Origin of the sequence: Jatrophihabitans cynanchi (assembly GCF_027247405.1) — a bacterium.
GTDB lineage: Bacteria > Actinomycetota > Actinomycetes > Mycobacteriales > Jatrophihabitantaceae > Jatrophihabitans_B > Jatrophihabitans_B cynanchi.
The window spans coordinates 1,988,929-2,103,258 of the sequence record NZ_CP097463.1; the positions used below are offsets into that span (position 1 = coordinate 1,988,929).

Sequence of the window (114,330 nt, forward strand, 5' to 3'; positions counted from 1 at the left end):
GTATTGCTCGGATCCCAAGCCTCTTGTTTTTCGAGAGAATTCTGGCTAGCCTGACCCGCGCAGGTAGGGCACCGTCAGGCAGCCGGCGCGGTACCGGATCCAGGCTAGGGGGAGCCGTCCGACGGGCAGGGGCAGTAGGGCACCGTCGTCGGCAGCGTGACCGGCCGCGACGACTGCCGGCGGTGCCCGACCCGCCCATCGGCGCATCAGAACGCCGAGCGAGGAACAGATGATCACCATGACGGCGGACGCAGGTCAACACGACGTCAGGCACACCCCAGGGCACGTATGGGACCGGCATCCCCATCGCCTTACACGCCACCATCGTCCAGACCGCACGCAGTCAGGTCGATGACATTCAGGTTCGGAAAGGGAGCAGTCATGCGGTGCATGCTCAAACTGGAACTCGACACCGAAGCCGGTAACAAGGCCATCAGCGACGGCACGCTGCCGAAGATCATGCAGGAGGTGATGGACAAGACCAAGCCCGAGGCGAGCTACTTCAGCACCGAGTCCGGCTGCCGCACCGCGTTCATATTCTTCGATCTCGCCGGCCCGTCGGACATTCCGGCGATCGCCGAGCCGGCGTTCGCACAGCTCCACGCGCGGGTCACGTTCACGCCGGTGATGAACTCCGACGACCTGCAGAAGGGACTCGCCCAGCTCGGCTGAGCCGTCAGCACCGATCCAAGCTCCACCGAAGGCGCGCCGGACCTACCGATTTACGCAATCCACGCAACACACTCGCAAGGAGGCCACCATGGGCCGCAAGATGGTCGACTGCCGGAAGATGCCGAGCGACAGCAACTGCTCACTCTCCATCGCCGGCACCGAAGACGAGGTCCTCGAAACCGCAGTGGCGCACGCCGTCGCGCACCACGGTCACGAAGACACACCCGAACTTCGCGAGGGCATCCGCGCCAGCATGGAAGACGCCGAACCAGCACTCGCCTAGCCGCGAAGCTGGCGCGTCACAGGTTGGGTGACCATTCGACCGTTGGTGTCGAACAAGTCCAGTTCGCCGTCGGTGCACAGGTGCCTTACAACGAAGGCGCGCTCCCTGATCCGCCACAGCCCTTCGCCCTGGACGAGCTGCGGCAACTCCTTCGCTTCCGTGCTGGACAGCCCGAGAGCCGCTGCTGCCTTGGCCGCCTCACCGGACTCCTGCGCGTGGATGATCTTTGTGGAGCAGTCGGCGAGCAGACCGAGCGCGAGATTGCGCGCCTGCGAGTTCGCCTCGCCGACCGCGTCCAGGTCAGACAGCCGGTGGATGACCATGAGGTTCGCGATACCGAGCGCACGCGACAACTTCCACTGCGACTGCATCCGCGCCAACAACGACGCCTGACGCAGCAACCGCCAGGCCTCGTCGTAGATCACCCAACGCTGCCCGCCATCCGGATCAGCAAGTGCGGCTTCCATCCACGCCGATGAGCAGGTCATCACCAGAGCGATCAGCTGATCGGAACCTTGGATACGCGAGAGGTCCAGCGAAACCATCGGCAGCGATGGATCGAACCGGGTCGTGGACGGGCCGTCGAACAGCCCGGAGAGGTCGCCGCGCACCAGGCGGTTCAGCGCGTGGGCAACCTGCCGACCGTCCGACAGCAGTTGCTCGACCGTCGAGCCGTCCACGTCGTGCGGTGGTCGGAACATCGCGTCGACAACCTGCGGTAAGACTGGAACGGCGTTGTCGCGCACGGCCGCGTCGAGCGCGGCGAACAGCGCGGTGGACTCGACTGCGCGCAGGTCCCGCCCGAGCGCCGAAGCCGCCACCGCCCGCAGCAAGTCGCGACGCCGGCCGGCGACAGCCACCAGCCAATCCGATTCAGCGCATCGAGACCGCACTTCTCAGCCTCTGACGGCACGGCACCGTCAAGCCACTTAGCTGCAACCCATCTGGGTGTCGCCGTCAGCGAATTCAAAACGATCTTGGTCCATCCCGCGTATATCCCGCGAGGTCTGACATACGGCTGCATCTGGCGGCATTTCATGGCATCCGGCTGCACCGCCGCGGGCGGCGCCCACGACCCCGCCACAAACCCCTGTAGGCCCCGGAATCCGGGACCTACAGGGGTTTGTGGCGGGTGTTGGGTTTGAACCAACGTAGGCTGAGCCGGCGGTTTTACAGACCACCCCGTCCCATTTCTGCACGTCCCGTACTTGCTGGGCTACAGGCGCCCGTGGTGATCTTCGACCATGATCGATCCCGCGTATGTCCCGCGGCTTTCATCAGCAGCAAGTCGCCTGCGCGCGTGCAGCTTGAGGTCATGTGTGCGTCATGCCACGCCGGCCGGCGCAATGTCGCCACCCTCCGCTGGGCGATAGATGCGTCTACTGTGGTCGGCGTGGACATCACGTCGTTGATTGAGACGCGGCCGGGGGTGCGCAGCGGCAAGCCATGCTTTGTCGGAACCCGGATCGCGGTTTACGACGTGCTGGAGTACCTGGCCTCCGGCATGAGTAGCGACGAGATCGTGTCCGATTTTCCGGAACTGACCGCCGAGCATGTCCGTGCCGCGATCGAGTTCGCGGCACTTCGTGAACGCCGCCTCGCCACAGCGTGAAGTTGCTCGTCGACCAGAACCTGTCCAGGAAGCTGGTCGACCAACTACAGCACGAGTTCCCCGACAGCATCCACGTCACTGCGGTCGGCCTCGGCACCGCGACCGATCGCGAACTCTGGCAGTTCGCGCGCGAGCACGGATTCGCCATCGTGTCCAAGGACTCCGACTTCCGCCAACTCGCATTCCTGTACGGGCCGCCCCCAAAGGTGATCTGGCTACGCGTAGGCAACGCCTCGACCGCCGGCGCGCTGCAGGTGATCCTCGATCACCTCGACGACGTCCTCGCCTTCGATGAATCCGCGGACGCCGCTCTGCTAGTCGTTCCACGATTGCCGAACTGATCCTCCACACGGTCCAGTCCGCAAAGTCCCTCGAGCAACATTGGTCGGTACAGCTGACCCAGACAAGTCCCCCGTGCGCCGTCAGAGGTCCGTACGACAGACCGGTCCAGTCGCGGCGGAGCACCACCTTGCGGGGGTGGGTCGTACACCGCGTCAGAAGTCGGTCGCTACGTATACGGTCTCGAGATACTCGTCGATGCCTTCGTAACCGCCCTCGCGGCCGAGCCCGGACTGCTTGACGCCGCCAAACGGCGCTGCGGCGTCGGACAGCACGCCCCGGTTCAGGCCGACCATTCCCACCTCAAGCCGCTCGCAGGCCGCTAGCCCTCGACTGAGCGAACGTGAGTACACGTAGGCCGCCAAGCCCATCTCGGTGGCGTTGGCGAGGGCGATCGCGTCGTCATCGTCGTGCACGGCGATGACCGGTGCGACCGGACCGAAGATCTCCTCGATCGCGACGGCGCTGTCGCGCGGCACGTCGGTCAGCACCGTCGGCGGATAGAAGAAGCCGGCGCCGGCGGGAGTGCGGCCTCCCAACAGGGCCGAGGCACCGGCACTGATGGAGCGATCCACCTTGTCGGCGATGCCGGTGACGGCGCGGGCATTGATCATCGGGCCGATCTGCGTTTCTGCCGTCGTTGCGGGACCCATGCGCAGTCCGGCCATCGCTGTGGCCAGCTTCGTAGCGAATTCGCCAGCGAGTGATTCGTGCACCAAGAAGCGATTCGCGGCGGTGCATGCCTGGCCGCCGTTGCGGATCTTCGCCAGCATCGCTCCCGCGACAGCCTGATCGACATCAGCGTCGGCAAGCACCAGGAACGGGTCGTTGCCGCCAAGTTCCATGGAACAGTTGACGATCCGGTCCGCCGCCTGTTTCAACAGAAGCGATCCGACGCTGGTCGAGCCGGTGAAGGAGAGCTTGCGGATCCGCGGGTCGGCGAGTGCTGTTGCAACAAGCGCGGCGGGACGGTCGGTGGTGACGACGTTCAGCACGCCTGCCGGCACGCCGGCCTCCTCGAGCAGGCCGGCCAGCGCCAGAGCCGTCAGTGGGGTGTCCTCGGCGGGCTTGAGGACGACCGCGCAACCTGCCGCGAGGGCGGGCGCGACCTTCCGGGTGATCATCGCGGCCGGGAAGTTCCACGGCGTCAACAGCAGTGCGACGCCGACCGGCTTGCGCCAGGTCAGGATCTTGTTGGTGCCCGCCGGGGCGGTCCGATACGTCCCGTCCGCACGCACAGCTTCCTCGGAGAACCAGCGAAGGAACTCGGCCGCGTAAGTCGCTTCACCGCGCGCTTCCGTCAGAGGTTTGCCCATCTCGAGCGACATCAGGAATGCCAGTTCGTCCGCGCTGGCTGTCACGAGTTCGAATCCCCGTCGAAGGATCTCGGCGCGTTCGCGCGGCGCTGTGGCGGCCCAGACCGGCTGTGCGGCCGCGGCTGCACAGATCGCATGTTGGGCATCCGCCACGCCGGCCCGTGGCACATGCGCGATGACTGTCCCGATGGACGGGTCTAGGACGTCGAATGTGCCGTCGGCGCCGTCTACCCAGCCTCCGGCGATGTACATCTGTGCCGGCACTATCGAGCCGTTCCGCGCCGCGACATCGGCGAGCAGACTGCGCATGAGTGTCACTTCTCCTCTGTAATGCGTTGCGTTGGGCCGATCGATGCACGGTCCGTTGCGGCGGCCAGTGTCGACTCGGCAGCTGAGATCTCGTCGAACGGCGACGACACCTCGATGGTTGTGTTCCTACCAATGAGCAGCCCCACGACGACGAGCACGAGGGCGATGACTGCGAAGAGACCGACGCTGACGAGTGGTACTTCGCTGGGTTCGATGTACGACTGCAGGACACCGTTGACGGCAACGCCGAGGCCGCCCCCGACCTGTACTGCACCGATGAAGATCGCGAAGATCCGGCCCCGGCCGTGATCACCTAGCTGCGCTTCGATTTCTGCGGCTGCCAGGCCGGACAGCGGGACGAGCATCAGTGAGGCGAACAGCAGTGTGGAGCCGAAGGTCAGCACCGATGTGGCGAGTGTGCTGGGGATGATGAGTACGGCGAAGAGCGCGAACAGGCCAGCGCCGAGTAGAGCCGGACGCCTGGTGCTGATCGGAACGAAGCTGACGATGAGTCCGCCAATCACGCTGCCGACCGACAGCAACGCGAGGAATACCCCGGCAGCATCGGCGGAGTGACCGAGCTCTGCCATTCGCGAGGGCACATTGCCCTCGACGAGGCCGAAGCCGAAACTCTGGAAACCTCCGACCGCGCAGATGAACACGATCGGTACGGTGAGTCGGCCGGCACGTCGGTCCGACCGCTTGCCAGGCGCTAGCGGTGCTACCTGGCGGAGCATGACTGCAGCACAGATGAACACGGCGGTCATGACGGTAAGCGCAACGACCACCCCGGCGAGTGCTGCGATGAGCGTCACGGCAAGCGGTCCCAGGCCATAACCGATCTCGGTGCTTAGTGACTCGACGAAGTGGGCGCGACGTAGCAACGCCGGCGGCACCGAGTTGAGCAGCAATGCCCGGAAGCCGCCCCATATGCCGCCGATCGACAGCCCGAGGAGGATCGCCAGGGTGAGCAGCACCAGGAATGGCGCCTTCGCAGCCACTGCGACCGTGAACAGGCCCATGAACAGAGCGGCTGCGTAACAGCTCAGTTGCAGGCCGCCGCGCATCTCACGCCGGTCGAGCCATGCACCGCGCAGCGGGCCGGCGGCGCCGGCCGTAAATGCAGCGATGCCGGCGAGTTCGGCTCCTCGCGCGATCGAGTGCACTGCGTAGAGGCCAGCGAGTTGAAATGCCAGTAGGGACATCGAGGTCGGTAGGCGAGCGAGGAATGATGCCGCCGCCCACACGCGCCACGCGCGGTGCCCTAATAGGCGACGCAAGACCACTCCCTTGTGCTCGAGATATGTCCGCCGCGTGCAAGGCGGTAGGAACGCGGACGCGGTAGCCGCGTGCCGCCGGGGGTTTCTGGGTTGAGTACGGCCGCCGAAGCGCACGGCGAACCAGCAGAGCGGGCGGCGCTGTGGGGACGCGCCGCCCGCTCGCTTTCAGAGGTTCCTAGCTCAACGCGCCGTTGAGCAGCGCTTCGTCCAGGCCGGCGCCGGCCAGGTCGTACTTCGTGAGAATCTTCGCGTAGGTGCCGTCGTCCATGATCGCCTGCATTGCCGCTTGGACGGCCAAGGCGAACTGGTGGTTCGACTTGTTCACGGCTATGCCGTAGTAGGCGGGCTCGAACGCCGGGATGTCGAGCACGACGTACTTGCCCTTCGCCTGCGCCACCGCGTCCGCGGACAACTCGACCCCGTTGAGCACGGCCACCGCTCGACCTTGGTCCAGCTGCAACAGCTGCTCTGGGATGGAGCCACCGGCCGAGAGATTCTTCATCGCCGGCTTGCCTTGAGCCTCGCACTCGCGCTTGGACAGTTCGGCGAGCTGCGCGGTGTAGCTCGCACCCACGCCGGTGTTGACCGTCTTGCCGCAGAGGTCGGCGTACGTGGCGTACTTGGACTTGTCGCCCGTCTTGCCGATGAACGCGTTACCTGTCTTGAAGTAGTCGATGTAGTCCAGCTTGGCCTGGCGTTCCTTCAGATCCTTCATGCCGGACATCACAAAGTCTGCGCGATTGGTGGTGATCGCCGGGATCAGGGCGCTGAAGTCGTTGACGGTGGTGACCTCAGCTTTCAGGCCGAGCTTGGCCAGCATGGCATAGCCGAGATCGACGTCGATGCCGGCAAGCTCACCGCCCTGCTTGAACTCCATCGGAGCGGCGGGAATCTGCATCAGCCACTGCACGGTGCCCTTCTTGCGCATGCCCTCGGGCACCATCGCGGCCACCTTGGCGTCCGCCGTGGTCGACACCGACGGGCCGCCCTTGGTGTCGCCGGACTTCTTGTCCCCGCTGCTGCTTCCGCATCCGGCGAGCAAGCCCACGGCGAGGACGCCGGTGAGCAGTGTTGTCGTAGCGGTTCGCAACCGGTTTACAGGATTCGACATGACGGGGCGCACTCCTTGAGGTTCGGCGTAACGGGACGGACGGGACTGGGTGACTAGCGATGGGAGCGATTGTGCGGGACTGCTACTTCTGCACCCGCGAGAGGAACTTGCACGTACGTTCGTGCTGCGGATTGACGAGGACGTCCGCCGGCCGGCCGCGCTCGACGATCTGGCCGTCGTCCATGAAGATTGCTTGATTGGCGACCTCACGAGCGAACTGCATCTCGTGGGTGACCACGAGCATCGTGATCCCGCCGGCCGCCACGTCCTTCATCACGGCGAGGACGTCACCGACCAGTTCCGGGTCCAATGCTGAAGTCGGCTCGTCGAACAGCAGTACCTTGGGCTCCATACTCAGCGCACGCGCAATGGCCACCCGTTGTTGTTGACCACCGGACAGCTCGCGCGGAAACGCCTTCCCGCGGTTGGCCAGGCCGACCTTCGCCAGTGCATCCTCGGCCATCCGGTGCGCCGCGCCCTTGGCGATGCCGCGTGCCTTGACGAGGCCCAGTGCCACATTCTCGGCGGCGGTCATGTGGTTGAAGAGATTGAAGCGCTGGAACACCATACCGACCTCGCGTCGCTGACGGTCGATGTCCTTGGCCTTGCGCTCTATCAGGCGGCCGTTGCGGTGCCGCTCGTAAGCGATGAGTTCGCCGTCGACGTAGATTCCACCGCTGTCCGGGGTCTCCAGATGATTGATGCAACGCAACAGGGTGCTCTTGCCGGAGCCGGACGGCCCTACGATGCACACGACGTCGCCTGGCTGGCATTCGAAACTGACACCACGCAGAACCTGCACGTCGTCGAAGGACTTCTTGAGATTCTGCACCGACACCATCGGTTGTTGCGCCACAGTCATGACGACGACTCCTCTTCGTTCGAGTCCGGCGTTGCCTCGGTCGGACGCGGGACACGCGGCACAGACGTCGCCACCACATTCTCGGGATCTGATCTGGTCGGCTCGCTGCGTCGCACCCTGCGAATGACCGAGATGATCATTCGGTCGGCCATGCTGCGCCGGCGAACGCGCGACTTGCTGAACTTCTGCTCCACGTAGTACTGGCCCACGCTCGTGACCGAAGTGGCGACGAGGTACCAGCAGGCCGCAACGACCAGCAGTTCCATCACGCGACCGTTGACGTAGTAGATCTGCTGGGAGGTGCTGAGGAGTTCTCCGTAGGAGATGATCGCGGCCAGCGCGGACGTCTTCAGCATTCCGATCGCCTCGTTGCCGATCGGCGGAATGATCGCGGTCATCGCCTGTGGCAGCACTATGCGCGTCATAGTGGTCCACTTCGAGAGTCCGATGGCCGCGGCCGCCTCGGCCTGGCCGGGGTCTACGGAGAGCAGGCCCCCGCGGATCGTCTCGGTGAGGTAGGCGCCCTCATTGATACCGAGACCGAGCAGTGCTGCGACGAACGGCGTCATCACCTCGATCGTCTCGATGTGGAACAGGCCCGGAAGCGATAGCGACGGAAAGACCAGCGCAATGTTGAACCACATCAGCAACTGCAGCAGAACCGGGGTACCACGGAAGAGCCAGACGTAGCCCCATGCAACCGTTGACGTCACCGGGTTGGACGAAAGGCGCATCATCGCGAAGACGGTCCCGATCGCGATGCCCATCAGCATGGCGAGCACCGAGATCAGGACGGTGTTGAGGAAGGCTGAACGCAATTCGCTGGAGAACAGATAATCACCGACGACGTGCCAGTCGATCTGACCTTGCGAGAACGAATAGACGATGAAGGCCACGACCGCGAGCGCGAGCGTGCCGGTCAGGTAGCGCGTCGGATGTGGTCGCGGGTGTAGCGGTGCATCGTCGGCTGCGAAGGCTGGACGGGGCTGCGTCCCGGTGCGTGTGACAGCGGTGCTGGTCATTGCTGAACACGGCCTCTCTGTTTGGTGGGTCATTCGTGTGCCGGCTTCGGCTGCCGACGCCTGGCCCCGCAGTCCTGGAGAACAGCGCGGCAGGTCGGGGTGTCTCGAGGCAAGCGCACCCCTAAGGTCAGCCGGCTAGTTCGACCGTCCGACCTGGCCAATGTGGTGTTGTCACAACTCGCGTCTTAGGAAAGCGATGTTTTCCTGATATGGATTGTCTGCTCGGGAAGTTAGCAGGATCACCCTAGCTAGGCAAGCGTTCTTCGTGCATCGATATGCGACGGTTCTCGGCCCGTCGTCTTTCCTGAAGCCATGCGTGCTCCGGTCACGCGGCTTCCTCGCCCGTCGGGCGCCAGCTGAGCGAGAGCATCACCGCAGTTCCGGTCACTGCGGCGCCGACAGCTATGAGAACGCCCCACCCACCCTCTGGCAGGCTCGGAACCACGTGATCGAGAGCGAGCCGGCCGGGACCGATCGCCGACAACGCGGCGGCGGCGACGGACACGAAGAGCACATATTCGTATCCGTCGCGGAACACGAAGAATCCGTTCGGCCGATGTGCCACAACGCCGGCCACGGCCATGACTCCGATGACGGCGGCACAGCTCAGCGGTGTGAGCAGCCCCGCCAGAAGGGCAAGGCCGACGCCGCATTCGAGCAGACCGCTTGTCCATGCGTGCACCTTGGGCGGCCGCAGTCCGATCGAGGCGAACCAGCGTGCTGTTCCTGCAACGCCGCCCGCGCCGAAGAGGTGGTTGTATCCGTGCGCCAGCATCGTCGCGCCCAGGACCGCACGCAGGAGCAGCGCAGCGATTTCGGTATCGGTCATCCCCACCTCCGGATGGTCCTTCGGCACCACATGTCAGACAGCGATCTCGATGAGCGTGGGCCGGTCCTGTTGCAGCGCTTCCAGGACGAGTTGCGGGATATCCGCCGCCGCGTCGGCGTGCGTGCCGTAGCCGCCGCACGCGACGCAGAGGGCGGCGAAGTCGGGCATGTGCAGGTCTGTGCCGAGCGGATCGATTCCACGCTCGAGCATCTGTTCGCGGATCTCGGCGTACCCACCGTTGTTCATGACGACGATCGGTATCGGTAGGCCGAGTTCGACCGCCGTGACGAGCTCCTGGATCGAGAACATCAAGCCACCGTCACCCTGGAGCACGATGACCGGACGCTGCGGGTTGCCGACCTTCGCACCGATGGCGGCGGGCAGGCCGTAGCCGAGCGTCGCGAAGCCAGCCGGATAGAGGAACTGACCCGGTCGAGCCATCGGCCAGCGATACATCGTGCCCTTGTACGAAACCTGCGAGCTGTCTCCGGCAACGATGGTGTCGGGCGGCAATGCAGCGGACAGCAGTTCGTTGATCTCGCCCCACGCTGCCCCGCCCTGACTGATGGACCTGTCGAGATCCGGACGGGCGGCGCGGACGCGCGCCGCGGCGACGCGAGGTCGCTCGTCGGTCAGCGCCGCCGATGCGCGCCTCATGAACTGCGCGGCGTCCATCCTTATCGCGATCTGCGGGCTCCATCGTGCTGTCAGCTGATCTGGGTCGACGTCCACTCGCACAAGGGTTCCGCTGGGCTTCCAGTCGTTGGATCCGAGCTCGGACTCAGCGAGTTCGCTCCCGATCACCACCAGTGCGTCCGCGTCGGACATCACGCGGTGGGCTACCGGCTGATCGATGACGGCGCCGAGCGTCGTCGGATCGGTTTCGGCTATCACTCCCTTGCCGGACGCCGTCGTGATCACGAGCGCATCGATCGCCTCGACGAACCGCCGGGCCTCCGGTGCCGCCGTACGGGCTCCTCCGCCGAACACGACGACCGGAGTGACTGCTCGGCGCAAGAGGGCGATTGCCTCGGCGACCTGTTCGGCTTGTTCGTCGGACTCGGCGACTGCGCGCTCCTGGGCTGCCCGCTGTGCCGGCTCGATCCAGGGCAAGCGCGACAGGAGGTCGTACGGGATCTCCAGGTAGGCGGGCCGGGGGCGGCTTGAACGCCACTCGGCAAAGACCGAGTGCACGAATTCCGCGCCCTCTTGTCCGCTGGCGACCCGCGCGCTGCGACCGACGATGGCCGAGAGCGCAGCGAACTGGTCGCGCAACTCGTGCAACTGCCCGAAGCCCTGCCCGACACTGTCGGTGCGCATGCCCGGCGCGATGACGAGGATGGGGATCGAGTCGGCGTAGGCAGTCCCCAGCGCGGTACCGGCATTGGTGACGCCGGGACCGCTCGTCGTGATCAGTACCCCTGGTCGGCCGGTTGAGCGAGCGTAGCCGTCGGCGGCATAGCCACCCCCTTGTTCGTGACGGGGCGCGATGTGCCGGATCCCGGATCGCCCGAGCGCGGCGTAGAGGCCGAGGTTGTGCGTGCCGGGGATGCCGAATACGACATCGACACCCTCGGCCTCGAGCGCGTCGATGACGAGGTCCGAGTCGGACAGGAGTCCTGATGAGGCGGCAGAGTGGGTCACGGTCGTCCTCTCGTTGATCAGTCGGCCAGCGGCTGGTCGGGTTCCTGGATGGCTTTGAGTTCGACGAACTCATCTACCGCGGCCGACCCGAGTTCGCGGCCGATGCCGGACTTCCCAAAGCCTCCGAACGGTGCGTCGTGGGGTGGCGATGCGCCGTTGATCGCCACCTGACCGGCACGCAACCGCCGCGCGAGGGCACGGGCGTGCGTGAGGTCGCCGGACCAAACGGCCGCTGCGAGTCCGTACGACGTGCCATTGGCGATCCGCACCGCGTCGGCGTCGCCGTCGTATCCGAGCACGGTCAACACCGGCCCGAAGACCTCATCCTGGGCGATCTCGCTGTCTGCCGCCGCACCGCTCACGATCGCGGGGCGTACGTAATGCCCGCGCTCCGGCAGACGCGTGCCGGCCCGGTGCACCGTTGCGTACTCCGCTGCACGGTCAAGAAGCCGCTCGACCCGTTCACGCTGTAGGCCGCTGACCAGCGGCCCGATGTCGGTGGCGGGATCGGTCGGGTCGCCGACCTGTTGGAGATCTGCCTGGTCACGCGCTATGTCCACCGCCTCCGCCAATCGGCCGGCCGGAACCAAAAGCCGCGTCAACGCGCTGCACGTCTGTCCGGAGTTGTAGAAGCTCGAGTCCACGCTGGCGCGAACCGCCCGTTCGAAGTCGGCATCCGCCGTCACGATGCTGGCGGACTTGCCGCCGAGTTCGAGGCACACGCGCTTGATGGCACCACCGGCCTGAGCTCCGATCGTTCGGCCGACCTGGGTCGAGCCGGTGAAGGAGACGACTTCGACGTCGGGGTGCTCCACCAGCGCCGCACCGACCTCAGGGCCCGCGCCCGGTAACACGTTCACCACGCCGTCGAGCAATTCCGTGGCGACGACCGCGTCCGCGAACAGGTAGGCATTGAGCGGGGTCTGCTCCGGAGGTTTGATCACGACCGTACAGCCGGCCACCAGCGCGGGCGCGACCTTCGCGACGATCTGGTACAGCGGAAAGTTCCACGGGGTGATGCAGCCGACCACCCCGGCCGCCTCGCGTAGCACCCGTCCGCCGAGCGGCGTGCGGGACTCGTCGTCGTATTCGCGCGCGATCGCCACGTACGACTCGAGCACGCGCAATGCGAGACCTACGTGATCCTCGCGCACCAGCCGCACCGGCGCACCCAGTTCAGCGACCGTGGTCGCGACGAGAAGCTCGCGGCGCTCCTCGAGCTGAGCGAGCAGATGCTCCAGCACATCCGCGCGGTACCGCGCATCAGTCATGGACCAGGTCCGGAACGCGCCGCTGGCGGCTTGCACCGCGCGATCGACATCGGCCCTGTCGGCAATTGCAGTCGTGCCGATGGCTCGCTCGGTCGCTGGGTTCTCGACGCGGTCTGTTCGCCCTCCTTCGGGGGGACGCCACCCGCCCCCGATGAGGATCTCGCTGCGCTGCCACTCGGCGCGAAGCGGCGCGACCGGCTCGACCGTGTCCAGGTGGGTCATCGGGCTCCTCCATCGGTGCAGATCCGCACGCGGGTGCGGGCAACTTGGCGGCCGGTCAACTCTGCGGCCCGGTCGTAGCGGCCGTGCGCATCGGTCGACGCCGGCTGGGCGGTGCACAGCTGGCCAACAGCATTGCGCCCACCACCCCGAACAGCGCGGCCGCGAGCCACGGCATGGTGCTGGCGGCAAGCGGTCCGATCAGAAGTCCGTTCCCCAGGTAGCCGACCGCACCGCCAAGGGTGAGAGCGGTGACGAAGTAGGCGAAGCCTTCGCCGCGCTGAGCCACCCCGAGGCGGGACTCGAACTCCGCCGCGAGCAGACCGACGATGGGAACGAACGCAAGGGTGCTGATCACCAGGGTGAACCCGTACAGCGGTGCAGTCCGTGCGAGAGCGCTCGGGATGATCAGGACCGCGAAGGCCAGCGCGAGCACAGCCGCGACGAGACGCGGATATCGCGCAGAGGTGGGTCGGATGCTGGCGAGCATCCCGCCTATGCAACTGCCGGCTGCCAGGATGCCGAGGAACCATCCGCCGACCTCGGTGGACAGCCCGAACTCGCCCATCCGCTGTGGGACATTGCTCTCCAACGTCCCGTAGCCGAGGCTGACGAAGAAGGTCAAGGCTGTCAGGCGCCGCACGTCGCGGCGGCCGAGGAGCTTCGTGCGACTCACCCGCCGAGGCGCGAACGTCCCGATTCGACGCAGGCTCAGCGCCGCCGATGCCTGGATCGCGAACATCACCAGCAGAACGAGCTTCGCACCGCCGAGCAGGCCGAGGACCCCAACGAGAATCGGGCCGAGCCCGTAGCACAGCTCGGTGAGGAGCGACTCCACGAAGTGTGAGCGGCGCAGCTGTTCGGCCGGCACCGCAACCACCAACAACGCACGCAGGCCGCTCATCATCCCGGCAATGGACCAGCCACCGCCGACGCTCAGCACGAACAGCAGTGCGGTCGGCAGATCGAACTGAAGCACGACCAACAGGAGCGCGAACACGCCGGCCGCGACGAGGCTGTCTATCTGCAGGGCCCGGCGCAGCTCCTGCCGATCCAGGAGCCGGCCGCGCGCCGGCGCTGCGAGGCACGCGCACAGCGAACCGAAGCCGGTCAGCGTCGCGCCGAGAGTCACTGAGCCATCTGCGGCCTGACCGACAAGCACGAACGCGAGCGGCAGCATCGAGAGCGGCAGACGGGCGGCCATCGAGGCGACGAGCCACCGACGCCACGGTCCGTGGCCGATCAGTTCTCGCAGCGTCGGTGCGGCTTCACTCGATTCGTTCGCCGCCACAGGCTTGCTCAGGACCGGCGAGAGCATTGAAGTCGCGAGTTCGGTCGCCCCGCAGGTCGGCGCCACAACATGGGCAGCGGCCGCCGCGTCAGGAGCCGGTGCGAGACCGTCGGTCGCGCTGTCTGGGTGCACTGCAGAGTCCTCTAGGTGCGAGAGAAGGCGGTCCGGATCCGGTTCTTGCCGTCACGGCTGTCCGTGGAAAGCATCATTGCCCAACTGAACCGCAGATGGCAAGCAGAATTTTCACCACTAGCTTCGCGTGCCAGCGTTGTTGATGCCCGTAAGCTGCAACTCCAGCGATCCTGCAATACTCGGGGCTCTTCACAGGCAGAGGACGGACATGGCCCGCTACCAGCTCGACCCCACGGACAACGCAATCATCGAGATGCTGCGTGAGGATGGCCGCGCACCTCTGGCAAAGATCGGCGAGGCCGTGGAGCTGTCGGCCGACGCCATCCGCGTCCGCCTGGCCCGGCTGACCGCGGACGGCATCGTGCGAGTCATCGGGATCGTGCATCCGTCCAGCCTCGGTTACGGCGCCCTCGGCACCGTCGTCATCGACTATGACGGACCACTGCAGGACCTTGTCGACGAGCTCCGCAAGCACCCAGAGGTCACCTTCATGGCCTTGATGTTCGGCGAATACAACGTCATGTGCGAGATCGCGGCGCGTGATGACCAAGCGCTGCAGGACTTCGTCAACAACATCATCCGACAGCTCGATCACGTAGAACGAGTCGAGTGCTGGCGAACGCTCGAGGTGGTCAAGTGGGCGGTGCAGGGACGCCCGCCGCCGCCGCACACCGCCATCTCGAACCCGCAGACACACGTCGAGTTCGACGAGCTGGACATCCGCCTGCTGAAGGTCCTTACCGAGTCGCCTCGGCTGACGTATCGGGAACTGCAGGATCGAGTCGGGGCGCCGTACTCCGTAGTCCGTCGCCGTGCCCAGGCCCTGTTTCGGGCCGACGTCATCGTCGCCACTGCGGTGGTCGACGTGGTCACGGCCAATCCGCACATCATGGCCCAGATCTGCGTGCAACTCGGCCCCGGCGCAAGCCAGGCGCTGGATACCCTGGCCGCGGACGAGCAGGTGCACATCATCGTGCGGATCAGCGGGCGGTACAACGCGCTCATCGAACTCTCGTGCGAGTCCCACGAACACCTGGCGGAAACGATCGACCGCATTCTGCATCTGGAGGGGATCCGAAGTGCGACCTCCTACGTGGTGACGCACTACCCGATCCTGCCGGTTCCGTGGGCGCTCGCAGGGCACCAGCGCAACGGCAACGGTAGGCATCCTGAGATCGGGTCCAGCGATGCGAGCCCATCGCCCTCCGACCCGCAGAAGGCTGCGGGTCGGACCACCGCCCGCGCCGCAGCGGCCGTGCAACGGCGAGTAAGCAAGTCCGCGAAGCGCTGACAGCCGACCCGCCCGGTTCGGGGTCAGCGACCGGGCGGCTCGGATGCCTTCTGCAGGCCGTCTCAGACGCCGACCAGTTGGTCGACCTGGTCGAGGCAGTAGAGGCCGGCGGCGTTGTCCCGCAGCAACTTCTTCTGTGTCGAGAGCGGAAGATGACCAATGAGCTCCTTGATGATGCTCTGACTCTCCAGGAAAGTGCCCTCGTCGTGCGGCCAGTCGTTGGACCACATGAGGCGGTCCTCGCCCAGGTATTCCAAGGTGTCGATGGCCACCTTGTCCTCGAGGAAGGTGCCCCAGCCCTGCCGGCGGAAGTAGTCACTGGGCTTGAGTTCGAGATCGATCATCGCAAACCGTCTGCGCTGCTGCATGAGGTCCAGGGCCTGCAGCGCCCAGGGGATCCAGCCGGCCTCGGACTCCACCAGAGCGAAACGAAGGCGTGGGTGCCGGTCAAGAATGCCCGACCCGATCAGGTGCATCATCGGCGACATGTTCGAGGCCATGCACATGACGGTCGTGCTGAGCCGCTCGTCGACGCGCTCGGTGCGAAAGCGGGCCCGGCCGACCTCCACGAGATCCGGTGGGATGACCCACAGGTTCCCGAAGTCGACACCCTGTGCGGTGTTCCCGGTGAACACGTGGAAGTTCACGACAAGGTCGAGTTCCTCGAGGGTGCGCCACAGCGGTGCCCAGTCGGCGTGCCAGTAGGGCAGCCACGGCACGACGGGCGGAAGCATTACGCAGACGAAGCCGAGCTCCTTCGCGCGCACGGCCTCCGCGACCGCATCCGCCGGTTCCAGGGTCGACAGCAGCGCGGACGGCGCGTAGCGGTCTCGATGCGCCGAAGTGGTCAGGAACGTCTCGGCACAGAAATTGTTGTAGAGACGGCCCATTTCGCGCTGGTACTCGGCGTTCGGGTGCGCACTCAGTCCAAGGAACGAGTGGGGGAACACCACCTCGCCCCAGACCCCGTCGCGCTCAAGCTGCGCACTGCGCTTGACCAGGTCGCGTCCGCCGTCGGGATCGTTACGGAATTCCCGCTCGAACTCCCGCTCGTCGCCAGCGCCAGCCATCTGGCCGTCCGCGAACGACTTCGTGATCGGAGCCAGCCCGGGGATGTCGAGATACTCCACACCATCCCGCACAACCGTTCCGGGCGCCCACTTGCGCAGGTGCTCGGGCAGCTTGGCTACGAGTTCGTCGGCGGGCGGGTCTACGTGACAGTCGGTTGAAATGATCCGAAAGTCGTATCCAGTGATCGGGTTGAAAGCCATCGGTTGGTGTTCCTTCCTGCCAGGCGGTTGAGGTCCGAGACCGGCAGCGGCTGAGCGCCGCAACGTCTGGAAGACGACGCTACGAATTCGCCACGTCCAGGAGTAGGGCGTGAATGTCCAAGTCGGCCCGGCCCGACCTGCCACTTTGTCCAACGATGCGGTCGGGCGCCGGTTCGCAAGGCATGGGCACAATGGCCGTCGTCGGCCGTTGTCCCGGGAAGGGGAACATGTCCAAGCCGGAGGAAGAACTCAACAACACGCGCCGTACCGGAGTGAGTGCCGCGCTGCCGATCCGCACCCTTGTGCGGGAAACGAATCTCGGGCTGCAAGTCGTGGGCGACGCCGCAATCGGCGGTCGCTCGATCAGCTGGGTGTACGTCAGCGAACTCCCCAATCCCGGGCCGTGGCTCGACGGTGGCGAGCTCGTCCTGACCATGGGCCAATGGCTGAGGAACGGAACCAGCACGGCCGAGGACTACGTTCGCCGGCTGGTCGAATGTGGCGCCGGGGCGTTGGCCGTCCTAGCCGCCGCCGATCAAGGAGAGTTGCCCACCTTCCCCGAGGTGCCCGCCGAGATCGTCGAAGCCGCCAACAGGCACGACCTGCCGTTGCTGCGCGTCCCCGGTGAAGTCACGTTCCTCGCCGTCACGAAGACGATCGCCTACGCACTCGCGTCGCAGAGCGCGGCGATGCTCTCCGAAGCCGTCGAAGCGCAAGAATTGCTCGCGCGCGACGCCGTCGGTCCCGGCGGCCTGCGTTCCTTGCTGTCCCGCCTTGGTGAGCTGCTGGACAGCTGGGTCCTGGTCAGCGGGCCGACAGGCGAGGTGATCCATCGCAGTGAGACCCTGGCGGCGTCCCACGCACACACTGTGCTGGACGATCTGGGTTCTCGTGCGGGGACGAGAACCCAGGTAGTGCCTCTGCTCGCCGCCGGCGAATCCGTAGTGGCCTACCGTCTGCAGGCTGCGGATAGATACAAGGGACACCTGATACTGGGTCGTCGCGCTGCCCTGACCACGCCCGAACGGCGAATGGCCATCGTGGCCGCAAGCCTGCTGGCCCTCCTACTCGATCGCGACGAGCGCGTCCACGAAATCAGCACCCGGCTCCAGGACAGTTATGCCCGAGCCCTGCTGACCAGTGACCACGATACGGCCAACCGACTCTCGAGCGTTCTCGGCGTTCAAGTCCCATCGGGGCTCGTACATGTCGTGAGTGTCAGCAGCCGCCTCCCGGGCGAGGCCACTCGCACCGCCGCGTTCCACGCCGCGCGCGATCAGCTTTACAGCACGCTCGTCGCCGCTGAGAGCAGCACCGGCGTCCTCGTGCTCGACGGCGATAGCGGTAACGCGGCCGACCTACTGCGACCCGTACTCGATCACGTACCCGACCTCATCGTCGCAATCTCGGAGCCAGCGCCCATTACTGCCATCGAAGCGGCCTATAGGAAGGCAAGCGCGGCATTGCGCGAAGCGCAAAGTCATGACCAGCGGCTCGTGGACCTATCGGCCGCGGGAAAGCGCCGCCTGATCGATTTCATCCCGCCTGCCGACGCGACCGCCTTCGCCGAAGACCTGCTTCGCCCGCTGCGCGAATACGATCAGACGCAGGGTGGTTCGCTGATCCGGTCGCTGGCAACCTGGCTGGAGAACTTCGGGCAGTGGGAACCAGCGTCTAGTGCACTAGGGGTGCACCGGCACACCCTGCGACATCGAATAGGCCGAATCGAGGACATCCTCGGGCTCTCCCTCAACGCCGTCGAAAGCCGAATGGAACTATGGGCCGCACTCCAGATCACTGGTTACGAATCAAGCCCGACCTAACGGGATAGACGGGCCTCGCGAATCGGTTCGCATGTGTTACTGGATCCTTCCCGAACATGATGCCCTGACGGACCGGCCCTACTTGTCAGGTCATCGGAGTCGAATCGCAAGAACACGCACACGCCACGAGCCATCCGAGCGGTCGTCGTCCTTCGAGCTGCCCGCCAATGACGCCGCCGCACCACTGGGCCACCTCGACCTTCGCCCGATGGACGCCCTCGGTTTCAGCAACGGCGGCGCAGCTATTCTCTCGCTTTCAAGCAAGCCTGGAGTGATAGTCGGCCGCCTGCGTCACGCGCGCGCCTCGATCGTGCGTTCGGTACGCGTCTTGCCCGTCTCGACCAGGTTCTTCTGCGATCGTCCCGCCATGGCCCGCCGGTTGGCAGCCGCCAGGATCGCGCCGCGCTCGAGCATCGGCGTACCGCGCCCGCGACCCACCCGACCGCTGCCGCCGTCACTGTCATCACCCAGCCGGCCACAATCTGGCTCGGTAAGACGACCCAGATTAGCGTTCGAGTTGATCGAGCAGGAAGCCCAGAGACGACCACACGTCAAAGGACTCGTGAGCGTAGCGGCCCGGCTCTTGGCCTTCAGTGGGGTGGTTGGTGACGATTCGCTCCGAAACTGGTGCGCCGCGTTCGCGAAGCAGTTTAGCCAACCGCCCAGCGTGCTTGGTCTTGCCGTTCGGGATCAGGTTGTCGATCGGCGACCAGACGACCTGTACGGGAACCACGCTCAGTTCGTCCAGGTATCCGACTGCCGAACGCTCCAGGTACAGCTCCGGAACGTCGGCCGGGGTCCCGCCGACTTCTTCAGCGACCTGGGCCGGCACACCGATGTCGGCCAGCAGCGAAATGGGCAGGTTGACAATGTCGTCGTACCACGCCGCAAGGTCGACGATCGGGTTCACCGCGCAAACCCCGCTGATGGCATCGCTGTGGCGCCCGGCCGCCAAGAGTGTCTCCTGGCCGCCGAGGGAAACGCCGAGGGTGACGATCGGCAGCCCGCCAAGATCTTCGGCCGTGGCGACTGCGGCCTCGACGGCCGCATCAATGTGCTCGGGATAGCCGAGGGTCCCCGCGAGCGGTTCCACCTTGCCAAGGCCACGAGGCGCGACGGCGGCGAAGCCCAGGCGGGCAGCGGGCGTGGCCAGACCCGGGAAGGGTCGCTCGAGGCGGAGTCCGGGCATCTCACCGTCGAGAACAGCCTCCGGATCGAAGCCGTAGGGGTGAAATGCCAGCACCACGGCCCGCGGCGACTCGGGCACCGTGATCTGGTACTCGCGGGTGCGCCCGTCCGCGCCGACCCGCTGCACCGCTTTCCGGGTCAACGTCTCCATCTGCGCCTCCATCTGCTGGGCCGGCGTGGGCTAGGCCGAGCGACCGCGGCCGCTCGGCCCGACCCGTCCAGGCTTGTTCAACGATGCGGTGCGACAGGTCAGACTAGAACTGACCCTTGTCGGCGTACTCGGCGATATTGGACGAGTCGACCAGTACCTGCGGCAGCTGGATGCACTGCCCCATAGCGGTATTGGTGCCGTTGATGTGATCGACAAGCATCTTGATGATGTCTTGACCGGCGACCTCGAGCGAGCTCCACACCGTGGCCGTCATCTCGCCGGCCTTGATCGAGGCCATGGCCGCCTTTGAACCGCCGATGCCGATTACCTTGATCTTGTCCAGACGGTGGGCGGCCTTGATGGCCTGAACGGCCGCGACGGCCATGGTGTCATCAGCGGCGTAGACGAGGTCGAGATCCGGGTGAGCCTGCAGGATGTTCTCCATGGCTGCACGGGCTTTGTCCGCTGCGAAATCGCCGGGCTGGTCGGCAACGACCTTGATGTTGGATTGCGCGGCGATGGTCTGCTTGTAGACGTCGTCCCGGATCTTGGTCGAGGCCAGGCCTGCCAGACCGGAGAGGATGGCCACGTTGCCGCCGTTGGGTAACAGCTTCATCGTCTCCTCGCCCTCCTTCTTCGCCCAGCCGTTCTCGTCGTAGCCCACGCTGCCGACGGTGCCCGGGTACGCGCAGTCCGTGCCCTTGCCAATCTGCCCGAATTCGGCCACCGGGATGCCTGCTGCAAGTGCCGCCTTCACGGGCGCCTCGATCGACACGCTGTCGAGGGGGTTCACGATGATTGCGTCGACCCCACGCGACGTGAAGTCATGCAGGTCATTCACCTGCTTGTCGGCCTTGGCGCCACCGTCGGCGATGGTCAACGTGACATTCTGGGTTGCGGCAGCAGCCTTGAGGCCGTTGTCGAAGGACACGACTGCCGGGAATGCGGTTCCGATCACCGAAGCGCCGAAGTTGTAGTGCTTTGCGGGCGCCGCGGCGCCGGATCCCGAAGGAGTGCTGACACCGCTGTCTGAGCTCGAGTCTGCCGGGGTGGAGTTCTTGGAACTGCTGCAGGCCGTCAACGCCAGAACTGCGGCGGCGACGAGTACGACCGACTTCCTTCCGTGCATAGCCGACTGCCCTTCTGTTGTGACATGGAGTGGTGCGATGGTGGTGCGGTGATGAACTTTCATCGCCGCACGCGCCGCGTGTAGATCGCGACGCTGAGGATGACGACGAGGCCTTTGACGACGTACTGGTAGTACGGATCGATGTTGAGCAGGTTGAAGCCGTTTCCCAGCACGGTGAGCAAGAAGACGCCGACGAGGCTGCGCCAGATCGACCCGCTTCCGCCCATCAGGCTGGTCCCGCCGATGATCACGGCGGCGATGACGTCGAGTTCGGAGCCCGATCCGGCGGTGGGATCGATTGATCCGAGGCGGCCGGCGTAGAGCATGCCGCCGATGGCCGCGAGAGCACCCATCAACACAAAGGCGAGCACCTTGTAGCGGTCGACGTTGATGCCGGCGAGGTCGGCCGCGTCGGGGTTGCCGCCCGAGGCCTGCATGTACCGTCCCGCCGTGGTGCGGGTCAGTACGAACGTCATGACAAGCGCGATGATCAGCATCACCCAGGTGCCATTGGGCAGCCACTCGCGGTCGTTGGCGAAGGTCCCCAGCCCGTGCGTATGGCTCTCGCCGGCGACGGTCTGACCCTTGGAGTAGATCAGAACGATTCCTTGGATCAGCGACATGCTGCCAAGCGTCACGATCAGGGAGTTGATGCCCGCCTTCACGACGATGAGCCCGTTCACCGCACCGGCTACGATTCCCACCGCGAGGGCGACGAGAGCGGCCAGCGGGAATCCCATGCTCGGCGCCAGACCGAGAGTCAGCGCGCCGGTGAGGCTGAGCGTGCTGCCGATCGAAAGATCGAACGAGCCAGTGATCATCAGCGTCGTCATGCCGACCGCCAGCAGCCCCTCAACGGCGGACTGGTCCAGCATGTTCAGCATGTTCGCCGTTGTCAGGAAGTGTGGCGACCGTGCCGTCACGTACGACATCACCAGAACGAGTGCGACCAACACGCCGTAGCGCTGCGCGTAGCGCTCCAGTGCCCGTCCGGACAGGCGTCTGCGCATCGAACTCGCGCTCGCGGCGGCACTGGCTGTGAGGGTCATCGGTCCTCCATGGAGCTGACACGGCCGGTGGCCGCCTCGAAGAGCAGGTCATCGACGGTCGGGCTGCCGAGCGCGAGGTCGTGCTCGTTGATGACGGCACCCTTGTGCAGCGTGAGGATGCGGCTGCAGACGGCGAGCAGGTCGCCGAACTCGGCGGCCACCACGATGAACGCCTTGCCTTGCCCGGCGAGGCCCCGGATGATTGCGAGGATCTCGGCCTTGGTGTGCACGTCGATGCCGTGCGTCGGCTCATCGAGCAGAGCGACGGGCGCCTCCGCCGCGAGCACGCGAGCGAAGGCAACCTTCTGCTGGTTGCCCCCGCTGAGCGTCGAGACCTTGGCGTCGGGGCTAGCGGCCTTCACCGAGAGGCGATCAAGGAACTCCACGGCGCGTCGACGTTCGGCGCGCGGACGGAGAAACCCACCGGCACTCGTTCGGCGCAGGCTCGCGAGACTGACATTTCGCCACAGCGACCAGTCCATCAACAGGCCGGAGCGCCGATCCTCGGGCAGGAGCAGAAGGCCATTTCGGACGGCGTGACGCGGCGTGTGAATGGCTACACCGTTGAGGTGAACGTCGCCACCGGTGCGGCCCCGAGCCAGAGCGACGGCCCGTAGGAGTTCGGTGCGACCGCTACCCACCAGGCCGGCCAGACCCACTACCTCACCCCGGTGCAACTGCAGGTCGACGGGGGGAGCGCCCAGTGCCCGCAGCCCGGTGATCTTGAGGACGACAGGTTGCCCGGTCCCCCGGTCGATCGTCGGCTCGGCGTCCGCAGCCGGGGGTAGCTCAACGTCGCCACTCTCCAAGATGCGGTCGCGTGCCATCATGCGAGCCAGGACACGCGCGCCGACTGGACGCTCTGCGATCTCGCCGGCCACCCGCCCGTTGCGCAGGACCACGGCACGATCGCAGTGCTGCTCGAGCTCGTCCAGAAAGTGCGAGACGAGGATGAAACTGGCCCCACGCTCCACGCGCAAGCGCTGCAACAGGTCAAACATGCGGCTGCGGTCCTCCGGGCTAAGCGCAGCAGTGGGCTCGTCCAGGATGATGATCCGGGCATCGATCGCGACCACGCGCAGGATCTGCACCAACTGCCGTTCCGCCACTGAGAGGGTGGCCGCGGTTCGGGTCCCGACGAGCTCGATGCCGGTCTGACGACACAGCTCGGCGTACTCCCGGCGGATGGCGCGTCGATTGATTCGGTGCGACCACCGTGAGCGCGGCTCGCGACCGAGGAAGACGTTATCGACGACGGTGAGATGCGGGACGAGCGCTGCCTCCTGGTAGACAACGCCGATGCCGCGAGCCCGGGCGTCGGACGGGCGGGCGAATTGAACCAGTTCGCCTTCGACGCAAATCTCACCGGCGTCCGGCCGACGCGCACCGGCCATGATCCCGATGATCGTCGACTTACCGGCACCGTTCTCACCGGCCAGCGCGAGTATCTCGCCGCGCCGCAGTTCGAAGGTAACGGCGTCGACCGCGACAACCCCGCCGTAGCGTTTGGTGACCTCCCGGACGGCGAGTACCGCATCCGACCAGGCACGGGTCGGCATACCCGACTGCGCAGCCGACGTGCTGCTGTGCGCTGGAGCGACTTCCACCGACACCGTCGTCCTGTCTCGTAATACTGTCTGGTCAAACGTTTGAGTCAAACGTTTGACCAGCACCATAGAACTATCCCCCGCATGTTGCAAGACTCCGAGTCGCTCGCGTCCGGGCCGTTATCTTTTCGCGTCTAGCGAGCCGTGAGCCCAGGTCTGTCGACGTCGTGCGCGGGGATCGATGCTGACCCCCCTCACTGCGCCGAACGTACCGACTTCACGCGTCTGCGCATAGGGACTCCAGCCCGGGTCGCCGTCCCGGATGAAAGCGACAAACGCGCCGTGCAGGTCGTCGGCCAGCGACTGCGGAGCATGCGCACCGCGGAGCGGCCGGGCCCAGTCCACAGAGAGATTGTCGAACGCGAAGGCCACCTCGAGCGCGTGCGTTGCGCCGAGTCGCCCGTCGTAGAGCGGCGATGGCCAGGTGAACTCGTAAATAAACGTTCGGCCGGGCCCGGCGGAGCGCGCCTCGGCCGCTCGGATCGCCGGCAGCCAGAACGCCGAGTCCGTCATGACGTCGCAATAGAGCAGCGCCGCCGACTTGCCAATGCCCTCGGCCGCATAAGCCTCGATCGCGGTGGGCGGATCAGCGCCGAGCGCCGCGAGCAGCCCGGCCAGCGCGTCGTCATCGAGCGCGTCGGCCAGACCGGTAGGCACCGCCCAAAGTGTGAACTCGTCGGTGTTGGTGCCGGTGAGCAAATCCAAGTCGGCACCGACGCCTGCTTGCAAGCCTTCGATCGGAAGCGCAGGCAGCGTACTGCCGTCGATCACCGGCTGGAAGACCATCGCCTTCTGCCGCACCTCGTCCCAGCGAGGGTCGGGGTCGGTCGGAAGTCGGGCGATCAGGGCGTCGACGGCGGCCATCAGCGCGGCCATAGGCACAGCCGCAAGCGCATCGGCCTCCGGCGCGACCTGGAGATCCCTGCACAGCGCTGCGGTCACGTGCTCGGCCGTGTGCACGGTGAGCGCATGGTTGCCCGCCCCGCTCTCGGCGATCACGCGCACGAAGAGCCCTTGCGCCCGAGGCATGGAGAGCAGCGTGGTCACCGCCATCGCGCCGGCCGACTGACCGGCCAGCGTCACCCGAGTCGGGTCACCGCCCAGGGCTGCGATGTTCTCGCGCACCCATTCCAGTGCTGCAATCACGTCGAGAAGACCGCGGTTGGGGGGGCGGTTCGGCAGCTGGGCGAACCCGTCGACGCCGAGCCGGTAGTTGAGCGTCACGCACACCACTCCGTCACGGGCGAAGGCCGTGCCGTCATAGATCGGAACCGCTCCGCTGCCCGTTAGGTAACCGCCGCCGTGTACCCACACGAGCACCGGGAGATCGGTTGCGTCGTCCGGCGTCCATACGTTGACGGTGAGGCAGTCCTCCCCCGCAATGTCAGGATCGGGTAGCAGTTCCTCGAAGACGTCGGGCTGTGGCGGCTTGAGCGCGGTGGGGCCGTAGGTGGTGCAGTCACGGATGTCCGACCAGCGCGCCGGCGGCTGGGGCGCGCGGAACCGATGGGCTCCGTACGGCGGTGCCGCGTATGGGATCGCGAAGAAACTGCGCACGCCCGCTGCGCGCCTACCCCGGATTCGGCCCTGGGGGATGACAGCCTCGACGTCCATCTGGCGTCCTTTCGCCGTCTGGATCACAATTGATCAAACGATTGACCTTTTTAGCATATCCATGTTGTATGGGGAAGCCGCGGATGACGAGGCCGGACGCCCATTCACGAAATGCGGGGGCACCATGCTCGATGTTTTCATACCGATCGCGCGAGCCTGCGACCTGAGAATTCCCCCCTATCACCTGCGCGGCGTCGGGATCGTTGGGGCCGGATCGATTGTGGGCGTAGCCCATCTGCCTGCCTACCGGCGCGCGGGCGTACCGGTGCGCGGCGTCGTCGATCTCGATCCCGCGAAGGCACAGTCGCTCGCCGATCGGTTCGGCGTTGCTCGGGTGCGCGATCTGGGCGAACTGCTTGCCGACCCGCTCGTCGAAGTCATCGACATTGCCGTGCAGCCGAGCGCACAGCCCGCCATCGCGCGGCGCGCCCTGAAGGCAGGTAAACACGTCCTTGCGCAAAAGCCCCTGGCGGAGGATAGCGAGCAGGCCGCCGAACTGGTCGACGTCGCGTCGTCGCACGGGCGTGCGCTGGTGGTGAATCACCAGATGCGTTACGGCGAAGGCATGGCCGCGAGCCGGGCGATGGCCGAGGCGGGTTGGATCGGTGAACTTACCGCCGTGCTGTTCGACGTGAACATCAGCACTGACTGGAGTGCCTGGCCGTGGCTGCTGGGCTCGGCCCGCCTGGACCTGATGTATCACTCGATCCACTACTTCGATTCGATCCGTGCGCTGCTCGGGACCCCCGAGCGGGTGTTCTGCGCGGCGGGGCGGCGGCCGGGCCAGCTCGCTGATGGCGAGACGCGCACCATGACGACCTTCATGTACGCGGACGGCCGGCGGGCGCACGTCAACGTCAATCACGAGAACATCGTCGGTGACTACGAAGCCCGCTTCCGGATTGACGGATCGGCCGGCGGAGTACGGGGCACGGTGGGCCTGTTGTACGACTATCCGCACGGTCGGCCCGATACTGTCGAGGTGAACAGTTCGGTGCTGCCGACCGACGGCTGGCTGCCGTACCCCGTCACCACACGCTGGATCCCTGACGCGTTCGCAGGCCCCATGCGGGCGCTGCTGGCCGAAGTCGCCGAGGGCACAAGTGCACCGACGACGGGCCTCGACGCGCTGCAGACGCTAAGGGTCGTCGAAGCCTGCTACGCCTCGGTGGCAAGCGGCCAAGTCGAACCGGTCGAAGCCGCGTGAGCCCCGCCCGTCCGCGCGCACGCCAGGGCGAGGACGCCACCCGGCGCGCCACCATCGCCGACGTCGCCCAGCTGGCGCGCGTTGACCCCTCGGTTGTGTCTCGCGTCATCAACAGCGACGACCGGCTCGTGATCAAGGCGGAAACCCGGACCCGCGTCTTGGACGCCATCCGGGAGCTGCGCTATCACCCCAACGCTGCCGCTCGTAGCCTGCGCACGTCGCAGTCGGGCACCTTCGGGCTGCTTATTCCCGACTTCACCAATCCGATCTACGCCGAGATCATCACCGGCGCCGAGCGCGCGGCCACCGAGCGCGACGCGCTGCTGCTGGTCGGTAGCGCGATCGAGACCCGGCCCGAGCGCTACGTCGAGATGCTCGCCTCGGGCCGGGTCGACGGACTGCTACTGGCGACCGACATGATGCAACCGGAGACGATCGAGGCGATGGCACGCACCGGCCGCCCGTTGGTCTCGGTCAACCAGCGCATCAAGGGTGTCAAGCGCACCATCCTTGCCGACGACGAGGGCGCCAGCCGGATCGCGGTGCGTCACCTGTTCGATCTGGGGCACCGTCGCATCGCGCATCTGCGCGGCCCCGAAAGCAGCGACACCGCGCGTCGCCGCCTGGCCGGTTACCGCAAGGCGCTGGTGTCCTGCGGAATCCCCGAGAGCGAGGCGGTCGTGCTGCCTGGCGGCTACACCACGGATTCCGGCGTCTCCGGAGTGGCCGAACTCCTCACCCTTGCTCGCCGACCCACCGCACTCGTCATCGCCAACATCGCGGCGGCGGTGGGTGCGATGTCGGCCCTTCGCGAAGCCGGAGTTCGGGTGCCTGAGGACATCTCATTGATCGCTATTCACGACATCGCCCTCGCCGCGCACCTCGCGCCGGCGCTGAGCACGGTGAGCATGCCGCTAACGGAGATGGGCGCCGCCGGAGTCGCGGCGTTGAGCGGTGATGAAAGCGAGGGAACTACGGTCGTGAAGAAGCCCACCGAACTCATCGAGCGTCGTAGTACTGCCCCGCTGCGTTCCAGGGCACACTCTCGCTCCCGATGATCGTCCGCGCCGCCGCGGCCACGCTCGACGCCGACGGCAGGACTGCCGACGAGAGGCCCGGGGCAGCCGGGACGCGCAGGTCGGGCAGCCCGACCCGGCAGGCCGGGCTACGGAGCGATATTCCGGACTCGGCCACGCGCGCAAGAACTTCGGCGCCGAAACCGCCGGTGACGTTGGCTTCATGGACCACCATCAGGCGGCCGGTGCGGGCGACGCTGTCGAGCACCGCGGGGGTGTCGAACGGGTTCAGCCATACGGCCTCGATCACGTCCAGGCCGATCTGCTCGGCGTCGAGCTCCGCGGCGGCCGCCACCACGTTGTGCGTCTGTGCGCCCCACGTGAGGACCGTGATGTCCTCGCCACGGTGCCTGTGCCGGCTCCCGCCCACCGCCGCGATCGGCCCGTCGAGCTCGACGTTCTCGCGCGGTCCGTTGTAGAGAGCACGCGCCTCGATCACGACCGTCGGGTCGTCACACGCGATGGCCGAAAGCAGGACGTCGTAGGCGTCCTGCGGCGTTGACGGCAGGGCGACGCGAATCCCCGGGACGTGGGCGAACAGCGCTTCGAGGGACTGCGAGTGCTGGGCGCACGAGCCAGGGACGGCACCCTGCTGGGTCCGGATCGTGAGCGGCGCCGTCAGCGCGCCCTGGGAGACGTATCGGACGTTGGCGGCCTGGTTGATCACTTGGTCCAGGCCGACCAGGGTGAAGTCGACCCACATGATCTCGACGATCGGCCGCCGACCCATCATGGCGGCACCCACGGCCGAACCGATGATCGCGCTTTCGCTGATCGGGGTGTCGAAAACCCGTTCGCCGAACTCGCGGTACAGCCGCCGCGTGACACCGAAGACGCCACCGGGCTTGGCCACGTCCTCGCCGTAGAGCAGAGTCTCGGGCCACTCGGCGAGCGCCCGGCGCAGCGCGGCGTTGACCGCCTCGGCGTAGTTGAGCTCAGGCATAGAGATGCTCCCGCACCAGCGAGACGTCGGCGGCCGGGGCATGCAGGGCGGCGGCGCGGGCCCGCTCGATCGTTGCAGCGGCCCGCTGCGACGCGGCCTCGCAATGCTGTGGCGCGACTCCGGAGGCGACGAGCTGGCTGGTCAGCCGCCCGATCGGCTCGCGCTCGCGCGCCCGGTCGACCTCTCCGGCCGGCCGATACTGCTCGACGTCACCGATGTAGTGCCCGGCCAGCCGTTCGGTCATCGCCTCGATCAGGCTGGGCCCACCCCCTGAGCGCGCCCGCTGCACCGCATCACGGGCGGCCGCGCGGACCGCGTCCACGTCGTTGCCGTCGACTCGCACTCCCGGCATGGCGTAGGCCGCAGCGCGGTGCCACAGCTCCGGATCGGCCACCATGGCCGCTATCGGGGTGAGTTCGGAGTAGAGGTTGTTCTCGCAGACGAACACGATCGGCAGCGCGAAGGCCGACGCGAAGTTCATCGCCTCGTGCATCGCTCCCTGGTTGAGGGCACCGTCGCCGACGCACACCACGCTCACGCGTCCTGATCCGTCGAACTTGGCGGCCAGCGCGGCACCGACGGCGATCGGCGCGCTTCCGGCAACGATCGAGTTCTCGCCGTAGAACCCGTGGCGCGCCGAGCTCAGGTACGCCGATCCGCCACGGCCGCCGTTGGTCCCGGTGGCCCGACCGAGCAGTTCGGCGAACAGCTCCTCCGGCGGCACTCCTCGGGCCAGCGCCCACCCGTGTCCACGGTAGGTCGCGAACAACGCATCCCGTGGTTCGAGTGCAGCGCAGACGCCGACCGGGATCGCCTCCTGCCCGATGCACAGGTGCACTGAGCCGATCACTTCCCGTTCGAGCGCCAGTTCACGGACCTGTTCCTCGAAGATCCGGATGCGGCACAGCTCCTCGAGCTCGGCCAGGGACGTCACGGATGAGCTCCTTCGCTGGGGCGGGCGGTCGAGTAGTAGAGCGGCCCGCTGCGCGCCTCGCGCCACTGGACTAAGGCGGACGCGCAGATCTCGGACGTCTGGCCGAGGTACTGCTCGGGCCGGGGCAAGGTCGGCTGGACGGCAAGCCACACTTCGGGTGAGAGCGTCTGGGCCAAGGAATCGACCAGAGCGATACCACCGTCACGGGAGTCACGCACGGCCTGGTAGACAGCCTCGTGCGCGTGCTCGCGGCCAAGCTGGGTCGCGAGGGCGATCATGTATGCCTCGGCCATGATCCGACCGCCGTCGAGGTTCAGGTTGGTCAGCATCCGGTCAGGGAAGACGCGCAGCCCGTCGGCCACGCTGGCGGCCGCGCGCAGGGAGCCTGCGATCGCGACACACGCCTGCGGCACGGCTTGCCACTCGGCCTGCCACTCGCCCGCCGACCGCTCGTGGCCGGCCTCCGAGGCGCGGAACATCGAGCTGGCCGCCGCTTGAGCCATCACGCCGAAGCCAACGGCGAGTTCGCTCGCGATTGGGTTGGCCTTCTGCGGCATCGTCGAAGAGGCGCCGCGGTACACGCCGTCGGCCTCGGCTACCTCGCCGACCTCGGTGCGCGCCAAGTCGATCACCTCACGGGCGAATCGTACGCAAGTCGCCGAGATCAGTGCTCCGGTGAGGACGAGGTGCGCCGGACGGTCGCGCGAGACGTGCCACGGGACGTCGGCGATGCCCAGTCGCAGCCGATGCGACAGCTCAGCGCGCACGATTGGCGCTCGCGCGCCGAGAGCCGCAGACGTGCCACCTGCCCCGTAGAGCGAGGAGGTCGCGACCTCCTCGACGGCCGCGACCAGGCGGCGCCGATGACGGGCGAGCTCGGACAGAAAGCCCGCGCACTTGGCCCCGAAAGTGGTAGGCACCGCCTGCTGCGCATGAGTTCGCCCGGCCATCACGGTGTGCTCGTGTCGCTCGACGAGCAGCGCGAGCGCGTCGCCGAAGGAATCCAGGAGTTCCATCACGCGCAGGCCCGCGTCGCGCAGTTGTAGTGCCAGCGCCGTGTCCATGATGTCCTGCGTGGTGGCCCCGAAGTGCACGAAGCCGGCGTCCTGGTCCCCGAGCGCGTCGCAGATCATGCGAATCAACGGAAAGATGGGGTAGCCGACCATGGCGGTCTCGGCCCAGAGCCGATCCATATCGATGACCTCGACGTGGCACGCGGCGGCGATTCGCTCGGCACGGTCGTCATCGATGAACCCGGCTTTGGCAAGTCCGTGGGCGAGCGCTGCTTCGACCTCGAGCCAGTCCTGCACGGCTCGCTGTTCGGTAAAGATCGCCGCCAGGGCGTCGTCGCCACCGACGGCGCTCAGTAGATCGAAGGTCACGGTTGCTCTTCCATCAGTCAATCGTTTGAGTCAAACCTTTGACTAGGTTACGAGCCAAGTGCAGTTCCGGCAAGGTCCGGTACGCGCGGTCAGGAGAGCAGCGCGGCGAAGCTCGCTACCGTCCGATCCACCGCGGCGGTCACTGTGGCCACGGCACCGGCCATCGCGCAGAATCCGTGTGGCAGCGTTGGGAACTCATGCAATTCGACCTGGCCGCCTTCGTCCAGCAGTCGCTGGGCGTAGACCCTGGACTCGTCGAAGAGCGGATCGATCCCGGCCGCGGCGATGACCGTCGGAGGCATCTTCGACAGGTCGGCGGCCTGTGTGGCGACCATCGTGGCCGGCAGCGGGTCGGGGATCGAGCCCGCGTACAAGCGTCGATACGCGCGAACGGCAGCAGCCGGCAGCGTCAGCTCCCGCCATGTCTGCGTCATTGAGGGCACCTCCGGCTGGATCAGGAAGCCCGGGTACCAGAGGCACTGCGCCATTATGGCCGGGCCACCGAAGTCGCGGGCCAGCAGTGACAGCGCCGCCGCGTTCGTCGCGCCGGCGCTGTCGCCAGACAGCGCCAGGCGGGTCGGGTCGGCGCCGAGGCCAGCGGCAGCCCCGGCGAACCACGTCAAGGCGGCCCAGCAGTCGTCCATGCCGGCCGGATAGGGGTGGTCGGGCGCGAGGCGGTAGTCCACCGAGGCCACCAGTGCGCCGGTCCCGGCCGCTACCCGGCGGATGTGCGGGTCGGTGAACTCGAGATCACCGACCGACCAGCCGCCACCGTGCAGGTACAGCACGACTGGGCCTGCCGGCGTGAGGTTGTCCGGGCGGTAGAGCCGGATCGGGATACGGTGCCCGCCGGTTCCCGGTATCTCGATGTCCTCGGTTGCCATCGCGGGCCCGCGGACGTACGCGCGGGCCCGGATCTTGTAACCCACGCGCTGTGCAAGCACGTCGTGGCTGTTCCACCACGGCGCCACCGGAGGAAGCGACCGGATGAACGCCCGGACGTCGGGGTCGAGTTCGAAGGCCTCGCTCATCTCAGTTCACCTGCCGTTCCAGGCCCTGCCAGTAGGGCTCGCGGATCTTGAACTTCTGCAGCTTGCCGGTGGCGGTGCGTGGCAGTTCTTCGACGAACTCGATTTGCTTCGGGCACTTGTAGCCGGCGAGCAGCGACTTGCAGTGCGCGATCAGCTCGGCCTCATCCACGGGCGATCCGTCGCTGACGACGATGCCGGTGACGAGTTCACCCCAGGCCTCGTCCGGGACGCCGATCACTGCCGCTTCGCGGACAGCCGGGTGCGTGGTGAGCGCGTCCTCCACCTCGATGGAGCTGACGTTCTCCCCACCGGAGATGATCACGTCCTTCTTCCGGTCGGAGATGATGAGGTAACCCTCCTCGTCGATGCGGCCGCCGTCGCCGGTGTGGAACCAGTTACCGGCCTGCGCTTTGTGCGTCTCCTCGGGTTGGTTCCAGTAGCCGTCGAGGTTGTGGTTCGACGCGGTGATCACCTCGCCGTCGACGTCGATGGACAGGCGTACGCCGAGGGCCGGGACGCCTGCGCGACTCAGCCGCTTGGCTCGATCCGCCGAGGACAGTTCGTCCCACTCCGCTCGCATCCGGTTCATCGTCACGATCGGCGACGTCTCGGTGAGGCCGTAGAGCTGACAGAACTCCCACCCGAGTTCATCGAGCACTCGCTGGATGGTTCGGGTCGGAGGTGGGGCACCGGCGACCAATATTCGAGTCAGACCACGTCCCGGGATCTCGCCGACCCACGTCGTACCGGCATCCAGCGCAGCGTTCACGACGGTCGGTGCGGCGCACATGAGGGTAATGCGATGTTGCTTCACGCGGCGCAGGATCTCCGCGCCGTCGATCTGCCGCAGCACGATCTGCGGTACTCCGCAGGCGGCCAACACGAACGGCATGCCCCACCCATTCGCGTGGAACATCGGCAGCGTATGCAGGTAGGCATCGCGGTCGTTGACACCGAGCTGCAGGCCCATGATCGTCGTGTTCAGCCACAGGTTACGGTGCGTCAGCTGTACGCCTTTGGGGCGGGCCGTGGTGCCCGAGGTGTAGTTGATCGTCGCGGTGGCCCCCTCGTCCGGCGTCTCCCATTCCTTCGGCTCGGCGTCTTCCGCGAAGAGGTTCTCGTCGTGGCCGAGCATGAAGCAGTACCGCACGCCCTCGATCGCGCGTATCGCCTCGACGATCCGCTCGTTCGCCGGGTCCACGTACACGACTTCGGCGCCGGAGTGTTCGATGATGTAGACGACCTCGGCAGGGGCCAGACGAAAGTTGACCGGCACCAGCACGCGCCCCCAGCCGGGCCCTCCGAACAGCATGGCGAGGAAGCGTGCCGAGTTCTGCGAGACGACCGCGACGCGGCCGCCGACCGGGACGCCCAGCTGGTCGAGGCGGGCGGCGTGCGCCCGTGCCAGCCCGGCAAACTCGCGGAACGTGATCGATCCTAGCGACGGTGCCGGCTGGTCAGGCTCGTCGACCACAGCGACACGATCCGGATAGACCTGCTCGGCCCGGTCGAGGAAGTCGCGCACCGTCAACGGGTAGTACATGGGCCGTCCTCCGTTCATTGCTCGATGTCGCCGGCAAGTAGGCAATCGACAAGTCAATCGTTTGAGTGCTGGGCCGAGACTAGGGAGCGCAGCGTCGTTTTGGCAAGGGTCAGTCTGCGGCGCGGGTGAGAACCGCCCACGGCGCTGACGGGTTCAGCTCGCGCGCGCCCGATGCTTCGACGACAACAGGTCCGCCGACGAATCCGGTCGCTCCTCCAGGAACCCGCACCGCGACATGGAGGGCGGTCACGACGTGGTCGGCGAGGACTCGCCCGGTGCCGCTGATCAGTCGCGGATGCGCCGGAGTGTCCCCGCTCAGGCCGTGCCCGAAGTCGTACTCCTTGGCATTGAGCACGCCCGCCGCGGCGAGGACACGGTCTCCGACGGCCACGACCTCATCGATCGCGACGCCGGGACGCATCGATGCGAGCATCGCCGCGCGAGCCGACGCGCAGACAGCCTGGGCGTCGTGCTCGGTGCCGCGCGCCGCAGTCAGTTGGGTGTTGACGTGCATGCACCACTCGTCGACGTAAAGGGTGAGTTCGAGACCGACCGCGTCGTGCGGGCCGATCACCGTGCCGAAGCATTCGGAGACGACTGCGCCAGGACCGACGCCGACAAGGCAGTACGCGCGCCGGGCACCGGCGGCCCTGGCTGTGGCCTCGATGGCCGAGACCACCTGGTAGTCGGTCTTGCCCTCGGGCGCGCTATCCCCCCACGTCACCAGAGCTGCGTCCGCGACGTCGCCGGCATGCTGCAGTGCAAGGACCTCGTCTTCCAGCTTCGACTCCTGCAGGTCGTCGACGACGTCGCGCAGATCGATGTGCTCGATGCCCGCGGCCTGAAGCGACGCGAGCAGAGCCGGGGTCGCCTCGTCGACCGCGATGTCACCGGCGACGAGGCCGATGCGGCGCGCGCCTTTCGGCACCACCGCGGTCGGAGCGGCCGCCACGACGACCGGCAGACCGGTCAGTGCCGCACGGGGTTGATCGAATCCGAAGCGCACGCCGAGTAGCTGCTCACCTCCCGCGCCGAGCCACAGCGACGCCGCGTTGGTGACGTAACCGGGCGAGTAGCCGGTCAACCAGCCGACGGTCTGACGATGCCAGGAGTGCACGAGGACCCCGTCGAGTCCGTTGGCCTGCGCGTGCGCGATCAGTTGCGCTCGGCGGATGTGCCGGCTCATCCGTGCAGCCAGGCGCGCTCTGCTGCGGTGCGTTGCCAGACTCGCCGCTCGGGCTCGGCGCGCAATGCGTCGAGCGCGACATCGATCGCCGAAGCGAGCGGTCGTGATACGGGCAGTACCCCTGCCGCTGCCGCCCGCGATACGTCCATCACGTAGGCCTCGTTCGGGAACGGGAAGACGCAATCGCCCGCGTCGAACGGGCCTTCGGCCCCAGTAGGCCCGGGCACGGGCCTGATGCGCACCGCGACGTCCGCTGCCTCGGCACACAGCTGCACGAAGCCCTCGGTAGTGCAAAGTCCCCGTTGGTCGGCGATGTTGTAAACGGCTACCCCCGCTTCCGGTCGTGAGCAGACGAGCAGGTTCACGCTTTCCCCGACCTGCTCGGCCGTGATGAAGTGCTGCACCGCCTTCCCGTCGCCGGGCAGCAGCACCTCCTCACCGTCAAGCAGTCGGTTGAGCACGAACTCCTCGCGAGGGGCGTAGTTGCGCGGGCCGAGCACGTACGGCAGCCGGAAGATCGTGACGGTGCGCTCACCGGTAGCGGCAGTTCGGGCAGCTTGCTCGGTATTGAGCTTCTCGCGGGCGTAGTCGCCCCACAGGTCCCATGGGCCGATCGGCGAGTCCTCGGCCCACGGCAGCTGCGGCACCGGCGCGTAGACGGCGCCGGTCGAACAGTGCACGAGGTGCACCGCCTCCGGAAGCACCTTGACCAACGAGGCAGTCTGCGCACCGCGATAGGCCGAGAAGTCGACGATCGTGTCAATATCGAGTCCGGCTATCTGCGCGAGGTCTGTTGGCACGTCCCGATCACCGCGTAGCTGGCTCACATGATCGGCCCAGTCAGGCACCCGGCTGCCGCGATTGAAGACGCTCACGTGGTGTCCGGCGGCGAGCAGGTGGCGCACCGTCGCGTCGCCCATCATGCGGGTGCCGCCCATGACGAGGACCTTCACGAGGCGGCCAGACGCGCGCGGTACTCCTTGAGACGGTGCGGTGGTGGCTGCACGAGTTCATGTACCAGCTTGTCGAATCCATAGAGGTACACCATCGATCCACCGGCGTTGACGCCCGCGGTGATGGTCTGCGGCTCGGAGAAGAACTCGACGCCGCCGCCGAGAAGGCGCCCGTACTCCTCATCGAGGTCTTCGACGGTCAGGGCCAGGTGGGCCTGACCGGGGTTGTAGATGTTGTGATCGCCGCGGTCGCCCTGCGGCACCACGTAGTGCACCAGTTCGAGGTCGTGGGTCGAGAGCCCGCGGGGCTGCCCGGGTACCACCAGCTGCGCCACGCGCAAGTGAGCGTCCGGGTAACCGACGACGCGCCTCGTGTACTCGTTGTTCTGCTCCTGTATGTGGATCAACTCGAAGCGCAGCAGTCGTGTGTAGAAGTCGACTGCGCCGTCGAGATCGGAAACGGTGAAGCTGAAATGCCAAACGCCGAGCACATGCTCTCCTTGGTTAGTCGAACTCGAGACCGCCGCAGGCGTTGAGCGCCTGGCCGGTGACGTACGAGGCCTGCCGCGAAAGCAGGAAGATGATCACGTCCGAGACATCGTCGGTCGTCTGGATGCGCCCCAGTGGGATTCGGGCGGCAAGACGCTGCAGCGCCTCGGACTCGGTGATGCCGAGTTCGGCCGCGCGCTGCTGCTGGGTCCGCCTCGTCATCTCGGTATCGACGACTCCGGGGCAGACGGCGTTGACGTTGATCGCGTGCTCGGCGAGCGCGACGGCGGCGGAGCGGACCACGCTGATCACGCCGGCCTTGCTCGCGGCGTAGGCGGTGAGATCCGCACGTGGGCCGCGTCCAGCGACGCTCGAGATGCCCACCATCGAGCCGGGCAGCTTCGCGTCGACCATCGCGTTGGCGCAAGCCTGCATGGTGAGGAATGTTCCGGTGAGGTTCACCGAGAGCTGCCGTTCGAACTCCGCTGCCTCGACGTCGAGGAACGGTCGGGCGCGGGCGATACCGGCTGCGGTAACCACCAGCGTGGGCGTGCCGAGTCGGTCGATCGTGGCGCGCAGGGCGGCGGCGACCGAACCCTGGTCGGAGACGTCGCAGCTAGCGGCGACGGCTTGGTGACCGCTCGCGCGCAGCTTCTCCGCCTGAGCTGATGCCCCGGCGCCGTTGAAGTCCCACAGTCCCACGGCGGCGCCGAGTTCGGCAAGACGTTCGGCGACCCTGCTGCCCATGCCCTGGGCGGCGCCGGTGATCACCGCAGTGCGGCCGTCGAAGCTCATGCGCTACCACCGAGGAACGCCTGCAGCTCGTCGTGCGCTTGTGCCAACTGCTTGAGCGGGTCGGTTCCGGAGACGACGGCGGCCATCATCTCGTTGAGGATCTCCGCCATCGTCGGCCAGCCCGGGTCGCGCGGGATCGCACGCGCACCGGCGTGCGCGGACTCCAAGGCTGAGTAATAGGGCGCGAGGGCCTGCACGTCCGGCCGGTTCCAAGTGTCGCGACGCACCGCACTGCCCTGGCTCTGTGCCGTGATCACGTCCATCTCCGGTGCGGCGAGGGCGCGGATGAGCTCGTAGGCGCGGTCAGGTTCGGTGCAGCCGGCGGCCATGGCCAGCACCCAGTAGGCGTTCATGGTGGCGACGGATCCGTCCGGCCCCGCGGGTGCGGACGTCGCGGCGACGAGGCCGTGGGTCGGCGAGCTTGGATCGGCCGACAGCGCGGCGAAACCGCACCAGTTCACCATCATCGCAGCCTCACCCGCGGCGAAGTGGACGCCCGATTCGACGCTGTCCCAACCGGCAGCCGCCGGATCGACGACTCTGTCGACGTGCCACAGGTCGTGCAGGAAGGTGATCGCCTCATGCGCCGCGCCGGAATCCAGGCCGGATGTCCGGTGGGGAAGGACGAGTTCGCCACCACGCGACCACAAATGGGTGAGGAAGTCGTAAATGTTGTTGTGCTGATCAGGCAGGCCGGCGAGCACCGTGCCGCGCAACCCTGCCTCGGGTCGATCGAAGAAGTGCGCGTGGTCGAGATACTCGCGCCACGTCCTGGGCGGCGCGAGCGGGTAGCCAAACTTCCCGACGAAGGCGGCCTGCTCGTCGGGGCTCTCGTACAGGTCACGGCGATAGATCAGCATCACCGGGCCGTCGTGATATGCGATCCCGTATACGCGCCCGTCTGGACCTGTCTGCAATGCGCGAAGGGACGGCACCCATGCGTCGGGCCAGCCGTCCGGCGGGGAGTTGGCCAGATAGGTGTCGAGCGGCAGCACCCGGCCGGAGGCAATGAGGCTGGGCAGCCAGTCCGTGTTGAGCAGCAGCAGGTCGATCGACCCGTCCAGCACTTCCGGCCCGTCGAGCACGATGTCCTCGAGTGCCTTGATCTCGATCAGCTCGGCTCGTGCCGGAAGCTCGGGCACGAGCGCGAACTGCTCGCTGAACGCTCGGGTGAAACCGTCGAACTCGCGCCCGTAGAGGACGAGAGTTCGATCTAAGGGCGACATCGGAGCTCCGTTCAAGAGTGGCCAGCCGTTGTTCTGCCAAGCCTTGCCGTGGTTATGGGCTGACCACAAGGTCGTCGAAGGGGGTCCATTTGGTACCCGGACCGCCGACGAACGCAGCGACATTCACAGCTTCCCCAATACGTGCGACCGACTAGACCTCTCATCTCTACTCCTCAAGGCGTGGTAGCCGCTCAGTGCGATGCGAGATCCCGATGAACGCTGGTCGGTCGGTCGGTCAATCGATTGATCGACGTCACTGAAGAGGCTACGGCCGAGCGACAAAGTATTCAAGGTTTGCGGAGCAGATTCGCCGAACCGCGCTACCCACAGCGAACCGCGGTGAGCAGTCGAACCTTGGCGACGCCAGGTGCAACGACGAGCAACTCGAGCCGACGAGTGCCAGAGCGACTGACCTCGGACCTCGCGGAGGTGTCCGGCAGGGAGACAGCATTGCTTGTGACAGTCGCCCCACGTCGCAACTCCGGCGCCCGACAACTGCCATATCGAACGGAGATTGATGGCGGAACTTGATCTTGATCTGTCCCGCGCATGTCCCGCGAGCTAGCGATGCTTCCCTCCGCCGCGTTCCGCGCTTCGCCGAGACTTCACGCGGAGGTCAGCAGTTCCGGGGCTTGCAACTGCGAGGCGCCGCCCGAATCAGAAATGCGACGGTCATCCGAACCGCCGGATCTAGCGCATCCCAGCTCAGGATTCGAACGCGCTCAAGGCCCCGGAATCCGGGGCCTTCAGCAGGGTGGCGGGTGTTGGGTTTGAACCAACGTAGGCTGAGCCGGCGGTTTTACAGACCGCTCCCTTTGACCACTCGGGCAACCCGCCGTGCACCGGAGTAACTCCGGCGACGCGAGGTAGCCTACCCGATCCCGAGTAGGCACGGACGCGGCCTCCGCTACCGTCGACGGTGCGCACCGAAGGACCACCGCAGGAGGCACTAGATGGCAGATCCGTCGTTCGACGTCGTGAGCAAGATCGACCGGCAGGAGGTCGACAACGCGCTCAACCAGGCGGCCAAGGAACTCAGCCAGCGCTTCGACTTCCGCGGCACCAACGCCTCGATCGACTGGTCCGGCGAGTTCGGCGTCACCATCAAGGCCGACAGCGAGGAACGGGCCAAGGCCGCGCTCGACGTGTTCAAGGAGAAGCTGGTCAAGCGCTCGATCTCGCTGAAGGCGTTCGACGCGGGCGAGGCGAAGGCGTCCGGCAAGCAGTACGTCATCTCCGGCACGCTGAAGCAGGGCATCAGCCAGGACGACGCGAAGAAGATCACCAAGCTGATCCGCGACGAGGGGCCCAAGGGCGTCCAGGCGCAGATCCAGGGCGATCAACTGAGGGTGTCCGGCAAGAAGAAGGACCAGCTGCAGGACGTCATCGGGCTGCTGAAGAACGCCGACCTCGGCGTGGCCCTGCAGTTCACCAACTACCGCTGAGCGGCGGCAGACCGCACCGGCGTCAGACGGTGACTTCGGTGATCCTGCCGGCGGCGACGTCGAACACGAATCCGCGCACCTCGTCGCGGTGCGGGATCCAGCCGCACGAGCGCACCGCGGAGACCGACTTGCGCACCTGATCCTCGATGTCGGTGAAGCCGGGCACGTCCCAACCCGGCTCGACACCGGAGTCCGCGGCGAGCTGAGCGCGGAACGCGACGTCGTCGAACCCGGTCATGCCGCAGTTGGTGTGATGCATGATCATGACCTCACGGGTGCCCAGATACCGCTGCGACAGCGCGAGCGAGCGCAGCACGTCGTCGGTGATCAGGCCGCCCGCGTTGCGAATGATGTGCGCGTCGCCGATCTGCAGGCCCAGCGCGGCGAAGGTGTCCAGCCGCGAGTCCATGCACTCGATGATCGTCAGCGCCAGCTTGGGACGTAGCGGGCGAGCGCCGGGGAACGTCTCGACGTAGACGGAGTTGGCGTGGATGAGGTGATCGGTCGCCGACATGAGGCGAGTTTCCCAGATCGCCGCGTCCCGGGAACGAGCAGGTGCCCGGAAAGCGTTGGACCAGACGTGAACGGAGTACGCAACGGCCTGAAGACAGCCTTGCTGTTCGGGCTGCTCGGCGCGGTGCTCGTGGTGGGCGGCGGCGCGATCGCCGGCCGGACCGGCCTGCTCGTCGGCCTGCTCATCGCTGTCGGCATCAACGCGTTCAGCTACTTCAACTCCGACAGGATCGCGCTGGCCTCGATGCGCGCTCGCCCGGTGAGCGAGGTCCAGCAGCCGGCCATGTATCGCATAGTGCGGGAACTGGCCGCCGGCGCGCACCAGCCGATGCCGCGCCTGTACGTCTCCCCGACGTCCCAGCCGAACGCGTTCGCCACCGGCCGAAGCCCGCGGCACGCCGCCGTGTGCGCGACCGAGGGCATCCTCGGGCTGCTGAGCGAGCGGGAACTGCGGGCCGTGCTCGGCCACGAGCTGAGCCACGTCTACAACCGCGACATCCTGATCTCCTCGGTCGCCGGCACGCTCGCCGCCTGCATCACCTACCTCGCCCAGTTCGCGCTGTTCTTCGGCGGCGGTCGTGACCGCGACCGCAATCCCTTTGCCGGGCTGATCATGATGATCGTCGGGCCGATCGCGGCGATGCTGATCCAGCTGGCGATAAGCCGGTCCCGCGAGTACCAGGCGGACGCGTCGGGAGCCGAACTGTCCGGCGATCCGCTCGCGCTGGCGTCCGCGCTCAGCAAGCTGCAGGCCGGTGTCGCGGCGCACCCCCTGCCGCAGGAACCGTCCCTGGTGACCACCAGTCACCTGATGATCGCGAACCCGTTCCGCGGCGGGGGCCTCGGCAACCTGTTCTCGACGCACCCGCCGATGCAGGCGCGGATCGCCCGGCTGCAGCAGATGGCGCAGTCCGACCCGCGCTACCGGCACTGAGTCAGCACGGCACCGCGAGTTTGCACAGCACCGCGAGTTTGCACAGCACCGCGAGTTAGCACAGCACCGCGAGTCAGCACAGCACCGCGGGAAGAGCGCACTACCCGCGGGGTGGTCGCGGCCGGCCAGGACTTCCGGCCGCGACCCCGCCCGACCCGAACCGGGCCGGGCGTACGCCGAACGAGCTGCCTCAGGCGGCCCAGCGGAAGGAAACCATCAAGGACTCGATCCGGTCGACCACGTCGCGGTCGGCTCCCTCGGCCATGGAGAACTCCGCCAGCAGCGCCAGCCGCCGGTCCGGCGCCGGCAATACGTACCGGACGCAGCCACCGGAGTCCTCGGGATCGACCAGCTCGGCGGCGACACAGTCCGGCTGAAGCGGCCGGCCCGCGGGGGAATCGTCGTCGAGCAAGCCGACGGTCAGCACACCGCTCGCGGGGACGAAGGACTCGTCCCCGAGAACGACCGTGCTCAGCACAGCGAGCAAGGGCGCACCTGCGATCTCGTCCGGCAGACCGGCTTCGGCGGGGGTGACCACAAGCCAGTCCCTGCAATCCATCTCAAAGGCGGGCAGAACCAGGTCCTTCACGTCCGCTCCTTACCGTTTCGAGGGGCTCCGACGGGGGGATCGGGGCTCGTCGAGCTGTGCTGCCTGCGGTCGTACCCGCCGTGTGCCGGCGAATCACAGGGCAGCTTCGAATTCGCGGCACAAGAACGGCAAACCGGGCCTACGGGTCAGGAACAGCTCCGACCGGGGCTGCAGGCCCGAGCCGTGAGCCAAGCCACCCGCACAGGTACGGCTTCGCCGACCTAGGATGGGGAGGTTGCGACCACGCAGTGTGGCGCCCGTCGCAGCTCCCCCTTCAGCCGGGAGGCCGTCAGCAGCATGTCCAAGAACGTCGAACAGCTCGACCGGGTCGTCATCCGTATCGCCGGGGACTCCGGGGACGGGATGCAGCTGACAGGCGATCGATTCACCCAGGAGACGGCGCTGTTCGGCAACGACCTGGCGACGTTTCCGAACTTCCCGGCCGAGATCCGGGCACCGCAGGGGACACTCGCCGGCGTCTCCTCGTTCCAGCTGCACTTCGCCGATCACGACATCCTGACCCCCGGCGACCGGCCGGACGTGCTGGTGGCGATGAACCCGGCGGCGTTGAAGGCGAACCTGGGCGACCTGCCCAAGGGCGCGACGCTGATCATCGACACGCACGATTTCACCAGCCGCGCGCTCGCGCGGATCGGGTGGACGTCCAGCCCGCTCGAGGACGGCACGCTGGACGGGTTCTCGGTGCACGCACTGGACCTGACCCAGATGACGCTGGACGCCCTGGCCGGCAGCGAACTGTCCCGCAAGGACGCCGGGCGCTCGAAGAACATGTTCGCTCTGGGGCTGCTGTCCTGGATGTACTCGCGCCCGACCGAGCACACCACCGAGTTCATCACTACCAAGTTCGCGGCCAAGCCCGACATCGCGCAGGCGAACCTGGCCGCGTTCAAGGCGGGTTACCACTTCGGCGAGACGACCGAGGCGTTCGCGGTCAGCTACGAGATCAAGCCGGCGGCGCTGCGTTCGGGCCGTTACCGCAACATCACCGGCAACCTGGCGCTGGCGTACGGCCTGATCGCGGCGTCGCGGCGCGCCGAACGGCCGCTGTTCCTGGGCGCCTACCCGATCACGCCGGCCTCGGACATCTTGCACGAGCTGAGCAAGCACAAGCGCTTCGGCGTGCGCACCTTCCAGGCCGAGGACGAGATCGCCGGCATCGGCACCGCGCTGGGCGCCGCGTTCGGTGGCGCGCTGGCCGTCACCACCTCGTCCGGTCCGGGCATCGCGCTCAAGGGCGAGGCGATCGGCCTGGCCGTCTCGCTCGAGCTGCCGTTGGTCATCTGCGACATCCAGCGCGGCGGTCCGTCCACCGGGCTGCCCACCAAGACCGAGCAGTCCGACCTGCTGCAGGCCATGTTCGGGCGCAACGGCGAGGCGCCGGTGCCGATCGTGGCCGCGCAGTCGCCCGGTGACTGCTTCGACGCGGCGATCGAGGCGTGCCGGATCGCGCTCACCTACCGCACGCCGGTGTTCCTGCTCTCGGACGGCTACCTGGCCAACGGCTCCGAGCCGTGGCAGGTGCCCACGACGGCCGAGCTGCCCGATCTGCGGGTCGCGAACGCGACCGAGCCGAACGGGCCGGACGGGGAGTTCCTGCCGTACCTGCGCGACCCGCAGACCCTCGCCCGCGCCTGGGCGGTACCGGGAACGCCGGGGTTGGAGCACCGGGTCGGCGGCATCGAGAAGGCCGACAAGACCGGCAACATCTCCTACGACCCGGACAACCACGACTTCATGGTCCGCACCCGGCAGGCGAAGGTCGACGGCATCGCCCGCTCGCTGGCGCCGCTGGTCGTCGACGACCCCGACGGCGATGCGCGCGTTCTCGTCCTCGGCTGGGGCTCGACGTACGGGCCGATCGGCGCGGCCTGCCGGCAGGTGCGCGCGGCCGGCGCGGCCATCGCCCAGCTGCACCTGCGCCACCTGAACCCGTTCCCGGACGACCTGGGCGAGATCTTGCGCCGCTACGACAAGGTCGTCATCCCGGAGATGAACCTCGGCCAGTTGGCCACCCTGATCCGCGCGAAGTACCTCATCGACGCGCTCAGCGTGACCCAGGTGCGCGGCCTGCCGTTCAAGGCCGACGAGCTCGCCGAGATGCTGCAAGGAGCAATCAACTCATGACCGACCTCGGACTCAAGGCCAAGGACTTCAAGACCGACCAGGAAGTGCGCTGGTGCCCCGGCTGCGGCGACTACGCGATCCTGGCTGCCGTCCAGGGCTTCATGCCCGAACTCGGCATCCCGCGCGAGAACATCGTGTTCATCTCCGGGATCGGCTGCTCCTCACGGTTCCCGTACTACATGAACACCTACGGGATGCACTCCATCCACGGCCGCGCACCGGCGATCGCGACCGGGCTCTCGTCCTCGCGCCCGGACCTGTCCGTGTGGGTGATCACCGGCGACGGTGACGCGCTGTCCATCGGCGGCAACCACCTGATCCACGCGCTGCGCCGCAACGTCAACCTCAAGATCTTGCTGTTCAACAACCGCATCTACGGCCTCACCAAGGGCCAGTACTCCCCCACCTCCGAACTCGGCAAGATCACCAAGTCGACGCCGATGGGTTCGCTGGACTACCCGTTCAACCCGGTCTCGCTCGCGCTCGGCGCCGAGGCGTCCTTCGTCGCGCGCACGCTCGACTCGGACCGCAAGCACCTCACCTCGGTGCTGCGCGCCGCTGCCGACCACAAGGGCACCGCACTGGTGGAGATCTACCAGAACTGCAACATCTTCAACGACGGCGCCTTCGACGTCCTCAAGGACAACGACACGCGCGATGACTGGACGATCCGGATGGAGCACGGCCAGCCGCTGCGCTTCGGCGCCGGGGGACGCAAGGCCGTCGTGCACAGCGAATCCGGTGCGTTCACCGTCGCCGAGGACGTCGCCGACGACGACCCGCGCATCATCGTCCACGATGCGCACACCGACGACCCGGCCTACGCGTTCTCGCTGTCCCGGCTCTCCTCGCTCGATGCCCGGTACGCGCCCATGGGCGTGTTCCGCGATGTCGACCGGCCCGTCTACGACGAGCTGATGGGTGCCCAACTCGCCGATGCCGCGGTCAAGGCCGACAGCTCCGGGCTGGGCCGCGACGACGCCGCACTGGACGTCCTGCTGGCCGGCACCGACACCTGGACGGTCGGCTGATCATCGGCCGGCGCGGCGATCTCAGCGCCTCCGAACTGCCGAACCGCCGAACTCGCCGGGTCGCGCCTCCCCAGCGTCACGCCGCAGCCGCATCGCAGGTACCGCTCGCGTAGTCCAGTTGCCGCGCCCGCGAGGATGGGCTGATGCAGCTGAACTCCGAAGTAACCCTCTCCGCCGACCCGGCGCTGCTGGACATGGATCGGACCGCCGGCTGGCTGGCCGGCTCCTACTGGGCGCACGACCGCGACCGGGCGACGGTGGAGCGTTCGCTCGCGGGCTCGCTCATCTGGGGCGCCTACGCCGGCGGCGGCCAGGTCGGTCTCACCCGCGCCGTGACCGACCGAGCGACCTTCGCCTGGCTGTGCGACGTCGTCGTGGACGAGGCCTGGCGCGGGCACGGGATCGGTCACCGGATGGTGGGGGCCGTTGTCGAGGAGCTGCGCGCGGCGGGCGTACCGCGGATCGTGCTCGCCACCCGCGATGCCCACCGGGTGTACGCCGACCTCGGCTTCAGCGCGCTGCGCGTCCCCGCGGCCTGGATGGAGATCGACACCCGCGCCACTCGACCCGACCCGCAGGACGTCCGGCTCTGATTAGGCTGGCGCGGTGAGCACCCACGCGGCCCCGCCACAGGCGCGTCGAGCCCGGGTCCCGCACGCGCTCGTCGCGGCGCCAGGGGCCGCCGGCCTCGTGCTGGTCGTGATCGGCACCTTCTTGCCCTGGCTTCGGTCCGGACGCCGGCTGCGCAACAGCTACGAGACGGACGGGGCGATCCGCCGCCTGCTCGAGCCGGAGGGCATCGCCCACACCGCGCTGTCGGTGTGGCCGGTGGTCAGCTTGGCCTGCGCCGTCGCCATCGCGCTGTACGTGTTCGGCCTGCGCGTGCCGGCCATCGTGCTGGCCCTGTTGATCGCGCTGACCGCGGGAGCGGTCGCCGTCGGTGCGCTGTCGGCGCCCACCATCCACTCGGTTGCGGTGGCCGCTACCGGACCGGTGACCACTTTGTGCGGGGTCGCGTTGATCTTGGCGGCGGTTAGCATTCGCTTCATCAGTTTCGTTCGCGACGACCGGAGATACCGATGACGCAGCCGCCCTACCCGCCGCAGCAGCCTTGGGGGCAGCCGGCGCCCGGCCCGAACGACCCGGCCGGAGCGGGGCCGCGCAACCAGCCCTCACCGCCACAGCAACCCCAGTACGGGCAACCGCAGTACGGGCAACCGCAGTACGGGCAACCGCAGTACGGGCAACCGCAGTACGGGCAACCGCAGTACGGGCAACCGCAGTACGGGCAACCGCAGTACGGGCAACCGCAGCAGCAGTACGGCTCGGCTCCGGAGTACCCGCAGCCGGCCCCGGCGAAGCCGAAGGGGCGCGGCAAGCTGATCGCCGGGGTCGCGGCGCTCGTGGTGCTCGCCGGCGGCGGCGTCGCCACCTACGCGGCGTTCTCCGACAGCAGCGACAACCAGGCCGGGGCGTCCAGCCCGAAGGCGGCGGTGCAGAAACTGGTCGCCGACCTGAACAACGCCGACCTGCTCGGCGTGCTCGATGACCTCGCACCGGCCGAGAAGCGGGCGCTGGCCGATCCGATCCGCGAGGACATCAGCACGCTCAAGCGGCTGCACGTGCTCAGCACGAGCGCCGACCCGAACAAGGTGTCCGCGGTGCAGTTCCAGGCCAGCGGGGTGAGCTACGCAGCCAAGACGATCACGGTCAACGAGAGCGTACAGGTCGTCACGGTCACCGGTGGCACGCTGCGGGTCAGCGCGGACGCGGCCAAGATCCCGCTGACGAGCCAGTTCCTGCACGCCGCGTTCCCGGGGGGTGCTCCGTCCGGCACCAGCACCGCCACCACCGACCTCGCCACCCTCGCCGAACACGGTGGCCGGCCGCTGCAGGTCGCCGTGCAGAAGGTCGACGGGCGGTGGTACCCGAGCCTGTTCTACACGATCGCGCAGAACGCGGCCGCTGCCGCGCACGCCGGAGCACCGACGCCGTCCGACCGCATCGCCGCGGCAGGTGCCGCCACGCCGGACGACGCGGTCAAGGGCCTGCTGCTCGCTGCGACAAAGGGCGACTGGCGCCGCGTGATCGAGCTGACCTCACCCACCGAGATGGCCGTGCTGCACGACTACGGCTCGCTGGTGCTGCAGAACGCACCGAGTTCCGGTACCGCCGGCTTCACGATCGACGAGGTCCGCTTCGCCAGCAAGGACATCTCCGGCGGCAAGCGACTGACCGCGACGTCGATGGCCGGGCAGGCCGGCGGCCGGCAGTTCAGCGTGACGATGGACGGCGATTGCTACCAGGTCAGCATCGCCGGCGATCAGCGCAAGCTGTGCGGCAGCGACTTGATCGGGCAGATCGCCGCCGCCGCGGGCCGCGGGAACCTCACCGAAGCACAGCGCACCGCGCTCACCCACCTGATGCACGGGGTGACCCAGTTCGGCATGGACGTGAGCCAGAGCGACGGCAAGTGGTACGTCGACCCGGTGCGGACCGTGGCGGACGAGTTCGGGACCGCGCTGGCCAGCCTGCAGGGCAACGACGTCCTCGAGCTGATCACGCTGTTCCGCTGAACAACGCGCCGCGGATCGGTGTCCGCTCGGCCACACCCTGGCGATTGGCCGGGGATCGGCTGCGTGCCGGCCCGTAGCCTGGGCGGCGTGCACGAGGACGCCGAGGTCCGCGCGGGCCTGACGTACGGCGCCGCCGCGTACCTGCTGTGGGGGCTGTTCCCGCTGTTCTGGCCGCTGCTCGAACCGGCCGGCACGATCGAGATCCTGGCGCACCGCATGGTGTGGTCGCTGGTGGTCATGCTCGTCGTGCTGCGCTTCTCCGGCGGCTTCGCCGGCGTGCGCGCGGTGCTGCGCAACCCGCGCCAGCGCACCCTGCTCGTGCTGGCCGCCGCGGTCATCACCGTGAACTGGGGCACCTACATCTGGGGCGTCAACTCCGGCCATGTGGTCGAGAGCAGCCTGGGCTACTTCATCAACCCGCTGTTCACGATCGTCCTCGGGGTCGTGGTTCTCGGTGAACGACTGCGTCCGGTGCAGTGGATCGCGGTCGGCATCGGCGCCGCCGCCGTGCTGGTGATCACCATCGACTACGGCCGGCTGCCGTGGATCGCGCTGACCCTGGCCGCCTCCTTCGGCCTCTACGGATTCTTCAAGAAGCAGGCAGCGGTGGGGGCGGTCGACTCGCTCGCCGTCGAGACCGGCGCGTTGTTCGTTCCCGCGCTCGCGACACTGATCGTGATCGCGGCGCAGGGCGAACTCGCCTTCGGACGCCACGGCGCCGGGAACACGCTGCTGCTCATCTCGACCGGCCTGGTCACCGCGATCCCGCTGCTGCTGTTCGCGGCCTCAACACGACGGCTGCCGCTGAGCGTGCTGGGCCTGTTGCAGTACCTGGCTCCGGTGCTGCAGTTCTCGGTGGGCGTCGGGATCCGGCACGAACGGCTGCCCGCGGCCGAACTGATCGGCTTTGCGATGGTGTGGCTCGCGCTGATCGTGCTCACCGTCGACGGCCTTCGCTCCCAGCGACGCCGCGGCGGCACGCCTGCCGAGTGCGCCGAACTGATCACCGGCTGACCCGAGCGGCGCTGCCCGGCTCTGCGAGGATCAAGGCATGACGACACCCACCGCCGTCCTGGCCGCCTTGCGTGACTCGAGTGCCGCGCTGGTTCGCGGCATCAGTGCCGAGGCATGGTCCGACGCGGACGTCCGGGCGCCCTCGCTGCTGCCGGGTTGGAGCCGGGCGCACGTGCTGACGCACCTCGCCCGCAACGCCGACGGGATCTTCGCGACGGTCACGGGCGCGCTGCGCGGCGAACGCGTCCCGCGTTACCCACACGGACCGCAGGGGCGCAACGCGGACATCGAGGCCGGGGCGGAGCGATCGGCCGAGACGTTGCTCGCCGACGTCCGATCGTCGGCGGACGCGCTCGATCGGCTCTTCGGCGAGGTGGCCGGTACCGACGGCTGGCAGTTGCAATGCGACGACCGAACCATCGGTGCGTACCTGACGGCGCGCTGGCGCGAGGTCGAGATCCATCGCGTCGACCTGGCCGGCAGCTACACCGCCGACCGGTGGCCCGCGGAGTTCGTCGACTACCTCCTGCCGCTTCTCGTCGAATCGCTGGCAGATCGGGCCACCGGCGCCCTGCGGGTCACCGTCACCGATGCCGGTTCACGCAGCGCCGGCCTGCCCGGAACGTCCTGGTCCGTCGACGGGCCGGGCGCGGTGCAGCAGGTCTCGGGCCCGGACTGGGCGCTGCTGGCCTGGGCACTCGGGCGGCCGGCAGCCACAGAAGGCGCGCTGGACAGCATGCCGGAACTCTCCCGTTGGACCTGATCGGAGATATCGTCGCGCGGTGACCGGTTTCGACAACGACTCCGACGCTGCCTGGATCAGCGATTGGGAGGCGCTGCATCGCGCGGTGTCATCCGCTCACGCCCAGGTGATCTCGCGCGTCGAGGCGCTAGGCGTGTCCAGCCAGTTCTTCGCCGTGCTGCACCTGCTGTTGCGACTGCCGGATCACCGCATGTCGATGAGCGGGCTGGCCCGCGAGCTGGCGATGACGTCCGGCGGCTTCACCAAGCTGTGCGACCGGATGGGACGCGAGGGTCTGATCGACCGGCGCGGATCCGACGGCGATCGGCGCGTCGTCTTCGCCACGCTCACGACGTCCGGCATCGACGTGGCCGAGCGTGCCGAGGCCGCCTATGTCGCCGCGGTGCGCGAACTGGTCGTCGCCGCGGCAACCCCTGCGACGCTCGCCCGGTTGGCGGTCGACGCGCGCACCCTCGACGTGCTGCGCTACGCGACCGAGACGCCGATGCTCACGTCCGCCTGGGATCCGGCCCTGCCCGACCGGCGCGATGTCGCCTCGGTGTCCTCGCTGGACAGCGCCCGCGAGCACCGGGACATGCTCTGAGTTCGACGGCTCAGCCGGTCAGCAGCGCTGGGTCGACCCGCCCGGTCGCCAGCAGCGGCTCCAGCTGCGCGGCGGGCGCCGGCGCGGCCAGGTAGCGGCCCTGAGCGCGCCAGCAGCCCAGCTCGAGCAGCGCGGCGACGGTCTCGCGATTCTCGACACCCTCAGCCACCAGATCCAGCTGCCAGATCCGGGTGAAGCCCACCAGCATGCTCACGATGACCGGATCGACCGCGTTGCCGGGCAGGTCCGCGACGAATTCGCGGTCGATCTTGAGGACGTCGATCGGCATCACCTTGAAGCGGCGCAGCGAACTGTAGCCCGCGCCGAAGTCGTCCAGCGCGATCAAGGCACCGAGTTGCCGGATCCGGTCCAGGTTCGCCACCACCGCCTGCGGGTCCGGCGCGGCGAGCACTTCGGTGACCTCGAGGCAGAGCAGTTCGGCCGGCAGCCCGGATTCGGCCAGCACGGCGGTGACCTGGTCGATGATCGCCGGATCGGTGAGGTCCGGCGGTGAGACGTTCACCCGGATGACGAACCGCTGCTCCGGGTACGCCGCCAGCCACGCCGCGCGTTGCGCGCAGGCCGTGCGCAGCGCCCACTGGCCCAGCTCGCGGGTTGCGCCGGTGCGTTCGGCCACGCTGATGAACTCAGCCGCGCCGACCAGGCCGAGGGTGGGGTGCTGCCAGCGCATCAGCGCCTCGACGGCGAGGATCGCCCCGGTGCGCAGGTCCACCTCGGGCTGGTAGTGCAGCACCAGCTCGCCGCCTGACACCGCCGCGCGCAGGTGCAGCTCGATCTGGGCCAGCGCCATCGCGTCCTGGTGCAGTTGCGGGGTGTAGCCGATCGCGACGTCCCCCGGCAACCTCCGTGCCTGCCCGAACGCGTCGTCGGCGCGGTGGACGAGCTCCGCGACGCTCGCATCCTGCAGGCGGGAGTGGGCGTAACCGACGCTGACGTGCCGTGTCACGGTGCCCCCGTCGAGCGCGACAGGCTGCGACAGCCGCACCCGCAGCAACTCCGCCGCGGCGGCCGCAGCGGGTTCGCCGTCCAATCCGGGCACGATCGCGCCGAACGTGCCCAGCCCCAGATCGACCACGTACGCGCCGGCGCCGGCCCAGTCGCGGACCCGCCGTTCGAGTTCGTCCAGCAGCTGATCGCCGGCGCGGTAGCCCAGCGCGTCATTCACGGCCTTGAGCCGATCGACGTCGACGACGAACGCGCCGACCTGCTCCTCGGGGGACAGGTCGGGCAGCCTCGCCCGGGCCTCGAGCAGGGCCTGCCAGGGCCGCACGTTCGGATCAGTCATCAGTTCTCCTGACCTTCGACCGCGCCGCACACCCAAGGTCCGATCGCGAGGCGCGAGACCGCCCGCCAGCATCGCACGTGGCCCTGTGCGGCCGGCAGGCGCACGCTCTGCTCGGCCGCGATTGCCCGTTCGGCTCGCGAAATCCTCTCGGGGCGGGCGCGCCGCCGGGACACAGGCGACGATGCGGTGTTGCCAGGACCGGCGCCCCGGCATCGGGTTCGCTAAACATCAGGTCGGCGGCCGGAACCGCCGACAGTCACCACATCGTGCAGCTGCGCCCTCGTCGGCGCCGCTCGGCAGCCACCTGCCACCGTCCCGGCGCGTTCACGCGGACCGTGCTTCGGTGCGGGCGCCCGGGTGGCGACGACTAGACCGGAAGTCGCCGACGCGTCGATACGTCCGCAGTTGTCTCACTTGCCCCAGCCCCAGTTGCTCATTTGCGGTCACCTCCTTCGTCGCTTCATTCCTCACGGTCCAAGATCAATTCACTTGCCCCAGCCCCAGTTGCTCATTTGCGGTCACCTCCTTTTCGAATTCGCATTCGCTCATCGCTTTACATTCCTTTCACTTTCCCCAGCCCCAGTTGCTCAAGTCGCTCACCTCCTTGCCGATAGCACCGATCAGGCGGGCCCGGCCGCAGCCTATGGGCTGGCGGCGCGCTCGCCAAGAGGCTGTGCCCCTAAGCTGGGCACAGCCTCACAGTTAACGGGCCGGTCACGACATCGGGACCGGCGATATTAAGCATATGGAGCGTACGCTTCGCCGCGATCGCTTCGTAATCGGATAGGTGAATCCATGCACACCGAGGAATCGCAGCCGCGCCCGCTGGGTGCTGCGTTTTGCGATGTCCCGGTGCGGCTGCGTGCGCTTATTCTGTGCGTCGACGCCGGAGCGATCGCACTGGCCGCTGTGATGGTCGCCAGGGATCATCCGACCGCCGTGACGTGGCGCTACGCGACAGTCCTGCTCGTCCTGGCGGTCCTGTTCGAGGAGACGTCGCGGCGCATCGGACGGATGCGCTTGCTGGTCGGCGGCGACGGCGCGCTGCAAGACATGACGTCGGTGTGGACGTTCGCCGGGGCGCTGATCCTGCCGGCGGGCTACGCGGCGCTCTTTGCTGCGGTGATCGCCGTGCATGCGTGGTTACGACAACAGCGGGACGTCGGCCAACTCTTGTACCGCCGTATCTACACGGCAGCCACCGTCATGCTCGCTTGCATGGCTGCAGGCCCACTGGTCGCGGTGGACCTGCAGTGGGACACCGGCCTCCTGTCGCTGGCCTCACTCCTCAGGGTCCTTGGAGCCCTACTCATCTACACGGCGGTCAACCGGCTGCTGATCTCGGCCGCGATCGTGTTGACCGGCGCCCCGCCCTCGGCGCGGGCGCTGATCGGCACCTGGGACGACAACGGGCTGGAGTTCGCCACGCTCTGCCTCGGTTTCATGACCGCGGTTGTGGTGGTCGGGCAACCGCTGCTCGGCGTGATCGTGTTGCTGCCCGTCGTGCTCCTTCAGCGCGCGGCGCTGGTCAAGCAGTTGGAGACCGCAGCGTCGACCGACGCCAAGACCCAGCTGCTCAACCCGCTCGCCTGGCGCCAGCGCGCGCAGCGCGAACTGGAGTTGTCGCGCGTGGGTCACATCGCCTTGCTCGTGCTCGACCTGGACTCCTTCAAGGCCGTGAACGACCTGCACGGGCACCTGGTCGGCGACGCCGCGCTGCTGGCCACCAGCGTGCGGATCACCGGCGAGCTGCGCACCGGGGACATCGTCGGGCGCTTCGGCGGCGAGGAGTTCGTCGTCCTGCTGCCCGGGCTGAACGCCGAGGGTGCGATGGCTGTAGCCGACCGTCTGCGGCTGCGCATCGGCGGCGTCCGGCTGTGCGACCTCGGCGCCACCCACCAGGACGACTCGCCCTGCGAGCACACCCTGTCGACGTCCATCGGAGTCGCGGTCTTCCCGGACAACGGCGCGGGGTTGACCGCACTGCTGGCGGAGGCGGACAAGGCGCTGTACGCCGCGAAGGACGCCGGCCGCAACACCGTGGTGCTGGCCGAACCGAGGCCGTCGAGCGCCTCCGGCGAGGAACGCGTCGGATAGTTTCCGACAGCTACTTGACACCGATATAACTTCCTGGGAAGCTATTCCTACAGCAGGGGGAGCACGGTCGGGGGACCGGCCGAGGCGGCTTTCGGGGGGAAGCAGGCCACGGCCACATCGCTTCGGTGGTCCCGGTGCGGACGGGGGGTCCGGGCTGGGAGCCGCGGAGCGAGCAGCACAGGTGCGACGGCAGGCGCGTTTGCAGTGGGGGTGCGCGCCTACCGACGCCGCGGGCAGGATGCAGGCCGACGGACCCGGGGGGGCCGGGCCTGAGCCGCGTGGTGGGGTTCAGTTGGGCGGTGCCGCGAAGCGGCACCGCCCAACCTGCATTGTGCGGCTGAGCGTGGCACTGAGCGTCGCGCTCACTGTCGGCTCACGGCGACCGCCGGCTCAGCCGGTGCGCTCGACCACCTGCGCGGTGAGCGCCTGGAACGCGCGCCGGGCGGGCACGTCCGGTAGGACCCGCAGCGCCAGGTCGGCCTCACGCGCATAGCCGCGCAGCGTCTCACGCGCCTCCTGCAACGCCGCGGACTTGCGCAGCAACCCGAGCGCCTCGGCATGCTCGTCGTCGTCGACCAGCGGATGCCCGACCAGCTCGCGCAGCCGCTCGGAGTCGGCGTCGGACCCGCGCAGCGCGTACAGCACGGGCAGGGTCGCGACGCCCTCACGCAGGTCCGTGCCGGGTGTCTTGCCCGACTCCACGCTCTCGGACGCGATGTCCAGGATGTCGTCGCTGAGCTGGAAGGCCATACCGACCAACTGCGCGACGCTGCGCAGCGCCGCGATGGTCGGGGAGTCCACGCCGGCGAAGTGGGCGCCGAACTCTGCGGCCGTGGCGATCAGCGACCCGGTCTTGTCGGCGAGCACGCCCAGGTAGTGCTCGATCGGGTCGGCGCCCGCCTGCGGACCCACCGTCTCGTGGATCTGACCGATCACCAGCCGCTCGAAGGTCTGGGCCTGCAGCCGCACCGCCCACGGGCCGAGGTCGGCGAGCAGGTTGGAGGCGCGGGAGAACAGGAAGTCGCCCGTCAGGATCGCGACCGTGTTGTCCCAGCGCGCGTTCGCCGACTCCGCGCCGCGGCGAACAGGCGCCTCGTCCATCACGTCGTCGTGGTATAGCGTCGCCAGGTGCGTCAGCTCGACCACGACCGCGGCCGCCACGATCTCGGGACGGGTGGGGTCACCGAAGTGGGCCGCCAGGGTGCTCACCAACGGGCGGAACCGCTTGCCGCCGGCGTCCACCAGGTAGCCGGCCGCCTCGGAGACGAACTCGTCGTCCGAGCGGACCGACCGCGCCAGCGACTGTTCGATGGTGGCCAGCCCGGCGCGGACCGACGCCTCGAGCTGCGGGTCGTCGAACTCGACGCCGATCGCGGACGGCGTGGTGCTGCTCATTGCGCCAGCGTACTTAGCCGATGAGCGAGGACGCCGCCTTGGTCGCCAGGTCCAGCACCGGCTGCGGGAACACGCCCAGGATCACCGTGACGACCACGCCGACCGTCAGCGCGACGGACGAGGACCAGCCCGGAATGGCGATCGTCGGGCCGTTCTCCGGCGGGTCGGCGAAGTACATCATCACGATGATGCGCAGGTAGTAGAACGCCGCGATCGCCGAGAACACCAGAGCGAGCACGACGAGCGGTCCGGCCGTGTGCCAGGCGGACCGGAAGACGAAGAACTTCCCGGTGAATCCAGCGGTGAGCGGGATACCGGCCATGGACATCAGCAGGACGGTCATCACGAGCGCGACGACCGGGCTCTTGCGCGCCAGCCCGGACCACTGCGACAGGTGCGTCGCCTCGCCGTCCGCGTCCCGGACCAGCATGAGCAGCCCGAACGCGGCCATCGTGCTGAAGCCGTAGGTGAGCACGTAGAACAGCACCCCGGCCGAGGCGTCCCTGGTGACGGCGACCAGCCCGACCAGGATGAAACCGGCGTGCGCGATCGAGGAGTACGCCAGGATCCGCTTGATGTCGGTCTGGGTCAGGCCGACGATCGCGCCGACCGCCATCGACGCGATGGCCACCGCCCAGATGATCGGGCGCCAGTTCCAGGCGGTGCCGCTGAAGGCCACGTACAGCACCCGCAGCAGCCCGCCGAACGCGGCAACCTTGGTGCACGAGGCCATGAACGCCGATACCGGGGTGGGCGCGCCCTGGTAGACGTCCGGCGTCCAGTTGTGGAACGGCGCGACGCTCGCCTTGAACAGCAGGCCGACGAGCAGAAGCGCCAGCCCGCCGTAGAGCAGCACGTCCGACTTGGTCGAGGTCCGGGTGGCGTCGAAGATCGCCGACAGGTCCACCGAGTCCGCGTAGCCGTAGAGCAGTGCGATGCCGTAGAGGAAGAACGCGGACGCGAACGCCCCGAGCAGGAAGTACTTGAGCGCGGCCTCCTGCGACAACAGCCGCCGGCGCCGGGCCAGGCCGGCCATCAGGTACAGCGGCAACGACATGACCTCGAGGGCGACGAACATGATCAGCAGGTTGTTCGACACCGCGAAGATCATCATCCCGGACACCGCGAACAGCAGCAGCGGGAAGATCTCGGTCTGCACGCGGTCGGTCGCGGCCAGCCGGCGGTCGGTCGGCGACCCGACGACGACCGCGGCCGAGGCCACGATCGGGCTGCCGACATCGACGCTGCGCTCGGCGATCAGCAGCGCCGCCATGATGGCCAGCGCCAGCAACGTCCCCTGCACGAACAGGCCGGTCCCGTCGATGGCGAGCGAGCCGGAGAACAGGCTGTCGTTACCGGCCGGCGTGGGCGTCGTGACCCGCGCGTTGTGCAGCAGCCCGACCGCCACCAGCGCACCGATCAGCCCGGCGATCGTCACGAACAGCTGGGCGCCGAAGCGTTCCTTGCGCGGCACCACGGCCTCGATCAGCACGCCGAGCAGCGCCGCGCCGAGCACGATGAAGATCGGTATCAGCGCGTGGTAGGCGACCGACGGGGTGGTGATCGTCGGCGTGGTGTCGGCGAGCAGCATCTGGGTACTCACTTCCGCGGTCCGGCGACGGTTCCGAGCTTGGGCGCCGGGTCGGTCTTCTGGACATCGTGCAGCGTCGCCTGGACCGCGGGGTTGATCACGTCCAGCACCGGCTTCGGGAAGATGCCGAGGAACACGATCAGCACCAGCAGCGGCGCGACCGCCCACACCTCACGGGCGTTCAGGTCACGGAACTTGGTGACCTTCTCGCTCACCGCGCCCTGGAAGGTGCGCTGGTAGAGGTAGAGGACGTAGATCGCGGCCAGCACGATTCCGGTGGCGGCGAGGATCGCCAGCCCCTTGTGCCGGGTGAACGAGCCGACGAGCACCAGGAACTCGCTGACGAACGTCGACAGCCCCGGCAGCGCCAGCGCGGACATCCCGGCGAACAGGAACAGCCCGGCGAGCAGCGGCGTCACCTTCGCCGCCCCGCCGTAGTCGTCGATGTTGCGGCTCTTGCCGCGCGCGATCAACAGCCCCACCACGATGAACACGGCACCGGTCGAGAGCCCGTGGTTGACCATGTACAGCACCGCGCCGCTGCCGCCCTGGGACGTGAACGCGAAGATGCCGAGGCCGATGAAGCCGAAGTGGGCCACCGACGTATACGCCACCAGCCGCTTCATGTCCCGCTGGCCGATCGCCAGGAACGCCGCGTAGAGCACGCCGATCACCGACAGGATCAGGACGGTCGGCGCGGCCCAGCGCGAGGCGGCCGGGAACAGCGGCAGGCAGTAGCGCAGGAAGCCGAACGTGCCGACCTTGTCCAGCACGCCGACGAGCAGCGCGGCACCGCCCGCGGGCGCCTCGGCACCGGCGTCCGGCAGCCAGGTGTGGAACGGCACGAGCGGGGCCTTGATGGCGAAGGCGATGAAGAAGCCGAGGAACAGCCACTTCTGCGTCGCGTTGTCCGGGACCTTTCCGATCAGGTCGGCGATCGCGAACGTGCGCGAGCCGGTGGTGATGTACAGGCCGATGACCGAGGCCAGCATGAGCAGGCCGCCGACCAGCGAGTACAGGAAGAACTTCATCGCCGCGTACTGGCGGCGCGGGCCGCCGAAGCTGCCGATGATGAAGTACATCGGGACCAGCATCGCCTCGAAGAACACGTAGAACAGGAAGACGTCGGTCGCGGTGAACACGCCGATCATGAAGAACTCGAGCAGCAGCAGCAGGCCGAAGTAGTTCTTCACGCTGCGCGGCTTGGCCCCGGCAACCGGGAGTTCCTCGGCACCGGCCTTGCTGTCGAAGGAGTTCCACGACGCCAGGATCACGGCCGGCACCAGCACCACCGACATCGCGACCAGCACCAGGGCAATGCCGTCGAGGCCGAACGCGAGGTGCACGCCGAAGCTCTTGATCCACACCCAACTGCCCTGGAACTGGAACCGGTCGGCGCCCTTGCCGGTGTCGAAGCTGAACCCGAGCACGGCGGTGTAGACCACCACGATCAGCGAGACGGCGAGCGTCACCTGCTTGGCGAGCGTCGCCTGGGCGTCCTTCATCGAGAAGACCAGGCCCGAGCCGGCGAGCGGGATCAGGACGAGGATCACCAGTGCCACGTTGTTCACTGGAACCTCACCGCCAGCAGCACGGCCACGACGGCGATCGAGCCGCCCAGCATGGACAGCGCGTAACTTCGCACGAAGCCGGTCTGCAGCCTTCGGAGCCGGCCGGAGCCACCGCCGAAGCCCGCCCCCAGGCCGTTCACCGTACCGTCGACGCCTCGGTTGTCGAAGAAGACCAGCGCACGGGTGAGCCACTGGCCGGGCCGCATCAGCACCGCCTCGTTGAACGCGTCGCCGTAGAGGTTGGCGCGGGCCGCCGTGGTGAGCGGACTGCCCACCGGCTGCTCGACCGGCACCGGACGCGTCCCGAACGCGACCCATGCGCCGAACACGCCGAGCAGCGCCACCACGATGGTGATCACCGCGAGCACGACCGGCGAGATGGTGTGCACCCCCTCTTCCACGCTGTGGCCGACGGACGGGCTGAGCCAGTGCTGCACGCCGCCGCCGAAGATCAGCAGGTAGCCGCCGACCAGGGACAGGACGGCGAGGATGCCCATCGGCAGCGTCATCACCCGGGACGCCTCGTGCGGGTGCACGTCGTCCTCCCAGCGGCGCTCGCCGAGGAACGTCATCACCAGCGCACGGGTCATGTAGGCCGCGGTCAGCCCGGCGCCGAGCAGGGCGGCCAGCCCGAGGATCCAGCCGGACGTCCCGCCCTTGTCGAACGCCGCTTCGATGATCTTGTCCTTGGTGAAGAAGCCGGTGAACGGCGGGATGCCGATGATCGCCAGCCAGCCGCTCGCGAACACCGCGAACGTCACCGGCATCACCCTCGCCAGGCCGCCGAAGCGGCGCATGTCGATGCGGTCGTTCATCGCGTGCATCACCGCACCCGCCGACAGGAACAGCGCGGCCTTGAAGAAGCCGTGACCGAGCAGGTGGATGATGCCGATCGCGTACACGCCGGGCCCGAGCCCCACGGCCAGGAACATGTAGCCGATCTGGCTCACCGTCGAGTAGGCGAGCACCTTCTTCAGGTCGTCCTGCCCGAACGCGCTGATGCAGCCGTAGAGGATCGTGACCGCACCGACGATGACCACCAGCGTGCGCGCGGCCTGCGATGCGTTGAAGATCGGTGCCGAGCGGGCGATCAGGTAGACGCCCGCGGTGACCATGGTTGCGGCGTGGATGAGGGCCGAGACAGGCGTCGGGCCCTCCATGGCGTCCGGCAACCAGGACTGAAGCGGCACCTGGCCGGACTTGCTGCACGCACCGACCAGCAGCATGATGCCGATCGCCGCGGCCACACCCTTGCTCGCGTTGCCGTCGGCGCCGAAGTGCGCGAAGACGCCGGCGAAGGAGGTGCTGCCGAAGTAGGCGAACATCAGCATGATCGCGATCGACAGCCCGACGTCGCCGACCCGGTTCGCGAAGAACGCCTTGTTGCCGGCCGTGGCCGCGCTGTTGCGGTTGTAGTAGTAGGAGATGAGCAGGTAGGAGGCCAGACCCACGCACTCCCAGCCGACGTAGAGCAGCAGGTAGCTGTCGGCCAGCACGAGCAGCAGCATCGCGGCGATGAAGAAGTTGAAGTAGCCGAAGAAGCGCCGGCGCCCGGGGTCGTGGTCCAGGTAACCGACGGCGTAGATGTGGATCAGCGAGCCGACCCCGGTGATCAGCAGCGCGAAGGTGAGCGCGAGCGGATCGAGCAGCAGCCCCGCGTCGACCTGGAAACCCGCGACCGGGATCCAGGAGAACAGGTGCTGGTCGACCAGCCGGTTGTCCTGGCCCTTGACCGAGAAGAACAGGATCACCGTGTACACGAACAGCGCGACGGGCAGCCCGGCACCGAGCAGGTGCCCCCACTTGTCGGTGCGCCGGCCGCCGACGAGCAGGATCGCGCTCGAGATGAGCGGCAGGGCGATGAGCAGCCAAGCCCCGCTCTGGACGCCGCTAGCTGGGTTCATGAGCGCGCAGCCCCTAGTACTTCAGCAGGTTCGGGTCGTCCACGGACGCCGACCTGCGGGTTCGGAAGATGGCCATGATGATCGCGAGCCCGACGACGACCTCGGCCGCGGCCACGGTCATCACGAAGAACGCCATGATCTGCCCGTCGAGGCTGCCGTTGATGCGGCTGAACGTGACGAGCGAGAGGTTGACCGCGTTGAGCATCAGCTCGACGCACATGAACACGACGATCGCGTTGCGGCGCACCAGCACGCCGACTGCACCGACCGAGAACAGCGCGGCGGACAGCACCAGGTAGTAGGTCGGCGTCATCGCTCGTCACCACCGCGTTCCTCGAGCTCGCGGGCTTCCCGATCACGCTCGTACGTGCTCGGGGTCTGGCGCCCGACGGACGTCCCGGCCATGAGCGACTCCTGCGAGATGGACCCGTCCGGCAGCAGCGCAGGCGTGCCGATGGAGTTTCCCGACGACAGCACGCCCGGGCCGGGAAGCGGCTGCGGACGCCCGGAGCGGATCCGCTCGCGCGCGATCGACTTCTGCGTCGGCTTCGGCTCGTCGCGCTCGGTGTGCGCGAGCACCATGGCCGCGATCGCCGCGACGATCAACAGCGCCGAGGTGAGCTCGAACGCGAACAGGTACCGGGTGAACAGCAGCTCGGCGATCGAGTGCACATTCCCGCCGGCCGCGTTCTGCTTGTCCAGGTCGACGGGCGTCTCGTTCGACAGCGCACGGCCGACGCCGATCGCGACGAGCAGCGCGAAGCCGAGCCCGAACAAGGCGGCCACCCAGCGCTGCCCGCGCAGCGTCTCGACGATCGAGTCGGACGAGTCACGGCCGACCAGCATGAGCACGAACAGGAACAAGATCATGATCGCGCCGGTGTACACGATGATCTGCACCAGCCCCAGGAACGGGCCCTGCTCGATCAGGTAGAACATGCCGAGCGACATCATGGTCGCGACCAGCGAGAGCGCCGAGTGGATCGCGTTGCGCAGCAGCACCATCCCGATCGCGCCGGCCAGCGAGATCGGCCCGAGGACCCAGAACGCGACGGCCTCCCCGAGGGGGACGTGTCCGTGCATCAGCGGCCCGGCGGCGAGCAGCTCATGCATGGTGGCGACCCACCTCGATCGCGATCCCGGTGATCGGCCGGCCCGCCGGGTTCGCCGTGCTCTGCGGCGCGCCCTGCTGCAACGGCGCCTGAGACTCGACCGTGTAGTAGTCCTTCTCGTCGTCGCCGAGCCGCATCGCGTGCGGCGGCGCCTCCATCCCCGGCAGCAGCGGCGCCATCAACTGCTCCTTCGTGTAGATCAGGTCCTGCCGGTTGTCCAGCGCCAGTTCGTACTCGTTGCTCATCGTGAGCGACCTGGTCGGGCAGGCCTCGATGCACATGCCGCAGAAGATGCAGCGCAGGTAGTTGATCTGGTAGACCTTGCCGTACCGCTCACCCGGGGAGTAGCGCTCTTCCTCGGTGTTGTCACCGCCCTCGACGTAGATCGCGTCGGCCGGGCAGGCCCAGGCGCACAACTCGCAGCCGACACACTTCTCCAGCCCGTCCGGGTGCCGGTTCAGCACGTGCCGGCCGTGATAGCGCGGTGCGGTCTCGTAGAAGTCGAACGGGTACTGCTGCGTGTACGTCTTCTTGAACATGGTCCCGAAGGTGAGCCCGAAACCCTTGGCGAAGCCGAGCAGGGTGCCGCCCGGTTCGCCGCTCTGAACGTCAGCCATCAGCGTTGTCTCCCTCCGAGACGGAGGCTCTCGGCGCGGACGTGGTCGCCAGCCGCTTCGGCGTGGGGACGACAAGGTCCATCGGTGGAATCGGGAAGGTGGGCTCGAGCCGAGCGGCAGCCTCGTCCTCGGCCACCCGGTCCGCGGTTCGACGGGCCGCGGCGCCCTCGAGCACCATGAGTGCGGGGATGACGACGACGATCAGGACGAGCGCCAACGGCAGCGCGGTCGCCTTCCACGAATCCCAACCCCGGTCGCGCAGCACATGGATCGCGGTGACGGCGAGGATCCAGACCAGGTTGATCGGGATCAGCACCTTCCAGCCCAGCTGCATGAACTGGTCGTACCGCAGCCGCGGCAAGGTGCCGCGCAGCCAGACGAACACGAAGATGCACAGCACGACCTTGATCACGAACCAGAGCATCGGCCACCAGCCGTGGTTCGCGCCGTGCCACAGCGAGATCGGCACCGGGGCGCGCCACCCGCCGAGGAACAGCGTGGTCGCGAGCGCGGACACGGTGACCATGTTGATGTACTCGGCGAGGAAGAACATCGCGAACTTGAACGACGAGTACTCGGTGTGGAAGCCGCCGACCAGTTCGGACTCGGCCTCGGCCAGGTCGAACGGGGCACGGTTCGTCTCGCCCACCACGCACACCGCGTAGATGCAGAACGAGACGAACAACGGCACGACGTTCCAGATGTGCCGCTGGCCGTAGATGATCCCGCTGGTGGACATGGTGTCGCTGAACAGGAACACCGCGACCATCGACAGGCCCATGCCGACCTCGTACGAGATCATCTGGGCCGCCGAGCGCAGGCCACCGAGCAGCGGGTAGGTCGAGCCGGACGCCCAGCCGGACAGCACGATGCCGTACACGCCCAGACTGGAGCAGGCGAACACGACGAGCACGCCGACCGGAAGGTCCGTTAGTTGCAGCGCCGTCTTGTGCCCGAACATCGAGACCTGCGGGCCGAACGGGATCACCGAGAACGCGAGGAAGGCCGGCACGGCCGACAGGATCGGAGCGAGGAAGTACACCGGCTTGTCGGCAAGAAGCGGGATGACCTCTTCCTTGAAGGCCAGCTTCACGCCGTCGGCGAGCGACTGCAGGATGCCCCAGGGGCCGGTGCGGTTCGGGCCGATGCGGTTCTGCATCCGGCCGACTACCTTGCGTTCGAAGACGATCGCGAACAGCGTCATGACGACGAGGAATGCGAACACGGCGACGACCTTGATCAGCGAGAGCCAGATCGGCTGGTCCCCGAAGCCGGGCAGGTTCTGGGCGCTCGCGACCAGCTCACGCGCGGAGTGACTGGCGCGGATCACTGTCCACCCCCTGCCGCGGCGGCGGGATCGGCGCCGACGACCGGTGGGGCATCGGCGTTGGCCAGCCGCACGCTCGCGCCGGACGTCACGCCGAGCGTGCTACGGACCCGGCAGTCGCGCGCGTTGGTCGGCAGCCAGACCACGCCGTCGGCAACGTCGGCTATCACCGCGGGGGCGACCACGGTGCCGGCGCCGGTCGAGACGGCCAGCGTGCCGCCGTCCCGGATGCCGGCGGCCACCGCGGTGGCGGCGGACAGGATCGCGCGGGCGGGCTTGGCGGTGCCGGCCAGGTTCTCGTCCCCGTCCTGGCCCCGCCCGGCGTCGAGCAGCTCGTGCCAGGTGGCCAGCAGCACCTCGCCCTCGGCCGGGGTGGGCGGCGCGGCGGCGGCCACCGCCGGAGCGGCCGGACGGGCGCCCCAGCCACCGAGCCGCGCCAGCTCGGCGCGCACCAGCCCGACGGTGCGCGTGTTGAGCGAGACGTCCAACTCCTCGGCGAGCGCGTCCAGAACCTGCGCGTCCGAGAGCGCGGTGGTGTGCAGCGTCGCCTCGAACGGGCGGCGGCGCCCCTCCCAGGTCACGAACCGGCCGGCCTTCTCGGCGGCCGGCGCGACCGGCAGCACCACGTCGGCGTGCTCGGTGACCACGCTGTGCCGGATCTCGAGCGAGACGATGAATCCGGCCCGCTCCAGCGCCTGCGCGGCCACTGCGGGGTCGGCGACGTCGTCGGGGTCCACCGCACCGACCACCAGCGCGGCGAGCGAGCCACCCGCCGCGGCGGCCAGGATGGCGTCCACATCGCGACCCGGTTGCGCAGGCAGCTCGGCCCCCCACACCGCGGCCACCTCGCCACGCGCAGCCGCGTCGGTGACCGGACGGCCGCCGGGCAGCAGGGTGGGCACCGCACCGGCGTCGACCGCGCCGACCTCGCCGGCACGGCGCGGCACCCAGGCCAGGGCCGCACCGGTGCCGGCGGCCAGCGCCGCGACCGCGCTCAGCGCGCCGGGCGAGGACGCCAGCCGCTCACCGGCGAGGATCACGGCACCGGGCTGCGCGAGCGCCTCGGACACCGCGGCGTCCAGCGTGTTCAGCGCGTTCGCCTCGCCGCCGGGGACCGTCTTGATCAGGGTGCCGTCGAGCTTGCGCACCCCGGCGGAGCGCAGCGGCGCGATCGTCCAGACCTTCGTCCGACCCAGCCGGGTGCTCTTGCGCAGCCGCAGGAAGACGATCGGCGACTCCTCCTCCGGCTCGAAGCCGACGAGCAGTACCGCAGGCGCCGCGTCGAGCGACTCGTACGACACCCGTTGCGGCGTGGTGCCCGCGACGTGCGAGCCCAGGAACGAAAGCTCCTCGGCGCTCACCGGGCGGGTGCGAGCGTCGACGTCGTTCGTGCCGAGGGCCACGCGCGCGAACTTCGCGTACGCGTAGGCGTCCTCCTCGGTGAGCCGGCCGCCGGGCAGCACGCCCACGCCGCCGCGATCGATCGCCTCGCGCAGACCCGTCGCCGCGCGCTCGAGCGCCTTGGGCCAGCTCGTCTCGACCAGCTTGCCGTTCTGGTCACGCACCAGCGGGGTCAGCAGCCGATCGGGTTGGGTCGCGTACCTGAACGCGAAGCGGCCCTTGTCGCAGTTCCACTCCTCGTTCACCTGCGGGTCCTCGCCGGCGAGCCGGCGGGTGACCTTGCCGCGGCGGAAGTCGGTGCGTTGGGCGCACCCCGACGCGCAGTGCTCGCAGATCGAGTCGGCCGAGCGCAGGTCGAACGGGCGCGCCCGGAACCGGTAGGACGAACTGGTGAGCGCGCCGACCGGGCAGATCTGGATGGTGTTGCCGGAGTAGTACGACTGGAACGGGACGTCCTCGCTGGTACTGATCTCCTGCTGCCAGCCGCGGTCGAACATGTCGATGAACGGATCGCCCGCGATCTGCTCGGAGAAGCGGACGCAGCGCAGGCAGGAGATGCAGCGCTCGCGGTCGAGGAGCACGTTCGTCGAGATGGCGATCGGCTTGGGCCAGGTGCGCTTGACGTCGCGGAAGCGGGACTCGCCGCGGCCGTTGCTCATCGCCTGGTTCTGCAGCGGGCACTCGCCGCCCTTGTCGCAGATCGGGCAGTCGAGCGGGTGGTTGATCAGCAGCAGCTCCATGACGCCCTGCTGCGCCTTGTCGGCTACCACCGAACTGAGCTGCGTCTTCACCACCATGCCGGGCATCACCGTGGTGGTGCAGGACGCGGCCGGCTTGGGCATGCCGCGCCCGTTGCCCATGTCGGTGACCTCCACCAGGCACTGGCGGCACGCGCCGGCCGGCTCGAGCAGCGGGTGGTCGCAGAAGCGCGGGATCTGGATGCCCAACTGCTCGGCCGCGCGGATCAGCAGCGTCCCCTTCGGAACCGACAGCTCGAACCCGTCGATGGTGAGCGTGATCAGGTCTTCCTTGGCGGGTGCTTCGCTCATTTAGTGTGCTCCTGCCAGGGTGCGCGCGCCGGCGTGCGGGCATCCGTTGTGCTCGACGTGCGCGAGGTACTCCTCGCGGAAGTACTTGATCGAGGACATCACCGGGCTGGTCGCGCCGTCGCCCAGCGCGCAGAACGCGCGGCCCAGGATGTTGTCGGACAGGTCCAGCAGCGTCTCGACGTCCTCGATCGTGCCGCCACCGTGCTCCAGCCGGTCGAAGATCGCGACGTACCAGTAGGTGCCCTCACGGCACGGCGTGCACTTGCCGCACGACTCGTGGGCGTAGAAGTCGCTCCACTTCTGCACGGCGCGCACGACGCAGTCGTCCTCGTCGAAGATCATCACAGCGGAGGTGCCGTTCATCGAACCGGCCTTGACCGCCGCGTCGAAGTCGAGCGGGATGTCCAGCTGCTCGGCCGTGAACATCGGTGTCGACGAGCCCCCGGGCGTCCAGAACTTCAGTTCCTTGCCGCGGCTCATTCCGCCCGCGAGCTCGAGCAGCTCACGCAGCGTGGTGCCCATCGGCGCCTCGTACTGGCCGGGGTTCTTCACCCGACCGGACAGCGAGTAGATGCACGGGCCCGGCGAGCCCTCCGGCCCCATCTTCTTGAACCAGTCGCTGCCGCCGAGAACGATGTACGGGACGCTGGCCAGCGTCCCGACGTTGTTCACGGTGGTCGGCTTCTGGTACAGCCCGTTGGTGGCGGGGAACGGCGGCTTGAGCCGGGGCTGGCCGCGCCGTCCCTCGAGCGAGTCGAGCAGCGCGGTCTCCTCGCCGCAGATGTATGCGCCGGCGCCCGCGTGCACGGTGATCTCGCAGTCGAAACCGGAGCCGAGGATGTCGGTACCGAGGTAGCCGCGTGCGCGGGCCTGCTCGACGGCAGCGGTGACCCGGCGGATCGCGTGCACCGCCTCGCCGCGGATGTAGATGAACGCGCGTGCCGCCCGGATCGCGAAACAGCTGATGATGATGCCCTCGACCATCGAGTGCGGGTCGTTCATCATCAGCGGCATGTCGCGGCAGGTGCCCGGCTCACCCTCGTCGGCGTTGACCACCACGTAGCGATCGCCGCGGGGCACGCCCTTGGGCTCGGCGACGAAGGACCACTTCATCCCGGTCGGGAAGCCGGCGCCGCCGCGGCCGCGCAGGTTGGCGTCCTTGACCAGTCCGATCAGGTCGTCCGGCGTCATGGTCAGTGCCTTGCGCAGCCCGGCGTAGCCGTCGAGCCGCTCGTAGTTCTCGATCTTCCACGGCTGGTCGGTGCCGAACCGCTTGGTGAGGACGGGAGCCAGTGGCACGTCAGTCCTCCTTCTTCGCGCTGGTCTTGCGAACGCGCTTGGCCGGAGCGGCCTTCGGCGTCTCGGCGGGTGTCGACTTCGCCTCGGTCGCACCGGCCGGCGTCGCCGACCCGTCCGACTCCGCGGTCCGCAGCGGGGCGTCATGCGCGCTCGTGGGCTGGTCGGACGTGTGCGCCGCCGGGGAGCCGGCCGCGCCGCCGCCGTCCTGCGTGGCGTAGGACGGCGCGGTGTCGCCGCGCTCGAGCGCGAGCTTGACGCCCACCTCGGTCGGCACGCCGCCGCTCGGCGCGTCCTGGGCCAGGCTCTGCTCGTCGAAGAAGCCGGCGACCTGCCGCTCGATCTGCCTGAACGTGCACAGCGGCGCGCCGCGCGTCGGCACCGGCCGCGAACCGGAGCGCAACTCGTCGACGATGTTGCGCGCGCTGCCGACCGTCTGGTTGTCGAAGAACTCGTAGTTGACGGTGACCACGGGCGCGTAGTCGCACGCCGCCAGGCACTCGGCGTGCTCCAGGGTGATCGATCCGTCCGGCGTGGTCTCGTTGTTGCCGACGCCGAGCGTGTCCTTCAGCGCGGCGAAGATCTCGTCGCCGCCGAGCATGCCGCACAGCGTGTTGGTGCAGACGCTGACCAGGTACTCGCCGGTCGGGCTGCGCTTGTACATCGTGTAGAACGTCGCGACCGCGGCGACCTGCGCCTTGGTGATGCCGAGCTTGTCGGCACAGAACGCGATGCCGTCCGGCGTGACGTAGCCCTGCACCGACTGGACCAGGTGCAGCATCGGCAGCAACGCCGAGCGGGCCTGGCCGGCCGGGTAGCGCGCGATCAGCTCGTCGGCCTCACGGTCGGTCTGCGCGTCGAAGATGCTCGGATCGCCGGGACGCTCCAGGTTGATCACCGAGGTGCGGAAGTTGACCCCGCCCGCGTCGGTCGAATCGGTCTGCACCGACAGTCGTGGATTCGTCACCGGTCGCAACCACCCATCACCGGGTCGATCGAGGCGACGGAGGCGATGACATCGGCGACCATGCCGCCGATCGCCAACGTCGCCGTGGCCTGCAGGTTGATGAAGCTCGGCTCGCGGAAGTGGATCCGGAACGGGCGCGTGCCGCCGTCGCTAACCACGTGCGCCCCGAGTTCGCCACGCGGCGACTCGACCGCCGAGTAGACCTGGCCGGGCGGCACCCGGAAGCCCTCGGTGACGAGCTTGAAGTGGTGGATCAGCGCCTCCATCGAGGTGCCCATGATGTGGTGCACGTGCGGTAGCGAGTTGCCCATGCCGTCCGGCCCGAGGGAGAGCTTGGCCGGCCAGCCGATCTTCGGGTCGTCGATCATCGTCGGGCCGGGCTCGAGCCGGTCCAGCACCTGCTCGACGATCTTCAGCGACTCCCACATCTCGGCCACCCGCACCACGTACCGCGACCAGCAGTCCCCACGGTCATCGGTCGGTACCTCGAAGTCGAACGTCTCGTAGCCGAGATACGGGTCGGTCTTGCGCAGGTCCCACGGCAGGCCGGCGGCGCGCAGCATCGGACCGGTGACGCCGAGCGCGATGCAGCCCTCGACGCCGATCCAGCCGACGTCCTTGAGTCGGTTGACCCAGATCGTCTGGCCGGTGAGCAGCTTGTCGATGCCGACGAGCTCCTCACGCATCTCCTTGATCCACTGGCGGATCGCCTCGTCGTAGCCGACGGGTAGGTCCTGCGCGACGCCGCCGGGGCGCACGTACGCGTGGTTCATGCGCAGCCCGGTGATCAGCTCGAAGATGTCCAGGCACCGCTCACGGGCGCGGAAGCCGTTGGTCATCGCGGTCAGCGCGCCGAGCTCCATACCGCCGGTGGCCAGCCACACCCAGTGCGAGGACAGCCGGTTGATCTCCATCATCAGGATGCGGATCAGCCGGGCCCGGTCGGGAACCTCGACGCCGAGCAGCCGCTCCACGCCCATGCAGTAGGCGGTCTCGTTGAAGAACGGCGACAGGTAGTCGGCGCGGGTCAGGAAGGTGACGGCCTGCGTCCAGGTGCGGAACTCGGTGTTCTTCTCGATGCCGGTGTGCAGGTACCCGACCACGACGCGAGCGTCCGTGACCGACTCGCCTTCGAGTTCGAGCACGAGTCGAAGCACGCCGTGCGTGGACGGGTGCTGCGGGCCCATGTTGAGGACCAGACGCTCCTCGCCGAGGTGCTCGCCGGCGATGACCTTGTCCCAGTCGCCACCACTGAGGTTGTAGATGCGGCCCTCGGTGGTCTCGCGGCTCGGTGCGTAACTGTCCTGACTCACTTGTATGCCCTCCGCTCGTCGGGCGGCGGGATCGTGGCGCCCTTGTACTGCACCGGGATCCCGCCGAGCGGGTAGTCCTTGCGCTGCGGGAAGCCGTCCCAGTCGTCCGGCATCAGGATCCGGGTCAGCGCCGGGTGGCCGTCGAAGATGATGCCGAACATGTCGTAGGTCTCGCGCTCCTGCCAGTCCGCGCCGGGGTACAGCGCGGTGACGGAGGGGATGTGCGGGTCCTCGACGCTGACCGCGACCTCCAGCCGGATCCGCCGCCGGTAGGTCATCGACACCAGGTGGTAGACGGCGTGCAGGCGGTGCTGGGTGCCCAGGTAGTCGACGCCGGACACGCTCGAGCACAGTTCGAAGCGCAGGCCCGGGTCGTTGCGCAGCGCCGTCGCGACGGCGAGGAGGTGTTCCCGCGCGACGTGCAGGGTGAGTTCGCCCCGGTCGATCACGACCTTGGTGACGCCTTCGGGGCAGACGGCCTGCAGGCCGTCGACGACCTCGTCGAAGTAGGAGCCGTACGGGCGTTCGGCGGCGGCCGGCACCCAGGCCTCGCGGACCAGGCCACCGAAGCCGGACGTGTCGCCGGAGCCGGCGACACCGAACATGCCGTGCCGGTCGGCCCCCCGGTCGTCGTTCGGTCCCTGTGCAACAGTCGACCGCTCGATCTCCGCCGCGCTCTGTTCCGGCGCGGAGTTGTCCGGGACGGGTCGCTCCACCGGTCCGCTCATCGCGAGATCACCGGCCGTACTTGATGGACGAGGGGACGAGTTCGACGCGCTGGTCCGCCAGTTTCGCCGCCCGCTTCGGTCCGAGCGGCTCGTTCATGATCTTGGTGTGCAGCTTGAGGATCGCGTCGATCAGCATCTCCGGGCGCGGCGGGCAACCCGGCAGGTACATGTCGACGGGCACCACGTGATCGACGCCCTGCACGATCGCGTAGTTGTTGAACATGCCGCCGGAGCTGGCGCAGACGCCCATCGCCAGCACCCACTTCGGATCGGGCATCTGGTCGTAGATCTGGCGCAGCACCGGGGCCATCTTCTGGCTGACCCGGCCGGCGACGATCATCAGGTCGGCCTGCCGCGGCGAGGCGCGGAACACCTCCATGCCGAAGCGCGCCGAGTCGAAGCGCGGCGCGCCGAACGTCATCATCTCGATCGCGCAGCAGGCCAGGCCGAAGGTGGCCGGCCACAGCGAGGACTTGCGCGTCCAGTTGACGATCTTCTCGACGCTCGCGAGCAGGATCCCGTCCGGAAGCTTCTCTTCAAGACCCACGGCTAGTCCCAATCCAGCCCGCCGCGGCGCCACACATAGGCGTACGCGGCGAACACGGTGACGATGAACAAGATGATCTCGACCAGCCCGAACAGCCCGAGCATCTTGTTCGCCACGGCGTACGGGTACAGGAAGATGATCTCGATGTCGAAGACGATGAACAGCATCGCCGTCAGGAAGTACTTGATCGGGAACCGGTTCGGGCCGAGCGGCTGCGGAGTCGGTTCGATGCCGCACTCGTAGAAGTCCAGCTTGGCCTTGTTGTAGCGGCGCGGGCCGACGAACGGTGCGATCACCACCGAGAACAGCGCGAAGGCCAGGGCCAGCGCGAACAACAGAACGATCGGCAGATACGGCGCAAGCATCTAGCGCAGCTCTCCCTTCAGACGCACGGCGTGACGCGGTGCAAAGGCTAGTCGGTCGACGCGTCGCAGATTTTGCTTAGGCATGCCTAACGGACCGCCGGGGTGAGTCGGGTCAGCACGGAGATCACCCGGTCGGACAGGTCGCCGTCATGCGGGTCGGTGAGGTTCGCCAGCAGCTTGAGGACGAAGCGCATCAGCGCCGGGTGCGGCAGGCCGTGCCGGGTGCAGGCCTGCATCACCTTGGGGTTGCCGATCAGCTTCACGAAGATCGCGCCGAGCCGGTAGTACGCGCCCCACTCCTGCTGCATCCGCTTGGGGTACTTCGCGAGCGCGTCCTCCCGCGCGGGACCGGACGCCCTGCGCAGCGCTTCGACCGCGGCCTCGGCGGCGAACTTGCCGGACTCCATCGCGTACGGGATGCCCTCGCCGTTGAACGGGTTGACGCTGCCGCCGGAGTCGCCGACGAGCAGCAGGCCGCGCAGGTAGTGCGGCGTGCGGTTGAACCCCATCGGCAGTGCCGCTCCGCGGGTCGGGCAGGTGGCGTTCTGCTCGCGCAGTCCCCACTCCTCGGGCGTGTTGTCCAGCCAGCGGGTGAGCATCGCCCGGTAGTCGGTCTTGCCGAAGCCGGCGCTGGAGTTGAGCACGCCCAGGCCCGCGTTCACCGTGCCGTCGCCCATGCCGAAGATCCAGCCGTAGCCGGGCAGCAGGTTCGACTCGTTCGCCTTGCCGTCCCATAGCTCCAGCCACGACTCGAGGTAGTCGTCATGGGTCTTGGAGCTGGTGTAGTAGCGGCGGACGGCGACGCCCAGCGGCCGCTTGTCGTTGCGGTGCACGCCGAGTGCCTGGGCGAGTTTGCCGCTCACCCCCTCGCAGGTGAGCACGAGCGGGGCAGTGAACTGTAGCGGCCGCTTGTCCTGGCCGCGGGCCCGCACGCCGGTGACCCGGCCGGCGGAGTCGAGGGTCGGCTCGGTAACCGTGACCTGCTCGTGCAGCCGGGCGCCGGCCTTGACCGCCTGCGCGGCGAGCAGGGCGTCCAGGTCGGCGCGCGGGCGGACCAGTCCGTACGGCGGGAAGCTGGACAGCTCCGGCCAGTTCAGGTGCAGCCGCTGGCCGCCACCGACGACGCGCAGCCCCTTGTTGTGCAGCCAGCCGGCGTCCTCGCTGACGTCGATGCCCATGTCCAGCAGCGCTCGCGTGCCGCGCGGGGTGAGCCCGTCACCGCACACCTTCTCGCGCGGGAAGGTGGTCTTCTCCAGCAGCAGCACGTCGAGCCCGGCCGTCGCCAGCCAGTAGGCGGCGCTGCTGCCCGCCGGCCCGGCGCCGACCACGATCACATCGGCGCTGCTGCGGTCCTCGGGTACGTCCGACTGCGGGCGCACCTCGGTGCTCGGCGCTGTCATCCTCACCAGTCCCCGTTCGATCTCGTGCGGACTTTGTGAACGGTTTCACGAGCTGTCGCCGCTGAGTCTAGGCGCTCGTCGAAACCGCGTCTGCAGGAGAGGTATCGCGGTATTCGCGCGGCGTGCGCTTACCCGCGCGAAAGCGGACCGGCCGCCTCGCGGCGGAGCGGTGGCCGCGCCGGCGGCAGCAGCGGACCGGCCGCGTCAGTGGCAGGAGCAGTGCTGGTCGCGTCAGTCGGGTTCTGCAGGCAAGCATGCATGCAGAGCCCGATCACGCTGACGACCTGTCGGCGGAGCGGCGGAGCAGTGCTTGTCGCGTCAGCGGGCGGAGCAGTGCTAGTCGCGTCAGTCGGGTTCTGCAGGCAAGCATGCATGCAGAGCCCGATCACGCCGACGACCTGTCGGCGGAGCGGCGGAGCAGCGGAGCAGCGCTGGTCGCGAGCTGTCGGCAGACCGCCGGAGCAGTGCTTGTCGCGTCAGTCGGGTTCTGCAGGCAAGCATGCATGCAGAGCCCGATCACGCCGGCGAGCTGTCGGCGGACCACCGGCCACCCGCCCGCCGGCCACCGGACCGCCGGCCACCCGCCCGCCAGCCACCCGGCAGCGGACCGCGCCTCACTCACCCGCAGGGTGAGGAGCCCTACCTTCCCGACATACCGGAACGGTTCGGCCGCGAACCGCCCACAGTGGTCGTGGCCGGGCTAGGATGCGCCACGATCGGGGGGAAAGCGAGCCTCATTGCGCCGGCAACCGGTCCCGATGGCCCGGGTGCGCACACCGGTTGCGCACGGGCACACCCGGCTGCGCCTGCACCGCATGCTGGACACTGTGCGCGCCACCGGGCTCGCGCTCGTCGTCGCCCCCGCAGGCTCGGGCAAGACCACCCTGCTCGCCCGGTGGGCGCGCGCGCAGAGCGGCATCGTCGCCTGGTACCGGGCCGATGCGTCCGACGCAGGCGCGGGACCGCGCTCGGCGCTGCCCACGATCGTGGCCGCGGCGCTGCGGGTCGCGTTCGTCAGCAGGCTTCCGGACGGGCACCCGAGCCTGGCCGGCACGGTGGACGAACTCGAGGACCTCGTCGCCCTGCTCGAGGCGGTCGAGGAGAAGGTGGTACTCGTCGTCGACGACGTCCAGGAACTCGCCGGCACGGGCGCGACGGCGGATCTGGAACGCCTGCTGCTGCTCGCCCCGCCCAACCTGCTGGTACTGCTCGGCGGCCGGGTGATCCCGGAGATCAACCTGTCCCGCGGCGAGGTCCGCAGCCCGGTGATCATCGACGGCGACGACCTGCGGTTTCGCAGCTGGGAGGTCGAGGAGCTGTTCCGCGACTTCCACCGCGAGCCGCTACTGCCCGAGGACGCCGCGGTGCTGGCGCGTCGCACCGACGGCTGGGCCGTGGCGCTGCAACTGTTCCACCTGGCCACGGGCGGCCGGGCGGCAGCGCAGCGCAGCGAGGCGGTGCGCTCGCTCGGCCCGGCGCGATACGCCAAGGAGTACCTCTCGGCGCAGGTGCTCGCCGGCCTGCCCGAGGAGTTGCGTGACCTGCTTCGCCGCACCTGCGTGTTCGACACCGTGACGGCGGACCGCTGCGAACGGCTGCTCGGCCGCGGCGGTGCCCAGCAGGCACTGGAAGAACTCGAACACCGGCAGGCACTGACCACCAGCGACGACGGCGGCCTCACGTTCCGTTATCACCAGGTGCTGCGTCGCTACCTGGAGTCCGCGCTGCGCGAGGAGTTGGGCGATGCCGGTGCACACGACTGGTACCGCCGGGCCGCGGACATCCTGGAGGCCGACGGTGCGGTGGTCGAGGCGCTGCGGGCCCGTTGCCGTGCCGCGGACTGGGCCGGCGTGCGCCGCCTGCTGCACGAGGACGGCGAGCGGCTGGCGGCCGACCCGACGTCCAACTGGGCCGAGCTGCTGCCGCTCTGGCTGAGCCGGGACGATCCGTGGGTCGCGCTGGCCGAGGCCCGCCGGCTGCTCGACGACGGGCAGTTCCACGCCGCCGAACGCGCGGCGCGGCGGGCCCGCGAACAGTTCACCCAGCAGCGCGGGCGAGAGCAGTGCGGCGAGGTGCTGCGCACCGCCACCGCCTGGGTACGCGGCCCGCAGGAGATCGACGCGCGGTGGGCGGACCTGCTGCGCGCGGCGGTCCAACGCAACCCGCAACTGCAGGCCGAGCGGGCGCGCCGGCTGGGGACGGCGATGGGTGAACTGGTCGAGGGACTAGCGCACTTCCTGGCCGGCGACCAGGCGCGTGCGGTGACCGTATTGCGCCGGCGCGCCGGTCGTCCGGACGATGATCGCCGTGCCGCACTGGCCGCACGCCTGGCACTGGCCGCGTTCAGTGTCTTCGAACGCTCGCGGGCGGCAGCGCTGCGCGAGCTGGACGCGGTGTGCGCCGAGGCCGAACTGTGCGGTTACACCTGGCTGGCTCGCACCGGCCAGGCGATCGTACTGGTGCTCGACGGCGACCCCGCCCGGCTACATGCCGCCGAGGAGTTGGCCCAGGACTGCGTGGCCCGCGGCGACCTGTGGGGCGCGCTGGTGATCGGCACCTGCGTGCAACTGGCCGGGCTGCGCAGCGGCGCCCCGGACCTGGACAAGCTGGAGGCGTTCATCGACTTCGCTCGCGGCATGCAGGCCGGCGTCCAGGAGGCGTGGGCGCGCTGCGTGCAGGCCCTCGTGTTCGCGGCCGAGGACCGCCCCGAGGCGGAGGCGTACGCACGGGCAGCGGAGTCGTTCGCACGGACGGCGGGCGCGACCGGTGCACTCGCCATCGCCTACTCCGCGCTCGCGCTCGCCCGTACCGAGGATGCCGCCGAGCTCACCGAGCTGGCCGCCTCCACCAGCGCCGAGATCGGCCTGGACGTACAGCCCTGGCGCTGGCTGCGGCGCGCGACCGACCCACCGCCGACCGTGGCCCGGCGAACGGCGGGGAGCACCGGACCGATCGCGGGGCCGCGCTCGCTCGAACTGAGCTGCTTCGGCCCGTTCCGGCTCTCGATCGGCGGCGTCGTGCAGCCGCTTACCGGCGCCCGTCCCAGGGCCAGAGCCCTGCTGCGACTGCTCGCGCTGCACGCGGGCGAACCGGTGCACCGCGAGCGGCTGGCCGACGCGCTGTGGGGCGAACTCGCCTCGGACGCGGCGCTGCACAACCTGCAGGTGAGCATCTCGACGCTGCGCCGCATGCTGACGCCGGGCGAGCAGCCGCGGCTCTCGCTGATCGAGCGCGACGGCGACGCGTACCGGCTGGTGCTCGGCAGCGACGCCCGGTACGACGTCCGCGAGTTCGACACCGAACTGTCGACGGCGGCGCGTGCCCGCAGTGCCGGCGACCCGGACGCAGCGATCGCCGCGCTCGGGCGCGCGTTGAGCAGCTACGCCGGCGACCTGCTGCCCGAGGACGGTGCGGCCGACTGGGTGATCGACCCGCGCGAGCGGTACCGCACCCTCGCAGTGGGTGCCGCCGCCACCCTGGCCGAGCTGCACCTCGATCGCGGCGACGCGGAGTCGGCCGCCGGCGCGGCCGCGCGCGGCGTGCACATCGACCGCTACCACGACCGGTGCTGGCGGGTGCTGATCCGCGCTCACGAGGCGCAGGGCGATCACGCGGCGGCGCAGCGCGCGCTGCGGGGCTATCGCGACGTCCTGGACTCGCTCGGCGTCGCGGCCGAGCCGGTACCCTACCGCTGACTCCCGGTGCCCTGCCGCTGACTACTTGCGCGCCAGGAACTCCAGCTCCCCCAGCGCGACCAGCTTGCCGGCCGCGGGCCGGTAGGTCGACAGGATCGTCACCTGCACGTCGGTGACGTCACTGACTGCGAGGTGCAGGTCCTGGGCGCCGGGCTTGTCGCTGAGCGTGAAGTCCTTGACGACGCGTGCGTGCCCCTTGCGGGTCAGGGTCACCTCGATCCGCTGCGCGCTCGACTCGGCGAGGTAGTCCTTGAGCTGATCGGACGCGCCGTTGAACACCCGCAGGTACACCAGCCGGTACGGCGTGGCGAAGCCGAGGGTCACCGACTGCCCGGACGCCTTCGCGCTGTTCCCGGGCGCCCAGTACACGTTCGGCGCGCCGTCGCGCACTGCTCTCGCGCCGTGCCCCTTCGCCGCGGACGTCGCCCTGAACGAGGTCGGGTTGACGACCCTGGTTCCCTTCACCCGGTCGGCCACCGAGTTCGCGGCGCCCGACCAGTACGGCTTGGTGAAGAACACCGCCGCGGCGGCCACGACCAGCACGGCGAGCAACCAGGCCAGCCAACGGTAGGACCGCCGCCTCGTCCGGTACTCCGGACGGGTGCCGGCAACGGGCGCAGCACGCCCGCTGCGGACGAACATCCGCCGCCACCACGGCGGGGCGCCCACCACCGGCGCATCGGCCAGGTCGTTACCGCAACGCCGGCAGAACTTGCGGGACGGCGCGTTGCCCGCGCCGCAACTGCCGCAGATCACCTCACCGGGCGCAGCCGCCCGCTCCTCCGGCGGCAGCTCGCGACGGCGCGGCTTCGGCGCGGCCGCGCCGGGGCGCACCGCGGCCGGTTGTTGCACGGTCGCCGGTTGTTGCGAGGTCGCCGGTTGTTGCGAGGTCGCCGGTTGTTGCACCGTGGCCGGTTGTTGCACCGTGGCCGGTTGTTGCACGGTGGCCGGTTGTTGCACGGTGGCCGGTTGTTGCACGGTGGCCGGTTGTTGCACGGTGGCCGGTTGTTGCACGGTGGCCGGTTGTTGCACGGTGGCCGGTTCCGGAGCAGCCGCGACCGGGGCAGCCGGTGCCGCGAGCGCGGACGGCGCCGGTTCGTGCACCGGTTCTGCCGTGGGTTCGAGCCGCTCGCCCGCCCACTCCAGGTAGGAACCGCACTCGCCGCAGAAGGATTCGCCATCCTCGTTGCGAGCGCCGCACGACGTGCAGACGATCATGGCCCGACCACCTCCACCGTGTGTGCGATGTGCGCCGGCTTGATGGCGCCGACCAGCTTGGCCACCCGCCGCACGTCCACTCGGGACGGGTCCTCGACCGTGACGCGCACGTGCACGCTCGCCTCGGCCGACCCGGGCAGCGCTGCGCCAGGGGTCGCCGACCACCGGGCCCCGCCGCTCTCGAGCACCTCGACCGCGCCGCCGGTGGCCAGCGCGACCGCGTCGCGGATCGCGCCCGGCGTCCCGTCCCGCCGGTAGGCCGCCACCGCGCTCGCGACGAGCCGACGGCGCCGCGGCAGATCCCACGCGTCGGCGAACTCGACGCCGACCCAGGTTGCCAGCCAGTCGAGGAAATCGGCGGGGGCCAGGTGCGGGTCGACGTACGCGTCCAGGTCGTCCAGCGTCGCCACGATCGGCGCGAGGGCGACGTCGAACGCGGACACGAACCGCATCGCGAACTCGTCGTCCTGCAGCACCGCGGGCAGTTCCAGGGCGAGCGGTGCCGCGGCGACGAGATCCTCGATCACCCCGCGCACGGCTCGCTCCCCCTAGACACCTGCCGACACCCGCACCTGGTGCTCGAAGGAGAACGCGAGCGCGTGCCTGTCCAGCGGGATGCGCTGCACCGCGTCACCGCGCTGGCCGGTCAGCGGGTCGGCCGCGAACAGCCGCACGTCATCGACCACCTCGATGCCGGGAAGCCGTTGCAGCACCGAGTACACCTCGCCGGAGCGCACCGCACGGCCGAACGTCCAGCCGTTCCCGTCCATGCCGCCGGTGAGCGGATCGAGATAGCGGTACAGCGCGGCGAGCGCGGCGGCACGCACGTCCTCGACGCGGGCGCGCGCCAGCGCGGTCAGCTGCGTCACGACCGTCACGCCCTGGTAGAACGGCGGCTCCACCAGCAGGCGCGCCCCCACCGCGCGGCGCTCGTCGAGGTAGCGGGTGATCCGTTCGAGCACGTCGTCGGACGGCACCAGATCCTCGAAGCGCACCCGGCCGGTCTCGTCGGCCGCCGCGGCCGGCACCACCAGCAGGCGCAACCCCCCGGCGTCGGCACCGTCGCCGGCCGGCACGCAGTGCACCCGGGCGACGTCGGGTGCGGCCTCGCGGGCCAGGTACTCGTAGTCGCCGGGCGTGATCGCGCGGTCTCGGGTGCGCAGCAGCAGCGGGCCGCGGACCTTGGCCTGCTCGATGGTCTCGCCGGCGATGCCGCCGGTCGCGGGACGGCGGTTCTCCACCCGGTCCACGAACGGGATCGAGGTGCGCAGCACGTTGATCGCGCGCGCGCTCACGTTGCCCGCCGAGCCGCCACCGGTGCGGTAGCTGCGCACCCGGATCGGCGCTGCCTTCGGCGGCACCGCGCCGTAGTGCGTGAACGCGCCGTCCGGCTCGCGTACCGCGGGACCGAAGGTGATCGTGCCGCTGGTGCGGTCGATGCGCAGCACGTGATCATCCGGGCCGCACCGGGCGAACGAGCTGGTCTCGGTCCACGCGTCCCAGCCGTGGCCCGCCGCGACCTCGACCGCGAACTGCGCGTCGCCGGCGACCACCGGCGCGCGCGCCAGGGCGAACGACTGGCCGGGCACGCCCTCGGAGATGCCAATGATCTCGTCGGTGACGGTTTCCGCGTGGGTCGCCGGCACCGTCGCGCCGATCGTGAACGCGCTGAGCTTGTGGACCGTCGGCGAGGCGCCGTAGAACGGGAAACCGGCCTCGGCCGCCACCACGCGGCAGCGCAGCCAGCCGGCCCGCTGCCCGTCGATCAGCGAGGCGGCGTGCGTGCCCGGTACGTGCACGATGACGTCGCCGGCCCGGTTCAGGCCGCCCGTCTCGTCCCGGTCGAGGTCGCAGCGGCTCCACGCCGTCCCGGTCCAGGCCTCCCAGACCAGGGGCGGGAACAGCGGGTCGACGCCGACGCCCTGCACCGAGCAGTCGAAGCGCAGCGCGATCGCGCAGTTCGGCGCCGCGTCGCTGAGCCCGAGCAGCAGCGCGTCGCCGGGCACCGGATGCGCGGTGAAGCACGCGAACTCGCCCTCGCCGACCAGCGCCTCCGGCCGGCCGTGGACCTCGCCGCCGTCGGGCTGCGTGGCCACGTGCCGTAGCGAGCGGGGCGGGATCGTCAGGTCGCGCACGGTCTCGAAGTTGACCGACTCGTCGTCCTCGGTGCGCAGCGTGCACACCTCGGTGCCGGCGGGCACCCGCACGTCGTCGTCCTGCGCGGCGGAGAGCCAGAAGGTGACCTGAGCGGTCGCCGCGGTGGGCGGGAAGAGGGTGGTGCCGATCAGCTCGAGGAACTTCACGTACAGCCGGTCCGGCACCCGGTTGAGCCGGTACAGCAGCTGGTCGACCATGTACGCGAAGGTCTCGATCAAGGTGACGCCGGGGTCGGACACGTTGTGGTCGGTCCACTGCGGGCAGCGCTGCTGGACCAGTCGCTTCGCGTCGTCGACGAGGTCCTGGAAGCGCCGGTCGTCCAGGTCGGGCACGGGCAGCGCCATTACGCGTCCTCCGGTTCGTGCGACGGGATCACGTAGAACGGGAACACCAGGTTCCGCGGGTCGTTGGTGCCGCGGATGCTGTAGTGGATGTCGATGTAGAGCGTGCCGCTGTCGACCTCGTCGAAGCGGACGAAGACGTCCTCCAGCGTGATGCGCGGCTCCCACCGGTCCAACGCCACGCGCACGGCGTACGCGATGTCGCCGGCGGTCGCGGCGTCGGCCGGCGCGAACACGTAGTCGTGCACGGCGCAGCCGAACTCCGGACGCATCGGCCGTTCCCCGGGCGCGGTCGCCAGGATCAGCCGGATGCTCTCCTCGATCTCGCGCTCACGGCTGACCAGCGCGATGCCGCCGGTGCGGTCGGTGCGCAGCGGGAACGCCCAGCCGGCACCGATGAACTCCTGCCCCATCGCCTCAACCGCCGATCAGGACGGTCGGGCAGCCAGGTGGCAGGACCGGGGCGCCGCAGCCGGACAGGTCGCCCACGGTCACCGCCGGGCTGCCGCCGATCAGCACGCTGACCGCCTTCGCCGTCATCGGCGACGGCGGGTGCGGGCCGGCCGGCGGCGGGAACGAGCAGGTGTGCAGGTCACCCAGCACCGACGCCGGCAGGCCGCCGATCAGCACGGTGGCCACACCCGGCCCGGTGATGACGCCGGGGTGCGGGGTCAGGTCCCCGACGCGCGCCGCAGGTGGCATGCCGATCTCCTCAGTTGATCTTCACCAGCGGGGCCTTGACGGTGGCGACGCCGGAGGCGGACAGCTCGGCGGATGCCTGGCCGGCGACCTTCACGCTCGCGCCGCTGAGCTCGGCGGCGGCCTGCGCCTGCGCCGTGACGCTGGCGCCCTTCAGGACGAGGTCGGTGGTCGCCTCGATCTGCACCTTGTTGCCCTTGATCGACACCGAGCCGCTGTCGGTCCTCACCTGGACGTCCTGCTTCGCGGTGACCGAGACCGGCCCCTCGGAAATGATCTCGATCTTCTTGTCGGTCTGCGACAGCGCGATCTTGTGCGCCCCCTGGTTGGTGCTGATCGTCAGCACCTCGCTCGCGGACGACTCGAGCAGCTCGACACTCATGCCGGTGCGCGAGACCAGGGCCCGGCACGTCACCTGCCCGGAGTTGCCGTCGATGACGTCGGACCAGGCCGGCTTCGGCTTGTCCTTGCCGTTGTAGATCCCGCCGAGCACGTACGGGTCGTCGACGTGCCCCTGCCCGAACGCCACGAGCACCTCGTCGCCCACCTCCGGCAGCCACACCAGGCCGCGGCCCTGCCCGGCCCCGAACTGGAGCACGCGGCACCAGTGGCTGACGTAGTCGCCGGACAGCATCGGCAGCTGCACCTGAACCCGGCCCAGTTGCTCGGGGTCCTTGGCCGAGCTGACGATCCCGATCATCACGCCGTCCATCTGCCCCGGCCGGCCCGCACCGGGGCCGGCCCCCGCGGCGACGCCGAACAGCGATCGGTCCGAGGCGTTGCTGACCGTGACGTGGGTGCGGTAGCCGCAGTCCGGGCTGAACTCGTGCCGCGCCGAGGTGACGGTGTACTTGCCGTCGAACGGCTCGCCCACGTTCGTCAGGGCGACCGCCGCGCCGGCGCACAGGTCCGGGTTGCCCACCAGCACGCACTCCAGCTCGGCCAGCGAGCCGGCGAGCCGATCGGCCACCGCCTCGGCCCGCGCCTCGCACTGGCCCTGGACGGTGAACCGCGAGTCGGACTCGATCCAGTCCGGGCTGCTGAAGCTGGTGGCGACGGCGGCCGGGGAGAGCGTGCTCAACTGGGCGCTGCTCGTTCTCGGCACGGCCGTCCCGACCGTCGCCCGCTTCTGCTTAGGGTCCCAGCCGCGTACTTCGACCCTGGGCACCTGGTCGGCCGCGGTGACGGTCGCCCGCATGGTGATGATGTTGCGGTCCTTCTCCAGGACGAACGCGTTCTGCCCCGCGTCCTGCGCCGTGCTCGGCGCCTGGTCCGGCGCGGTGGCGTCGCGGAACTGCAAGGTGCCGTCGACCATCTTCACCTCGGCGCCGATCGCGCCGGCCAGCCGGGTCAGCAACTCCCAGTCGCTGATCGCGTTCTGCGCGACGTGTTCGTGCACGGTCGTGGACGACGCGCTCGCCCGCACCGGCAGGCCGGCGTCACCGCCGAGCTTCTTCGCGATGTCACCGGCGGTCATCTTGACGTACGTCTTGACCCGGCGTCCCCGGAACAACCGGTGCGCCTTGTCGAAGCCGCGCACGAGCACGTGCGTGCCGGTCGCGTCGATCTCGGTCTCGACCGCGGTCACCTCGCCGTCGAGCAGCACCTTCGGCGCGCTGCTGTCGCCGGCCTGGACGCTGATCCTGACCGGAACGCCCACGTGCAGCCCGGCCTTCTTGAGCACCTCGCCCTCGTTGTCGCTGAACCGCAGCACGAACAGGTCGGGCGCGTTGCGGGTGCTGTCGACGACCACGCTGGCCAGCAGCGCAGCCGTGTCGGCGGCCAGCGGCGAGCCGTTCGCGGTGACGAGTGCGGTGTAGACCGCCCCCTCCCTGGGCTTAGGCACGGATCACCTCCCGCGCGGCACCGTCCGCCGGGGCCGCGGTGAGTTCGGCGAGCGCCGGGAGCAGCAAGACGGTGCCCGGCCGCAGCCGCATCGGGTCGTCGATGCCGTTCGCCTCGGCAACCGCTCGCCACCTGGCCGGGTTGCCGTACTCGCGGTACGCGATGGCCTGCAGCGAGTCGCCCTCGACGGTGGTGTGCACGCGCTGCGGCACGAGGCCGCCGGACGTCGGATTCTGCCGCGGCGCGTCGCCGGCCAGCTCCTCCAGGGTGACCGAGACGGTTGCGCGCACCGGCAGTCCGCCGGAGGTGAACAGCGTGTACTTCACGCTCACCGAGCTGATGTAGGCGAGGAACCCGGTCAGCCCGCCCCAGCGGAACAGCACCCAGGGCGGCGAGCCCTTCTTCTGCTGGAAGGACGAGTCGGTCGGCACGCAGCACGCGAACAGTTGCTCCACCCGCTTGACCACGCTGTTGTCCTGCGTGTCCGAGGCGTCGAAGAACATCTCCAGGGTGAGCTTGGACGGCTGCGGGCCGTTGTACTGCGGCGGGCCGCTCTTCTTGTTCCCGCGCGCGCTCGAGCGCGTCCAGGCCGCCGACTTGGACAGGCTGAGTTCCTTCGGATTGAACTGGAACTCGATCTTGCCCAGCTGGGGGCCCGGCTTGGCGAACGAGCCGTCCGCCGAGGGCTCGTGCAGCTGCAGGTACGCGTGCTCCAGCTTCGGCCGGCCGCCGTTGCCGCCGCCGACACCTGTTGCGCTGAACGCCACCGGGCTGCTCATCGCGGCTCACCGCCCCGCCGGCAGGAAGCCGTGGTGCGCGATCTCGATCGTCTCGGTGAGCACCTTGGGCGCGTCGGCCGCGAGCGACGGCCCGGTCCAGCGCACCGGCACGACGTCGAGCAGCCCCCACTGCGCGACCACCTGCCCGTCGGTGGACATCGCCTCGATCGTGGCGGTGCGCCGCGTGTACCCGGCGGCCATGCTGGAGATCCAGGTCGCGATCTTCTCGGTGTCCTTTCCGAGCGGGCGGGTCAGCTTGACGTTCGGGTACTTCAGCCGCGACGGCAGTTGCCAGACGAAGCTGTTGTTGCCGCCCTCCTCGCGCGTCTCCATCACCACCTCGCAGCCGAGCCCCTCGCACGAGGAGAAGACGCCGAGGTCGACGTCGTCCAACTTGACGACGAAACACACCGAGACGGCGGTGTCGACCTCCTGCAGAACCGAGCTCATCGCCTGTCCTTTCGCATTGGACCCACCCCGCGTCTCACCGCGGGTCCGAGCGCAGGCCGCGCCGTTCCCGGTCGATCACCATCTCCGCCTTGATCCGCCTGGTCAGCGGACCGAGCAGCCGGCCGGCCAGCCGGTCCAGCTCGGTCGGGTCGAGTTCGGCACCCGGGTGCGGCGAGCCCGCGCCGGACGCACCGGCGGACCCGCCTCCGGGCGACATGACGGCGTCGGATCGGCCGGACGGCTCGATCGCGGTGCCCACGGCGGGCCCCGTGCTGCTCTCGGCGGGCCCTGTGCTGCTCTCGGCGGGCCGCGCCGTGCTCTCGGCGGCCTGGCTGGCTTCGAGGTCGGTCTGCACCTCGGGCGCTTCGGTTCGCTGCACACTCGCCACCGGCACCGGCATCGGCAGCGGCGCGGCTGACGGTGTGGGTGATGCGGCGAGCGGGGCGGCAACCGCGCTCGCGGCCGGAGCGGGAGGGGGCGAATCGGACTGCGACACCCGAGCCGGACGATCTGCCGCGTGCGGCCCGCCGGCGCTGCGCTGCACCGCTTGCCCCGACCGGCCGGCTAGCGCCGGAGCGGGCACCGCCGGAAGCGGTTCATAGCCGGTGACATGGGCGAACCGATCGGCGCGTGCCGGCACGGTCACCTCGGGCGGGAGCAGTTCCACGCGGGCGGCCGGTGGTGCCACCGCGAGCCGGCCGTGGGTCGTGGACGGGCTTGCCGAACCGGCGACTGCCTGGCCGGCCGCCGGTCGCGCCCCGACGGTGGACGTCGCGCGCTGCACCGCCGAACCGGCGGACGAGGGCGTTCGCGGTGCGGCGGCGCCGAGCTGCAGCGCAAGCGGCCGGTCGCCGAGCAGGCCGACGTGCCGCTGGATGGCGACTGCCGGGGTGCGGGGCAGGTCGAGCGCCGGCGCGGCGAGGATTGCGGGTGGCTCCGGGCCGACCGGCTCGCCCGCCGACCCGGCTTCGGCAGGGGTTGCCGCCCGGCCGGCCGCTGCGGATCCGCCGGGCACGCTCGATGCGGCCGATTCCGGGGACGCGGTCGGCGCACTCGGAGCGGTCGGCGCACTCGGCGCACTCGGCGCGGTCGGCGCACTCGGAGCGGTCGGAGCGGTCGGCATGGCCGGCGCCGCGATCGGCGCACTCGGCAGAACGGGCACACTCGATGACCTCGCCGCTGCGGCGTGATCGGTGGGTTCCTGCCCGCGCCGCTGGACGGTCCGGGCGAGCGCGGCGGCGGGAGCGCGTGCGGCGTCTCGGACAGCCAGGATCGGCGCTTCGGTACCCGCCCGCGCCGGCCCGGACGTGCTGCGCTGCACCGGCATCGCCGCCGCGGCCGAACCGTTCGGCAACGGCGCCCCGAGCCCCAGCCGGGGCGGGGCCGGCCGCGCTGCGGCGCCTGCGCTCCGGCCCGGGGGGGTCGCGGGCGTGGCGAGCGGGCGCGGCACCGGGACGTAGGTGGCGCCGCCACTGTCCGCTCCGGTGACCGCTGCGTTGCCCGGAACGGGGACCGTGGCGCCCGATGCCAGCAACGGCGCGAAGGCGTGCTGCGGCGGGACGAGCTCGGAACTGGCCTGCACCGCAGCGTGCACGGCAGAAACCTGCTCGGGAGCAACGCGCTCGGCAGGAACGTGCTCGGCCGCGACATGCTCGGCCGCGAGATGGGGTGCCGCGGGCTCGGCCCGGTCGGCGGCGGCCGCTCCCGACGCTCCGTCCGCTCCGTCCGCTCCGTCCGCTCCGGCCGCTCCGTCCGCTCCGGCCGCGTCAGCGATCACGGCGACGCGTACCAGCGGCATCGGCGCGTCCGGCGCGCTGAGCAGCGGCGAGCCGGCGGATTCGGCCGGCGGCACCACCAGGGCGGTCGGCAGCGCGGTGCGCTGCACCACCGGGCGGGAACCGGGCCGAACCGTCGGCGGCTGTGGCGAACCCGTTGCCGGTGCGGCCGCCGGCAGCGGCAGCGTCGTCGCCGGCGCTCGCTCGGACGGGCCGCCCACCCCGCGGCCGTCCGCGTCGATCACGCCAGCGGGCGCGGCGGAGCTGACGGCGTGGCTCAGCGTCCCGGTAAGCGCGGGACTGCGCCACACCGCCAGGTCGTGCCGGTGCGTGCCCGGCGACTCCGGCGCGATCACCCGCTGCAGTGGTGGCAGGAACGCCCAGCCGGCGGCGGAGACGGTGGCGTCAGCCGTCGGCGGCCGGACAGCGGACGGCGCGGGGCGCACGGCGGGCGCGGCCGGTCCGCCGCCCGCGCCCTCGCCGGCGCGGCGCTGTAAGGGCCACCTCATGGATCAGCGCTCCTCCGAAAGGCGGGTGTTGATCGCCGCGATCTCGGCCACGTAGCGCCGGCGCTGGCCGTGCTCGAGGTCGAGGATGTCCTCGAGCTGCCAGTGGAAGTGATAGGCGACGTACGCGACCTCCTCGTACAGCCGGTTGGACGCGTACGTCACGATTCCCCCAGGCGCCCACCGGCGAGGTCGATCGTGAACCGGTTCGAGCACTGCGGGCAGGTGACCGCCGCGCGGGTGTGACCCTCGGCGTTGATCCGGCGGTAGAAGTCCTGCAGGAACGCGACGTCCGAGGCGAACATGTTCTCGATGACATTCGAGTTGATCAGATCGAGCGTGCCCAGCGCCGTGATCACCCGGCTGAGCAGGACGACCGTGGTGAACGCGGCGTTCTCCTGTACCCGGGCGTCGTACAGCGGCAGCAACTCGTCCCGCGCGGTCGCCAGCCGCATCGTCCCGGTCCGGTGCACCACACCGTCCTTGTCGAGGAAGCCGCGCGGCAGCTCGAAGTCGAACTCGGTCCGCAGCGGCGCCCGCTCCTCACGTGCCCGCGCGGGCGCGGCCTGCCCGAACTCGTCGGGCGGGTCGGCCAGCGCGGCACCTGCTCGGGATCGCTGCATCAGGCTGCCTTGACCTCGTCGTAGCAGATCGTGAACTTCTCGGTGGCCGGCTCGGTGGAGCCCGCCTTCAGCGAGCTGATCTCGACGCTCTTCACCCAGCAGTTGACGAAGCTGTAGGACTTGATCGGGGCCCCGGAGTAGTCCATCAGCGAGACCTCCGCGGTCTTGCGGACGCTGGCGAGCTGTCCTTTGAACACCTGGTCCAACCAGTCGGTGATCGTCTTGCTGTCGGTCAGCCCGCGGGTGACGGTGAACTCGCCGGCCTTCTGCCGGCCCATCACCTGGCGGACGATGAACTTGCCGTCGGCCGTCTGCTGCTTGAACTCGATCTTGTCCACCTCGAGTTTGAGGCCGGAGACCTCGATGACCTCGGGGACCTGCACTCCGTCGATCTTCACGATGAACGCGTAACCGGCGGAGATGTCCATTGCGGGAAGCGGCATGGCTGCGAACTCCTATTCGTTGACGAGGCTGGTGCCGCCGGAGAACTGCGCCAGCTGGAAGATGACGAACTCGGCGGGTTTGACGGGTGCGACCCCGATCTGGCAGACGACCTGGCCGGCGTCGATCCCCTCGGCCGGGTTGGTTTCGCTGTCGCACTTGACGTAGAACGCCTCGTCGGGCGTCAGGCCGAACAGCGCGCCCTTGCGCCATTCGTTGACCAGGAAGGCGCTGATCGTGCGCCTGATGCGCGCCCACAGCGCGTAGTCGTTCGGCTCGAAGACCACCCACTGGGTGCCCAGCAGGATCGACTCCTCCAGGTAGTTGAACAGGCGGCGCACGTTCAGGTAGCGCCAGGCCGGGTCGCTGGACAGCGTGCGCGCACCCCAGACCCGGACCCCGCGTCCGGGGAAGGTGCGGATGCAGTTGATGCCGACCGGGTTGAGCAGGTCGTGCTCGGCCTTGGTGATCTGTGTCTGCAACGTGATCGCGCCGCGGACGACCTCGTTCGCCGGCGCCTTGTGCACGCCGCGGGTGTCGTCGTTGCGGGCCCAGACGCCGGCCATGTGACCGGACGGCGGCACGAACCGGTTGGTGCCGGTGGGCGGGTCGAACACCTTCACGTACGGCCAGTAGAGGGTGGCGAACTTCGAGTCGTAACCGGCGCCGTCGACGCGCCACTCCTTGACCTGCTGCGGCGACAGGCCGGGCGGCGGGTCGAGGATCGCCATCCGGTCACCCATCAGCTCGCAGTGCGCGATCATCGCCAGCTGCACGGCCTGCACCGTCTCCAGGTCGATGGCGCCCTTCTCGTACGCGGCCATCAGGTCGGGCACGGCGACCATGGTGACCTCGTCGATCGCCTCGAGGCCGCTGAAGCCGGTGCGGTCTGCTGCGTCGCCCACGTAGTCGTCGGCGCTGAGATGATCGGTCGACGGCGGTTCCGGTGCCGGTGGCGGCGCCTCCAGCTCGGTGGTGCCCTTGGTCGGTTTGGCCAGCCCGCTGCCGGCCACGATCTCTTCGATGTTGATCAGCTTGGACTGCTCGTTCACCTTCGTGACGACGTTGTCCGGCCCGCGCTTGACCGACACGCGGTCATAGGTCTCGGCCGGCTTGCCGTCGACGTTGACGATCAGCTTGAAGTGATCTTCGGCGGGCGCCTCACCGCCGGCGTCTGCGACCTCGACGCTGATCGCCTTGTTGCGCGGGGCATTCTGCAGCGCGGTGAACTTCAGGCCGGTCAGGCTCGCCTCGGCCGGTCCGGCGATCGCCCTGGGCGCCTTGCCCTTGCCGTTGCTGCCGCTGCCGATCCGTACGACGAAGCAGTTGCCGCCGCCGTTGAGGAAGTAGCCGTACACCGAGTGGGCGAGGTAGGTGTCCGGCACGAAGGTGCCGAACGTCTCGGTGAACTGCGACCAGTTGGACACCAGGGTGGGCTCGTTGACCGGCCCCTTCTCGGCGAGCCCCACGAACGCGGCGACCGCGGTGCCGACCCCTTCGATCGGGCGCGAACCGGCCTCGACCTCTTCGACATAGACACCCGGTGAGAGATACGTCGGCATGCTGCCTCCTCGAACGCTGTCAGCGACGAGGTCAAGCTTCGAGCTCAGGCACCGGCGGCAACACGCTTGTGCGGACGCCAACTCGGGACGTAGTCGCTGCCCGATCGGGCGGCTTCGCGGCGTCGGCCGGCCGTGACCTGGTGCCGCGGCAAGGGCAGCGCGGCCGACGCGAAAGTGCGCGCGTCCGGTCGGTGCGGCCGGACGCCTGTCGGCGGAACACTGCAACTCGATCGTGCCGACGGGTTCAGGGAGGGGCGTATGGCGCCGGTGCCGGCAGTGCGCCGGGCGACCCCTGCAGCGGCCGCACCGGTGGTGGAGCGCAAGGCGCCGGCCCGTGGTGTCGGGCTGCTCGCCCTGCAGCGCGCCGCCGGCAACCGCGCCGTCGCGCGTCTGCTCGGCGCCGGCGGCCCTGTCGTGCAGCGGCACAACTCGTGGGAGCACGCGCTGCTCGGTGACACGCCGCCGAAGGCGCTCGGCAAGGCCGCCGTCAGCAACGCGAACCGCAAGCACGTGCTCAGCGAGGAGTACGTGCGGATGAACTGGTTCCGGCGCGACCCGTTCCGCGACCCCACGGCGCGCTTTCGCGACGTGCGCTGGCTCCAGCTGCGCGCAAGCGGGCTGTGGGTCAGCTACGGCGAACTCAACGCGCTGGGCGACTACCTCGCCGACCCCACCGCGTACGACACGTTGCCGGCGTCGCAACTCGTCCCGGTGCTGCAGACGATGCGCGCCGGCATCCTCGCCGCGGCGGGCGCCGAGTTCGGCCTGCACGGCGACGACATGGCCGGCGCGGTCTCCAGCCTCGTCCCCGGCGCCGCCGGCGAGGTCAAGGCGCTGGACGAGAACACCGCCGGGCTCGGCCTGAACCGGTACAAGGGCCTGGTCGCCCGCAACGCCTGCCACTTCGCGCCGCTCAGTTGGGAACGCTGGTCACTGTTCCACAACGAGGCGGCGGACGAGGCGCGCCTGCACTACGAGTCCGGCCACCGGCTGGTCGCGCTGAACGTGATCGACACGAGCGCGCGGGAGCACAACCGCCAGGCGATGATCAAGAACGGTTACGCCGACCACTTCCTGCAGGACTCGTTCGCCGCTGGGCACCTGGCCAACAAGACGCTGATAATGCAGTGGTTCGTCGACTATCTCAACGGGCTGAACTGGCTGGCTCGGCCGTGGTTCGGGCTGCCCGCCGACAGCGTGATGTCACGGATGGGTAGCGCGCGGCAGCCCGGCGTGGCCGGCATGGAGCGGTACGGCCGGGCGCCGACGTCAGAGCACACCAGCGAGGGTGACCGGTTGCTCGGCAGTGGCCAGACCGACCCGCAGACCGCGCAGGAGCGCGACAGCTACGCCGGCCGCGTCAGCGGGTCGGGAGTAGGTGGCGACGACCGCGAACGCGACGCGAACTACCAGGCCTACCTGGGCATGCTGAACAGCGCGTTCCTGCAGTTGGCGGCCGGCGCGGTGCACGACTACCTGAACGAGCACGGCCTGTCGGTGCTGAACCAGCTGGGCACCGAGTTCAAGGTCGGCGGTGACGACACGCTGCTCAGCAAGTCCGACGAGCTCGGCGCGCAGACCGCCGGCGCTGCCGCGCACATGTCACGCGACGCGATCGAGGACCTGCTCCTGACCGGGCAGACGGACAAGAGCGTCGAGAAGATCTTCGCGCTGGTCCCCCAGTCCGTCCGGCTGTACCGCAAGGACGGCACGTTCGAGACCTTCGGACTGGGCGATTTCCAGGTGCAGGTGCTGCACAGGTTCTGCGACGACTACCTGTTCCCCGACCTCACCGACAGCTGGAAGGGGCGCATCGTGCGCAAGTGGTTCCCGGACATGGTCAGCGGCGGCATCTCCCAGGACGCCGGCCGCCCGGCGCCACGTCCGGCCGTGGGCGACTTCGTCACCACCGCGGAGTCCGCGCACACCGGCTGAGCCCGTCAACTGGGCCCGGCTACATCGGTTCCTCGTCCTCGTCCTGCTCGCGCTGCACGGACGGGTCGGCGGCCAGTTGCAGCTCGTCCTCCTCGTCGGCGGCCCGCTGCAGGGACGGGTCGGCAGCCAGTTGCAGCTCGTCCTCCTCGCCGGCGGCCCGCTGCACGGCGGCGGCCGGCGCGGGTGCGGCCATCGCGCGCTCGGCGTTCTCGGCTGCGGCCCGCTCGAAGCGGTCGGACGGATCGCTCACGCTGACCCCGTCGCCGGTGGGCGTGCCGTCGACCGGGCCGCTGCGCTGCTGGATCACGTGGGTCAGCTCGTGTGCCAGCATCGTCCTGCCCTCGGTGGACTGCGGGTCGTACTTGTCGCGCTGGAACACCACGTTCGAACCGACCGTGTAGGCGTGCGCGCCGACCGCCTGCGCCGACCGGTGCGCCCGGTCGTCGGCGTGCACCCGCACGTCGGAGAAATCCGCGCCGAGCCGCGCCTGCATGTCCTGGCGCACCGGCTCGTCGAGCGGACGCCCGCCGCCGGACACCACGTCGAGCACCGGCGAGCGCTCCTCGGCCAGCGCCGCCGCGCCCGCGTTGCCGACTGCGCGCTGCATGCGCAACATCCCGCCAGGGCCGAGCACATCGGTGCGTCCGGCAGCGGCCGCGGAGAAGATCGCGGCCACCGGCCGCTCGTCCGGGCGGGAGCCTTTGGGGCGCAGCGCTTCGCCTTCACGGACGTCGTGCTCGTGCGCGTGCATTGCGGTGTCCTTCCGTCGACGTACCTCTCGACGGTGGCACCGCACGATCTCGATCACCAGGTACGAGCCAGTGCCCGTTCGGGCAGAGTCCGCGGCACTGGCGGGCAGCAGCGCGGCGTCAGTGTGGCTGCAGGTAGTCCAGCTCGCCGGCCAGGTCCGCACGCGGCGGCACGAACAGGTCGATGTTGACGCACGGCGCCTCGGTCGGCTCGACATAGTGCTCGGACCCACGCGGTACGAGCAGGAACGAGCCGGCGCGCATCGCGTTCGGGGTGCCGTCGATGTAGTAGTTGCACCGGCCGGACGCGATGTAGACGAGCTGGTCGAAGTCGGCGTGCGTGTGCGGGTTCAGCTCCATGCCGACGTCGAGCTCGTGGTGGGCGATCATCACCTCGTCGGTGGCGTAGATCCGGCGGCGCACCCCGGGCCGGATCTCGCGCTGCGGGATCTCGTCCCAGTTGATCACGGTGCCGAACAGGGTGGGGTTGCGGCCGGCCATCAGCTGTCCTCCTTGACGGGCGCGGCGGCGCGCAGGCCGGCCGCGAGGATCTGCAGGTCGGAGCCGACGAGCAGGTAGCCCGCCTCGGCAAGGCCTTGTGCTGCGGCGCTCGCGCGGTTCGCGGACCACCCGCCGAACGCGACGCCCGCCGCCGCCGCGCCCGCGCGCACCTGCTCGACCGCGGTGGCCAACTCGGGTGCCGGCGGCAGGCCGAGGCTGACCGACAGGTCGGTGGTGCCGACGAACGCGACGTCCAGGCCGCGCAGCACGTCCGGCCACGGCTGGTCGACGCGCGTCTCGATCTGGCCGACCAGCAACGGCGGCGCGTCCGCTTCAGCGCGCAGGAAGTCGGCGAGCGCGACGGCGCCGAACCCGGCGACGCGATTGGCCAGGCTCACCGAACGCTCCCCGGCGGGGGCGAACCGGGCGGCGGCGACCAGCGCCCTGGTCTGCTCGGCGCCACGCACCATGGACAGTTGGATGCCGGCGGCGCCGTTCTCCAGCAGCCGCGCGACGAGGGGCGCATCGACCGCCGGCACCCGCACCAGGGCGGCCAGCCCGCAGACGTCGGCGTGCCGGACCAGCGCGATCGCGTCGGCCTCGGTCAAGGTCGAGTGCTCCAGGTCGACGACGGCGAGGTCGAAGCCCGCCGCGGCGACCAGTTCCAGCACGTCCGGCGTGCCGAGCTTGACGAACGTGCCGACCAGGCGGTGCCCGGCGGCGAGGCGTTCGCGTAGCGCGCGACGTCGATCGTGCAGCGTGCTCACGCCGTAGCGCCGCCTCGCCACGGGACCGTCTCGACCACGGCGCCGTTGTGGACCACGGTGGTGGGCTCCAGCCGTGGTGCGACGATCGTGTTGCCGGCGGCGTCGGGCAGTTCGACCTCGCTGGTCTCGGTCAGCACGGTGACGTCGGCCCGTCCGCCGGCCTCGAGCCGGCCGTAGCCCTCGCCGTCCAGGCCGAGCAGCGCGGCCGGGGCGACGGTGGCGCGCCGGATGCACTCGGTCAGCGGGGCACCGAGCGCGACCAGCTTGGCGATGCTGGTGACCAGGTCGAACACCGGGCCGCGCCAGTTGCGCGCGCTGGTGTCCGAGCTGAGCACGTCCGGCAGGAAGCCGTCGGCGATCGCGCGCCGGGCGACCTCGAAGCTCAGGTTGCTCTTGCCGTGCGCGGAGTCGAACAGCACGCCACGTTCGCGTGCCGCGTTCACCTCGGGCAGCACCCGGTCGCCGTCGAGGATCCCGTGCGGCTTGCCCGTGTAGCAGTGCGCCACGATGTCGCCGGCGCGCAGGTAGTCCAGCACGGCCGGTAACGGCTCCTCGGTCTCGCCGATGTGCACCATCAGCGGCAGCTTCGCCTGCTCGGCCAGCGCGATCGACTTCTTCAGCAACGCCTCCCAGTTGGGGCCGACCACGTCCTCGGACAGCCGGATCTTGAAGCCGCGCACGACATCGGGGTTCTGCGCGGCGGTGGCCAGGGCGTCGTCGACCACCAGCGTGTCCGGGTTCATCAGCTCGCCGAAGCGGAAGTCGATCAGGCCCAGCACCGAGACGTTCAGGAAGTTGACGATGCGCAGGTCGTTGCCTTCGACGACGAGCTTGCGGAACGCGGGGAACGTCGACGCGCCGGCCGTGCCGGCGTCGGCCACCGCGACGACACCACGGCGCAGGTGCGCCTCCTCGGCGGGCGCGCCGACCTTCGACACGTACTGGAAGATGTGGCTGTGCCCCTCGACCAGCCCGGGGACCACGGTGGAACCGGCGCAGTCGATCACCTCGCTGCCACGGGCCGCGAGGTCGGGGCCGATGGCCGCCACCTGCGCACCGCTGATCGCGACGTCGCACCGCTCGTTCAGGCCGGACGCCGGGTCGAGCACGGTGCCGCCGGCAAGGACGAGGTCGAACGACGGCTGACTCGGAACGGACACTGGGACTCCCAAGGCTGTGACGTGGTCGAAGGGTGGGCGCTCAGCGCGCGTGCTCGGCGAGCACCGGGCGTTCGTGCCCGTCGCCCGGCGGCGCCTGAACGGTGGTGACGAGAGGCAGGACGGGCCCGACCTCGATGCGGATCGTGTCGCCGACGGCGAGGAAGCACTGCCGGTCCTGCCCGGTGCCGGCCGGCGTGCCGGTGAGGACGACGTCCCCCGGCTCGAGCGCGGCGAACCACGAGATCCGGGACAGCAGGTCGGCGACCGGGAAGATCATCCCGGCGCTGGTGTCGTCCTGGCGCAGTTCGTCGTTGACCCAGGTGCGGACCCGGATGCAGTCGGGATCGGCGAACTCGTCCGGCGTGCACACCGAGGCGCCGAGCGGGTTGAAGCCGGGGAAGCTCTTGGCGAGCGTCGGTGCGGACGTCGTGCGCATGACGTCGCGTGCGGTCATGTCGTTCGCGGCGGTGATGCCGGCGACGCTCGGCCAGACGTCCTCGGGCGCAGCCTGGTAGAGCCGGCGTCCGACGAGCACGGCGATCTCGCCCTCGTAGTCCATCTCGAGCGTCTGCCCGGCCGGGATCACGACCGGCGACCCTGGCGCCAGAACCGCAGACGGCGCGCCGAGGTACAGGATCGGCTCGCTCGGCAGCGCGCGCCCGGTGTGCTCGGCCTTGGACCGGTAGTTCAGCCCGACGCCCCAGACGGCGCGCGGCGTGCCCAGCGGTGCGAGCAGGTCGACCTCGCCCAGCGGGACCCGGCCGCGCACCGGGTAGACGTCCAGCCCGGCCAGCGTCCCGAGCTGTTCGAGCGCCGCGCCGAGATGCGGAAACGGCGTGTCGAGCAGGGCGATCTCGCCGCTTTCGACACGTCCTAGTCCGGACGCGGTGGTCACAAGGTGCACGAGAGGCATCTTTCAATGCGAGATGGCATCGTGTCAAGCGATACGCGCGGCCCTTCCCGGGGCAGCCCCGGACCGCGCGTTCTCCTCGCCTCACCACCGTCGGCGGTGGCCGGGCGAGGACAACTCGCGGGGGTGGACGCGGGTCAGCCGGCGGGCAGCTGGCGGGTGACCTCGCCGCTGTCCCAGTAGTCGACGCGATGGGCGATCAGGCCGGTGGCGTCGACGCGGAACCGGAACACGCCGCGCACGCTGACCGGCGCATTCCCCCGTGACACCAGCCGGAACGACATGCGGTACGCGGCGCTGGCCCGGTCCGCCTCCACGAGCAGGTCCTCGAGCTCGTAGTGCAGGTCGGCGAAGTCCGCGATGAAGCGCTCGAGCGCCGCGCGGTACTCGGCGCGGCCGTACCGGTTGTGCCCCATCGCCGAGGTGTGCTCGTTGACGAAGTCCTCGGCCACGCAGGCCGCGATGCGATCCGGATCGTGCGCGTTGAGGGCGTCCAGGTAGGCGAGCACCGCGGCCCGGGTGTCCGGCGCGGTCAGGACTGCTCGCCCCACAGCCGGCGGACGCTGGAGAACACGCGCTGGTCGTGCGAGATCTCGATGACGTTCCCGTCCGGATCCTTGAACGCGCAGACGTAGCCGACCTGTCCGCCGATGTCCGTCGGCTCCCAGTGCAGGCACCCCATCTCCCGCGCGCGATCGGCCAGTTCGTCGACGTCGCTGCGGTTCGGTACCTCGATCCCCAGGTGCGCAAAGGGGGTCAGCAGGCCGAGTTGCTTGCCGCGGTCCTTGTTGAAGCAGACCAGGACCAGCACGAACGGGGTGTCGACCTGCTTGTCGTTCGACAGCCACACGCTCTCGCCGTCGTCGTCCTGGAACCGTTCGACGACGACCAGCGGGGTGAGCTTGGTGTAGAACTCGATCGCCCGGTCCAGGTCGCCTACAGGCAGTGCCACGTGGGTCCACCGGGCGGACATGAGAGCGGTATTCACCAGAACCTCCATCAGTGCACAGAGCTGTCCGCCACAGCGTAGGCAGCAACCGAGGAAGCGGCCATGTGCCACGGGCACGAAGCGGACGGCGCGATGCTGAGCCCGTAGGACATGGGCAGCCGGGCCTCGCGCGTGCGAGCCTTGAGGTCATCGCCCGGATGTCTCGAGGAGGACCACTTGCAGTACCGCACGCTCGGCCGCACCGGCATCGAGGTCAGCACACTGTGCCTGGGCACGATGATGTTCGGCGCCTGGGGCAACACCGACGAGGCCGAGTGCCACCGCATCCTCGACGCCGCTCTCGACGCCGGCATCAACGTGATCGACACCGCTGACATCTACGCGTTCGGCGAGTCGGAGGAGATCGTCGGTCGCGCCCTCAAGGGCCGGCGCGACCAGGTCGTCCTCGCCACCAAGGCGAACAACGCGATGCCCGGCGAACCGGGGGACCGCAACCGCGGCGGCAACTCGCGGGTGTGGATCATGCGGGCCGTCGAGGACAGCCTGCGCCGGCTCGGTACCGACTACATCGACCTGTACCAGATCCACCGGCCGGACCCGCGGGTCGACATCGACGAGACGCTCGGCGCGCTCAGCGACCTCGTGCACCAGGGCAAGGTGCGCGCGATCGGCAGCTCGACGTTCCCGGCCGAGCAGATCGTCGAGGCGCAGTGGACCGCCGAGCGCCGCGGCCGCGAACGGTTCGTGACCGAGCAGCTGTCCTACTCGATCCTGGCGCGGCACGCCGAGGGCGCGGCGCTGCCGACCAGCGAGCGGTACGGGCTGGGCGTGCTGGTGTGGAGCCCGCTCAACGGCGGCTGGCTGTCCGGCAAGTACCGCCTCGGCAGCGAGCCCGCAGCCGATTCGAGGGCGCTGACCAACGGCGATCACTTCGACTTCCGCGACGCCGAGGTGCGCCGGCGCAAGCTGGAGTTGGTGGAGCGGCTCATCGCGATCGCTGACGACGAGGGCTGCTCGCTGATCCACCTCGCGCTGGGCTTCGTGCTGGCGCACCGCGCGGTGAGCACCGCGATCATCGGGCCGCGCACCTTCGACCAGCTGACCAGCCAGCTCGGTGCGGGCGACGTCATGCTCTCCACCGAGGCGCTCGATCGCATCGACGCGCTCGTCGCGCCCGGCACCGACGTCAACCCGGAGAACGTCGGCTACCAGCCGCCGGAACTGCTCGACGCCGCGCTGCGCCGCCGCTGAGCCTCGTCAGGGCATCCGCTCGTACGCCGCCGTGGTGAGGAACTCGGGCAGTTCGTCGCCGAGCGTCACCTCCTCGAACAGTGCCCGTGCCGCGGCGAAGGACTGCTCGTCGCCGAGGCTCGCGATCTGCTCGTCCAGCACCTGGCGCACCAGCTCGCGGGTCACCGTCTCGCCGGTGTCCAGCCGTACGCCGGCATGGAGCCACTGCCAGATCTGCGCGCGGCAGATCTCCGCGGTGGCGGCGTCCTCCATCAGGTTGTAGATCCCCACCGCGCCGCGACCACCGAGCCAGGAGCGCAGATACTGCAGTGCGACGCCGACGTTGCTGTGCAAGCCGGTAGCGGTGATCTCGCCGGGCAGCGAGGCGATGTCGAGCAGCTCACCGGCGGACACGCTGACGTCACCGCGCAGCCTCTCGAGCTGGTTGGGCCGGCCGGCGAGCACGGCGTCGAACGCCGCACGGCAGATCGGGACCAGGTCCGGGTGCGCGACCCACGAGCCGTCGAACCCGTCCCCGGCCTCGCGCTGCTTGTCGTCGGTGACCTTGGCGAACGCGGTCTCGTTCACCTGCGGGTCGCGCCTGTTCGGGATGAACGCGGCCATCCCGCCGATCGCCAGCGCACCGCGCCGGTGACAGGTGTGCACGAGCAGGTCCGTGTACGCGCGCATCATCGGCGCCGTCATCACCACCGAGTTGCGGTCCGGCAGCACGTCGCTGCCGCGCCGGAACTTCTTGATGATGCTGAACAGGTAGTCCCAGCGGCCGGCGTTCAGTCCCGCGGCGTGGGTGCGCAGTTCGTAGAGGATCTCCTCCATCTCGAACGCGGCGGTGATCGTCTCGATGAGGACGGTCGCCCGGATCGTCCCCGGCTCGAACTCCAGCAACCGTTCGGTGTAGTCGAAGACGTCGTTCCACAGCCGCGCCTCGAGGTGGCTCTCCAGCTTCGGCAGGTAGAGGTACGGTCCGCTGCCGCGCTCCAACTGGCGGCGTGCGCAGCCGGCGAAGTACAGCGCGAAATCGACGAACGCGCCGGCGGCCCGCTGGCCGTCGATGAGGACGTGCTTCTCGGGCAGGTGCAGGCCACGTGGTCGCACCACGATCGTCGGCTGCTGGTCACCGACCGCGTAGTGCTTGCCGTTCTCGGTGAACTCCAGGGTGCCGTCGAGCGCGTCGCGCAGGTTCAACTGGCCGCCGATCACGTTCTCCCACAGGGGAGTGATCGCGTCCTCGAAGTCGGCGAGCCAGACCTGCGCGCCGGAGTTCAGCGCGTTCACCGTCATCTTGCGATCGGTCGGGCCGGTGATCTCCACGCGCCGGTCCGCCAGTCCGGGTGCCGGCGGCGGCACCGTCCAGTCGCCCTCGCGCACGTGTGCGGTGCCCGGCAGGAGGTTCGGACGCTCGCCGGCGTCGAAGGCCCGTTGCCGCGTCGCCCGCTCGCTGAGCAGGTCCCGGCGGCGGGCGTCGAAGCGGCGGTGCAGGTCGGCGATCAGGCCGAGCGCCTGGGCGTCAAGCACTTCGTCGTACCGCTCCCCCATCGGTCCGGCGATCTGAACGCCCAGCTCGCCGTCCGTGTCGGTGATCGCCATCAGGCGGCACCACCTTCGAACGCGACCGCGCGCGGCGTGATCCCGCCGGCCTCGAAGTCCGGCGGCAGCCGGAAGTCCTCGCGCAACGTCAACCAGATCCGGATCAGGTCGCGGCGGCGCTCGGGTTCTGGGTGATCTACGTAGTCGGTGCGCGCATGCATCACCGTGTAGTTGTTGAGGAACTGGATGTCACCGGGCGCGAAGTTCATGTTGAGCACGAACTCCGGGGCGTTCGTCATCGCGTCGAGCACGTCGAGCGCCTCGACCTGTTGCGGCGTCAGCTCGGGGACACCCGGGCCGCGCGAGGCCGACTCCATGTACTGCCGACCGTAGTGCGCGAACAACCGGCCGTCCTGTTCGGCGAACACGCTGCACCGGAAAAAGCTCTCCGGGCCGTCGCCGGAGCGCCGGTCGTGCCACCACGGTTCGTGCAGCAGCTCGGCGACGTCCGGCCGGGTACGCACCAGTTCGTCGTGCACCGCCACCGAGCTGATGATCGTGCTCACGCCCCCGCTCTTGGCCGGCCGCACGCAGAGCAGACCGACCACGTCGGAGGAGTCCGCGTGGTACTCCAGGCGGGCGGACGTCTCGAAGCCGCGCACCAGCGGGTCGTTCGGGTCGACGCCCATGTCCCGTACGTGCACCAGCAGATCGTCCGGGCCGCGCTGGTGGATCGGCGCGCCGACGTGCTGGCCGATTCCCCAGTACAGGGTCTCGATGCTGCGCTCGTCCAGGTTCTCGATCGGGATGCCGCGCAGCAGCACGAAGCCGCGGCCGTCGATCAGCTCGGTGATCACCCCCGCGAGGACGGGGCCGACGGTGGGTAGCGGGAAGTCCTCGCGCCGGATGTCTCTGAGGCCACGGCCGGCCACGGCCGCGAGCGCGCTGAGCAGTTCTGCGCGATGCCGCGCCGTGAGCTCGATCTTCCAATCGTCACGGTCGGCGAGATCCTCGCCGCGCCAGGCGGCCGGGCCGCCGATGATGTTCGCCATTGTTCGTCCTTCGGTGCGCGTGGTGGTCCGCGACCGTGGCTGGTCGCGGCATGGTGGCGCAGAAGGGAAATCGGCTGCGCCGGGACTAGGAGCCGTGCTTTCGTCCGGGCGCGCGCGGGTGGCGCGGGGTACCGATGTAGATCGGGCCGTCAGCCATAGCCGTATCATAATGCGAGATGCCGTCTTGTCAATGATGATGGGCGCGTTGCGCACTGCGAGCCGTTGCCGGGTCGCATTTCGTCTTTGGTGAAAGGCGCGCCGACGGCCGCAGTTCGCCACCGGTCGGCTCGCGCTGCCGAGTCGCGCTCCGCACGTGGTGAAAGACGCACCGACGGCGGCCGTTCGGCCCGTGGTCGGCTCGCGATTGCCGGGTCGCGCCTCGTCCTTGGTGAATGGCGCACCGACGGCATCGGTTCGCCTCCGGGTCGGCTCGCGCTGCCGGGTCACGCTCCGCACGTGGTGGAAGGCGCAGCGACGGTGGCGGTTCGGCTCGCGCTGCCGGGTCACGTCCGCGCTGTGGAGACGGACGTCATCGACGAGGAAGTTCGCGCCTGCTCGACGGTCGCTGCCGGGTCGCCTTCGCGCTGGGCTGCTGGGTTGCGTCTGTCGTGGTCGAGTCCCGATGCGCGTGTTCCGATCGCCCGAAAATTCGCCGAGGAATCTCTCGAAAGTCCTTGTTTCGGGGGGAATCTGTCGGTCACACCTGCTATTATCGCCAGCATGTTCGGCAGTGACGTCAGCCCGGAAGCGGGCACCGTGCTGGCCGAACTCGACACCGTGTTGCAGCGGCTGAACACCCTGGTGCTGGACTCTCACAGCGACAGCGAAGTCCTGGCCCCGTGGCGCGAACTGGAACACCGGCGCCGCACCCTGGCCCCGATCGATCACGCCCTGATCGCACAGTTGCAGACCCGCAACGTCCCGCACACCCTCGGCGAGCGTTCGATGACGACACTGGCGCGCAGCGTGCTGCGGGTCGGCATCGGTGAGGCCAAAGCCCGCGTCGTCGCGGCCGAAGCACTCGGACCCCGGACGGCGCTTTCCGGGCAGCCGTTGCAGCCGATCTACCCGGTCCTGGCCGCGGCGCAAGCCGCCGGTCAGGTGTCCGAACCCGCAGCCCGGCTGATCGTGACCACCATCGAACAACTCCCCGACGCGGTACGCGCCGAGGTCGACCGGGACCTGGAACACACCCTCACGAAGCAGGCCGGCGAGCTGGACCTGGACCAACTACGCACCCTGACCCGGCACGTCACCGCGCTACTGGACCCGGACGGGCTACTCACCCAAGAAACCCAGCGGCAACGCCAACGCGAAGTCACCCTCGCCATCCGCCCCGACGGGTCCGGCCGGTTGAGCGGCAACTGCACCGCCGAACTCACCGAATGGCTGCGCACAGTGTTCGACACGCTCGCCAAACCCAAACCTGCCACCACCGGCGCCACCACCGGCGGCGCCACCACCGGCGGCGCCACTACCGACAGCACCGCCGGCGGCGCCACGGACGCGGCGGCGAAGGACCCCAGGACTGCGCCGCAACGGCGCCACGACGCGCTCCTGGAGGCACTCAAACTCACCGCCCGCGCCGAACTGCTGCCCGACTGCGGCGGCATCAGCAGCACCCTGCTACTCAGCATGACCCGCGAGGCGTTCCTCACCGGCACCGGCACCGCCACCACCGGACACGGCACCATCGTGCACGCCACAACAGCCCGCCAGTGGGCCGACGGCGGGGACACCCTCGTACAACCCGTCTGGATCAACCAACACCGGCGCATCGAAGCCCTCGGCACCCCCTGCCGCATCTTCACCCGCCAGCAACGCCACGCCCTGATCATCCGAGACAAAGGCTGCTCATTCCCCGGCTGCGACGCACCCCCACAACACTGCCAAGTCCACCACATCGTGCCCTGGGCCGACGGCGGACCCACCCACATCGACAACGGCTGCCTACTCTGCACCTACCACCACCGCACGTTCGAACGCCTCGGCTGGGTGTGCACGATGTTGAAGGGGGTCCCGCACTGGGTCCCACCCGCCTGGACAGGCAACCAAACCCCCATCCGCAACACCGCACACGACCCCCGACCGAACTACCCGCTCAAGACATAGCCCGGCGCGCGGGTCCCGGCCGCTCAAGGGGCCACGAGTGAACCGCCGGACAGAGCTGCACCCCGGGTTCACCGCGACGGGGGCCCAGCGATTTCTGGAACTCGGGTACATCAGCGCCGTCCACGGCGACATCGGCAACCCCGACATCGACGATGGCAATCGCGCTCGCCGGCAAGGCCGTCGCCAGCATGCACGCGCACCAGGCGCCCCGCAATGCACGACGCGGCTGCACTGCGGGGGTTCCGGCCTGCCGCGTTCCTACATGACCGATCTGCGCAGCGACGCGAACATGCGCGGCTCCGCGGCTGCTAGGTCGAGCCGCGTTCGAAGGGTTGTGCCAAGGCACGTGGTTGTCGGTGCTGGGTGGCGAACAACAGCATTGCCAACAGTGCCAGCAGGTACGGCACCGCGATCAGGAACTCGTCGTTCAACGTCACGCCCAGCGCCGGCAGCGCCAGCCGCATCGCGTCCGCCAGCCCGAACAGAGCGCAGCCGAGCATGCTCCGTCCGAGGCGCCAGGCTCCGAAGATCACGGCGGCGATCACGATGTAGCCGCGGCCGGCCGTCATGTTCTGGTTGAACGAGCCGACCTCGCCGACCGCCAGGTAAGCGCCACCGAGACCGCTGAGCAGGCCGCACCACATCAGAGCCTGACGACGGCGCTTGTTCACGTGGATGCCGGTGACATCGGCAGCCTGCGGGTTCTCACCGACGGCACGCAGTTCCAGACCCCAGCGGCTGCGTTCGATCAACCACCAGGTGAGCGGGATGATCCCGATCAACAGATAGACCGGCCATCGTTCGACGAACAGAGCCGGCCCGATCATCGGGATGTCACGCAGTCCCGGAATGTTGATCTGGGACACCTGGTGGCTGACGAACGAGCTGGTGGCGATCAGGTAGCTGGTCAGCCCGAGCACGAGCGCGTTGAGTGCCAGGCCGACGACGAAGGTGTTGATCTCGGCGCGATGCGAGAGGTTCGCGTGCACCACGGCAATGACGAACCCGACGGCTATGCCGGCGAGCAACCCGATCGTGGCGCTGCCGGTCGCGCTGGCTGCCGCGATCGAGGTGAACGCGCCGCCGAGCATCATCGCCTCGACCGAGATGTTCAGCGTGCCGGCCCGCTCGGCCAGGTACTCGCCGCAGGCGGCGAACGCGAGCGGAACCGTCAACCGCACACCACTGGACAAGATGGTCTCGACGTCGGTGACAGCACTCATGCCGCGGCTCCTTCCAACGTCGGGGCGGGTTGCTCGACGACGGCGGCGCGAGATGCCGACGCGCGGCGCTGCATCATCTTGGCCAGCGCGGGCGGCGCGACGAAGGCGAGCACGAGCAGCGCCTTCACCACGTCGACGATGAACGAGGGCACGCCGGTGGCCGCGATGAAGTTGCCGCCGGAGCGCAACACGCCGAACAGCAGCGCGAACGGGACGGCGACGAGCGGGCGGTCACGCGCCACCAGGGCGACGAGCAGGCCGTCCCAGCCGAACATGTGCGACGTGCCCGGTTGCAGCCGGAAGTTGCCGACCGGGCTGGCGACCAGTACCGCACCGGCGAGCCCGGAGAACGCGCCCGAGATCGCCAGCGCAAGAGCGGCCAGCCCGGCCACCCGGATGCCGGCGTGCCGCGCGACGAACGGGTTCAGCCCCACCATCTTGAGCCGGAACCCCCACCGGGTGCGGTACATGACCACGGCGGCCAGCACGGCCAGCGCGAGCGCGATGAACAGCCCGACGTTCAGCTGCAGGTTGGGGTAGTTGCCGAACGACCTCAGCCGCGCGCCGGACGGAATCTGGTCGGACTCCGGCGCCGGCGTGGCGTAACTGATCTTCTTCTCCTGCAGGAACCACGACGTGTTCACCGCGTAGGTGATCAGCTGTTGCGCCACGAACGTCATCAGCAGCGTGCTGACGACGATGTTCACGCCGCCGATCTTGAGCATCAGCGAACTGAGCGAGGCCCACGCGCCGCCGGCGACCGCGGCGGCGAGCAGCGCGACGCCGAGCGCCGCGGGCCCGACCAGATCCATCTTGATCGTGACGGCAGCCGCGGCCATCGCCCCGATCAGCACCTGACCTTCCTGGCCGATGTTGAACGTCCCCGCGCGGGCGCAGATGCACGAGCCGACGGCCACAATGAGCAGCGGCGCGGCGTTGAGCAACGTGGTGGACCACGACGACTGCGAGCCGATGCTGCCCTTGACGACAGCGTCCAGCGAGTCGCTCGGTGAGCCGCCGGTGGCCGCAATGAGCACGCCGGACAGCACGGCCACGACCGCGACCGCGATGACCGACAAGACGGCGATCAGCCATCCGGTCCGCATCTGGGCAAGGCCCCTGGATCGGGTGGCACTCATGCCGCGATTCCTCCGACGAGCATGCCGAGGCGCTCAGCGGTCGCCTCCGCGATCGAAAGCACGCCGGTGATCCGGCCGGAGGAGATGACCGCGACGCGGGCGCACAACGCCATGACCTCCTCCAGTTCGGTGGATACGAGCAGCACGGCGACGCCCGACGAGGCCGCCTTGCGCAGCCGTAGGTACATGTCCTCGATGGCGCCGACGTCGAGCCCGTGCGTGGGCTGCGCGGCGATCAGCACCGACGGGTTGCCGGAAAGCTCGCGGGCAAGCACCACACGCTGCTGGTTGCCGCCCGACAGGCTGCGCACGGGCGCGTCGAGCGAGGACGTGATGATGTTGTACTCGGTGGCCAGCCGCTGCGCGATGGCGTGCATCTTGCGCTTGCTGATGAACCCGCCCGAGGTGACGTCGTCGACCGTCTTGAACACCAGGTTCTCGGCGACGCTCATGTCCAGCACGACGCCCGAGTGGTGCCGGTCCTCCGGGACGATGCCGAGTCCGGCACGCTGCAGCGCCTTCGGCCGGCTCAGGTCGATGACCTTCCCGCCCACTTCGACGGTGCCGCTCGACGGGTGGACGAGACCGGCGAGCACCTCACCGAGGGTCGCCTGACCGTTGCCCTCCACGCCGTACAGCCCGACGATCTCGCCCGGCTGGACGGTGAGGCTGAGCTTGTCGATCAACGGAACCCCGCCGGCCTCGACGACCAGGTCGGTGAGCCGAAGCGCGGGCGGCAGGTCAGCGACGGCGGCCGATGCCGACTCCACCTCGGCGGTACCGGCCCGGCCACCGCGCTCGACGGGCAACACACCGAGTGCGGCGGCCTCGGCGCGCAGCGACACGTCCCGGCCGACCATCTGCCGGGCCAGCTCCTGCGCGGTGGTCTCCGCGGTGGCCGTCCGGAAGGCCACCTTGCCCTTACGCAGCACCGTAACCCGGTCGGTGGCCGCGGTGATCTCGGCGAGTTTGTGGCTGATCAGGATCACCGCGCGGTTCTCCTCCTGCACCACGCGGCGCAGCACCGAGAACAGCTCGAGCGACTCGGCCTGGGTGAGCACCGAGGTCGGCTCGTCCAGGATCAGCACCGACGGATCGCGCCGCAGGCACTTGATCAGCTCGACCCGCTGGCGCTCGCCGGCCGAGAGTTGGTCGATCCGCTGCAGCGGGTCGATCGGCAGGCCGTACCGCCTGCCGACCTCCTCCACCTGTGCACACGCGCGCGACCGGTCGACCTTTCCCACGTCGCCGAGCACGACGTTCTCCCAGACCCGCAACGGCTCGATGAGGCTGAAGTGCTGGTGCACCATGCCCAGCCCCATCGCCGCCGCTGCCTGCGGGTCGTTGATCTCGACCTGCCGGCCGCGGTACTCGATCGTTCCCGCGTCCCGGTTGACCAGGCCGAGCAGGACCTTCATCAGGGTGGACTTTCCCGCCCCGTTCTCGCCGAGGAGTCCGTGGATCTCGCCGGAGTTCACGGCGAGATCCACGGCGTCGCACGCGACGACGGAACCGTAGACCTTGGTTATTCCGCGCAACTGCAGAGCGGTCGGCTGCTCGGTGGCCAGTGCCACGGTCCTCTCCTCCAACGACATGTCAGGAGCCGGCCTTGTCGGCTTCCTTCTCGGAGTCGATCTTCCCGGACCCGATCTCGCCGATGAAGGCCTTCAACTTGTCGGCCTGATCGCCCGTCGGGTTGCAGATCTTGACGGTCGGGTACGGGTCAACGCCCATCTTCCAGACGCGCGCAACACCCATCCGCAGCTTGCCGGCCGCGAAGTCCTGCAGCGCCGCGGCGAAGTAGTCGCCGGGGCTGAACAGCACCGACACGTCGAACTTCGGCGAGGTCGAGTCACACCGGTCGGTGCCCGGCGTCAGCGTCATGACACCGGACGAGTTCGCCAGCGTCGCGACCGCGTCGGTCGAGCCGCCGAGGTACGGGTACACGGCCTTGACGCCCTGGCTGATCTGCGCCTGCATGGCCTCCTTGCCCTTGGCCGAGTCGTTGTTGTCGCCGGTGAAGGTGGTGACGACGTCGGCGTTCGGGATGACCTGCCGGATGCCCGCCTTGAACGCGGCGGCGGCCCGCTGCGAGTAGTCGGCCGACGGTCCGGCGATGAAGCCGGCCTTGGTGACGCCCTTCTCCTTCATCAGCAGGGCGATCGCATACCCGCCGGCGAACACCGACTGGCTGGCGATGTCCGAGGACAGCATGATCTTCGGGGTCAACGGCAGGTTGCCCGATGCGGGCACGTACCAGGCCGTGTTGGCGCAGACCGGCTCCTCCGACGCCGGGATGGCGTCCTTGAGTTCGGACGCGCCCAGCGCGACCATGTCGACCTTCTGCTGGCACAGCGCGCGGGCCGCGGCGAGCGCGTCGGTCGGCGCGACACTGCCGCGCTTGATGACCGTCCAGCCCTTCGACTTGGCGAAGGTGTCGGCCTCGTCCACGAAGCTCTCGTAGTAGCCGTGGTCGTTGATGTCACCGGGGCTGAGCACCCCGATCACGACCTTGCCGTCGCCGTTGACGTCGGGCTCGCCCTTCGGAAGCGTGCCGGCTCCCTCGGTCGTGTTGGCGGTCGGGATCGCGCCCCCGGTGTTCGTACCGTTGTTACCGCCGCCGCTGCTGCTGCAAGCGCCGAGCAGCAGGGCGGACACGCAGGCAAGTGCCGCGCCTGCGATCCCCAGCTTGTTCGCTGTCATCACATCGATCCTTTCGATGTAGGTCCGCGCCGGTCCGGCGCTGATGCGTTGTGACGTTCTGTGTGGTTGCTGGCTGTTCGGCGGCGGGGCGTCCTGGGGCCCGGCCGGCGATGCGCCGCCGGTCACCCCGGCGCGCCGCGGGCGAGCACTCCTTCCTCCCTGCCGCCCTCGGCGGTGCCGGGCACCGGGTCGAGGTCGGCGTACGCGATGCGGTCCTGGGTGAACATCGCTTCGGGGACTGCGGTGACGAACCACGGGAAACCCATCCGGCCGACGGCGCGGATCGCGGGGGGATCGATGCGCCCCTCGTCGGTCAGGATCGACTCGTCGGCGGTGATGCAGACGACCTCGGCGAGGACGATGTGCACGCCGGAGAAGCACGAGCGCGCGTCCCCCCGCGTGATCACCTCGTGCACGCGGCACTCCAGGTGCGCCGGGCTCTCGGCCAGCGACGGCGGTGCGACCAGCTGCGACGCGACGAGCTGCCAGCCCGCCACTGCGACCTCGTCGACCTCGCTCGGGTACTCGCGGGCCACCGTCTCGATGTGCGCGGCCAGCGCCGAGGTCGTCACGTTGATGACGAACTCGCCACTCGCCTGCAGGTTCGTCCAGGTGTCCTTCGGCCCTGGCGACGCCTCGCGCGTGGTGCCGATGGTGACCGCGACCAGCGGCGGCTCACCGCTGACCGGCATGAAGTAGCTGAACGGCGCCACGTTGAGCGCGCCCGCGGTGTCCAACGTGGTGATCATCGCGATCGGTCGCGGCACCACGAGTTGCGACAGCAGGCCCTGCTTCTGCGCGCCGGTCCGGCCGGCAAGGTCGATCACGCGCATGGCGCACCCGCCAGCTCGTACTTCTCGGCCGTGACGCTCGGCCAGCGGTGCGGCACGTCGATCCCGGCCCGGCGCAGCAGCGCGACCGAGCGGTCGGCGGCCTCGCGGCGCAGTTCGGCCACGTCCACAGTCTGCAGCGCGCGGTCGCGGACCACGATCCGGCCGTCGACCAGGACGTCGCGTACCGTCCGTCCCGCGTCGCCCCACACCAGTTGCAGCGCGAGGTCACCGCGCGGGATCCAGCCCAGGTCCGCACCGTCGAGCACGACCAGGTCGGCCGCCTTGCCCACCTCGATCGAGCCGATGAGCTCGCTCAACCCGATCGCCTCGGCACCGCCGATCGTCGCGGCCGCGAACGCCTCGTCGGAACGGAACGGCTCGCTCGTGCCCCGGTCGCGATCGAGCGCGGCGAGCAGCCAGGCGGCACGGAACACGTCCGGGACGTCTCCGGCGTTGTGGGCGTCGCAGCCGAGCGCGACCCGACCGCCCCGCCGGATGATCTCGGTGTGCCGCGCGGCGCGGGTATAGCCCTGCCCGAGCCGCAGGTACGCGCCCGGACAGGACGCGACTGCGGTACCCGAGCGCAGGATCGCGTCGACCTCGGCGTTGTCCAGCCACACCGCGTGCCCGAGCAGCAGCCGCGGGCCGAGCACGCCGAGACGCTCGAGGTGCACGACCGGCGGACGCCCACTGCGCTCGGCATAGGTGCGCGTGTCGTCGGCGCTGGGCGAGATGTGCCAGGTGACCTGCACGTCCAGGCGCTGCGCGAGCTCGGCCGCGCCGACGAACAGCTCGTCGCTGGCCAGGCCGTGCCCGACCAGGGTGACCCAGCCGGTGACCAGCGAGTCGGTGCCGACGGCCAGCACCGCGTCCTCCTGCAGCGCCAGGGACTGCTCGACGGGCGCGGCGTACTTGCCGCCGGCCACGTCCCAGCCCCAGCGGCCGACCCGGCCGCGGATGCCGGCGGTGCGCAACCCGGCGGCGACCCGGGCCGGGTGCCCGACGGTGCCCGCCTCCAGCACCGTGGTCACGCCGCGGCTCAGCGACTCGGCCGCGGTCAGCAGGGCGGACAGCTCGTCGTCGTCGCCACTGACCTGCTCGTGCAGCGGCACCGTCCAGCCGAAGATCGCGAGCTGCGAGTCGATGTCGTCCGGGGTGGTGCTGCGGGTGAGCGGGGACGCGGTCGTGTGCTGGTGCGCATTGATCAGGCCGGGTACGACGATGCAGCCGCGGGCGTCCAGCTCGGCGACGCCGGGGTGCGCGGCCCGCAACTGCTCGGCCGGGCCGATCGCGGCGACGCGCCCGCCGCGCACCAGAATGCTGCCGTCGAGCACGACCTGGCGTGCCGCGTCCATCGTCACCACGTCCGCGCCGACGATCAGCAGGTCGGCCGCGGGAACGCGACCGACTGCTGCAGGTACCGTCACCGGACCACCTCGGTCGCGCCGGCCGGCCGCCCACGGAGGCCGCAGCGCTCTTCCACGGTGTGCTTCGACACCCTGCCGCACCCCCTTCGCGTCTCGCATTGCGAACCAGTGGTCCACATAGCGAGGTACTCTGCCTCCGCTTCGACGGCCTGTCAACGGATTCATCGCGATCGGCCCGCGCCTTGACCACCTTGTGATGCAACGGCCGTTCCCGCTCGTGGCGACCCGGCGCACGCCGAATCGGCCTGTATCGCATTACAAGATGGCGTATTGCGTGGACGTTTGCCCGCGCGTAGGGTCCGCGATGTGAAAGCAGCGCTGTATCGCACCCACGGCGGCCCCGAGGTTCTCGAGTTCGCCGAGGTCCCCGATCCGGTCGCCGGCCCGGGCGAACTGGTGGTCCGCACCGCAGCCGTCGGGCTGAACCGGCTCGACCTGCTGCAGCGCTCCGGCCCCGCCATGCTGCCGCATTTCCAGCTGCCGCACATCGCCGGGATGGACTTCGCCGGCACCGTCGAGGCGGTCGGTCCCGGAGTCGATCCGGGACGGGTCGGCACCAGGGTCGTGGTGAACCCGTCCATCTCGTGCGGCAGCTGCGCGTTGTGCGCCCGCGGCGCCGATCACCTGTGCGCCGCCAAGACCGTGATCGGCGGGAGCATCAACGGCGGCTACGGCGAACTGGTCGCGGTGCCCGCGACGCACGCCCTGCCGGTACCCGAGCACATCGACCTGGTCGAGGCCGCCGCGCTGCCCACCGTCTACTCGCGTGCGTGGCAGTCGCTGTTCGTCAGCGGCCGGCTGGCGATCGGCGAGACGCTGCTCGTGCACGCGGCCGCCAGCGGCGTGACCATCGCGTCGGTGCAGCTGGCCAAGCGGGCCGGCGCCCGGGTGATCGTCACAGCGCGCACCGACGCCGAACTCGAGTTCGCCCGCGGCCACGGCGCGGACGCCGGCATCAACACGACCACGACCGACGTCACCGAAGCGGTTCTGGAGCTGACGGACGGCGTGGGCGCGGACATGGTGTTCGACCACCTCGGGCCGGCGCTGTTCGACGCCTCGATCCGCGCGCTGCGCCCGGCCGGCCGGCTGGTCTTCTGCGGCACCACGACCGGAGCCACCGTGCAGCTGCACCTGCCGACGGTATATCACCGGGACATCACCCTGATCGGTTCGGCCAGCTACACGTTCGGCGACTTCGAGCAGATGCTGGCGTACTGCTGGTCGGCGGGGCTCCCGTCGATCATCGACCGCCGGCTGCCGATCACCGAGATCGCGACCGCGCACGAGCTGATGGCGGCCGACCGGCTGCGCGGCAAGCTCGTCCTCGTCCACTGACAACCGGCTCACTGACTACTTGTGCACTGCCTAGTAGTGCACCGAGAAACGGAGCGACCATGACCCAGACCGAGAGCGCGACCGCCGAGAGCGAGGAGTTCCACGCGCCCAACTCGCTGCTGACGCACATCGCGCTGCCCGTGCGCAACCTCGACGCGCAGCTGGTGTTCTACGCCAAGCACACCCGGATGCGGGTGATCTCGACGCGCAAGGACGAGCACACCGGGCTGCGCACCGCGTGGCTGGCCAACGAGCGCGACATCCGCCCGGACGGCGGGGCACGGTTCGTGATCGTGCTGATCGAGGGCTCGCTGCCCCGCGACATCGTGGGCGATGAGATGAAGGAGGAGTACACCTTCCTCACCTCGATCAGCCACCTGGGCATCTCGCTGGACTCGCGCGAGGACGTCGACCGGGTGGCCGAGATCGCGCGCAAGGAGGGCACCCTGGTGCTCGGGCCGCTGTACCGCAACCAGGTCGTCGGCTACATCTGCCTGGTGAAGGACCCGGACGGCAACAACGTGGAGTTCTCCGTCGAGCAGGACCTCGGCTGACAGACCCACCGGCGCAGGAAGACCCGCGCGCTGCGGCGCGGGTCTTCCTGCGCGCTGTGCGCGCGGGCGCGGGACGGTCGCCGCGCTACCGCGGGTCGACCAGCGGCCAGCGGTGCGGCACCTCGATGCCGGCCCGGCGCAGCAGCGCGGTCGAGCGCTCCGCCGCCTCGGCCCGCAGCGCCGCGACGTCGACGGTCGGGCTCACCCGGTCGCGCAGCACGACCCGGCCGTCCACCAGCACGTCGCGCACCGTGTGACTGGGCGCGCCCCACACCAGCTGCAGCGCGAGGTCCCCGCGCGGTGCCCAGGCTGCGTCGTCGGTGTCGAACACGACGAGGTCGGCCGCCTTGCCCACCTCGATCGAGCCGGTGAGCGCACCCAGGCCGACCGCGTTCGCCCCGTCGATCGTGGCCAGCGCGAACGCCTGGTCGGCGCGCAGCCGGGCCGGCGTGCCACGGTCGTTCTCGAATGCGGCGAGCAGCCGCGCGGCGCCGAGCACGTCCGGGACGTCACCGGCGTTGTGCGCGTCGCACCCCAGCGCGACGCGGCCGCCGCGTGCCGCCAGCTCGCCGTGCCGCCCGGCGCGCGCATAGCCCTGGGCCAGGCGCGCGTACGCGCCCGGGCAGGATGCCACGGCGGTGCGCGTTTCGAGCAGAATGTCCAGTTCGGCATCGTCCAGCCACACCGCGTGGCCGAGCAGCACCCGCGGCCCGAGCACGCCGAGCCGGTGCAGGTGCTCGAGCGGGCGCAGCCCGCTGCGCGCGGCGTACGCGCGCACGTCGTTCTCGCCCGGCGAGATGTGCCAGGTCATCGGTGCGTCCAGCCGCTGCGCCAGCTCGGCCGCCCCGGTGAACAGCTCGTCGCTGACCAGATCGTGGCCCACCAGGCTCACCCAGCCGGTCACGGTGCCGTCGGCGCCGATGGCCCGCACCGTCTCCTCCTGCAGCGCGAGGGTCTCGGCGGCCGGCGCGGAGTACGGCGCATCGGCGACGTCCCAACCCCAGCGGCCCACCCGGCCGCGGATGCCGGCGGCGCGGAGCCCGGCGGCCACCCGCAGCGGGTGCGCGACCGTGCCCGGCTCGAGCAGCGTGGTCACGCCGCGGCTCAGCGACTCGACCGCGGCCAGCGTCGCCGCCAGCTCGTCGTCGTCGCCGCTCACCTCGGCGTGCAGCGGCACGATCCACTGGTAGATCGACTCGTCCGAGCTGATGTCGTCCGGGATCGTGCTGCGCACCAGCGGGTCGGCGGTCGTGTGCTGGTGCGCGTTGACCAGCCCGGGCGTGAGCACACAGCCGCGCGCGTCCAGCTCGGGGGTTCCCGAGTACTGCGCGCGCAGCCGCTCGGCGGTGCCGATGTCCGCGATGCGCCCGCCGGCCACGGCGACGGTGCCGCCGACGACCACGTGGCGCTGCGGGTTCATCGTCACCACGTCGCCGCCGACCACGAGCAGGTCGGCGGCGGCGGGTGAGCTCATCCCCACAGGTCTTGGATGGTCGAGAACACCTTCTGGTTGTGCGAGAACTCGATCGTGTTGCCGTCCGGGTCGTCGACCGCGCAGATGTAACCGATGTGTGCGGCCATGTCCATCGGCTCCCAGCGCAGGTTGCCGCGCTCGCGGGCCTTGGCGGCGACCGCGTCGATGTCCTCGCGGTTCGGCAGTTCGATGCCGATGTGCGCGAACGGTGCGAGCGTCGGGATCTTCTTGCCCTCCTCGATGCCGAAGCGGGCGCCCACCTCGGGCATGAACTCCGCCAGCACCAGCACGAACGGCGAGTCGACCTGGCCCTTGTTCGACAGCCACGCGCCGCGGCCGTTGCTGTCCTCGTTCTTCGTGACCAGCACCAGCGGCGTGATCGCCTCGTAGAACTCGATCGAGCGGTCCAGGTCGCTCACCGGCAGGGCGACGTGCGTCCAGCGCGGCTCGGTCAGTTGTCCCATGGTGTGTTCCTCTTCCTGTTTCTCGGCGGCGCCGCGCTCTGCGGTCGCCGATGGTGCGTCAGACCGTGGGCCACTTCGCCCGGTCCGGCAGGCCGGAGCGGGCGCGGATCCCCTCGCCGGCCACCTGCGCACGGCGCAGCAGATCATCTTCGTCGATCGTGGTGCACCGATAGTTGTCGACGACGCGGCGCCCGTCCACGAAGACGGTGTGCACACCACGGCCGTCGGCGGACCAGACGAGCTGGTTCGCCACGTTGTGCAGCGGGCGCCATTCCGGACGGTTCGTGTCGTGCAGCACCAGGTCGGCCTTCTTGCCCACCTCTATGGAGCCGAGGTCGTCCTCGGCCTGCAGGGCGCGCGCGCCGTTGCGGGTGGCCATCGCGAACGCGTCCTCAGCCGGGAAGATCGTCGCGTCCCGCCGCGCGTCCTTGAACAGCCCGGCGACCAGGTACGTCGCGCGCATCAGGTCGTGGTAGTTCGACGCGTTGTTACCGTCCGTACCGATCGCGACGTTGATGCCCGCGGCGACCATCTCGGGGAACTTGCCGATCTGGGTCACGCCGTAGGAGACCTTCAGCGCGGTCGTGGGGCAGTGCGAGACGCTGGTGCCGGTCTTCGCGAGCAGCCTGATCTCCTCGTCGTCGACGTGCACGGCATGCGTCAGAATGACGTTGTCGCCGAGCACGCCGATCTCGTCCAGGTGCACCATCGGCCGCTGCCCGAACGCGGCCAGAAACCCCTCGGGGTCCATCGCGGCCGGCGACATGTGAAAGCTCATCCCGGTGCCGCACTCGAGCGACAGGCCCTTGGCCGCCCGCCACAGCTCGTCGCTGCAGCAGGTGTGCCCGATGATGATCGGCCACGCCTGGATCCGCCCGTCGGCCACCGAGGCGTACCGGTCCATCGTGTCGTGCAGCCGCGCGATCGCCTGCGCCGTGGTCAGCCGCAGCACCTCCGGCTCCGGCGGCAGGTCCCAGGCCCACGGTCCGACGCGGGCGCGGATGCCGATCTCGGTGAGCGCCTCGACCACCGGGTCGATGAACCGGATCGTGCCCGCCTCCAGGAACGAGGTCGTGCCGCTCTTGAGCATCTCCAGCGAGGCGAGCTGTGCCGAGATGTGCTCGTCCTCCTCGGTGTAGTGCGTGTGGATCGGCGTCAGCCACTCGAACACGTTCTCCAGGAACGGGGTGTCGTCCGGGACGAAGCCGCGGGTCAGCGGCTCGCCGGTGATGTGCACGTGCGTGTTGATCAGGCCGGGCGTCACCACGAACCGCACGCCCTCGATCACGCTGTCTGCGTGCCAGGCGGCGGTCACGTCGTCGGTCTTGCCGACGGCGACGATGCGGTCGTCGCGGATCGCGATCGCCGCGTCGGTGATGACGCGGCGCTGGTCGTCCATGGTGACCGCCATGGTGTTGCGGATCAGCGTGTCCGCCCGTTCCGTGCTGGCGTCGGTGGTCATGAGCGCTCCGTCCTGTCGGCAGCCGCGATGAGGTAGACGTGTTGGCGCGGGATCGGTTCCAGCGCGGTGATCAGCTCGGCGCCCGCGGCGCCCGCCCAGTCGCGCAGCGCGGCGACGGTCACCCCGGCGCCCGGCGTCGAGGCCAGCACGGTGAGCGAGAGCAGCAGTTCGTGCTTGGCCGCCGCGCACGCCGCGGTGCGATCAGCTGCGGGGACGTCGTCAGTGGCGGCGTCGTCAGTGGCGTCGTCGGGGCGCGGATAGTCGGCCACGACGACGACGCCGTCCGGACCGGCCAGCTCGATCGCACGCCGCAGCAATCGCTGCGCCCGTTCGGCCGGCTCGGCGCGCAGCACGTGCGCGAGCACCACCACGTCGGCGCGCTCGACCGGCAGTGCCACCGCCAGGTAGTCGCCGCCGAGCAGGGTGAGCCGGTCACGTACCGCGGCCTCGGCCGCCGTGCGCTCGGCCACCGGCAGCACGTCCGGCAGCTCGACCCCGACGCCGGTGGCATCCGGACTCTGGGCGAGCAGCGTGGCCAGCCACGCTCCCGACCCGCAGCCCAGGTCGACGATCACCGGTGCGTCCGGCCAGCGGCCGCGGCGCTCCAGTTCATGGCCGACGGCCGCGGCCACGGCAGCCTGGGTGGGCGCGGTGGCCGGCGCGAGCTCCGGGTAGAACGCGGCCAGCTCGGCGGCCAGCGACGGATCGGGCGAGCCGCGCCGGATCGTGTGCGCCAGCTCGGGCCACGACCGCGCAGGTCCGGGCGAGTGGCGCACCAGCGCGGCCATCGACGCGGGCGAACCGGACGTCAGGTACCGCTCGGCCGCGGCGTTCAGCCGGTACCGGCCGTCGTCGTCCGACGTGAGCAGGCCGAGCGCGATCAGGGTGTCGGCGAGCACGGTCACCGGGGCGCGATCGGCGGCCCCGACCGCGCGGGACAGCTCGGCACCGTCGCGCGCCTGACCGCCGGCGAGCGCGTCGAAGACGCCGAGGTCCAGCGCGGTGCGCAGCGCCCAGTAGCTGCTGAAGCCGTTGATCACGTCCCACACC

103 protein-coding genes, 2 tRNA genes and 1 pseudogene (1 of these 106 only partly in view) are annotated in these 114,330 nt (G+C 69.3%); 25 read left to right on the top strand and 81 right to left on the bottom strand.

Features of this window, described 5'->3' with window-relative positions; translation table 11 throughout:
- The first annotated feature begins 381 nt into the window (after positions 1-381).
- A complete protein-coding gene (locus M6B22_RS09645) occupies positions 382-672 on the top strand; it encodes a hypothetical protein (protein ID WP_269445547.1) in 291 nt (96 codons plus the stop codon).
- Between the two features lie 88 nt (positions 673-760).
- Positions 761-955 carry a DUF1059 domain-containing protein gene (locus M6B22_RS09650; protein WP_269445548.1) on the top strand — a complete coding sequence of 65 codons (195 nt, stop codon included), beginning with the start codon at positions 761-763 and terminating at the stop codon, positions 953-955.
- Here M6B22_RS09650 and M6B22_RS09655 read toward each other — a convergent pair.
- Both M6B22_RS09655 and M6B22_RS09660 read right to left on the bottom strand, forming a co-directional pair.
- A complete protein-coding gene (locus M6B22_RS09655) occupies positions 952-1,815 on the bottom strand; it encodes a hypothetical protein (protein ID WP_269445549.1) in 864 nt (287 codons plus the stop codon). The two genes, M6B22_RS09650 and M6B22_RS09655, sit on opposite strands and share 4 nt — an antisense overlap.
- A gap of 266 nt (positions 1,816-2,081) precedes the next feature.
- Positions 2,082-2,159: transfer RNA gene (locus M6B22_RS09660), tRNA-Tyr, on the bottom strand.
- A gap of 189 nt (positions 2,160-2,348) precedes the next feature.
- On the opposite strand from M6B22_RS09660, the gene M6B22_RS09665 reads away from it, so the two are divergent.
- Positions 2,349-2,567: a DUF433 domain-containing protein gene (locus tag M6B22_RS09665; protein WP_269445496.1), complete on the top strand. Its 219-nt coding sequence runs from the start codon at positions 2,349-2,351 to the stop codon at positions 2,565-2,567.
- Positions 2,564-2,908, top strand: coding sequence for a DUF5615 family PIN-like protein (locus M6B22_RS09670; protein WP_269445550.1), 345 nt, complete (start codon positions 2,564-2,566; stop codon positions 2,906-2,908). Before M6B22_RS09665 ends, M6B22_RS09670 begins: the two co-directional genes overlap by 4 nt.
- 153 nt (positions 2,909-3,061) lie before the next feature.
- On the opposite strand, the gene M6B22_RS09675 is transcribed toward M6B22_RS09670, so the two are convergent.
- The 10 genes and pseudogenes from M6B22_RS09675 to M6B22_RS09715 form a co-directional block, all read right to left on the bottom strand.
- The gene (locus tag M6B22_RS09675; RefSeq protein WP_269445551.1) at positions 3,062-4,531 is read right to left on the bottom strand and encodes an NAD-dependent succinate-semialdehyde dehydrogenase; all 1,470 of its coding nucleotides are present in this window, start codon (positions 4,529-4,531) and stop codon (positions 3,062-3,064) included.
- 5 nt (positions 4,532-4,536) lie between these two features.
- A complete protein-coding gene (locus M6B22_RS09680) occupies positions 4,537-5,736 on the bottom strand; it encodes an MFS transporter (RefSeq protein ID WP_331459803.1) in 1,200 nt (399 codons plus the stop codon).
- A gap of 250 nt (positions 5,737-5,986) precedes the next feature.
- Positions 5,987-6,922, bottom strand: a complete 936-nt coding sequence (locus tag M6B22_RS09685) for a transporter substrate-binding domain-containing protein (protein WP_269445553.1) — start codon at positions 6,920-6,922, stop codon at positions 5,987-5,989.
- An 82-nt stretch (positions 6,923-7,004) separates the two neighbouring features.
- Positions 7,005-7,784: an amino acid ABC transporter ATP-binding protein gene (locus M6B22_RS09690; protein ID WP_269445554.1), complete on the bottom strand. Its 780-nt coding sequence runs from the start codon at positions 7,782-7,784 to the stop codon at positions 7,005-7,007.
- Entirely contained in the window at positions 7,781-8,806 is a 1,026-nt protein-coding gene (locus tag M6B22_RS09695) for an amino acid ABC transporter permease (RefSeq protein WP_269445555.1), read from the bottom strand. The genes M6B22_RS09690 and M6B22_RS09695 overlap by 4 nt, the downstream gene beginning before the upstream one ends.
- Before the next feature lie 325 nt (positions 8,807-9,131).
- On the bottom strand, positions 9,132-9,635 hold the full coding sequence (locus M6B22_RS09700; RefSeq protein WP_269445556.1) for a DoxX family protein: 504 nt from the start codon (positions 9,633-9,635) through the stop codon (positions 9,132-9,134).
- 33 nt (positions 9,636-9,668) lie between these two features.
- On the bottom strand, positions 9,669-10,910 hold the full coding sequence (locus M6B22_RS09705; protein WP_331459804.1) for a thiamine pyrophosphate-binding protein: 1,242 nt from the start codon (positions 10,908-10,910) through the stop codon (positions 9,669-9,671).
- 69 nt (positions 10,911-10,979) lie between these two features.
- Positions 10,980-11,279, bottom strand: a pseudogene (locus tag M6B22_RS22160) (thiamine pyrophosphate-binding protein); the annotation flags it as partial.
- Positions 11,280-11,296: 17 nt separating this feature from the next.
- Complete coding sequence (locus M6B22_RS09710; protein WP_407935675.1) at positions 11,297-12,763, bottom strand: aldehyde dehydrogenase family protein; 1,467 nt, start codon at positions 12,761-12,763, stop codon at positions 11,297-11,299.
- Between the two features lie 64 nt (positions 12,764-12,827).
- On the bottom strand, positions 12,828-13,973 hold the full coding sequence (locus M6B22_RS09715) for an MFS transporter (RefSeq protein WP_269445559.1): 1,146 nt from the start codon (positions 13,971-13,973) through the stop codon (positions 12,828-12,830).
- A 346-nt stretch (positions 13,974-14,319) separates the two neighbouring features.
- Between M6B22_RS09715 and M6B22_RS09720 the strand changes: the two genes are divergently transcribed.
- A complete protein-coding gene (locus tag M6B22_RS09720) occupies positions 14,320-15,483 on the top strand; it encodes an Lrp/AsnC family transcriptional regulator (protein ID WP_269445560.1) in 1,164 nt (387 codons plus the stop codon).
- Positions 15,484-15,545: 62 nt separating this feature from the next.
- Here M6B22_RS09720 and M6B22_RS09725 read toward each other — a convergent pair whose 3' ends face one another.
- Positions 15,546-16,754, bottom strand: a complete 1,209-nt coding sequence (locus tag M6B22_RS09725; protein ID WP_269445561.1) for an amidohydrolase family protein — start codon at positions 16,752-16,754, stop codon at positions 15,546-15,548.
- A 227-nt stretch (positions 16,755-16,981) separates the two neighbouring features.
- On the opposite strand from M6B22_RS09725, the gene M6B22_RS09730 reads away from it, so the two are divergent.
- Entirely contained in the window at positions 16,982-18,577 is a 1,596-nt protein-coding gene (locus M6B22_RS09730) for a PucR family transcriptional regulator (protein ID WP_269445562.1), read from the top strand.
- A 291-nt stretch (positions 18,578-18,868) separates the two neighbouring features.
- On the opposite strand, the gene M6B22_RS09735 is transcribed toward M6B22_RS09730, so the two are convergent.
- The 6 genes from M6B22_RS09735 to M6B22_RS09760 form a co-directional block, all read right to left on the bottom strand.
- On the bottom strand, positions 18,869-18,991 hold the full coding sequence (locus M6B22_RS09735) for a hypothetical protein (protein ID WP_269445563.1): 123 nt from the start codon (positions 18,989-18,991) through the stop codon (positions 18,869-18,871).
- Positions 18,992-19,082: 91 nt separating this feature from the next.
- On the bottom strand, positions 19,083-19,916 hold the full coding sequence (locus M6B22_RS09740; RefSeq protein ID WP_269445564.1) for an alpha/beta hydrolase family protein: 834 nt from the start codon (positions 19,914-19,916) through the stop codon (positions 19,083-19,085).
- 103 nt (positions 19,917-20,019) lie between these two features.
- A complete protein-coding gene (locus M6B22_RS09745) occupies positions 20,020-21,108 on the bottom strand; it encodes a sugar ABC transporter substrate-binding protein (protein WP_269445565.1) in 1,089 nt (362 codons plus the stop codon).
- The gene (locus M6B22_RS09750; protein WP_269445566.1) at positions 21,105-22,055 is read right to left on the bottom strand and encodes an ABC transporter permease; all 951 of its coding nucleotides are present in this window, start codon (positions 22,053-22,055) and stop codon (positions 21,105-21,107) included. Before M6B22_RS09750 ends, M6B22_RS09745 begins: the two co-directional genes overlap by 4 nt.
- Before the next feature lie 35 nt (positions 22,056-22,090).
- A complete protein-coding gene (locus M6B22_RS09755) occupies positions 22,091-23,770 on the bottom strand; it encodes a sugar ABC transporter ATP-binding protein (protein WP_269445567.1) in 1,680 nt (559 codons plus the stop codon).
- Positions 23,771-23,821: 51 nt separating this feature from the next.
- Entirely contained in the window at positions 23,822-25,315 is a 1,494-nt protein-coding gene (locus M6B22_RS09760; RefSeq protein WP_269445568.1) for a carboxylesterase/lipase family protein, read from the bottom strand.
- Positions 25,316-25,439: 124 nt separating this feature from the next.
- Here M6B22_RS09760 and M6B22_RS09765 point away from each other — a divergent pair, with 124 nt between their 5' ends.
- Together M6B22_RS09765 and M6B22_RS09770 are read left to right on the top strand one after the other, a co-directional pair.
- Positions 25,440-26,522 (top strand): Gfo/Idh/MocA family protein, encoded by a 1,083-nt coding sequence (locus tag M6B22_RS09765; protein ID WP_269445569.1) that lies wholly within the window; start codon positions 25,440-25,442, stop codon positions 26,520-26,522.
- Positions 26,519-27,580: a LacI family DNA-binding transcriptional regulator gene (locus tag M6B22_RS09770; protein WP_269445570.1), complete on the top strand. Its 1,062-nt coding sequence runs from the start codon at positions 26,519-26,521 to the stop codon at positions 27,578-27,580. The genes M6B22_RS09765 and M6B22_RS09770 overlap by 4 nt, the downstream gene beginning before the upstream one ends.
- Here M6B22_RS09770 and M6B22_RS09775 read toward each other — a convergent pair.
- From M6B22_RS09775 to M6B22_RS09825, 11 genes are all read right to left on the bottom strand, one after another.
- Positions 27,522-28,541, bottom strand: coding sequence for an alpha-ketoacid dehydrogenase subunit beta (locus M6B22_RS09775; RefSeq protein WP_269445571.1), 1,020 nt, complete (start codon positions 28,539-28,541; stop codon positions 27,522-27,524). The two genes, M6B22_RS09770 and M6B22_RS09775, sit on opposite strands and share 59 nt — an antisense overlap.
- The gene (locus M6B22_RS09780) at positions 28,534-29,475 is read right to left on the bottom strand and encodes a thiamine pyrophosphate-dependent dehydrogenase E1 component subunit alpha (RefSeq protein WP_269445572.1); all 942 of its coding nucleotides are present in this window, start codon (positions 29,473-29,475) and stop codon (positions 28,534-28,536) included. The genes M6B22_RS09775 and M6B22_RS09780 overlap by 8 nt, the downstream gene beginning before the upstream one ends.
- A complete protein-coding gene (locus M6B22_RS09785) occupies positions 29,472-30,857 on the bottom strand; it encodes a class-II fumarase/aspartase family protein (protein WP_269445573.1) in 1,386 nt (461 codons plus the stop codon). The genes M6B22_RS09780 and M6B22_RS09785 overlap by 4 nt, the downstream gene beginning before the upstream one ends.
- Positions 30,858-30,946: 89 nt before the next feature.
- Positions 30,947-31,888 carry an alpha/beta hydrolase gene (locus M6B22_RS09790; protein WP_269445574.1) on the bottom strand — a complete coding sequence of 314 codons (942 nt, stop codon included), beginning with the start codon at positions 31,886-31,888 and terminating at the stop codon, positions 30,947-30,949.
- A gap of 1 nt (position 31,889) precedes the next feature.
- A complete protein-coding gene (locus M6B22_RS09795) occupies positions 31,890-33,431 on the bottom strand; it encodes an AMP-binding protein (protein WP_269445575.1) in 1,542 nt (513 codons plus the stop codon).
- A 109-nt stretch (positions 33,432-33,540) separates the two neighbouring features.
- A complete protein-coding gene (locus M6B22_RS09800) occupies positions 33,541-34,617 on the bottom strand; it encodes a M24 family metallopeptidase (protein WP_269445576.1) in 1,077 nt (358 codons plus the stop codon).
- Positions 34,614-35,555: an NAD-dependent epimerase/dehydratase family protein gene (locus M6B22_RS09805; protein ID WP_269445577.1), complete on the bottom strand. Its 942-nt coding sequence runs from the start codon at positions 35,553-35,555 to the stop codon at positions 34,614-34,616. Before M6B22_RS09805 ends, M6B22_RS09800 begins: the two co-directional genes overlap by 4 nt.
- 11 nt (positions 35,556-35,566) lie before the next feature.
- Positions 35,567-36,061, bottom strand: coding sequence for a VOC family protein (locus M6B22_RS09810; protein WP_269445578.1), 495 nt, complete (start codon positions 36,059-36,061; stop codon positions 35,567-35,569).
- A 13-nt stretch (positions 36,062-36,074) separates the two neighbouring features.
- Positions 36,075-36,854: an SDR family NAD(P)-dependent oxidoreductase gene (locus tag M6B22_RS09815; protein WP_269445579.1), complete on the bottom strand. Its 780-nt coding sequence runs from the start codon at positions 36,852-36,854 to the stop codon at positions 36,075-36,077.
- Positions 36,851-38,080 (bottom strand): extracellular solute-binding protein, encoded by a 1,230-nt coding sequence (locus M6B22_RS09820; RefSeq protein WP_269445580.1) that lies wholly within the window; start codon positions 38,078-38,080, stop codon positions 36,851-36,853. Before M6B22_RS09820 ends, M6B22_RS09815 begins: the two co-directional genes overlap by 4 nt.
- 755 nt (positions 38,081-38,835) lie before the next feature.
- A tRNA-Tyr gene (locus tag M6B22_RS09825) sits at positions 38,836-38,917 on the bottom strand.
- 116 nt (positions 38,918-39,033) lie between these two features.
- Here M6B22_RS09825 and M6B22_RS09830 point away from each other — a divergent pair.
- Positions 39,034-39,525 (top strand): YajQ family cyclic di-GMP-binding protein, encoded by a 492-nt coding sequence (locus M6B22_RS09830; RefSeq protein ID WP_269445581.1) that lies wholly within the window; start codon positions 39,034-39,036, stop codon positions 39,523-39,525.
- 22 nt (positions 39,526-39,547) lie between these two features.
- Here M6B22_RS09830 and M6B22_RS09835 read toward each other — a convergent pair whose 3' ends face one another.
- The gene (locus M6B22_RS09835) at positions 39,548-40,039 is read right to left on the bottom strand and encodes a beta-class carbonic anhydrase (RefSeq protein WP_269445582.1); all 492 of its coding nucleotides are present in this window, start codon (positions 40,037-40,039) and stop codon (positions 39,548-39,550) included.
- Between the two features lie 66 nt (positions 40,040-40,105).
- Here M6B22_RS09835 and htpX point away from each other — a divergent pair, with 66 nt between their 5' ends.
- On the top strand, positions 40,106-40,972 hold the full coding sequence (gene htpX, locus M6B22_RS09840) for a zinc metalloprotease HtpX (RefSeq protein ID WP_269445583.1): 867 nt from the start codon (positions 40,106-40,108) through the stop codon (positions 40,970-40,972).
- A gap of 190 nt (positions 40,973-41,162) precedes the next feature.
- Here htpX and M6B22_RS09845 read toward each other — a convergent pair whose 3' ends face one another.
- Entirely contained in the window at positions 41,163-41,561 is a 399-nt protein-coding gene (locus tag M6B22_RS09845) for a hypothetical protein (protein ID WP_269445584.1), read from the bottom strand.
- 297 nt (positions 41,562-41,858) lie between these two features.
- Here M6B22_RS09845 and M6B22_RS09850 point away from each other — a divergent pair, with 297 nt between their 5' ends.
- The 8 genes from M6B22_RS09850 (at position 41,859) to M6B22_RS09885 (ending at position 49,673) form a co-directional block, all read left to right on the top strand.
- Positions 41,859-43,706, top strand: coding sequence for a 2-oxoacid:acceptor oxidoreductase subunit alpha (locus tag M6B22_RS09850; protein ID WP_269445585.1), 1,848 nt, complete (start codon positions 41,859-41,861; stop codon positions 43,704-43,706).
- Positions 43,703-44,737 carry a 2-oxoacid:ferredoxin oxidoreductase subunit beta gene (locus tag M6B22_RS09855; protein WP_269445586.1) on the top strand — a complete coding sequence of 345 codons (1,035 nt, stop codon included), beginning with the start codon at positions 43,703-43,705 and terminating at the stop codon, positions 44,735-44,737. Before M6B22_RS09850 ends, M6B22_RS09855 begins: the two co-directional genes overlap by 4 nt.
- A gap of 143 nt (positions 44,738-44,880) precedes the next feature.
- Positions 44,881-45,330, top strand: a complete 450-nt coding sequence (locus M6B22_RS09860; RefSeq protein WP_269445587.1) for a GNAT family N-acetyltransferase — start codon at positions 44,881-44,883, stop codon at positions 45,328-45,330.
- 13 nt (positions 45,331-45,343) lie between these two features.
- Positions 45,344-45,820: a hypothetical protein gene (locus M6B22_RS09865; protein WP_269445588.1), complete on the top strand. Its 477-nt coding sequence runs from the start codon at positions 45,344-45,346 to the stop codon at positions 45,818-45,820.
- Entirely contained in the window at positions 45,817-47,313 is a 1,497-nt protein-coding gene (locus tag M6B22_RS09870; RefSeq protein WP_269445589.1) for a flagellar basal body-associated FliL family protein, read from the top strand. The genes M6B22_RS09865 and M6B22_RS09870 overlap by 4 nt, the downstream gene beginning before the upstream one ends.
- 63 nt (positions 47,314-47,376) lie before the next feature.
- Positions 47,377-48,327: an EamA family transporter RarD gene (rarD, locus tag M6B22_RS09875; protein WP_269445590.1), complete on the top strand. Its 951-nt coding sequence runs from the start codon at positions 47,377-47,379 to the stop codon at positions 48,325-48,327.
- A 37-nt stretch (positions 48,328-48,364) separates the two neighbouring features.
- On the top strand, positions 48,365-49,090 hold the full coding sequence (locus tag M6B22_RS09880) for a maleylpyruvate isomerase family mycothiol-dependent enzyme (protein ID WP_269445591.1): 726 nt from the start codon (positions 48,365-48,367) through the stop codon (positions 49,088-49,090).
- Between the two features lie 19 nt (positions 49,091-49,109).
- Entirely contained in the window at positions 49,110-49,673 is a 564-nt protein-coding gene (locus M6B22_RS09885; protein ID WP_269445592.1) for a MarR family winged helix-turn-helix transcriptional regulator, read from the top strand.
- Positions 49,674-49,683: 10 nt separating this feature from the next.
- Here the strand turns inward: M6B22_RS09885 and M6B22_RS09890 are convergent, their stop codons facing one another.
- Positions 49,684-50,979, bottom strand: coding sequence for a putative bifunctional diguanylate cyclase/phosphodiesterase (locus M6B22_RS09890; protein WP_269445593.1), 1,296 nt, complete (start codon positions 50,977-50,979; stop codon positions 49,684-49,686).
- A gap of 795 nt (positions 50,980-51,774) precedes the next feature.
- Between M6B22_RS09890 and M6B22_RS09895 the strand changes: the two genes are divergently transcribed.
- Positions 51,775-53,076 (top strand): GGDEF domain-containing protein, encoded by a 1,302-nt coding sequence (locus M6B22_RS09895; RefSeq protein ID WP_269445594.1) that lies wholly within the window; start codon positions 51,775-51,777, stop codon positions 53,074-53,076.
- A gap of 390 nt (positions 53,077-53,466) precedes the next feature.
- On the opposite strand, the gene M6B22_RS09900 is transcribed toward M6B22_RS09895, so the two are convergent.
- From M6B22_RS09900 to M6B22_RS09975, 16 genes are all read right to left on the bottom strand, one after another.
- Positions 53,467-54,471 carry a polyprenyl synthetase family protein gene (locus M6B22_RS09900; RefSeq protein ID WP_269445595.1) on the bottom strand — a complete coding sequence of 335 codons (1,005 nt, stop codon included), beginning with the start codon at positions 54,469-54,471 and terminating at the stop codon, positions 53,467-53,469.
- A gap of 13 nt (positions 54,472-54,484) precedes the next feature.
- Positions 54,485-56,062, bottom strand: a complete 1,578-nt coding sequence (gene nuoN / locus M6B22_RS09905) for an NADH-quinone oxidoreductase subunit NuoN (RefSeq protein WP_407935676.1) — start codon at positions 56,060-56,062, stop codon at positions 54,485-54,487.
- Between the two features lie 8 nt (positions 56,063-56,070).
- Positions 56,071-57,567 (bottom strand): NADH-quinone oxidoreductase subunit M, encoded by a 1,497-nt coding sequence (locus M6B22_RS09910; RefSeq protein WP_407935677.1) that lies wholly within the window; start codon positions 57,565-57,567, stop codon positions 56,071-56,073.
- A 62-nt stretch (positions 57,568-57,629) separates the two neighbouring features.
- The gene (gene nuoL, locus M6B22_RS09915; RefSeq protein WP_269445598.1) at positions 57,630-59,537 is read right to left on the bottom strand and encodes an NADH-quinone oxidoreductase subunit L; all 1,908 of its coding nucleotides are present in this window, start codon (positions 59,535-59,537) and stop codon (positions 57,630-57,632) included.
- 13 nt (positions 59,538-59,550) lie between these two features.
- Positions 59,551-59,850 (bottom strand): NADH-quinone oxidoreductase subunit NuoK, encoded by a 300-nt coding sequence (gene nuoK / locus M6B22_RS09920; RefSeq protein WP_269445599.1) that lies wholly within the window; start codon positions 59,848-59,850, stop codon positions 59,551-59,553.
- Positions 59,847-60,650: an NADH-quinone oxidoreductase subunit J gene (locus tag M6B22_RS09925; RefSeq protein ID WP_269445600.1), complete on the bottom strand. Its 804-nt coding sequence runs from the start codon at positions 60,648-60,650 to the stop codon at positions 59,847-59,849. The genes nuoK and M6B22_RS09925 overlap by 4 nt, the downstream gene beginning before the upstream one ends.
- Entirely contained in the window at positions 60,643-61,266 is a 624-nt protein-coding gene (gene nuoI / locus M6B22_RS09930; protein WP_269445601.1) for an NADH-quinone oxidoreductase subunit NuoI, read from the bottom strand. The genes M6B22_RS09925 and nuoI overlap by 8 nt, the downstream gene beginning before the upstream one ends.
- On the bottom strand, positions 61,259-62,545 hold the full coding sequence (nuoH, locus tag M6B22_RS09935; protein ID WP_407935678.1) for an NADH-quinone oxidoreductase subunit NuoH: 1,287 nt from the start codon (positions 62,543-62,545) through the stop codon (positions 61,259-61,261). The genes nuoI and nuoH overlap by 8 nt, the downstream gene beginning before the upstream one ends.
- Before the next feature lie 47 nt (positions 62,546-62,592).
- On the bottom strand, positions 62,593-65,043 hold the full coding sequence (locus M6B22_RS09940) for an NADH-quinone oxidoreductase subunit G (protein WP_269445603.1): 2,451 nt from the start codon (positions 65,041-65,043) through the stop codon (positions 62,593-62,595).
- The gene (gene nuoF / locus M6B22_RS09945) at positions 65,044-66,342 is read right to left on the bottom strand and encodes an NADH-quinone oxidoreductase subunit NuoF (protein WP_269445604.1); all 1,299 of its coding nucleotides are present in this window, start codon (positions 66,340-66,342) and stop codon (positions 65,044-65,046) included.
- A 1-nt stretch (position 66,343) separates the two neighbouring features.
- Positions 66,344-67,306 carry an NADH-quinone oxidoreductase subunit NuoE gene (gene nuoE / locus M6B22_RS09950; protein WP_269445605.1) on the bottom strand — a complete coding sequence of 321 codons (963 nt, stop codon included), beginning with the start codon at positions 67,304-67,306 and terminating at the stop codon, positions 66,344-66,346.
- A complete protein-coding gene (locus tag M6B22_RS09955) occupies positions 67,303-68,619 on the bottom strand; it encodes an NADH-quinone oxidoreductase subunit D (RefSeq protein WP_269445606.1) in 1,317 nt (438 codons plus the stop codon). Before M6B22_RS09955 ends, nuoE begins: the two co-directional genes overlap by 4 nt.
- Entirely contained in the window at positions 68,616-69,347 is a 732-nt protein-coding gene (locus M6B22_RS09960; protein WP_269445607.1) for an NADH-quinone oxidoreductase subunit C, read from the bottom strand. The genes M6B22_RS09955 and M6B22_RS09960 overlap by 4 nt, the downstream gene beginning before the upstream one ends.
- 7 nt (positions 69,348-69,354) lie before the next feature.
- Positions 69,355-69,894: a NuoB/complex I 20 kDa subunit family protein gene (locus tag M6B22_RS09965; protein WP_269445608.1), complete on the bottom strand. Its 540-nt coding sequence runs from the start codon at positions 69,892-69,894 to the stop codon at positions 69,355-69,357.
- Between the two features lie 2 nt (positions 69,895-69,896).
- Positions 69,897-70,259 carry an NADH-quinone oxidoreductase subunit A gene (locus M6B22_RS09970; protein WP_269445609.1) on the bottom strand — a complete coding sequence of 121 codons (363 nt, stop codon included), beginning with the start codon at positions 70,257-70,259 and terminating at the stop codon, positions 69,897-69,899.
- A gap of 86 nt (positions 70,260-70,345) precedes the next feature.
- On the bottom strand, positions 70,346-71,659 hold the full coding sequence (locus M6B22_RS09975) for a geranylgeranyl reductase family protein (RefSeq protein ID WP_269445610.1): 1,314 nt from the start codon (positions 71,657-71,659) through the stop codon (positions 70,346-70,348).
- Positions 71,660-72,426: 767 nt separating this feature from the next.
- Between M6B22_RS09975 and M6B22_RS09980 the strand changes: the two genes are divergently transcribed.
- Positions 72,427-75,354 (top strand): BTAD domain-containing putative transcriptional regulator, encoded by a 2,928-nt coding sequence (locus M6B22_RS09980; protein ID WP_269445611.1) that lies wholly within the window; start codon positions 72,427-72,429, stop codon positions 75,352-75,354.
- 21 nt (positions 75,355-75,375) lie between these two features.
- Here the strand turns inward: M6B22_RS09980 and M6B22_RS09985 are convergent, their stop codons facing one another.
- From M6B22_RS09985 to M6B22_RS10045, 13 genes are read right to left on the bottom strand one after another with little or no spacing between them, the layout of a single operon-like run.
- Entirely contained in the window at positions 75,376-76,572 is a 1,197-nt protein-coding gene (locus tag M6B22_RS09985) for an NADase-type glycan-binding domain-containing protein (RefSeq protein WP_269445612.1), read from the bottom strand.
- Positions 76,569-77,108 (bottom strand): phage tail protein I, encoded by a 540-nt coding sequence (locus M6B22_RS09990; RefSeq protein WP_269445613.1) that lies wholly within the window; start codon positions 77,106-77,108, stop codon positions 76,569-76,571. Before M6B22_RS09990 ends, M6B22_RS09985 begins: the two co-directional genes overlap by 4 nt.
- 12 nt (positions 77,109-77,120) lie before the next feature.
- Positions 77,121-79,073, bottom strand: coding sequence for a putative baseplate assembly protein (locus M6B22_RS09995; protein ID WP_269445614.1), 1,953 nt, complete (start codon positions 79,071-79,073; stop codon positions 77,121-77,123).
- Complete coding sequence (locus M6B22_RS10000; RefSeq protein ID WP_269445615.1) at positions 79,073-79,483, bottom strand: GPW/gp25 family protein; 411 nt, start codon at positions 79,481-79,483, stop codon at positions 79,073-79,075. Before M6B22_RS10000 ends, M6B22_RS09995 begins: the two co-directional genes overlap by 1 nt.
- 4 nt (positions 79,484-79,487) lie before the next feature.
- On the bottom strand, positions 79,488-79,772 hold the full coding sequence (locus M6B22_RS10005; protein ID WP_269445616.1) for a PAAR domain-containing protein: 285 nt from the start codon (positions 79,770-79,772) through the stop codon (positions 79,488-79,490).
- A 10-nt stretch (positions 79,773-79,782) separates the two neighbouring features.
- Complete coding sequence (locus tag M6B22_RS10010; RefSeq protein ID WP_269445617.1) at positions 79,783-81,615, bottom strand: VgrG-related protein; 1,833 nt, start codon at positions 81,613-81,615, stop codon at positions 79,783-79,785.
- Positions 81,608-82,393, bottom strand: a complete 786-nt coding sequence (locus tag M6B22_RS10015) for a CIS tube protein (protein ID WP_269445618.1) — start codon at positions 82,391-82,393, stop codon at positions 81,608-81,610. Before M6B22_RS10015 ends, M6B22_RS10010 begins: the two co-directional genes overlap by 8 nt.
- A gap of 6 nt (positions 82,394-82,399) precedes the next feature.
- Positions 82,400-82,843 carry a phage tail protein gene (locus M6B22_RS10020; RefSeq protein ID WP_269445619.1) on the bottom strand — a complete coding sequence of 148 codons (444 nt, stop codon included), beginning with the start codon at positions 82,841-82,843 and terminating at the stop codon, positions 82,400-82,402.
- A gap of 34 nt (positions 82,844-82,877) precedes the next feature.
- The gene (locus M6B22_RS10025; RefSeq protein ID WP_269445620.1) at positions 82,878-85,127 is read right to left on the bottom strand and encodes a hypothetical protein; all 2,250 of its coding nucleotides are present in this window, start codon (positions 85,125-85,127) and stop codon (positions 82,878-82,880) included.
- 3 nt (positions 85,128-85,130) lie between these two features.
- Positions 85,131-85,289, bottom strand: coding sequence for a DUF6760 family protein (locus tag M6B22_RS10030; RefSeq protein WP_269445621.1), 159 nt, complete (start codon positions 85,287-85,289; stop codon positions 85,131-85,133).
- Complete coding sequence (locus M6B22_RS10035; RefSeq protein WP_269445622.1) at positions 85,286-85,747, bottom strand: hypothetical protein; 462 nt, start codon at positions 85,745-85,747, stop codon at positions 85,286-85,288. The genes M6B22_RS10030 and M6B22_RS10035 overlap by 4 nt, the downstream gene beginning before the upstream one ends.
- Positions 85,747-86,190, bottom strand: coding sequence for a phage tail protein (locus tag M6B22_RS10040; RefSeq protein WP_269445623.1), 444 nt, complete (start codon positions 86,188-86,190; stop codon positions 85,747-85,749). Before M6B22_RS10040 ends, M6B22_RS10035 begins: the two co-directional genes overlap by 1 nt.
- A gap of 12 nt (positions 86,191-86,202) precedes the next feature.
- Complete coding sequence (locus tag M6B22_RS10045) at positions 86,203-87,750, bottom strand: phage tail sheath family protein (protein WP_269445624.1); 1,548 nt, start codon at positions 87,748-87,750, stop codon at positions 86,203-86,205.
- Between the two features lie 258 nt (positions 87,751-88,008).
- On the opposite strand from M6B22_RS10045, the gene M6B22_RS10050 reads away from it, so the two are divergent.
- Positions 88,009-89,685, top strand: a complete 1,677-nt coding sequence (locus M6B22_RS10050; RefSeq protein ID WP_269445625.1) for a hypothetical protein — start codon at positions 88,009-88,011, stop codon at positions 89,683-89,685.
- 19 nt (positions 89,686-89,704) lie between these two features.
- Here the strand turns inward: M6B22_RS10050 and M6B22_RS10055 are convergent, their stop codons facing one another.
- From M6B22_RS10055 to M6B22_RS10085, 7 genes are all read right to left on the bottom strand, one after another.
- Complete coding sequence (locus M6B22_RS10055; protein WP_269445626.1) at positions 89,705-90,436, bottom strand: eCIS core domain-containing protein; 732 nt, start codon at positions 90,434-90,436, stop codon at positions 89,705-89,707.
- Positions 90,437-90,554: 118 nt separating this feature from the next.
- Positions 90,555-90,935, bottom strand: a complete 381-nt coding sequence (locus M6B22_RS10060) for a cupin domain-containing protein (protein ID WP_269445627.1) — start codon at positions 90,933-90,935, stop codon at positions 90,555-90,557.
- On the bottom strand, positions 90,935-91,702 hold the full coding sequence (locus tag M6B22_RS10065; protein ID WP_269445628.1) for an HpcH/HpaI aldolase family protein: 768 nt from the start codon (positions 91,700-91,702) through the stop codon (positions 90,935-90,937). The genes M6B22_RS10060 and M6B22_RS10065 overlap by 1 nt, the downstream gene beginning before the upstream one ends.
- On the bottom strand, positions 91,699-92,862 hold the full coding sequence (locus tag M6B22_RS10070; RefSeq protein ID WP_269445629.1) for an amidohydrolase family protein: 1,164 nt from the start codon (positions 92,860-92,862) through the stop codon (positions 91,699-91,701). Before M6B22_RS10070 ends, M6B22_RS10065 begins: the two co-directional genes overlap by 4 nt.
- A 40-nt stretch (positions 92,863-92,902) precedes the next feature.
- Complete coding sequence (locus M6B22_RS10075) at positions 92,903-93,775, bottom strand: fumarylacetoacetate hydrolase family protein (RefSeq protein WP_269445630.1); 873 nt, start codon at positions 93,773-93,775, stop codon at positions 92,903-92,905.
- A gap of 134 nt (positions 93,776-93,909) precedes the next feature.
- Positions 93,910-94,323 (bottom strand): nuclear transport factor 2 family protein, encoded by a 414-nt coding sequence (locus tag M6B22_RS10080; RefSeq protein ID WP_269445631.1) that lies wholly within the window; start codon positions 94,321-94,323, stop codon positions 93,910-93,912.
- Positions 94,305-94,772 (bottom strand): VOC family protein, encoded by a 468-nt coding sequence (locus tag M6B22_RS10085; protein WP_407935605.1) that lies wholly within the window; start codon positions 94,770-94,772, stop codon positions 94,305-94,307. Before M6B22_RS10085 ends, M6B22_RS10080 begins: the two co-directional genes overlap by 19 nt.
- A gap of 165 nt (positions 94,773-94,937) precedes the next feature.
- Between M6B22_RS10085 and M6B22_RS10090 the strand changes: the two genes are divergently transcribed.
- Positions 94,938-95,972 carry an aldo/keto reductase gene (locus M6B22_RS10090; protein ID WP_269445633.1) on the top strand — a complete coding sequence of 345 codons (1,035 nt, stop codon included), beginning with the start codon at positions 94,938-94,940 and terminating at the stop codon, positions 95,970-95,972.
- Between the two features lie 6 nt (positions 95,973-95,978).
- On the opposite strand, the gene aceB is transcribed toward M6B22_RS10090, so the two are convergent.
- The gene (gene aceB / locus M6B22_RS10095; protein WP_269445634.1) at positions 95,979-97,559 is read right to left on the bottom strand and encodes a malate synthase A; all 1,581 of its coding nucleotides are present in this window, start codon (positions 97,557-97,559) and stop codon (positions 95,979-95,981) included.
- Positions 97,559-98,551 (bottom strand): TauD/TfdA family dioxygenase, encoded by a 993-nt coding sequence (locus tag M6B22_RS10100; protein WP_269445635.1) that lies wholly within the window; start codon positions 98,549-98,551, stop codon positions 97,559-97,561. Before M6B22_RS10100 ends, aceB begins: the two co-directional genes overlap by 1 nt.
- 456 nt (positions 98,552-99,007) lie before the next feature.
- Between M6B22_RS10100 and M6B22_RS10105 the strand changes: the two genes are divergently transcribed.
- Positions 99,008-100,663, top strand: coding sequence for an HNH endonuclease signature motif containing protein (locus M6B22_RS10105; protein WP_269445636.1), 1,656 nt, complete (start codon positions 99,008-99,010; stop codon positions 100,661-100,663).
- 308 nt (positions 100,664-100,971) lie between these two features.
- Here M6B22_RS10105 and M6B22_RS10110 read toward each other — a convergent pair whose 3' ends face one another.
- From M6B22_RS10110 to M6B22_RS10135, 6 genes are all read right to left on the bottom strand, one after another.
- Entirely contained in the window at positions 100,972-101,886 is a 915-nt protein-coding gene (locus tag M6B22_RS10110; protein WP_269445637.1) for an ABC transporter permease, read from the bottom strand.
- Positions 101,883-103,025: an ABC transporter permease gene (locus M6B22_RS10115; protein ID WP_269445638.1), complete on the bottom strand. Its 1,143-nt coding sequence runs from the start codon at positions 103,023-103,025 to the stop codon at positions 101,883-101,885. The genes M6B22_RS10110 and M6B22_RS10115 overlap by 4 nt, the downstream gene beginning before the upstream one ends.
- Entirely contained in the window at positions 103,022-104,599 is a 1,578-nt protein-coding gene (locus tag M6B22_RS10120) for an ABC transporter ATP-binding protein (protein WP_269445639.1), read from the bottom strand. The genes M6B22_RS10115 and M6B22_RS10120 overlap by 4 nt, the downstream gene beginning before the upstream one ends.
- A 22-nt stretch (positions 104,600-104,621) precedes the next feature.
- Entirely contained in the window at positions 104,622-105,728 is a 1,107-nt protein-coding gene (locus tag M6B22_RS10125; RefSeq protein ID WP_269445640.1) for a BMP family ABC transporter substrate-binding protein, read from the bottom strand.
- Positions 105,729-105,850: 122 nt separating this feature from the next.
- On the bottom strand, positions 105,851-106,561 hold the full coding sequence (locus M6B22_RS10130) for a flavin reductase family protein (RefSeq protein ID WP_269445641.1): 711 nt from the start codon (positions 106,559-106,561) through the stop codon (positions 105,851-105,853).
- On the bottom strand, positions 106,552-107,988 hold the full coding sequence (locus tag M6B22_RS10135) for an amidohydrolase family protein (RefSeq protein ID WP_269445642.1): 1,437 nt from the start codon (positions 107,986-107,988) through the stop codon (positions 106,552-106,554). Before M6B22_RS10135 ends, M6B22_RS10130 begins: the two co-directional genes overlap by 10 nt.
- A 306-nt stretch (positions 107,989-108,294) precedes the next feature.
- Between M6B22_RS10135 and M6B22_RS10140 the strand changes: the two genes are divergently transcribed.
- Together M6B22_RS10140 and M6B22_RS10145 are read left to right on the top strand one after the other, a co-directional pair.
- Positions 108,295-109,326 carry a zinc-binding dehydrogenase gene (locus M6B22_RS10140; RefSeq protein WP_269445643.1) on the top strand — a complete coding sequence of 344 codons (1,032 nt, stop codon included), beginning with the start codon at positions 108,295-108,297 and terminating at the stop codon, positions 109,324-109,326.
- 59 nt (positions 109,327-109,385) lie between these two features.
- Positions 109,386-109,880: a VOC family protein gene (locus tag M6B22_RS10145; protein ID WP_269445644.1), complete on the top strand. Its 495-nt coding sequence runs from the start codon at positions 109,386-109,388 to the stop codon at positions 109,878-109,880.
- An 85-nt stretch (positions 109,881-109,965) separates the two neighbouring features.
- Here M6B22_RS10145 and M6B22_RS10150 read toward each other — a convergent pair whose 3' ends face one another.
- The 4 genes in view from M6B22_RS10150 to M6B22_RS10165 are tightly spaced (at most 58 nt apart) and all read right to left on the bottom strand, a layout consistent with a single transcriptional unit that may run on beyond the window.
- The gene (locus tag M6B22_RS10150) at positions 109,966-111,354 is read right to left on the bottom strand and encodes an amidohydrolase family protein (protein WP_269445645.1); all 1,389 of its coding nucleotides are present in this window, start codon (positions 111,352-111,354) and stop codon (positions 109,966-109,968) included.
- On the bottom strand, positions 111,351-111,818 hold the full coding sequence (locus M6B22_RS10155; RefSeq protein ID WP_269445646.1) for a VOC family protein: 468 nt from the start codon (positions 111,816-111,818) through the stop codon (positions 111,351-111,353). The genes M6B22_RS10150 and M6B22_RS10155 overlap by 4 nt, the downstream gene beginning before the upstream one ends.
- Positions 111,819-111,876: 58 nt before the next feature.
- On the bottom strand, positions 111,877-113,280 hold the full coding sequence (locus M6B22_RS10160) for an amidohydrolase family protein (RefSeq protein WP_269445647.1): 1,404 nt from the start codon (positions 113,278-113,280) through the stop codon (positions 111,877-111,879).
- A protein-coding gene (locus tag M6B22_RS10165; protein WP_269445648.1) for a class I SAM-dependent methyltransferase crosses the window boundary here: on the bottom strand, positions 113,277-114,330 show its 3' portion. The gene runs 38 nt beyond the window's last position; 1,054 of the gene's 1,092 nt are visible here — the last part of the coding sequence; its start codon lies beyond the right edge, outside the window — the gene reads right to left on this strand; its stop codon occupies positions 113,277-113,279. Before M6B22_RS10165 ends, M6B22_RS10160 begins: the two co-directional genes overlap by 4 nt.

What these genes read in the sequence shown, in the direction of transcription:
- M6B22_RS09680 (WP_331459803.1), bottom strand. Translation starts at nt 5,736, where the DNA reads ATGTCCCTACTGGCATTTCAACTCGCTGGCCTCTACGCAGTGCACTCG.
- nuoK (WP_269445599.1), bottom strand. Translation starts at nt 59,850, where the DNA reads ATGACGCCGACCTACTACCTGGTGCTGTCCGCCGCGCTGTTCTCGGTC.
- M6B22_RS10145 (WP_269445644.1), top strand. Translation starts at nt 109,386, where the DNA reads ATGACCCAGACCGAGAGCGCGACCGCCGAGAGCGAGGAGTTCCACGCG.
- M6B22_RS09960 (WP_269445607.1), bottom strand. Translation starts at nt 69,347, where the DNA reads ATGAGCGGACCGGTGGAGCGACCCGTCCCGGACAACTCCGCGCCGGAA.
- M6B22_RS09975 (WP_269445610.1), bottom strand. Translation starts at nt 71,659, where the DNA reads ATGACAGCGCCGAGCACCGAGGTGCGCCCGCAGTCGGACGTACCCGAG.
- M6B22_RS09690 (WP_269445554.1), bottom strand. Translation starts at nt 7,784, where the DNA reads ATGACTGTGGCGCAACAACCGATGGTGTCGGTGCAGAATCTCAAGAAG.
- M6B22_RS10000 (WP_269445615.1), bottom strand. Translation starts at nt 79,483, where the DNA reads ATGGGGCAGGAGTTCATCGGTGCCGGCTGGGCGTTCCCGCTGCGCACC.
- M6B22_RS09870 (WP_269445589.1), top strand. Translation starts at nt 45,817, where the DNA reads ATGACGCAGCCGCCCTACCCGCCGCAGCAGCCTTGGGGGCAGCCGGCG.
- nuoL (WP_269445598.1), bottom strand. Translation starts at nt 59,537, where the DNA reads ATGAACCCAGCTAGCGGCGTCCAGAGCGGGGCTTGGCTGCTCATCGCC.
- M6B22_RS09830 (WP_269445581.1), top strand. Translation starts at nt 39,034, where the DNA reads ATGGCAGATCCGTCGTTCGACGTCGTGAGCAAGATCGACCGGCAGGAG.
- M6B22_RS09715 (WP_269445559.1), bottom strand. Translation starts at nt 13,973, where the DNA reads ATGGCCGCCCGTCTGCCGCTCTCGATGCTGCCGCTCGCGTTCGTGCTT.
- M6B22_RS10050 (WP_269445625.1), top strand. Translation starts at nt 88,009, where the DNA reads ATGGCGCCGGTGCCGGCAGTGCGCCGGGCGACCCCTGCAGCGGCCGCA.
- M6B22_RS10115 (WP_269445638.1), bottom strand. Translation starts at nt 103,025, where the DNA reads ATGAGTGCCACCCGATCCAGGGGCCTTGCCCAGATGCGGACCGGATGG.
- M6B22_RS09685 (WP_269445553.1), bottom strand. Translation starts at nt 6,922, where the DNA reads ATGTCGAATCCTGTAAACCGGTTGCGAACCGCTACGACAACACTGCTC.
- M6B22_RS10015 (WP_269445618.1), bottom strand. Translation starts at nt 82,393, where the DNA reads ATGAGCAGCCCGGTGGCGTTCAGCGCAACAGGTGTCGGCGGCGGCAAC.
- M6B22_RS09815 (WP_269445579.1), bottom strand. Translation starts at nt 36,854, where the DNA reads ATGAGCTTCGACGGCCGCACTGCGGTGATCACCGGCGCCGCCCAGGGC.
- M6B22_RS09900 (WP_269445595.1), bottom strand. Translation starts at nt 54,471, where the DNA reads ATGAGCAGCACCACGCCGTCCGCGATCGGCGTCGAGTTCGACGACCCG.
- M6B22_RS09910 (WP_407935677.1), bottom strand. Translation starts at nt 57,567, where the DNA reads ATGAAGGACGCCCAGGCGACGCTCGCCAAGCAGGTGACGCTCGCCGTC.
- M6B22_RS09730 (WP_269445562.1), top strand. Translation starts at nt 16,982, where the DNA reads ATGTCCAAGCCGGAGGAAGAACTCAACAACACGCGCCGTACCGGAGTG.
- M6B22_RS09890 (WP_269445593.1), bottom strand. Translation starts at nt 50,979, where the DNA reads ATGACTGATCCGAACGTGCGGCCCTGGCAGGCCCTGCTCGAGGCCCGG.
- M6B22_RS10130 (WP_269445641.1), bottom strand. Translation starts at nt 106,561, where the DNA reads ATGCGCGTGATCGACCTTGCCGGCCGGACCGGCGCGCAGAAGCAGGGC.
- M6B22_RS10055 (WP_269445626.1), bottom strand. Translation starts at nt 90,436, where the DNA reads ATGCACGCGCACGAGCACGACGTCCGTGAAGGCGAAGCGCTGCGCCCC.
- M6B22_RS10040 (WP_269445623.1), bottom strand. Translation starts at nt 86,190, where the DNA reads ATGCCGCTTCCCGCAATGGACATCTCCGCCGGTTACGCGTTCATCGTG.
- M6B22_RS09835 (WP_269445582.1), bottom strand. Translation starts at nt 40,039, where the DNA reads ATGTCGGCGACCGATCACCTCATCCACGCCAACTCCGTCTACGTCGAG.
- M6B22_RS09645 (WP_269445547.1), top strand. Translation starts at nt 382, where the DNA reads ATGCGGTGCATGCTCAAACTGGAACTCGACACCGAAGCCGGTAACAAG.
- M6B22_RS10075 (WP_269445630.1), bottom strand. Translation starts at nt 93,775, where the DNA reads ATGCCTCTCGTGCACCTTGTGACCACCGCGTCCGGACTAGGACGTGTC.
- M6B22_RS10005 (WP_269445616.1), bottom strand. Translation starts at nt 79,772, where the DNA reads ATGCCACCTGCGGCGCGCGTCGGGGACCTGACCCCGCACCCCGGCGTC.
- M6B22_RS09940 (WP_269445603.1), bottom strand. Translation starts at nt 65,043, where the DNA reads ATGAGCGAAGCACCCGCCAAGGAAGACCTGATCACGCTCACCATCGAC.
- nuoN (WP_407935676.1), bottom strand. Translation starts at nt 56,062, where the DNA reads ATGCTGCTCGCCGACACCACGCCGACGATCACCACCCCGTCGGTCGCC.
- M6B22_RS10110 (WP_269445637.1), bottom strand. Translation starts at nt 101,886, where the DNA reads ATGAGTGCTGTCACCGACGTCGAGACCATCTTGTCCAGTGGTGTGCGG.
- M6B22_RS10085 (WP_407935605.1), bottom strand. Translation starts at nt 94,772, where the DNA reads ATGGAGGTTCTGGTGAATACCGCTCTCATGTCCGCCCGGTGGACCCAC.
- M6B22_RS09925 (WP_269445600.1), bottom strand. Translation starts at nt 60,650, where the DNA reads ATGCATGAGCTGCTCGCCGCCGGGCCGCTGATGCACGGACACGTCCCC.
- M6B22_RS09765 (WP_269445569.1), top strand. Translation starts at nt 25,440, where the DNA reads ATGCTCGATGTTTTCATACCGATCGCGCGAGCCTGCGACCTGAGAATT.
- M6B22_RS09735 (WP_269445563.1), bottom strand. Translation starts at nt 18,991, where the DNA reads ATGCTCGAGCGCGGCGCGATCCTGGCGGCTGCCAACCGGCGGGCCATG.
- M6B22_RS09775 (WP_269445571.1), bottom strand. Translation starts at nt 28,541, where the DNA reads ATGCCTGAGCTCAACTACGCCGAGGCGGTCAACGCCGCGCTGCGCCGG.
- M6B22_RS10160 (WP_269445647.1), bottom strand. Translation starts at nt 113,280, where the DNA reads ATGACCACCGACGCCAGCACGGAACGGGCGGACACGCTGATCCGCAAC.
- M6B22_RS09860 (WP_269445587.1), top strand. Translation starts at nt 44,881, where the DNA reads ATGCAGCTGAACTCCGAAGTAACCCTCTCCGCCGACCCGGCGCTGCTG.
- M6B22_RS09650 (WP_269445548.1), top strand. Translation starts at nt 761, where the DNA reads ATGGGCCGCAAGATGGTCGACTGCCGGAAGATGCCGAGCGACAGCAAC.
- M6B22_RS10025 (WP_269445620.1), bottom strand. Translation starts at nt 85,127, where the DNA reads ATGAGGTGGCCCTTACAGCGCCGCGCCGGCGAGGGCGCGGGCGGCGGA.
- M6B22_RS10100 (WP_269445635.1), bottom strand. Translation starts at nt 98,551, where the DNA reads ATGGCGAACATCATCGGCGGCCCGGCCGCCTGGCGCGGCGAGGATCTC.
- M6B22_RS10020 (WP_269445619.1), bottom strand. Translation starts at nt 82,843, where the DNA reads ATGAGCTCGGTTCTGCAGGAGGTCGACACCGCCGTCTCGGTGTGTTTC.
- M6B22_RS09740 (WP_269445564.1), bottom strand. Translation starts at nt 19,916, where the DNA reads ATGGAGACGTTGACCCGGAAAGCGGTGCAGCGGGTCGGCGCGGACGGG.
- M6B22_RS10155 (WP_269445646.1), bottom strand. Translation starts at nt 111,818, where the DNA reads ATGGGACAACTGACCGAGCCGCGCTGGACGCACGTCGCCCTGCCGGTG.
- nuoI (WP_269445601.1), bottom strand. Translation starts at nt 61,266, where the DNA reads ATGGCTGACGTTCAGAGCGGCGAACCGGGCGGCACCCTGCTCGGCTTC.
- M6B22_RS09675 (WP_269445551.1), bottom strand. Translation starts at nt 4,531, where the DNA reads ATGCGCAGTCTGCTCGCCGATGTCGCGGCGCGGAACGGCTCGATAGTG.
- M6B22_RS09725 (WP_269445561.1), bottom strand. Translation starts at nt 16,754, where the DNA reads ATGGCTTTCAACCCGATCACTGGATACGACTTTCGGATCATTTCAACC.
- M6B22_RS09750 (WP_269445566.1), bottom strand. Translation starts at nt 22,055, where the DNA reads ATGCGCAGACGCCTGTCCGGACGGGCACTGGAGCGCTACGCGCAGCGC.
- M6B22_RS09795 (WP_269445575.1), bottom strand. Translation starts at nt 33,431, where the DNA reads ATGTACTACCCGTTGACGGTGCGCGACTTCCTCGACCGGGCCGAGCAG.
- M6B22_RS10060 (WP_269445627.1), bottom strand. Translation starts at nt 90,935, where the DNA reads ATGGCCGGCCGCAACCCCACCCTGTTCGGCACCGTGATCAACTGGGAC.
- M6B22_RS10125 (WP_269445640.1), bottom strand. Translation starts at nt 105,728, where the DNA reads ATGACAGCGAACAAGCTGGGGATCGCAGGCGCGGCACTTGCCTGCGTG.
- M6B22_RS09855 (WP_269445586.1), top strand. Translation starts at nt 43,703, where the DNA reads ATGACCGACCTCGGACTCAAGGCCAAGGACTTCAAGACCGACCAGGAA.
- M6B22_RS10045 (WP_269445624.1), bottom strand. Translation starts at nt 87,750, where the DNA reads ATGCCGACGTATCTCTCACCGGGTGTCTATGTCGAAGAGGTCGAGGCC.
- M6B22_RS10035 (WP_269445622.1), bottom strand. Translation starts at nt 85,747, where the DNA reads ATGCAGCGATCCCGAGCAGGTGCCGCGCTGGCCGACCCGCCCGACGAG.
- M6B22_RS09790 (WP_269445574.1), bottom strand. Translation starts at nt 31,888, where the DNA reads ATGAGCGAGGCCTTCGAACTCGACCCCGACGTCCGGGCGTTCATCCGG.
- M6B22_RS09895 (WP_269445594.1), top strand. Translation starts at nt 51,775, where the DNA reads ATGCACACCGAGGAATCGCAGCCGCGCCCGCTGGGTGCTGCGTTTTGC.
- M6B22_RS09850 (WP_269445585.1), top strand. Translation starts at nt 41,859, where the DNA reads ATGTCCAAGAACGTCGAACAGCTCGACCGGGTCGTCATCCGTATCGCC.
- M6B22_RS09745 (WP_269445565.1), bottom strand. Translation starts at nt 21,108, where the DNA reads ATGAAAGTTCATCACCGCACCACCATCGCACCACTCCATGTCACAACA.
- M6B22_RS09995 (WP_269445614.1), bottom strand. Translation starts at nt 79,073, where the DNA reads ATGGCGCTGCCCGTGCCCGACCTGGACGACCGGCGCTTCCAGGACCTC.
- M6B22_RS09695 (WP_269445555.1), bottom strand. Translation starts at nt 8,806, where the DNA reads ATGACCAGCACCGCTGTCACACGCACCGGGACGCAGCCCCGTCCAGCC.
- M6B22_RS09755 (WP_269445567.1), bottom strand. Translation starts at nt 23,770, where the DNA reads ATGGTGCTGGTCAAACGTTTGACTCAAACGTTTGACCAGACAGTATTA.
- M6B22_RS09880 (WP_269445591.1), top strand. Translation starts at nt 48,365, where the DNA reads ATGACGACACCCACCGCCGTCCTGGCCGCCTTGCGTGACTCGAGTGCC.
- M6B22_RS09805 (WP_269445577.1), bottom strand. Translation starts at nt 35,555, where the DNA reads ATGGGCGGCACCCGCATGATGGGCGACGCGACGGTGCGCCACCTGCTC.
- M6B22_RS09820 (WP_269445580.1), bottom strand. Translation starts at nt 38,080, where the DNA reads ATGTCGCCCTTAGATCGAACTCTCGTCCTCTACGGGCGCGAGTTCGAC.
- M6B22_RS10150 (WP_269445645.1), bottom strand. Translation starts at nt 111,354, where the DNA reads ATGAGCTCACCCGCCGCCGCCGACCTGCTCGTGGTCGGCGGCGACGTG.
- M6B22_RS09800 (WP_269445576.1), bottom strand. Translation starts at nt 34,617, where the DNA reads ATGAGCCGGCACATCCGCCGAGCGCAACTGATCGCGCACGCGCAGGCC.
- aceB (WP_269445634.1), bottom strand. Translation starts at nt 97,559, where the DNA reads ATGGCGATCACCGACACGGACGGCGAGCTGGGCGTTCAGATCGCCGGA.
- M6B22_RS09700 (WP_269445556.1), bottom strand. Translation starts at nt 9,635, where the DNA reads ATGACCGATACCGAAATCGCTGCGCTGCTCCTGCGTGCGGTCCTGGGC.
- M6B22_RS09985 (WP_269445612.1), bottom strand. Translation starts at nt 76,572, where the DNA reads ATGATCGTCTGCACGTCGTGCGGCGCTCGCAACGAGGATGGCGAATCC.
- M6B22_RS09970 (WP_269445609.1), bottom strand. Translation starts at nt 70,259, where the DNA reads ATGCTTGCGCCGTATCTGCCGATCGTTCTGTTGTTCGCGCTGGCCCTG.
- M6B22_RS09760 (WP_269445568.1), bottom strand. Translation starts at nt 25,315, where the DNA reads ATGGACGTCGAGGCTGTCATCCCCCAGGGCCGAATCCGGGGTAGGCGC.